Origin of the sequence: Pseudomonas sp. SAR267 (assembly GCF_052077595.1) — a bacterium.
Taxonomy (GTDB): domain Bacteria; phylum Pseudomonadota; class Gammaproteobacteria; order Pseudomonadales; family Pseudomonadaceae; genus Aquipseudomonas; species Aquipseudomonas vlassakiae.
In genome coordinates this window covers 2,375,001-2,489,551 of sequence record NZ_JBQIHU010000001.1, presented here as the reverse complement: position 1 = coordinate 2,489,551, position 114,551 = coordinate 2,375,001, and the positions used below count along the sequence as shown (strand labels likewise).

Annotated in this window: 96 protein-coding genes and 1 tRNA gene (1 of these 97 only partly in view); 44 read left to right on the top strand and 53 right to left on the bottom strand. The window is 63.0% G+C overall.

Annotated features, from left to right (window positions below):
* Positions 1-2,308: the 5' portion of a pyruvate dehydrogenase (acetyl-transferring), homodimeric type gene (gene aceE, locus ACTORR_RS11970; RefSeq protein WP_054886018.1), read on the bottom strand. The gene continues 338 nt to the left of window position 1, outside the view; 2,308 of the gene's 2,646 nt are visible here — the first part of the coding sequence; its start codon is at positions 2,306-2,308; the stop codon falls past the left edge of the window.
* Between the two features lie 383 nt (positions 2,309-2,691).
* Between aceE and glnE the strand changes: the two genes are divergently transcribed.
* The 8 genes from glnE to ACTORR_RS11930 all read left to right on the top strand — a co-directional run bounded on the left by glnE (position 2,692) and on the right by ACTORR_RS11930 (position 12,801).
* The gene (gene glnE / locus ACTORR_RS11965; RefSeq protein WP_313364645.1) at positions 2,692-5,625 is read left to right on the top strand and encodes a bifunctional [glutamate--ammonia ligase]-adenylyl-L-tyrosine phosphorylase/[glutamate--ammonia-ligase] adenylyltransferase; all 2,934 of its coding nucleotides are present in this window, start codon (positions 2,692-2,694) and stop codon (positions 5,623-5,625) included.
* Positions 5,626-5,840: 215 nt separating this feature from the next.
* On the top strand, positions 5,841-6,890 hold the full coding sequence (waaF, locus tag ACTORR_RS11960) for a lipopolysaccharide heptosyltransferase II (RefSeq protein ID WP_054886016.1): 1,050 nt from the start codon (positions 5,841-5,843) through the stop codon (positions 6,888-6,890).
* Positions 6,891-7,949, top strand: coding sequence for a lipopolysaccharide heptosyltransferase I (waaC, locus tag ACTORR_RS11955; protein ID WP_099813759.1), 1,059 nt, complete (start codon positions 6,891-6,893; stop codon positions 7,947-7,949).
* On the top strand, positions 7,949-9,073 hold the full coding sequence (locus ACTORR_RS11950; RefSeq protein ID WP_054886014.1) for a glycosyltransferase family 4 protein: 1,125 nt from the start codon (positions 7,949-7,951) through the stop codon (positions 9,071-9,073). Before waaC ends, ACTORR_RS11950 begins: the two co-directional genes overlap by 1 nt.
* Positions 9,070-9,876 (top strand): lipopolysaccharide core heptose(I) kinase RfaP, encoded by an 807-nt coding sequence (gene rfaP / locus ACTORR_RS11945; RefSeq protein ID WP_099813758.1) that lies wholly within the window; start codon positions 9,070-9,072, stop codon positions 9,874-9,876. The genes ACTORR_RS11950 and rfaP overlap by 4 nt, the downstream gene beginning before the upstream one ends.
* Positions 9,876-10,610, top strand: a complete 735-nt coding sequence (locus ACTORR_RS11940) for a lipopolysaccharide kinase InaA family protein (RefSeq protein WP_054886012.1) — start codon at positions 9,876-9,878, stop codon at positions 10,608-10,610. Before rfaP ends, ACTORR_RS11940 begins: the two co-directional genes overlap by 1 nt.
* Positions 10,607-11,359, top strand: coding sequence for a lipopolysaccharide kinase InaA family protein (locus ACTORR_RS11935; protein ID WP_054886011.1), 753 nt, complete (start codon positions 10,607-10,609; stop codon positions 11,357-11,359). The genes ACTORR_RS11940 and ACTORR_RS11935 overlap by 4 nt, the downstream gene beginning before the upstream one ends.
* Positions 11,359-12,801: a lipopolysaccharide kinase InaA family protein gene (locus ACTORR_RS11930; protein ID WP_286935662.1), complete on the top strand. Its 1,443-nt coding sequence runs from the start codon at positions 11,359-11,361 to the stop codon at positions 12,799-12,801. Before ACTORR_RS11935 ends, ACTORR_RS11930 begins: the two co-directional genes overlap by 1 nt.
* Here ACTORR_RS11930 and ACTORR_RS11925 read toward each other — a convergent pair.
* From ACTORR_RS11925 to ACTORR_RS11890, 8 genes are all read right to left on the bottom strand, one after another.
* Complete coding sequence (locus ACTORR_RS11925) at positions 12,762-15,560, bottom strand: dermonecrotic toxin domain-containing protein (RefSeq protein ID WP_313364646.1); 2,799 nt, start codon at positions 15,558-15,560, stop codon at positions 12,762-12,764. The two genes, ACTORR_RS11930 and ACTORR_RS11925, sit on opposite strands and share 40 nt — an antisense overlap.
* Before the next feature lie 65 nt (positions 15,561-15,625).
* Complete coding sequence (locus ACTORR_RS11920) at positions 15,626-15,802, bottom strand: hypothetical protein (protein WP_177332403.1); 177 nt, start codon at positions 15,800-15,802, stop codon at positions 15,626-15,628.
* Positions 15,799-16,911 carry a PepSY-associated TM helix domain-containing protein gene (locus ACTORR_RS11915; protein ID WP_054886008.1) on the bottom strand — a complete coding sequence of 371 codons (1,113 nt, stop codon included), beginning with the start codon at positions 16,909-16,911 and terminating at the stop codon, positions 15,799-15,801. The genes ACTORR_RS11920 and ACTORR_RS11915 overlap by 4 nt, the downstream gene beginning before the upstream one ends.
* A 142-nt stretch (positions 16,912-17,053) precedes the next feature.
* On the bottom strand, positions 17,054-19,483 hold the full coding sequence (locus ACTORR_RS11910) for a TonB-dependent siderophore receptor (protein WP_054886007.1): 2,430 nt from the start codon (positions 19,481-19,483) through the stop codon (positions 17,054-17,056).
* 214 nt (positions 19,484-19,697) lie between these two features.
* A complete protein-coding gene (locus tag ACTORR_RS11905; RefSeq protein ID WP_262109046.1) occupies positions 19,698-20,654 on the bottom strand; it encodes a FecR domain-containing protein in 957 nt (318 codons plus the stop codon).
* On the bottom strand, positions 20,651-21,169 hold the full coding sequence (locus tag ACTORR_RS11900; RefSeq protein ID WP_286935088.1) for an RNA polymerase sigma factor: 519 nt from the start codon (positions 21,167-21,169) through the stop codon (positions 20,651-20,653). The genes ACTORR_RS11905 and ACTORR_RS11900 overlap by 4 nt, the downstream gene beginning before the upstream one ends.
* Before the next feature lie 235 nt (positions 21,170-21,404).
* Complete coding sequence (locus tag ACTORR_RS11895) at positions 21,405-22,115, bottom strand: 3'-5' exonuclease (protein WP_176506799.1); 711 nt, start codon at positions 22,113-22,115, stop codon at positions 21,405-21,407.
* Positions 22,112-24,049, bottom strand: a complete 1,938-nt coding sequence (locus ACTORR_RS11890) for a putative nucleotidyltransferase substrate binding domain-containing protein (RefSeq protein ID WP_099813751.1) — start codon at positions 24,047-24,049, stop codon at positions 22,112-22,114. The genes ACTORR_RS11895 and ACTORR_RS11890 overlap by 4 nt, the downstream gene beginning before the upstream one ends.
* A 214-nt stretch (positions 24,050-24,263) precedes the next feature.
* On the opposite strand from ACTORR_RS11890, the gene ACTORR_RS11885 reads away from it, so the two are divergent.
* Positions 24,264-24,707, top strand: a complete 444-nt coding sequence (locus ACTORR_RS11885) for a response regulator (protein ID WP_054886046.1) — start codon at positions 24,264-24,266, stop codon at positions 24,705-24,707.
* 148 nt (positions 24,708-24,855) lie between these two features.
* On the opposite strand, the gene ACTORR_RS11880 is transcribed toward ACTORR_RS11885, so the two are convergent.
* A complete protein-coding gene (locus tag ACTORR_RS11880; protein ID WP_286935450.1) occupies positions 24,856-27,033 on the bottom strand; it encodes a malate synthase G in 2,178 nt (725 codons plus the stop codon).
* A 451-nt stretch (positions 27,034-27,484) separates the two neighbouring features.
* On the opposite strand from ACTORR_RS11880, the gene ACTORR_RS11875 reads away from it, so the two are divergent.
* Positions 27,485-28,003, top strand: a complete 519-nt coding sequence (locus tag ACTORR_RS11875) for a glycine cleavage system protein R (RefSeq protein WP_054885257.1) — start codon at positions 27,485-27,487, stop codon at positions 28,001-28,003.
* A 216-nt stretch (positions 28,004-28,219) separates the two neighbouring features.
* Here the strand turns inward: ACTORR_RS11875 and rarD are convergent, their stop codons facing one another.
* From rarD to ACTORR_RS11855, 4 genes are all read right to left on the bottom strand, one after another.
* Positions 28,220-29,107: an EamA family transporter RarD gene (rarD, locus tag ACTORR_RS11870; RefSeq protein ID WP_099813748.1), complete on the bottom strand. Its 888-nt coding sequence runs from the start codon at positions 29,105-29,107 to the stop codon at positions 28,220-28,222.
* Positions 29,108-29,162: 55 nt separating this feature from the next.
* Positions 29,163-30,137: a serine/threonine protein kinase gene (locus tag ACTORR_RS11865; protein WP_286935449.1), complete on the bottom strand. Its 975-nt coding sequence runs from the start codon at positions 30,135-30,137 to the stop codon at positions 29,163-29,165.
* Between the two features lie 174 nt (positions 30,138-30,311).
* A complete protein-coding gene (locus tag ACTORR_RS11860) occupies positions 30,312-31,076 on the bottom strand; it encodes a TOBE domain-containing protein (protein ID WP_286935447.1) in 765 nt (254 codons plus the stop codon).
* Between the two features lie 26 nt (positions 31,077-31,102).
* Positions 31,103-31,840 carry a ComF family protein gene (locus ACTORR_RS11855; RefSeq protein WP_099813746.1) on the bottom strand — a complete coding sequence of 246 codons (738 nt, stop codon included), beginning with the start codon at positions 31,838-31,840 and terminating at the stop codon, positions 31,103-31,105.
* 89 nt (positions 31,841-31,929) lie between these two features.
* On the opposite strand from ACTORR_RS11855, the gene bioB reads away from it, so the two are divergent.
* The 10 genes from bioB to ACTORR_RS11805 all read left to right on the top strand — a co-directional run bounded on the left by bioB (position 31,930) and on the right by ACTORR_RS11805 (position 44,999).
* Complete coding sequence (gene bioB / locus ACTORR_RS11850; protein ID WP_054885252.1) at positions 31,930-32,988, top strand: biotin synthase BioB; 1,059 nt, start codon at positions 31,930-31,932, stop codon at positions 32,986-32,988.
* A gap of 1 nt (position 32,989) precedes the next feature.
* Positions 32,990-34,162: an 8-amino-7-oxononanoate synthase gene (gene bioF / locus ACTORR_RS11845; RefSeq protein ID WP_286935451.1), complete on the top strand. Its 1,173-nt coding sequence runs from the start codon at positions 32,990-32,992 to the stop codon at positions 34,160-34,162.
* On the top strand, positions 34,155-34,886 hold the full coding sequence (locus ACTORR_RS11840) for an alpha/beta fold hydrolase (protein ID WP_054885250.1): 732 nt from the start codon (positions 34,155-34,157) through the stop codon (positions 34,884-34,886). The genes bioF and ACTORR_RS11840 overlap by 8 nt, the downstream gene beginning before the upstream one ends.
* Positions 34,879-35,697 carry a malonyl-ACP O-methyltransferase BioC gene (bioC, locus tag ACTORR_RS11835; protein WP_054885249.1) on the top strand — a complete coding sequence of 273 codons (819 nt, stop codon included), beginning with the start codon at positions 34,879-34,881 and terminating at the stop codon, positions 35,695-35,697. The genes ACTORR_RS11840 and bioC overlap by 8 nt, the downstream gene beginning before the upstream one ends.
* Positions 35,698-35,707: 10 nt before the next feature.
* The gene (gene bioD / locus ACTORR_RS11830; RefSeq protein ID WP_099813742.1) at positions 35,708-36,388 is read left to right on the top strand and encodes a dethiobiotin synthase; all 681 of its coding nucleotides are present in this window, start codon (positions 35,708-35,710) and stop codon (positions 36,386-36,388) included.
* 124 nt (positions 36,389-36,512) lie between these two features.
* Positions 36,513-36,809 carry a hypothetical protein gene (locus tag ACTORR_RS11825; RefSeq protein WP_054885247.1) on the top strand — a complete coding sequence of 99 codons (297 nt, stop codon included), beginning with the start codon at positions 36,513-36,515 and terminating at the stop codon, positions 36,807-36,809.
* 302 nt (positions 36,810-37,111) lie between these two features.
* Positions 37,112-38,917 carry a phenylacyl-CoA dehydrogenase gene (locus tag ACTORR_RS11820; RefSeq protein ID WP_286935445.1) on the top strand — a complete coding sequence of 602 codons (1,806 nt, stop codon included), beginning with the start codon at positions 37,112-37,114 and terminating at the stop codon, positions 38,915-38,917.
* A 527-nt stretch (positions 38,918-39,444) separates the two neighbouring features.
* A complete protein-coding gene (locus ACTORR_RS11815; RefSeq protein ID WP_286935444.1) occupies positions 39,445-41,583 on the top strand; it encodes a cytochrome-c peroxidase in 2,139 nt (712 codons plus the stop codon).
* Between the two features lie 208 nt (positions 41,584-41,791).
* Positions 41,792-43,075, top strand: coding sequence for a GGDEF domain-containing protein (locus tag ACTORR_RS11810; RefSeq protein WP_054885244.1), 1,284 nt, complete (start codon positions 41,792-41,794; stop codon positions 43,073-43,075).
* Between the two features lie 145 nt (positions 43,076-43,220).
* Positions 43,221-44,999 (top strand): acyl-CoA dehydrogenase C-terminal domain-containing protein, encoded by a 1,779-nt coding sequence (locus ACTORR_RS11805; protein ID WP_286935464.1) that lies wholly within the window; start codon positions 43,221-43,223, stop codon positions 44,997-44,999.
* A 246-nt stretch (positions 45,000-45,245) separates the two neighbouring features.
* Here ACTORR_RS11805 and ACTORR_RS11800 read toward each other — a convergent pair whose 3' ends face one another.
* Positions 45,246-46,169 (bottom strand): LysR family transcriptional regulator, encoded by a 924-nt coding sequence (locus ACTORR_RS11800; RefSeq protein WP_054885242.1) that lies wholly within the window; start codon positions 46,167-46,169, stop codon positions 45,246-45,248.
* A gap of 211 nt (positions 46,170-46,380) precedes the next feature.
* Between ACTORR_RS11800 and ACTORR_RS11795 the strand changes: the two genes are divergently transcribed.
* Together ACTORR_RS11795 and ACTORR_RS11790 are read left to right on the top strand one after the other, a co-directional pair.
* Positions 46,381-47,658, top strand: coding sequence for an aspartate aminotransferase family protein (locus tag ACTORR_RS11795; protein WP_286935465.1), 1,278 nt, complete (start codon positions 46,381-46,383; stop codon positions 47,656-47,658).
* Between the two features lie 140 nt (positions 47,659-47,798).
* Positions 47,799-47,957, top strand: coding sequence for a YqaE/Pmp3 family membrane protein (locus ACTORR_RS11790; RefSeq protein WP_009681539.1), 159 nt, complete (start codon positions 47,799-47,801; stop codon positions 47,955-47,957).
* A 32-nt stretch (positions 47,958-47,989) separates the two neighbouring features.
* Here ACTORR_RS11790 and ACTORR_RS11785 read toward each other — a convergent pair whose 3' ends face one another.
* The 15 genes from ACTORR_RS11785 to rpsU all read right to left on the bottom strand — a co-directional run bounded on the left by ACTORR_RS11785 (position 47,990) and on the right by rpsU (position 67,223).
* A complete protein-coding gene (locus ACTORR_RS11785) occupies positions 47,990-49,813 on the bottom strand; it encodes a S9 family peptidase (protein WP_286935467.1) in 1,824 nt (607 codons plus the stop codon).
* The gene (gene pqqE, locus ACTORR_RS11780) at positions 49,779-50,927 is read right to left on the bottom strand and encodes a pyrroloquinoline quinone biosynthesis protein PqqE (protein WP_099813735.1); all 1,149 of its coding nucleotides are present in this window, start codon (positions 50,925-50,927) and stop codon (positions 49,779-49,781) included. Before pqqE ends, ACTORR_RS11785 begins: the two co-directional genes overlap by 35 nt.
* The gene (pqqD, locus tag ACTORR_RS11775) at positions 50,899-51,174 is read right to left on the bottom strand and encodes a pyrroloquinoline quinone biosynthesis peptide chaperone PqqD (RefSeq protein ID WP_054885238.1); all 276 of its coding nucleotides are present in this window, start codon (positions 51,172-51,174) and stop codon (positions 50,899-50,901) included. The genes pqqE and pqqD overlap by 29 nt, the downstream gene beginning before the upstream one ends.
* Complete coding sequence (gene pqqC / locus ACTORR_RS11770) at positions 51,171-51,908, bottom strand: pyrroloquinoline-quinone synthase PqqC (protein WP_176506105.1); 738 nt, start codon at positions 51,906-51,908, stop codon at positions 51,171-51,173. Before pqqC ends, pqqD begins: the two co-directional genes overlap by 4 nt.
* Positions 51,909-51,935: 27 nt before the next feature.
* Complete coding sequence (pqqB, locus tag ACTORR_RS11765; RefSeq protein ID WP_099813733.1) at positions 51,936-52,847, bottom strand: pyrroloquinoline quinone biosynthesis protein PqqB; 912 nt, start codon at positions 52,845-52,847, stop codon at positions 51,936-51,938.
* A gap of 80 nt (positions 52,848-52,927) precedes the next feature.
* On the bottom strand, positions 52,928-52,999 hold the full coding sequence (gene pqqA / locus ACTORR_RS11760; protein ID WP_003243383.1) for a pyrroloquinoline quinone precursor peptide PqqA: 72 nt from the start codon (positions 52,997-52,999) through the stop codon (positions 52,928-52,930).
* 169 nt (positions 53,000-53,168) lie between these two features.
* Entirely contained in the window at positions 53,169-55,448 is a 2,280-nt protein-coding gene (gene pqqF / locus ACTORR_RS11755) for a pyrroloquinoline quinone biosynthesis protein PqqF (protein ID WP_286935469.1), read from the bottom strand.
* A gap of 158 nt (positions 55,449-55,606) precedes the next feature.
* A complete protein-coding gene (locus tag ACTORR_RS11750) occupies positions 55,607-56,401 on the bottom strand; it encodes a carbon-nitrogen hydrolase family protein (protein WP_262109063.1) in 795 nt (264 codons plus the stop codon).
* 15 nt (positions 56,402-56,416) lie between these two features.
* Positions 56,417-58,099, bottom strand: coding sequence for a flavin monoamine oxidase family protein (locus tag ACTORR_RS11745; RefSeq protein ID WP_286935470.1), 1,683 nt, complete (start codon positions 58,097-58,099; stop codon positions 56,417-56,419).
* Positions 58,100-58,286: 187 nt separating this feature from the next.
* Complete coding sequence (locus ACTORR_RS11740; protein ID WP_099813729.1) at positions 58,287-58,748, bottom strand: Lrp/AsnC family transcriptional regulator; 462 nt, start codon at positions 58,746-58,748, stop codon at positions 58,287-58,289.
* A 118-nt stretch (positions 58,749-58,866) separates the two neighbouring features.
* Positions 58,867-58,943, bottom strand: a tRNA-Ile gene (locus ACTORR_RS11735).
* A 16-nt stretch (positions 58,944-58,959) separates the two neighbouring features.
* The gene (locus ACTORR_RS11730) at positions 58,960-62,703 is read right to left on the bottom strand and encodes a bifunctional diguanylate cyclase/phosphodiesterase (RefSeq protein ID WP_054885231.1); all 3,744 of its coding nucleotides are present in this window, start codon (positions 62,701-62,703) and stop codon (positions 58,960-58,962) included.
* 118 nt (positions 62,704-62,821) lie between these two features.
* Complete coding sequence (gene rpoD, locus ACTORR_RS11725) at positions 62,822-64,672, bottom strand: RNA polymerase sigma factor RpoD (RefSeq protein WP_099813728.1); 1,851 nt, start codon at positions 64,670-64,672, stop codon at positions 62,822-62,824.
* A gap of 67 nt (positions 64,673-64,739) precedes the next feature.
* Complete coding sequence (gene dnaG, locus ACTORR_RS11720) at positions 64,740-66,722, bottom strand: DNA primase (RefSeq protein ID WP_286935475.1); 1,983 nt, start codon at positions 66,720-66,722, stop codon at positions 64,740-64,742.
* Between the two features lie 285 nt (positions 66,723-67,007).
* Positions 67,008-67,223 carry a 30S ribosomal protein S21 gene (rpsU, locus tag ACTORR_RS11715; RefSeq protein ID WP_003255575.1) on the bottom strand — a complete coding sequence of 72 codons (216 nt, stop codon included), beginning with the start codon at positions 67,221-67,223 and terminating at the stop codon, positions 67,008-67,010.
* 204 nt (positions 67,224-67,427) lie between these two features.
* On the opposite strand from rpsU, the gene tsaD reads away from it, so the two are divergent.
* A complete protein-coding gene (tsaD, locus tag ACTORR_RS11710; RefSeq protein ID WP_054885228.1) occupies positions 67,428-68,453 on the top strand; it encodes a tRNA (adenosine(37)-N6)-threonylcarbamoyltransferase complex transferase subunit TsaD in 1,026 nt (341 codons plus the stop codon).
* 15 nt (positions 68,454-68,468) lie between these two features.
* Here tsaD and plsY read toward each other — a convergent pair whose 3' ends face one another.
* Positions 68,469-69,038, bottom strand: coding sequence for a glycerol-3-phosphate 1-O-acyltransferase PlsY (gene plsY, locus ACTORR_RS11705; protein WP_054885227.1), 570 nt, complete (start codon positions 69,036-69,038; stop codon positions 68,469-68,471).
* A 74-nt stretch (positions 69,039-69,112) separates the two neighbouring features.
* On the opposite strand from plsY, the gene folB reads away from it, so the two are divergent.
* Both folB and folK read left to right on the top strand, forming a co-directional pair.
* On the top strand, positions 69,113-69,469 hold the full coding sequence (gene folB / locus ACTORR_RS11700) for a dihydroneopterin aldolase (RefSeq protein WP_009682799.1): 357 nt from the start codon (positions 69,113-69,115) through the stop codon (positions 69,467-69,469).
* Positions 69,460-69,969, top strand: coding sequence for a 2-amino-4-hydroxy-6-hydroxymethyldihydropteridine diphosphokinase (gene folK, locus ACTORR_RS11695; protein WP_286935477.1), 510 nt, complete (start codon positions 69,460-69,462; stop codon positions 69,967-69,969). The genes folB and folK overlap by 10 nt, the downstream gene beginning before the upstream one ends.
* A gap of 181 nt (positions 69,970-70,150) precedes the next feature.
* Here the strand turns inward: folK and ACTORR_RS11690 are convergent, their stop codons facing one another.
* From ACTORR_RS11690 to ACTORR_RS11640, 11 genes are all read right to left on the bottom strand, one after another.
* Positions 70,151-71,245: a multifunctional CCA addition/repair protein gene (locus ACTORR_RS11690; protein ID WP_286935478.1), complete on the bottom strand. Its 1,095-nt coding sequence runs from the start codon at positions 71,243-71,245 to the stop codon at positions 70,151-70,153.
* A gap of 54 nt (positions 71,246-71,299) precedes the next feature.
* Positions 71,300-72,868 (bottom strand): SpoVR family protein, encoded by a 1,569-nt coding sequence (locus tag ACTORR_RS11685; protein WP_054885224.1) that lies wholly within the window; start codon positions 72,866-72,868, stop codon positions 71,300-71,302.
* Complete coding sequence (locus ACTORR_RS11680; protein ID WP_099813724.1) at positions 72,865-74,136, bottom strand: YeaH/YhbH family protein; 1,272 nt, start codon at positions 74,134-74,136, stop codon at positions 72,865-72,867. Before ACTORR_RS11680 ends, ACTORR_RS11685 begins: the two co-directional genes overlap by 4 nt.
* A 141-nt stretch (positions 74,137-74,277) precedes the next feature.
* On the bottom strand, positions 74,278-76,200 hold the full coding sequence (locus tag ACTORR_RS11675; protein WP_054885222.1) for a PrkA family serine protein kinase: 1,923 nt from the start codon (positions 76,198-76,200) through the stop codon (positions 74,278-74,280).
* Between the two features lie 283 nt (positions 76,201-76,483).
* Entirely contained in the window at positions 76,484-76,813 is a 330-nt protein-coding gene (gene glpE, locus ACTORR_RS11670; RefSeq protein ID WP_054885221.1) for a thiosulfate sulfurtransferase GlpE, read from the bottom strand.
* Positions 76,814-76,826: 13 nt separating this feature from the next.
* A complete protein-coding gene (locus ACTORR_RS11665; protein WP_054885220.1) occupies positions 76,827-77,693 on the bottom strand; it encodes a symmetrical bis(5'-nucleosyl)-tetraphosphatase in 867 nt (288 codons plus the stop codon).
* A complete protein-coding gene (apaG, locus tag ACTORR_RS11660) occupies positions 77,693-78,073 on the bottom strand; it encodes a Co2+/Mg2+ efflux protein ApaG (protein WP_054885219.1) in 381 nt (126 codons plus the stop codon). Before apaG ends, ACTORR_RS11665 begins: the two co-directional genes overlap by 1 nt.
* Before the next feature lie 295 nt (positions 78,074-78,368).
* On the bottom strand, positions 78,369-79,169 hold the full coding sequence (gene rsmA, locus ACTORR_RS11655) for a 16S rRNA (adenine(1518)-N(6)/adenine(1519)-N(6))-dimethyltransferase RsmA (RefSeq protein ID WP_054885218.1): 801 nt from the start codon (positions 79,167-79,169) through the stop codon (positions 78,369-78,371).
* Positions 79,166-80,155, bottom strand: a complete 990-nt coding sequence (pdxA, locus tag ACTORR_RS11650) for a 4-hydroxythreonine-4-phosphate dehydrogenase PdxA (RefSeq protein WP_286935480.1) — start codon at positions 80,153-80,155, stop codon at positions 79,166-79,168. The genes rsmA and pdxA overlap by 4 nt, the downstream gene beginning before the upstream one ends.
* Positions 80,152-81,471: a peptidylprolyl isomerase gene (locus tag ACTORR_RS11645; protein ID WP_054885216.1), complete on the bottom strand. Its 1,320-nt coding sequence runs from the start codon at positions 81,469-81,471 to the stop codon at positions 80,152-80,154. The genes pdxA and ACTORR_RS11645 overlap by 4 nt, the downstream gene beginning before the upstream one ends.
* The gene (locus ACTORR_RS11640; RefSeq protein ID WP_262109067.1) at positions 81,452-84,256 is read right to left on the bottom strand and encodes an LPS-assembly protein LptD; all 2,805 of its coding nucleotides are present in this window, start codon (positions 84,254-84,256) and stop codon (positions 81,452-81,454) included. The genes ACTORR_RS11645 and ACTORR_RS11640 overlap by 20 nt, the downstream gene beginning before the upstream one ends.
* A 130-nt stretch (positions 84,257-84,386) precedes the next feature.
* Here ACTORR_RS11640 and ACTORR_RS11635 point away from each other — a divergent pair, with 130 nt between their 5' ends.
* The 3 genes from ACTORR_RS11635 to ACTORR_RS11625 are packed head-to-tail and all read left to right on the top strand — an operon-like array spanning position 84,387 to position 86,840.
* Complete coding sequence (locus ACTORR_RS11635) at positions 84,387-85,406, top strand: aminoglycoside phosphotransferase family protein (RefSeq protein ID WP_099813722.1); 1,020 nt, start codon at positions 84,387-84,389, stop codon at positions 85,404-85,406.
* Positions 85,403-86,074, top strand: a complete 672-nt coding sequence (murU, locus tag ACTORR_RS11630; protein WP_262109069.1) for an N-acetylmuramate alpha-1-phosphate uridylyltransferase MurU — start codon at positions 85,403-85,405, stop codon at positions 86,072-86,074. The genes ACTORR_RS11635 and murU overlap by 4 nt, the downstream gene beginning before the upstream one ends.
* Before the next feature lies 1 nt (position 86,075).
* Entirely contained in the window at positions 86,076-86,840 is a 765-nt protein-coding gene (locus tag ACTORR_RS11625) for a TerB family tellurite resistance protein (protein ID WP_054885212.1), read from the top strand.
* Between the two features lie 31 nt (positions 86,841-86,871).
* Here the strand turns inward: ACTORR_RS11625 and ACTORR_RS11620 are convergent, their stop codons facing one another.
* Positions 86,872-87,870 carry an alpha/beta hydrolase family protein gene (locus ACTORR_RS11620; RefSeq protein ID WP_054885211.1) on the bottom strand — a complete coding sequence of 333 codons (999 nt, stop codon included), beginning with the start codon at positions 87,868-87,870 and terminating at the stop codon, positions 86,872-86,874.
* A 95-nt stretch (positions 87,871-87,965) separates the two neighbouring features.
* Between ACTORR_RS11620 and ACTORR_RS11615 the strand changes: the two genes are divergently transcribed.
* The 9 genes from ACTORR_RS11615 to trpE all read left to right on the top strand — a co-directional run bounded on the left by ACTORR_RS11615 (position 87,966) and on the right by trpE (position 98,853).
* Entirely contained in the window at positions 87,966-90,353 is a 2,388-nt protein-coding gene (locus ACTORR_RS11615) for a PAS domain-containing sensor histidine kinase (RefSeq protein ID WP_054885210.1), read from the top strand.
* Positions 90,354-90,363: 10 nt separating this feature from the next.
* Complete coding sequence (locus ACTORR_RS11610) at positions 90,364-90,993, top strand: response regulator (RefSeq protein WP_054885209.1); 630 nt, start codon at positions 90,364-90,366, stop codon at positions 90,991-90,993.
* Between the two features lie 295 nt (positions 90,994-91,288).
* A complete protein-coding gene (locus ACTORR_RS11605; protein WP_054885208.1) occupies positions 91,289-92,413 on the top strand; it encodes an ABC transporter ATP-binding protein in 1,125 nt (374 codons plus the stop codon).
* Positions 92,414-92,453: 40 nt separating this feature from the next.
* Positions 92,454-93,488, top strand: a complete 1,035-nt coding sequence (locus tag ACTORR_RS11600; RefSeq protein ID WP_054885207.1) for an ABC transporter substrate-binding protein — start codon at positions 92,454-92,456, stop codon at positions 93,486-93,488.
* Positions 93,489-93,548: 60 nt separating this feature from the next.
* On the top strand, positions 93,549-94,796 hold the full coding sequence (locus ACTORR_RS11595) for an ABC transporter permease (RefSeq protein ID WP_286935484.1): 1,248 nt from the start codon (positions 93,549-93,551) through the stop codon (positions 94,794-94,796).
* Between the two features lie 11 nt (positions 94,797-94,807).
* Positions 94,808-95,635: an ABC transporter permease gene (locus tag ACTORR_RS11590; protein WP_054885205.1), complete on the top strand. Its 828-nt coding sequence runs from the start codon at positions 94,808-94,810 to the stop codon at positions 95,633-95,635.
* Positions 95,636-95,811: 176 nt separating this feature from the next.
* Entirely contained in the window at positions 95,812-96,486 is a 675-nt protein-coding gene (gene rpe, locus ACTORR_RS11585) for a ribulose-phosphate 3-epimerase (RefSeq protein ID WP_027917448.1), read from the top strand.
* Positions 96,483-97,301 carry a phosphoglycolate phosphatase gene (locus ACTORR_RS11580; protein ID WP_099813719.1) on the top strand — a complete coding sequence of 273 codons (819 nt, stop codon included), beginning with the start codon at positions 96,483-96,485 and terminating at the stop codon, positions 97,299-97,301. The genes rpe and ACTORR_RS11580 overlap by 4 nt, the downstream gene beginning before the upstream one ends.
* Before the next feature lie 70 nt (positions 97,302-97,371).
* A complete protein-coding gene (gene trpE, locus ACTORR_RS11575) occupies positions 97,372-98,853 on the top strand; it encodes an anthranilate synthase component I (RefSeq protein WP_054885203.1) in 1,482 nt (493 codons plus the stop codon).
* A 131-nt stretch (positions 98,854-98,984) separates the two neighbouring features.
* On the opposite strand, the gene estP is transcribed toward trpE, so the two are convergent.
* Complete coding sequence (gene estP, locus ACTORR_RS11570; RefSeq protein WP_286935766.1) at positions 98,985-100,865, bottom strand: esterase EstP; 1,881 nt, start codon at positions 100,863-100,865, stop codon at positions 98,985-98,987.
* A gap of 374 nt (positions 100,866-101,239) precedes the next feature.
* Here estP and ACTORR_RS11565 point away from each other — a divergent pair, with 374 nt between their 5' ends.
* From ACTORR_RS11565 to ACTORR_RS11550, 4 genes are all read left to right on the top strand, one after another.
* Complete coding sequence (locus ACTORR_RS11565; protein WP_054885201.1) at positions 101,240-101,833, top strand: aminodeoxychorismate/anthranilate synthase component II; 594 nt, start codon at positions 101,240-101,242, stop codon at positions 101,831-101,833.
* Between the two features lie 9 nt (positions 101,834-101,842).
* The gene (gene trpD, locus ACTORR_RS11560) at positions 101,843-102,892 is read left to right on the top strand and encodes an anthranilate phosphoribosyltransferase (RefSeq protein WP_054885200.1); all 1,050 of its coding nucleotides are present in this window, start codon (positions 101,843-101,845) and stop codon (positions 102,890-102,892) included.
* A complete protein-coding gene (gene trpC, locus ACTORR_RS11555) occupies positions 102,889-103,722 on the top strand; it encodes an indole-3-glycerol phosphate synthase TrpC (RefSeq protein WP_054885199.1) in 834 nt (277 codons plus the stop codon). The genes trpD and trpC overlap by 4 nt, the downstream gene beginning before the upstream one ends.
* A gap of 65 nt (positions 103,723-103,787) precedes the next feature.
* Entirely contained in the window at positions 103,788-104,492 is a 705-nt protein-coding gene (locus tag ACTORR_RS11550) for a lipoate--protein ligase family protein (protein ID WP_054885198.1), read from the top strand.
* On the opposite strand, the gene crp is transcribed toward ACTORR_RS11550, so the two are convergent.
* Entirely contained in the window at positions 104,489-105,133 is a 645-nt protein-coding gene (gene crp, locus ACTORR_RS11545; RefSeq protein ID WP_054885258.1) for a cAMP-activated global transcriptional regulator CRP, read from the bottom strand. The genes ACTORR_RS11550 and crp overlap by 4 nt on opposite strands.
* A 189-nt stretch (positions 105,134-105,322) precedes the next feature.
* Here crp and ACTORR_RS11540 point away from each other — a divergent pair, with 189 nt between their 5' ends.
* Positions 105,323-105,745, top strand: a complete 423-nt coding sequence (locus ACTORR_RS11540) for an OsmC family protein (RefSeq protein ID WP_004376171.1) — start codon at positions 105,323-105,325, stop codon at positions 105,743-105,745.
* A gap of 42 nt (positions 105,746-105,787) precedes the next feature.
* Here ACTORR_RS11540 and ACTORR_RS11535 read toward each other — a convergent pair whose 3' ends face one another.
* The 6 genes from ACTORR_RS11535 to hemJ form a co-directional block, all read right to left on the bottom strand.
* Complete coding sequence (locus ACTORR_RS11535) at positions 105,788-106,828, bottom strand: DUF2157 domain-containing protein (RefSeq protein WP_286935767.1); 1,041 nt, start codon at positions 106,826-106,828, stop codon at positions 105,788-105,790.
* Between the two features lie 13 nt (positions 106,829-106,841).
* Positions 106,842-107,489: a 2-polyprenyl-3-methyl-6-methoxy-1,4-benzoquinone monooxygenase gene (coq7, locus tag ACTORR_RS11530; RefSeq protein ID WP_054885195.1), complete on the bottom strand. Its 648-nt coding sequence runs from the start codon at positions 107,487-107,489 to the stop codon at positions 106,842-106,844.
* Positions 107,490-107,555: 66 nt separating this feature from the next.
* Positions 107,556-107,894 (bottom strand): histidine triad nucleotide-binding protein, encoded by a 339-nt coding sequence (locus ACTORR_RS11525; RefSeq protein WP_286935769.1) that lies wholly within the window; start codon positions 107,892-107,894, stop codon positions 107,556-107,558.
* 63 nt (positions 107,895-107,957) lie between these two features.
* On the bottom strand, positions 107,958-108,740 hold the full coding sequence (locus tag ACTORR_RS11520) for an SDR family NAD(P)-dependent oxidoreductase (RefSeq protein ID WP_099813715.1): 783 nt from the start codon (positions 108,738-108,740) through the stop codon (positions 107,958-107,960).
* A 67-nt stretch (positions 108,741-108,807) separates the two neighbouring features.
* Positions 108,808-109,764, bottom strand: coding sequence for an NAD(P)H-dependent flavin oxidoreductase (locus ACTORR_RS11515; RefSeq protein ID WP_099813714.1), 957 nt, complete (start codon positions 109,762-109,764; stop codon positions 108,808-108,810).
* 23 nt (positions 109,765-109,787) lie between these two features.
* Positions 109,788-110,213 (bottom strand): protoporphyrinogen oxidase HemJ, encoded by a 426-nt coding sequence (gene hemJ, locus ACTORR_RS11510; RefSeq protein WP_286935771.1) that lies wholly within the window; start codon positions 110,211-110,213, stop codon positions 109,788-109,790.
* Positions 110,214-110,355: 142 nt separating this feature from the next.
* On the opposite strand from hemJ, the gene argC reads away from it, so the two are divergent.
* Together argC and erpA are read left to right on the top strand one after the other, a co-directional pair.
* A complete protein-coding gene (argC, locus tag ACTORR_RS11505) occupies positions 110,356-111,390 on the top strand; it encodes an N-acetyl-gamma-glutamyl-phosphate reductase (RefSeq protein ID WP_099813712.1) in 1,035 nt (344 codons plus the stop codon).
* 146 nt (positions 111,391-111,536) lie between these two features.
* The gene (gene erpA, locus ACTORR_RS11500) at positions 111,537-111,887 is read left to right on the top strand and encodes an iron-sulfur cluster insertion protein ErpA (protein ID WP_015268740.1); all 351 of its coding nucleotides are present in this window, start codon (positions 111,537-111,539) and stop codon (positions 111,885-111,887) included.
* 58 nt (positions 111,888-111,945) lie between these two features.
* Here the strand turns inward: erpA and ACTORR_RS11495 are convergent, their stop codons facing one another.
* Positions 111,946-113,037 (bottom strand): anhydro-N-acetylmuramic acid kinase, encoded by a 1,092-nt coding sequence (locus ACTORR_RS11495; protein WP_054885189.1) that lies wholly within the window; start codon positions 113,035-113,037, stop codon positions 111,946-111,948.
* Positions 113,038-113,040: 3 nt separating this feature from the next.
* Positions 113,041-114,459 (bottom strand): peptidoglycan DD-metalloendopeptidase family protein, encoded by a 1,419-nt coding sequence (locus ACTORR_RS11490; protein ID WP_054885188.1) that lies wholly within the window; start codon positions 114,457-114,459, stop codon positions 113,041-113,043.
* Positions 114,460-114,551: the final 92 nt, after the last annotated feature.

The window sequence follows — 114,551 nt, the reverse complement described above, 5'->3', positions numbered from 1 at the left end:
GGCGGTTGGCGCGTTCCACGGCCAGGCCGTCGCGACGCAGTTCGTTGAAGCTGGTGACGCTCCACACGTCGGCACCGACGTTGAACTCTTCACGCAGGATCTTCGCGGCTTCGCGGACTTCGCGCAGGATGGTGCCGGAGCCCATCAGCTGTACGTGGTGCGCGGCTTCGCGGGTGTCTTCTTCGAGCAGGTACATACCCTTGATGATGCCTTCCTCGACACCGGCCGGCATGGCTGGCTGCTGGTAGGACTCGTTCATCACGGTGATGTAGTAGAAGATGTCCTGCTGCTCTTCGGTCATCTTCTTCATGCCGTCCTGGATGATCACCGCCAGCTCGTAGCCGTAGGTCGGATCGTAGGTGCGGCAGTTCGGGATGGTGCCCGCCATCATGTGGCTGTGACCGTCTTCGTGCTGCAGGCCTTCACCGTTGAGGGTGGTACGGCCGGCGGTACCGCCGATCAGGAAGCCACGGGTGCGGCTGTCGCCGGCAGCCCAGGCCAGGTCGCCGATGCGCTGGAAGCCGAACATCGAGTAGAAGATGTAGAACGGCAGCATCGGCTGGTTGTGGCAGCTGTACGAGGTACCGGCAGCGATGAACGACGACATGGCGCCGGCTTCGTTGATGCCTTCCTCGAGGATCTGGCCCTTCTTGTCTTCGCGGTAGAACATCACCTGGTCTTTGTCGACTGGCTCGTAGAGCTGGCCGACCGACGAGTAGATGCCCAGCTGGCGGAACATGCCTTCCATACCGAAGGTACGGGCTTCGTCCGGGATGATCGGGACGATGCGCTGGCCGATGTCCTTGTCCTTGACCAGTTGCGCCAGGATGCGCACGAAGGCCATGGTGGTGGAAATTTCGCGGTCGCCCGAACCGTCCAGGATCGCTTTCAGCGTTTCCAGCGGCGGGGTCGGTACGCTGAAGCTCTTCGCACGGCGCTGTGGCACGAAACCGCCGAGGGCAGCACGGCGCTCGGCCAGGTACTTGGCTTCGGCAGAACCTTCTTCAGGCTTGAAGAACGGCAGGTTCTCGAGGTCCGCATCCTTGACCGGGATGTCGAAGCGGTCACGGAAGTGACGCAGGCTGTCGACGTCGACCTTCTTGGTGTTGTGCGCGGTGTTCTTGGCTTCGCCGGCACCGGTACCGTAACCCTTGATGGTCTTGGCCAGGATGACGGTTGGCTGGTCCTTGTGGTTGACCGCCTGGTGGTAGGCCGCGTAGACCTTGTACGGGTCGTGGCCGCCACGGTTGAGCTTCCAGATCTCGTCGTCGGACAGGTCTTCGACCATGGCCTTGAGCTCTGGGGTGTTGAAGAAGTTCTCACGAACGTACGCGCCGTCTTTGGCTTTGTAGTTCTGGTACTCGCCGTCGATGACTTCGTCCATGCGGCGCTGCAGGGCACCGTTGGTGTCCTTGGCGAACAGTGGGTCCCAGAAGCGGCCCCAGACCACCTTGTTGACGTTCCAGCCACCGCCACGGAACACGCCTTCGAGTTCCTGGATGATCTTGCCGTTGCCGCGAACCGGGCCGTCGAGGCGCTGCAGGTTGCAGTTGATGACGAAGATCAGGTTGTCCAGCTTCTCGCGGCCGGCCAGGGCGATTGCGCCCAGGGATTCCGGCTCGTCGCACTCGCCGTCGCCCATGAAGCACCAGACCTTCTGCTTGCCGGCCGGGATGAAACCACGGGCTTCCAGGTACTTCATGAAGCGTGCCTGGTAGATAGCCTGGATCGGGCCCAGACCCATGGATACGGTCGGGAACTGCCAGAAGTCAGGCATCAGCCATGGGTGCGGGTACGAAGACAGGCCGTTGCCGTCCACTTCCTGACGGAAGTTGTTCATCTGCTCTTCGTTGATGCGGCCTTCCATGAAGGCACGGGCGTAGACGCCTGGCGAGGCGTGGCCCTGGAAGAAGATCAGGTCGCCGCCATGCTCTTCAGTCGGCGCCTGGAAGAAGTAGTTGAAGCCGATGTCGTACAGGGTGGCACTGGAAGCGAAGCTGGAGATGTGGCCGCCCAGGTCCGAATCCTTCAGGTTGGTGCGCATCACCATGGCCAGCGCGTTCCAACGCACCATCGAGCGAATGCGGCGTTCCATGAACAGGTCGCCAGGCATGCGTGCTTCGTGGGTGACAGGGATGGTGTTGCGGTATGGCGTGGTGATCGCGTACGGCAGCTGGGAGCCACTGCGGGTGGCCAGCTCGCCCATGCGGGTCATCAGGTAATGAGCGCGGTCTTCGCCTTCTTTGTCGAGGACCGACTCCAGGGCATCCAGCCATTCCTGGGTTTCGATTGGATCGAGGTCTTGCATGGCTTGCTCCAGGGCGGAAAGGCCACCAGAATCGGGGGCCTGAGTTTGCGACTGGCCTTATGGGCAGACGTCGTGAATTCTTGGATTACCGGGGTGTCTCCCGGCGCCGTGTAGTTTTACTACATTTGCTTCGGCATTTCATGCTTTTGCACGTCACGGGTAGTAGTAAAACTACACAAATGCGACGTTTGGTCGCACCTCGGCTTGTGAGGAAAAACGTTCATGTTGGTTGGCGGTGTGTCGCGAACAGGTGGATCTTGATGTTTCTTGCCAATGTTTCGTTTTTTTCAGCTATTTCCAACTTTTGTATGACAGTCCAACCGAGGTCCGGCTCCCTCTTGGCCGCTTTTTCCCCTCCATTTCACGCCGATCAAGGATAGACCATGCGCCTACCTTTGCCGCTCGAACTGCCTGCTTCCCTGCAACCGCTGGTCGTTCGCAACCAGCAGTTCCTGCGCGATGCCGTGGCAGGCCACGCTGACCTCGACCTGAACACCTGGACGCCGTTGCACCGGCAACAGTTCGATCAGGTCGCCGCCGCCAGTGATTTTGTCCTTGGCGTTGCCCAGCGCGAGCCGGCCATGCTGTTCGCTTTGATCGCCAGCGGTGAACTGGACCGCCGTTACGGACCGGGCGAGCTTCGCGGGCAGATCGCCGCTGCAGCCCAGGCCGCGCAGAGCGAGGACGAGCTGGCGCGCAACCTGCGTCGCCAGCGCAATCGCCATCAGCTGCGCATCATCTGGCGTGACATTACCCGCCAGGCCGAGCTGGGCGAGACCTGCCGCGACCTGTCCGACCTCGCCGATGCAGCCATCGACGAAGCCTACCAGTGGCTGTACCCGCGCCACTGCCAGCAGTTCGGCACGCCGATCGGCAACCGTAGCGGCCAGCCGCAGCACATGGTGGTGCTGGGCATGGGCAAGTTGGGCGCGGTGGAGCTGAACCTGTCATCGGACATCGACCTGATCTTCGCCTTCCCCGAAGGCGGCGAAACCGAAGGGGTCAAGCGCTCGCTGGAAAACCAGGAATTCTTCACCCGCCTGGGCCAGCGCCTGATCAAGGCGCTCGACCCGGTGACCGTCGACGGCTTTGTATTCCGTGTCGACATGCGCCTGCGCCCCTACGGCTCGGCCGGCGCCCTGGTGCTCAGCTTCAATGCGTTGGAGCAGTACTACCAGGACCAGGGCCGCGACTGGGAACGCTACGCGATGATCAAGGCGCGGGTGGTGGCCGGTGACCAGGCCGCTGGCTCGCAACTGCAGGAAATGCTGAAACCGTTCGTGTATCGGCGTTATCTGGACTTTTCTGCGATCGAAGCACTGCGCACCATGAAGCAGCTGATCCAGCAGGAAGTTCGGCGCAAGGGCATGGCCGACAACATCAAGCTGGGCGCTGGTGGCATCCGCGAAGTCGAGTTCATCGCCCAGGCCTTCCAGCTGATTCACGGTGGCCGTGACCTGAGCCTGCAACTGCGGCCATTGCTCAAGGTCCTGGCAATCCTGGAGGGCCAGGGTTACCTGCCGCCCGCCGTGGTGGCAGAACTGCGCGAAGGCTATGAATTCCTGCGCTACACCGAACACGCCATCCAGGCCATCGCCGACCGCCAGACACAGATGCTGCCCGATAGCGAACTCGACCGTGCGCGTGTCGCCTATATGCTTGGTTTTGCCGACTGGCAGAGCTTCCACGATCAGTTGATGTACTGGCGCGGCCGGGTCGACTGGCACTTCCGTCAGGTCATTGCCGACCCGGATGAGGACGAAGGTGAAGGCGAGCTGGTGGTCGGTGGCGAGTGGTCACCGCTGTGGGAGCAGGCCCAGGATGAAGAAGCCGCAGGTCGCCAGCTGGAAGAGGCCGGTTTCAAGCAACCGACCGAAGCCTTGCGCCGCCTGGCAGCGCTGCGCGCCAGCCCGCAGCTGCGTTCGATGCAGCGCATCGGCCGCGAGCGCCTGGATGCCTTCATCCCGCGCCTGCTGGCCCAGGCCGTGGAACACGACAACCCGGACCTGGTACTGGAGCGGGTGTTGCCGCTGGTCGAGGCCGTGGCACGGCGCTCGGCCTACCTGGTGCTGCTCACCGAAAACCCGGGTGCCTTGCGGCGCTTGCTGACCCTGTGTGCGGCCAGCCCGTGGATCGCCGAGCAGATTGCTCGCTACCCGTTGCTGCTCGATGAACTGCTCAACGAAGGCCGCCTGTTCAGCCCACCACTGGCGCCGGAGCTGGCTGCCGAGCTGCGCGAGCGGCTGACGCGCATCCCCGAGGACGACCTGGAACAGCAGATGGAAGCGCTGCGCCACTTCAAGCTGGCCCATAGCCTGCGTGTGGCAGCGTCGGAAATCAGCGGCAACCTGCCGTTGATGAAAGTCAGCGACTACCTGACCTGGCTGGCCGAAGCCATACTCGACCAGGTGCTGGCCCTGGCCTGGCGCCAGACCGTGGCCCGCCATGGTCAGCCCCGGCGCAGCGACGGTAGCCTGTGTGACCCAGGCTTCATCATCATCGGCTACGGCAAGGTCGGTGGCCTGGAGCTGGGCCATGGCTCGGACCTGGACCTGGTGTTCATTCACGATGGCGACCCGCAGGCGGAAACCGACGGCGCCAAACCGATCGACAGTGCGCAGTTCTTCACCCGCCTGGGTCAGCGCATCATCCACTTGCTGACTACCCAGACCAACTCCGGCCAGCTGTACGACGTCGACATGCGCCTGCGCCCGTCTGGCGCGGCGGGGTTGCTGGTCAGTTCGCTGGGGGCGTTCGAGCGCTACCAGCAGAGCGAGGCCTGGACCTGGGAGCACCAGGCCCTGGTGCGCGCCCGTGTGCTGGTGGGCTGCAAGCAGGTGGCGACGGCATTCGAGGGCGTGCGCGCCAAGGTCCTGGGCCAGCCCCGTGACCTGGGCAAGTTGCGCAGCGAAGTGAGCGAGATGCGTGCCAAGATGCGCGACAACCTCGGCACCAAGGCCACCCTTGCCGGTACCGCGGCCAATGCCTTCGATACCGGTGTGGCGTTCGATATCAAGCAGGATGCCGGCGGTATCGTCGATATCGAATTTATGGTGCAATACGCCGCTTTAGCCTGGTCTCACGAGCACCCGGCCATACTCCGATGGACCGATAACATCCGCATTCTAGAAGAACTGGAGCAGGCAAGGTTGATGCCGGCCAGTGACGCGGTGCTGTTGCGTGAGGTGTACAAGGCGTTCCGCTCGGCGTCGCACCGCCAGGCCCTGCAGAAGCAGGCCGGGGTGATCGATGCGGCGCAATTTGCCGATGAGCGTCGCGAAGTGCGGCGGATCTGGGGCGAATTGGGACTGACTTGAGATCGTCGGGGCCGCTTTGCGGCCCTTTCGCGACACAAGGCCGCTCCTACAGGCGATCGCATTCCCTTGTAGGAGCGGCCTTGTGTCGCGAAAGGGGCGCGAAGCGGCCCCAGCGGTTCCCCGGTGGTACACTGTCCGCCACATAGCCTGAATATAAAGAGGGGAGGCCAGGCTGTATGCAGCCTGTAGCCTCCCCGAGCGTTTCTGGACTAAGCATGAGAATACTGATCATTGGCCCCAGCTGGGTCGGCGACATGGTGATGGCGCAGACCCTGTTCCAGTGCCTGAAACAGCAGCACCCCGACTGCGTGATCGACGTGCTGGCGCCCGAGTGGAGCCGGCCGATCCTTGAACGCATGCCCGAAGTGCGTCAGGCCTTGAGCTTCCCGCTCGGCCACGGCGCGCTGGAACTGGCTACGCGTCGGCGCATCGGCAAGTCCCTGGCCGGCCAGTACGACCAGGCCATCCTGCTGCCCAACTCGTTGAAGTCGGCACTGGTGCCGTTCTTTGCCGGCATTCCCAAGCGCACCGGGTGGCGCGGTGAAATGCGTTTCGGCCTGCTCAACGACGTGCGCAAGCTGGACAAGGCCCGCTACCCGTTGATGATCGAACGTTTCATGGCCCTGGCCTACGCACCCGGTGCCGAGCTGCCGCAGCCGTATCCGCGGCCAAGCCTGCAGATCGAAGCGCAGAGCCGCGAAGCCGCCCTGGCCAAGTTCGGCCTGGCGTTGGACCGCCCGGTGCTGGCGCTGTGCCCGGGCGCCGAGTTCGGTGAGGCCAAGCGCTGGCCGAGCGAGCACTACGCCGCCGTGGCCGATGCGATGACCCGCCAGGGCTGGCAGGTGTGGCTGTTCGGCTCGAAGAACGACCACCCGGTCGGCGAGCAGATCCGCGACCGCCTGATACCGGGCCTGCGTGAAGAGTCGTACAACCTGGCGGGCGAAACCTCGCTGGCCGAGGCCATCGACCTGATGTCCTGCGCCGATGCCGTGGTGTCCAACGACTCTGGCCTGATGCACGTGGCGGCGGCGTTGAACCGCCCGCTGGTCGCGGTGTACGGTTCCACTTCGCCTGGCTTCACGCCGCCGCTGGCCGAACAGGTGGAAGTGGTGCGCACCGGCATCGAGTGCAGCCCGTGCTTTGACCGCACCTGCCGCTTCGGCCACTACAACTGCCTGCGCCTGCTGGAGCCGGGCAGAGTGATCGCCGCCCTGCACAGCCTGGGTGGTCCGAACCTGATCGATACCGTGGCCGAGGTCGACTAAGTGCGGGTACTGATCATCAAGACTTCGTCGCTGGGTGATGTGATCCACACCCTGCCGGCGCTGACCGACGCCGCCCATGCCATCCCGGGCATCCGTTTCGACTGGGTGGTGGAAGAAGGCTTTGCCGAGATCCCCAGCTGGCACCCGGCAGTCGACCAGGTCATCCCGGTGGCGATCCGCCGCTGGCGCAAGAATCTCTGGCAGACCCTCAAGAGCGGCGAATGGAAGGCGTTCAAGCAGCGCGTTCGCGAGCGCCAGTACGACCTGGTGATCGATGCCCAGGGCCTGGTCAAGTCGGCTTGGCTGACCCGCTACGTCAAGGCCCCGGTCGCCGGGCTGGACCGCTATTCGGCCCGTGAAGGCTGGGCCAGCCGGTTCTATGACCGGCCGCTGTCGGTCGCCGTTGGCCAGCATGCCGTGGAGCGAGTACGACAATTGTTCGCCATGGCCCTGGCCTATGACCTGCCGGAAGGCATCGGCCAGTACGGTCTCGACCTCGACCGCCTGCAATTGCCGCCGGCTGCGCCTTACGTGGTGTTTCTGCATGGCACCACCTGGGCGACCAAGCACTGGCCTGAAGCCTACTGGCGTGAACTGGCCGAGCGCATGGGCCGGCGCAAGCTGCAGGTACGCCTGCCTTGGGGCAACCCCGCCGAAAAGGCCCGTGCCGAGCGCATTGCCCAGGGCTTGAACAACTGCCAGGTGCTCCCCAGATTGAACCTTGCCGGCGTCGCCCGTGTGCTGGCGGCGGCCAAGGCCTGTGTGGCGGTGGATACCGGCCTCGGCCACCTGGCTGCAGCGCTGGACGTACCGACCATTTCGCTGTTCGGCCCGACCAACCCAGGCCTGACCGGCGCCTACGGACGGACTCAGATTCACCAGGCCAGTGACTGGCCTTGCGCCCCCTGCCTGCAAAAGAAATGCACCTACAAACCGAGCGCCGACGACCTGCGCCGGTTCGATCTGAAACGCGAGTGGCCGCTGTGCTTCACTCGCCTGAATCCCGAGCATGTAGCGAGCCGCCTGAGCGCGCTGCTGCTGGCTGAGGATGTTCGTTGATGCAACTGGCTTTCGTGCTTTACAAATATTTCCCCTTCGGCGGGCTGCAGCGCGATTTCATGCGCATTGCCCTGGAATGCCAGAAGCGGGGCCACCAGATCCGCGTGTACACGCTGATCTGGGAGGGTGACATTCCGCCGGGCTTCGAGGTGTTGGTGGCGCCGGTCAAGGCGATCTTCAACCATCGCCGCAACGAGAAGCTCAGCGCCTGGATGGCCGCGGACCTGGCCAAGCGCCCGGTCGACCGCCTGATCGGTTTCAACAAGATGCCGGGGCTGGACGTTTACTACGCCGCCGACGGCTGCTTCGAGGACAAGGCGCAGACCCTGCGCGGCGGCCTGTACCGCCGCTGGGGCCGCTACCGGCATTTTGCCGAGTACGAACGTGCCGTGTTCGCCAAGGACGCGCGCACCGAAGTGCTGATGATTTCCGAAGTGCAGCAGCCGCTGTTCATCAAGCACTACGGCACCCCGGTGGAACGCTTCCACCTGCTGCCGCCAGGCATCTCCCAGGACCGCCGCGCGCCGGCCAACGCCGCCGAGATCCGCGCCGAGTTCCGCAAGGAATTCAACCTCGGCGATGACGACCTGCTGCTGGTGCAGATCGGCTCCGGCTTCAAGACCAAGGGCGTCGATCGGAGCCTCAAAGCCCTGGCCGCGCTGCCCTCGGCGCTGCGCAAACGCACCAGGCTGATGGTCATCGGCCAGGACGACCCCAAGGTGTTCCAGTTGCAGAGCGCCGCCTTGGGCTTGGGGGAGCAGGTGCAGTTCCTCAAGGGCCGCAGCGACATCCCGCGCTTCCTGCTGGGTGCCGACCTGCTGATCCACCCGGCCTACAACGAGAACACCGGCACGGTGCTGCTCGAAGCGCTGGTGGCCGGCTTGCCGGTGCTGGTGTCCAAGGTCTGCGGTTACGCTCACTACATCGCCGAGGCCGACAGCGGCCTGGTGCTGGACGAGCCGTTCGAGCAGGAGCAGCTCAATGCTTGCCTGCAGCGCATGCTTGAAGACGGGCAGGCCCGCGCCGGCTGGTCGCGCAACGGCCTGGCCTTTGCCGACAGTGCCGACCTGTACAGCATGCCGCAGCATGCTGCCGATGTGATTCTGGGGCAGGAGAACGCATGAAGCTGATTTTGGCCGAACCCTTCAAGCATCTGTGGGCCGGGCGGGACGCCTTCGAGGCCGTGGAAGCGCTGCAAGGCGAGGTCTATCGCGAGCTGGAAGGCCGTCGCACGCTGCGTACCGAGGTCGATGGCGAGGGCTTCTTCGTCAAGATCCACCGTGGCATCGGCTGGGGCGAGATCTTCAAGAACCTGCTCACTGCCAAGTTGCCGGTACTCGGTGCCGGCCAGGAATGGCAGGCCATCCAGCGCCTGCATGAAGTGGGCGTGCCGACCATGACCGCGGTGGCCTATGGCGAGCGTGGCAGCAACCCGGCCAGCCAGCATTCGTTCATCGTCACCGAAGAGCTGGCGCCTACCATCAGCCTGGAAGATTTCAGCATCGACTGGGTCAGGCAGCCGCCCGAGCCACGCCTGAAGCGTGCGCTGATCGCTGAAGTGGCAAAGATGACTGGCGGCATGCACCGCGCCGGGGTCAACCACCGAGACTGTTACATCTGCCACTTCCTGCTGCACACCGACCGGCCGGTGACGCCGGAAGACTTCAAACTGTCGGTCATCGACCTGCATCGCGCCCAGACCCGGGCGAAAATCAGCCGCCGCTGGCGCGACAAGGACCTGGCCGCGCTGTACTTCTCGGCGCTGGACATCGGCCTTACCCGGCGTGACAAGCTGCGTTTCCTGCGCGGTTACTTCAAGCGCCCGTTGCGGCAGATTCTGGCCGAGGAGGCCGCGCTGCTCGCCTGGCTCGAGCGCAAGGCGCAGAAACTCTACGATCGCAAGCAACGCTATGGGGATGCACTCTGATGGCGAGTTGGACACTGGCGCCAGGCTACGAACATCTGGCGTCGGACTTCGGCAGCCTCGATGCGGTCTTTGCCCTCAAGGGCGAACACCTCACGCGTGACCCGCTCAGCGAGGTTATCCGCGTCGAGCGTGACGGGGTCAACTACTACGTCAAGCGTTACACCGGCGCTGGCAAGCACATGCGCCGCTATCTGGGCCGGCCACGCATCAAGGCCGAATGGCAGAACCTCAAGCAGTTCGCCAAGTGGGAAATTCCCACTGCCGAGGTGGTGGCCTGGGGCCTGGAACGCAAGGGCCTGGCTTTTGGCCGGGGGGCGATGATCACCCGCGAGCTGCCGCGTACCGAAGACCTTTCGGCGCTGGCCGAGCGCAACGACCCACGCCTGGCCGACCGGGTCTGGGTCGACAAGCTGAGCCGTCAGCTGGCGCGCCACACCCGGGTGATGCATGAACACCGTTTTGCCCACAACGACCTGAAGTGGCGCAACCTGCTGGTCGACGACCTTGGTACGCTGTTCTTCATCGACTGCCCGACCGGCGACTTCTGGCGCGGCTTCATGTGGCGCCACCGCATGATCAAAGACCTGGCGTGCCTGGACAAGGTGGCTAAATATCATCTGTCGGCGACCCAGCGCCTGCGTTTCTATCTGCAGTACCGTGGGCGTCAGCGCCTGAATGTGCGCGACAAGCGGCGCATTCGCCAGGTGCTGAGCTTCTTCGAGGGAAGGGAATGACCGATTACCTGGCCAGCGCGGACCTCGCGTTGCTCAAACGCCATGGCTTGAACGATTTCGAAGCGCTGTGGGCGCTGCAGCTCGACGCCGTGGACGAACCCAACACCGGCCGCGGCGGCTGGAGCAGCGTCTATCGCCTGGAGCTGGAGGGCAAAGGCTATTACCTCAAGCGCCAGAGCGATTACCTGACCCGCACCTTGCACCGGCCGTTTGGCGAACCGACCTTCGCTCGCGAGTTCCGTAACATCAGCCGTTACCACAAACTGCACATCCCGGCCTTGCAGGCCGTGTTCTACGGCGAGCGCAAGCAGAACGGCAAGCACCGGGCAATCCTGATGACCCGTGCGCTGGACGAGTGGAGCGACCTCGAAGGTTTGCTGGCTCAGTGGCCACAGCTTGCCGATGACGCCCGGGCAGGGATCCTCAAGGCCTGCGGCCAGCTGGCGCGCACCCTGCACGGTGCAGGCCTGGTGCACGGCTGCTTCTATCCCAAGCACATCTTCCTGCGCCAACGGCGCGAAGGCTGGGAAGCGCAACTGATCGACCTGGAAAAGACCCGGCCGCTGCTGTTCGGCATGCGTGACCGCCTGCGCGACCTGGAGCCGCTGCTGCGACGTGCCGGGGCCTGGAGCGAGGCGGACGTGCGCCAGTTGTTGGCGGCCTACCTTCAGCAGCCTGGCGACAGCGCCCTGGTCGGCACCTGGCTGCAACGCCTGACGCAACGCCGTCGTGAAAAAGAGGCCCGCTGATGCGTTTGTCCGAACTCAAAGACGCCGGGCGCAGCCCGGCGCTGCCGTTGAGCATCACCCTGGCCGATGCCGCTGGCCCGGCTGACCTGCAATTGCTCAGCCTGCTGCGGGTGCTGCCCGGCCAGCGCTATGTCGGCGCTGGCATCTGGCGTGGCACCCCGGTGCTGGCCAAGCTGCTGGTCGGTGGCAATGCCGCGCGGCATTTCCAGCGCGAACTGGATGGCGTGAAGCTGTTGGCCAAAGAGGGCCTGACCACGCCGCAACTGCTGGCCGACGGCCTCAAGGAAGGCGAGGGTGGCTGGCTGCTGTTCGAATTCCTCGATGGCGCTGAAAGCCTGGCCGATGCCTGGGCGGCGGTGGAAAGCCTGCCGGTGCTGGCTGACGAGCAGCACCTGGTACTGGGCGAAGCCCTGACTGCCGTGGCGCACATGCATGCCCAGGGCCTGTGGCAAGAAGACCTGCACCTGGACAACCTGCTGCGCCACGGCGGCAAGCTCTACCTGATCGACGGCGCCGGCATCAAGGCCGAGACACCCGGCCAGCAGTTGTCGCGCCCGCGTGTGCTGGAAAATCTCGGGATGTTCTTCGCCCAGTTGCCCAAGCGCCTGGAGCCGTTCATCGAAGAGCTGCTGGTGCACTACCTGCTGGCCAACGCCGAGCACGCGCTGCCGCTGGAAGCGCTGTTGAAGCAGGTGGACAAGGTGCGCAGCTGGCGGCAGAAGGATTACCTGGAGAAGGCTGGCCGCGAGTGCAGCCTGTTCAGTGTCGAGCGCAGCCTGTCAGGCCTGCGCGTGATCCGCCGCAACGAGGTGGAGGCCATGCTGCCGGTGCTCGAGCAGGCGGATGCACTGATCGACCAGGGCCACCTGTACAAGACCGGTGGTGCGGCCAGTGTGGCGCGTATCGAAGTGAACGGCCGCAAGCTAGTGCTCAAGCGCTACAACATCAAGAACACCGCCCATTGGTTCAAGCGCTTCTGGCGCCCGAGCCGGGCCTGGCATTCGTGGATAGAAGGGCATCGCCTGGAATTCCTCGACATCGCCACGCCGCGCCCGCTGGCGGTGCTGGAACAGCGGGTGATGGGCCTGCGCAGCCGCGCCTACCTGGTCACCGAATACATCGATGGCCCGGACCTCACCGCCTGCTTCGCGCCCTATGTGGACAACGGCGATGCCCCTGAAGAGCAGGTCGATGCGCTGGTACACGTGATGCAGCAGCTGATCCGCGAGCGCATAAGCCATGGCGATTTCAAAGGTCACAACCTGTTCTGGGACAAGGGCCAGTGGTCGCTGATCGACCTCGACGCCATGTGCCAGCACGCCACCCAGCTCAGTTTTGCCCCGGCCTACGCCCGTGACCGGGCGCGGCTGTTGCGCAACTGGCCGAGTGGCAGCGCGCTGCATCAACGACTGGACCGCCTGCTGCCGAGGCTGACCGAGTAAGACTCGGGCAGGGCCAGCCAGTCGCTGCTGCGTCCTGCCTGACGCACGCGAATGCGCCATTGCCCGTCGCGCCAGCGCAGGATCGCCCAGGGTACTACTCCCGCTGTCTCGGCCTGGGCGATCGGTAGGTGGTAGCGGTCGGCGAGCAGGTGCCGGCGCAGGGGAAGCTGCCCTCCTTGGGTCTGCAGATACAGTTGCTCGTCGGCCTGGTGCAGGCCATCGATGGCTTCGAACGCTTCACCTTCAAGGGTTTCCGGCAGCCGGCACTCGGTGAGTAGCTGGGCCAGGTCGGGCACACCGTCGTACCACAGCACCGGCGAGTCAATGACCCAGTTGCCACTGGCCAGGCGTTTGACCGGCTGCTGCAGGTAGGCGTCTGGCTGTACCGGGTCGATTACCCGCCAGCGCTGGCCGTCGAAGGCCACCTTGTAGTAACGCTGCTGGGCATCTTGGATGTAGTACTGGCTGAGCCCTTCGAACTCGGAGGCCTTTTCATAGACCCCTTCGGCGTAGATGCCGTCGATCCGGAAGCGCAGGTTATCCACCGTGGGCGTCACGCTGTAGCGCGAGGGCAATGGCAGCGGCGGTTGTGACGGCACGCCGCGCAGCACGCGCCGCATCAGGCCGGTGGCGGCCAGGCTGGTACCCGCATCGTTGGCATGGCTAAGGGCGTTGTAGGTGTGCTGCAGCACGCCATCAATGTCCTCTTGGCGATAGGCCTGCGCGCCACCCCAGATCTCGATCACCATTCGCCCCAGCGAGAGGGGGATGAACGCGCGGGCGGGCAGTGCCAGGCTGACCAGGTCGAGCAGGCGCCAGGCCAGATCGATTCCTTGTTGCACATCGGCCTCTGCGGTGGTGCGGCTATTGGCGTCTGCGACGGCAATCAACCCGCGTGCCATGGACAGGTAATAGGCATGGAACAGGTCATCGTCAACGGCTGGCATGTGTAGCGCTGTACCGAGGCCACCCCTGATGAACAGGCGCCGGGCCTCTTCCCTGGGTAACTGTGGCAGGCGATCCAGCGTGTAATCCATAAGGCTGGTTTTCTGGCGCAGCAGGCGCAGCAGCGCGCGTGCGCTGGCCAGGCTGCGCCAGGCGCGTCGGTCAGGGGCATCGGGGGTATACAGGACGAACGAGCGTACGCCGGCCGTTTGGCTGTCGAGCAGCAGTACGCCCTGCACGGTATGGTTGTTGATCGTCAGTTGGTGCACGGTGACACGCACCCCGTCGACAGGTGGGCGCAGGGCATTGTGCGGGTAATCCAGCACCTTTCGCACCCAGCGGTAGTCGCGCTCCGAGTGATCGCTGGCAAGGTGCCTGGCGTAACGTGCCTTGGCCAGCTCGGCCTCCATGCGAGCACGGTTGACCTTGGCATGGGCGTTCAGCCGCCAGGCCCCCAGGGGAGCGTCGATCAGCTGTTTTTGCAGAAATTCGGTATAGCTGCCACCGACGCTGAGGCTTCTCACCAGGGCCTTCAGGTAGCTCGCAGTCAGTGCCGCTGGCAGCGGCTTGCCATGGCGGTGGGCGGCCCGTGCTGTCAGCCAGTAGTCATAGTCGAACCAGCTCACGTTACGCAGCGCCAGCTCATCCAGTGGGTAGCTTTCCTTGATGGTTTCGATCAGTTCGCCACCGACTTTCTGTACGCCGCGCCAGGTGATGAAGCTGGAGGGGTGGAAGGGGTTGATATGTGGCCCGACCTGCCGGGTATGGACCACATGCACCAGGATGTCGCTGGCCGGGTAGGTCAGGCCGAGGTCGCTGCGCAAGCGTTCCTCGACTCTGTCCTTGGCCCAGTTGCGCAGGGTGTGCTTCTGGCGGAACTGGGCAAAGGTGAGTATGCCGGCAGTGGCGACGCTGTCGGCGGCTGCCACCAGCAGCTGCATGGTTTGCATGATATGGGTGAGCCCTTGCTCGCTGGCCGAGCGCAGCCAGTTGGGCAGGTTTTTTTCCAGTAGCAGTGAATAGCGGGTGTCGAGTAATGCTTGCTTGCCAGCCTCGTCTGTCAGGGCCATGGCCTTGCGCAACGCCTCGGCCGTGATCGGCAGGGTGGGCGTGTTCGTCCAGCTTTGCTGAAGGCGTTGACGCTGTGCCTCCAGCAGGCTGTCGACCTGCGCCTGGACCGGGTCGTCGGCGTACCATTCATAACGCAGGCGGTCGGCCAGGCAGGCGTTGCGCTCGCGCTGCGGATCGACCAGCAGGCGCAGAAGGGGCCTGCTCTGGATGGGATCATCAAGGCGCTCGCAGAGCTCCTGGTGCAACGCGGTGAGTGACGGGTAGGCCTCGATCCCTTGAGCGGTGCCGCACAGCAGTGCCGGCCCGGTGGCCTGTTGGCCGTCTAGCTGCTCGCCTTCCGGGCGGCCGGCCAGCACCACGAACATGCCGGGCAGTGCTGACCGCCAGTGCGGGCGGTTGCGGCTGAGCACCGGGCGATAGACCTGGGCACGGCGTGCGAGTGGCTGGTGGTGGCGTTGCCAGGCCGCAGGCAGGTCCAGGCAACCGCGCAGCAGGTCGGCCTGCTCGGCAGCCAGTGTCTGGTCGCCCAGGCGCAGGTCAAGTTCGGCATGCATCAAAGCCCGGCGCAGGTCGGTGAGACGCATGCGCCGTGAGCGGCCCTGACTATCGGCATCGGCCCAGAATTGCGCCAGTTCGGCATGCAGTTGCTGGCGGGTCTGGGTGAGCGGGTCGGGGTTCGGCAAGGCGCTTAGCAGCGCCACGACTTGTTGGTCGAGAAACTCGATACGTTCCAGTGGCAGCATGGTGTACTCCATAAAAGTAGCGCACACAAGCTGGCCATTGGCGCAGTGCAATGGGCGGTAACCGGTTATCGACCGCACAGTGCCCGCAGGCTGAGCACGGCCGGGATGCCCAGGCCCAGCCAGGCCAGGGCATCCCACGCGCCGTCACCGAGCAAGGCGGCGAACAGGCCGGCGGCGCCGAGCACGGCAATGCTGGCCGGCCAGGCGAAGACGCGCCGGGTGGCTTGCGACCTGTGGCTCATGCGCGCGTCTCCCGGGTCTTGCGCTGCTTGCCCCACCACAGGTACAGGCCGCTGCCGAGCACGATGAGGGTTAGCACATCGAGCACTGCCCAGAGGATCTGCATCGGTCGACCGCCGTAGTCGCCAAAGTGCAGCGGCTGCGACAACCCCATGGCGTCCATGTACCAGGGCCGCTCACCGACCGCCGTCACCTCGAGGGTGCGGGCGTCGATCAGCACCGGCGTGAAGAGGTGTGAGCTCAGGTGCGTGGCGCCATTCATGAACACTGCGTAATGGTGTTCGCTGGAGAAGCGCGTGCCGGGGAAGGCAATGAAGTCGGGGCGCATACCGGGTGCGGCCTGTTCGGCAATGTTCAGCAGGCGGGTGGCAGGTGCGCGATCAGTGAGTGTCGGGGCATCACGATAGGGTGCGACCATCGCGGCCAGGCTGTCGTTGCGCCAGGCAGCAATGACCAGGTCGGACAGGGCGCTGATCACGCCGGTCACGCCGACGGTGAGCGCCCAGGCCAGGGTGACCACGCCAATCAGGTTGTGCAGGTCGAGCCAGCGCAGGCGGCGGGACTTGTCGTGGCGCACGGTGGCGAAATCGAGACGGCGCATGAACGGCGCGTAGAGCACGGTGCCGGAGACGATCGCGACGACGAAAAGCACACCCATGAACGCCAGCAGCAGCTTGCCGGGGAGCCCGGCGAACATGTCCACGTGCAGGCGCAGCATGAGCATCATGAAGCCACCGTTGGCGGCGGGCATGGCCACGGCTTCGCCGGTGCGGGCGTCGAGCATGAAGGTGTGCGACGAGTTGGGTTCGGTGCCGGCAGTTGCGGCGGTGATCGCGAGTACGCCGTCGGGTTCGTCCTCGTCGAAGCCGAAGTACTGCACGACCTCGCCGGGGCGGTGCTGTTCGGCTTTGACGACCAGCTGTTGCAGGTCCAGATGCGGGGTGCCTGCCGGCATCTCGCGCAGTTGCGCAGCATCGCCGAGCAGTTGTTCGAGTTCGTGGTGGAAGATCAGCGGCAGGCCGGTGAGCGACAGCAACATCAGGAACAGGGTGCAGACCAGGCTGCTCCAGGTATGGATCACCGACCAGCGGCGGATGGTTGGGCTTTTCATCACGGTACCGATTTCTGTCTGTTGGACCGTGGGGCTGCTGCGCAGCCCTTTCGCGACACAAGGCCGCTCCCACAAGGAATAGATGATTTCCTGTGGGAGCGGCCTTGTGTCGCGAAAGGGGCGCAAAGCGCCCCCAGCTCACTCAGAACTTGTAGGAAGCACTGGCCACGACGCTGCGCTCGTCGCCGTAGTAGCAGTAGAAGCTGTCGCAGGTAGAGATGTAGTCCTTGTTGAACAGGTTGGTGGCGTTGACCGCCACCGACGCGCCCTTGAGGCTGGTGCTCAGGCGACCGAGGTCGTAGTGCACGGAGGCGTCGAACACGGTGTAGGCGTTGGCCTTGCCCAGGTAGGTGTTGGCCTGGTCGCCGTAGGTGTTGCCGGTGTAGCGCGCACCGCCGCCGATACCGAAGCCATCGAGCACGCCGCTGTGCCAGGTGTAGTCGGCCCACAGCGAGGCTTGCTGGTTGGGCATCAGCTGCAGGCGGTTGCCCTGGTACTGGCCATCCTGCACTTGCGACTTGGCCAGGGTGTAGGCGGCGGTCAGCTTGAGGTTTTCGGTGACATCGGAAACCGCTTCCAGCTCCAGGCCGTGGACTTTGACTTCGCCGGTCTGGCTAGTGATGGTTACCCCGCCGACGTTGTCGGTTACCGAGACGTTTTTCTGCGTCAGGTCATACACGGCTGCCGAGAGCAGGGTGCTGGAACCCGGTGGCTGGTACTTGACGCCCAGCTCCCATTGCTTGCCTTCGGTCGGTTTGAACGACTCGGAAGCGGACACTGCAGCGTTGCTGGACGGCTGGAACGACTCGGCATACGACAGGTACGGCACGAAGCCCGAGTCGAACACGTAGCTGATCGCCGCGTTGCCGCTGAATTTCTTGTCGCGCTGGGTGTTGGTGGCATCGCCTTTGTTGAGGAACTTGGTGCTGGTGTGCACCCAGTCTTCGCGACCGCCCAACGTCAGGCGCCAGTTGCCAAGGGCCATCTGGTCCTGGATGTAGACGCCGGTCTGATAGGTTTTCTGGTCGTAGTCGTAGAACGCCGTGGAGCGGTCCGGGCGAGTGATTGGCACTCCATAGACCGGGTTGTTTACGTTGCTGTCCGGCACGGAGCCGAAGATCGATAAGTAGTTGGTATTGACGCGCTGGTGGTCCAGGCCCAGCAGCAGGGTGTGGGTCACGTCGCCGGTGGCGAAGTCGGCCTGGAAGTTGTTGTCCACTGCAAACTGGCTGATGTCTTCATCGGTGTTGGTGGACATGCGGCTGACAGTACCATCGTCCTGCACCGGTGGTGTGGTCGGGTTATAGCTGCCGGGCGTGATGGTCTGGAACGCCAGGTCGGTCTTGGTGTAGCGCAGGTTCTGACGGAACTGCCAGACATCGTTGATGCGATGCTCGAAGGCGTAGCCCAGCGCGTAATAGGTACGGTCGTAGAACTCGTAGTCCGGGTCACCGAGGTTCTTGTGGTGGGAGACCTTGCCGAACGGCATATCGATTTTGGTGCCCTGGATCGGCCGGAACTGGCTGGTGGCGCCGGTATCGTCGCGGGTGAACTGGGTCAGCAGTGTCAGCGAAGTGTCTTCGTCGATGTTCCAGGTCAAGCTCGGGGCAATGTTGTAGCGCTTGTCGTCGATATGGTCGATCTGCGTGCCGCCATCGCGAACAACACCACTTACGCCGTAAAGGAATCGGCCCTCGTCATCAACCTTGCCGGTGCTGGCAAAGTTGATCTGGCGGTGGTTGTCGCTGCCGTACTGAAGTTCGATCTCGTGAGCGCTTTCAGCCTGGGGGCGGCGGCTGACCATGTCCAGCAGGCCGCCGGGCGGGGTCTGGCCATACAGCGAGGAAGCCGGGCCACGCAACAGCGCCAGGCGGTCGAGATTCCAGGTTTCGGCTTTCGGGTTGGCGTACACGCCGCGTGGCAGCGGCAGGCCGTCAAGGAACTGGGTTGGTTCGAAGCCGCGCACCCGCATCCAGTCGTAACGGGTGTCGCTGCCGAAGCTGGCGGAGACGATGCCCGGCATGTATTTCACGGCATCGTCGAGGCTGTGCACGCCACGGTCATTCATCTGCTGACGGGTGGCCACGGAGATCGACCGCGGCACTTCGACCAGCGCGGTGTCGGTCTTGGTTCCCGCTGCAGTGCGCTTGGCCAGGTAACCGTCGACCGGGCCCCAGGCGCTCTCGGACGCGCTGGCGGCATTCACGGTGGTCTCCGGCAGGGCCAGGGCGCCATCCGGCACGGCGACCAGGCTGTAGCTGCCCACGCTGCTTTGCTGCAATTGCAGGCCGGTGCCCTGCAGTGCGGCTTGCAGGGCGCCGAGGCCATTGTATTGGCCGTTGACCGGGGCCGAGGTCCGGCCGCTGACCAGCGCCGGGTCTATGGCCAGGGCGATGCCCGACTGGCTGGCGATCTGGTTCAGCGTAGTGGCCAGCGGCGCAGCGGGCAGGTTGTAGGCGCGTGGTGCCGACTGCTCGGCGGCGAACAGGGCGGTGCTGGACAAGGGCGCGGCAACGGCGATGGCCAGGGCCATCAGGCTGGGGCGCAGGATACGATCAACGGCACGGGACATGCAGCGGTTCCTCGACGGATAAGTGCTTACTGCTTCCTTGCCGAGCGAGATTGCGCAAGTGACAGGGGGAATCGGAAAAAAAGTGAGAATTATTTGAATCTGGCTTTCGCCTGCACTAACCCTTTCGCGGGCTCGCCCCACAGCGGGATCACAGTTTTCGAAGCTGTGATATCCCTGTGGGAGCGGGCGAGCCCGCGAAGGGATGGAAATTCATCTACTTGGGAACGACGGTCACCCACCACGGCGTATGCCGCTCGATCTTCACCGGCAGCGCCGGCACCAGCGAAGCCAGGGCCAGGTCGGTGTTGGTCAGCGGGAAGCTGCCGGTCACGCGCAGGTCGGCCACTTCATCGGCCACGCCCAGGTGACCGCTGCGGTAGCGGCCCAGCTGTTTCAGCAGGTCGGCCAGGCGCATGTTGTCGACCACCAGCATGCCGCGGGTCCAGGCATCGGCCCCGGCTGGCACCGGGCCTATCTGGCCGAGGCCGTTGGTGTTCATCAGTACTTGCTGGCCTTCGTGCAGGACCAGTTCGTCGCCGCTGTTGTGCGGCATGGCGGCTACTGACGACTGCAAGACTTCAAGGCGCGTGCCGTGGTCTTCGCGGCGCACCTGGAAGCGCGTGCCCAGCGGGCGCAGGCGGCCATCGTCGGTACGTACCAGTAACGGCCGAGGATCGTCGTGGCCGGTTTCCACCGAAATTTCGCCTTGGTGCAGCACGAGCACGCGCTGGTCGCCGTCGTAGTCGATATCCACGGCGGTGTGGCTATTGAGGCTCAGCAACGTGCCGTCGGTCAGGCGCAGGGTCCGCAGTTCACCGGTGGCGGTGCGCTGATCAGCGAGCCAGTAACTGGGTGCCAGCGACGGTGTGCCGACGCCGGCCAGCAGGGCACCTAGCAGGAACAGACCGGCCAGCCCCCCGCCGGCCTTGCCTATCCGGCGGCGCAGGCTGGCGCGCGATTGCAGCAGGGCCTGGCGAGCCGGGCCGGCAGCGGCGCTGACGCGCTGGTCGAGAGCGCCGAGCTGGCGCCAGGCACGGGCATGTTCTTCGCTGGCGGCATGCCAGCGGATGAACTCGTTGCGCTGGTCAGGCGTGCCGCTGCCATCGTCCAGGCTCATTTTCCAGGCGATGGCGGCCTCCAGCACGCGCGACGAAACCGGTGTGTTGTTCACCTGGGTTCCCCATACAGGGCCACGTAGCACTGGCGCATGCCCTGGGCGATGTACTGGCGCACGCGCGACACCGAAACGCCCAGGCGTTCGGCGATTTCGGCGTGGCCCATGCCATCCAGGCGGTTGTGCAGGAAGGCTGCACGGGCCTTGCTCGACAACTTGCCGAGCAGGCGGTCGATGGCCTTGAGGTCTTCGAGGATCAGCTGCTGGGTTTCCGGGGACGGCTGTTGTGCTTCGGGCATCGACGCAAGCTCCGCGAGGTAGGCCTGCTCCAGCGCCGCACGGCGGAAGTGGTCGAACATCAGGCCCTTGGCCACGGCGGCAAGGAAAGCGCGCGGTTCACGCGGGGTGTCCAGCTGGTCGCGGCCGAGCAGGCGCACGAAAGTGTCCTGGCTCAGGTCTTCGGCGCGCTGGCGGCAGGCCATGTTGCGCTCCAGCCAGGCAAGCAGCCAGCCGCGATGGTCGCGGTACAGCGAGCCGACCAGTTCTGCGTGTGGGCTGTGGGCAGCAGACATGCAGCGTCCCCCGGAACGAATGCATTAACTAACGATAATTATTCGCGATTGTTACAGAGGCGGGGGGTGGGGTGCAATGGACGCTTATCGGATTGCCATCATTCCAGTCATGTTGCCTGTGCCGCCCTTTCGACGGGTAAACCCGCTCCCACAGGGGATCGCATAGGTCTGAAACTGATGCGATCCCTGTGGGAGCGGGTTTACCCCCGAAAGGGCCGGCAAAGCCACTGCATGATCAAAGACCGTGATGATGCGCTTTGCGCCGGCGCCAGCTGGCCAGCCGCTGCTCCAACTGCAACGGGCTGTCGAGCTGCTGGCGGCGGGCCTGGCTGAACAGGATCAGCGCCAGCTCCGCCGTGACCTGCGCATCGGCGCTGGCATGGTGACGCTCATCCACCTGCAGGCCGAAGCGCGCCACCCAGTCGTCCAGCCCGGCTTCGCGCAATACGGTGTCGGGGTTGAGCATCGGCGCCAGTTCCGCAACGTCGAGGAAAGGCAATTGCAAGCGATAACCGAGGCTTTCTTTCAAGGCCCTGGCAAGCATGCGCTGGTCGAACGGCGCATGGAACGCCAGCACCGGGCTGTCGCCCACGAACTCGAGCAGGTCGAGCAATGCCTCGGCCGGGTCGCAACCAGCCGCCAGGGCGCTCGGCCCGAGGCCGTGGATCAGCACGCTGGCGTTGGTTTTCTGCTCAGGGCGGTGCAGGGTGCGTTCGAATTGCTGGGCGAAATCGATGGCCCCGTCTTCGATGGCCACCGCGCCGATCGACAGCACAAGGTCGCGATGGGGGTTCAGGCCGCTGGTTTCCAGGTCAAGCACGACCCAGCGCTGCTCGCGCAACGAGCACACCCCCAACGGCCGTGCCTTGGGCAGCCGGGCCAAGCGCTGGCGCAAGGCGTCGTCCAACAGTGGGGCCGCGGGGCGCAGCCAGGCGAACAGGCTCACAACTGATACCGCAGCGCCAGGCTGCTCTGCAGGCGCTGGGCCTGGCGCAGGGATTCGCGCAGGATGCGCCGGTCCAGATGGTTGAGGCTGTCTGGATCGAGGCGGTTGGAGTAGGGCAGGTTGTCGCGGGTCTGGCGCTGGTGCTGCTGCATGCGGGTTTGCTGGATGAAGTGGTAGGCCTCTTCATAAGCTGCGCCGTCGAGCGCTTCGATGACCCCTTTGTCGACCAGCTGACGCAGGCGCTCGAGGGTGTTGCAAGCACCAATGCCATTGGCCAGGGCCAGCAGACGGGCACCGTCGACGAAGGGGGTCAGGCCCTGGACCTTGAGGTCGAGGGTGGCGGCCTTGTCGTTGCCCTGGCGGGTCAGCACGAATTCGCGCAGGCGGCCCACTGGTGGACGCTGGCGCAGCGCGTTTTCGGCAAGCATGCGCTGGAAGATGCGGTTGTCCGCCACCTGCTCGAGCAGCTGCCGACGCAGCTGTTCACAGCCCTGTTCATCGCCCCAGACCACGCGCAGGTCGAAGTAGATGCTCGAACCCAGCAGGTTCTCTGGGCTGGCTTCGCGCACAAAACCGGCAAAGCGCCGCGCCCACTGGGCACGTGACAGGCACAACTCGGGGTTGCCGGCCATGACGTTGCCCTTGCACAGGGTGAAACCGCACTGGGCCAGGCACTGGTTGATGTACTGCGCCAAGGGCAGCAAGCGTGCTCGAATGGTTTCGGCTTGGGCGTCGTCGGCGGCCTCGAAGAGGATGCCATTGTCCTGGTCGGTATGCAGGGTCTGCTCGCGGCGCCCTTCGCTGCCGAAGCACAGCCAGCTGAACGGCACGCCGGGGTCGCCGCGTTCGGCTATGGCCAGCTCGATCACCCGGCATACCGTGTGGTCGTTGAGCAGCGTGATGATCTGGGTGATCTGGGTCGAGGAGGCGCCATGAGCGAGCATGCGCTCTACCAGTTGGCCGATCTCACCGCGCATTTGTACCAGTGAATCAAGGCGTGGCGCGTGGCGGATGGTACGCGCCAGGTGTACCAGGTCGACCCGTTGCAACGAAAACAGGTCACGCTCGGAAACCACGCCACACAGCCGCTGGTTATCCACAAGGCAGACATGGGCGATGTGCCGTTCGGTCATCGCCATGGCGGCATCGAAGGCGCTGGCCTGGGGGCTGAGGTAAAAGGGCCTCGCTGTCATGTGCTGTTCGATCGGTGCCGCGAGCTCGGCATCGGCGGCGGCCACCACCTGGCGCAAGTCGCGAAGGGTGAAGATGCCGATCGGGTAGCGCTGCGGGTCGACCACGACGATGCTGCCCACCTGCTGTTCGTGCATCAGCCGCACCGCCTCGCGCAGCGGTGTATCCGGCGCGCAGACCACCGGGTGTCGCATGGCCAGTTCGCCCAGCGGGGTATTCAACGAGTACTGGGTGCCGAGGGTTTCCACCGCACGTTGGCGTACTTGCTGGTTGACTTGGTCGAGCAGGCTGCTGACACCGCGCAGTGCAAAGTCTCGAAACACGTCCGACATCGAGAACACGCGGATGAACGCGGCCTTGTTCAACTGCAGGCAGAAGGTGTCTTCACCCGCCAGGTGTTCGGTGCGCGTGGCACGCTCGCCAAGCAGCGCCGCCAGCGGGAAGCATTCGCCGCCAGTGATCTCGAAGGTGGTTTCCACCCCGGGCTTGACCAGGTGCTGGCGCTCGCCGACCACACGGCCTTGCTTGACGATGTAAAAGTGCTCGACGGGGCCATCCGTGGGTTTGATGATGCTTTCGCCGCTGGCATAGAAGCGCAACTGGCATTGTTCCACCAGAAAGGCCAGGTGGCTCTGCTCCATCTGGTTGAACGGCGGGAAACGCTGCAGGAACTGCAGGGTGCCCTGGATGTTCTGCAGTACTGCCGTTCTACCCGCCTGACTGTAGACGTCCTTTTTGCTCATGACACTGACCGTATCGCTACGCCGAACTATATATATCTATATATAGGTGCCGGCCTTGTTGTTCTCGGCCCCCATGGTCGGCTGGCAGCGGGGTGGTGCCCATTGGACGTAAGTCTAGTGAAGCATGACTGTCAAAGCGCCGACGAAAGGTGAGCCGATTTACTTAGCTTTCGTGGTCATAACCCTTGAGCGGGATTTTTTTGACGAGATGAACATGGCTGAGCATGACGACATCCTGAGTGACGCCGAACGCGAGGCCCTGGCCGTGCTCAGTGCGCCCATTGCGCACAGCCCGGTGGTGTTGATCGTCGATGACGACCCGGTCAACAGCGATGCGCTGAAGTGGTACCTGAAAAGCTGGGGTATCGAATGCATGACCGCTGACGGCGTTGAGGAAGCGATGTTCAAGCTGCATTACGAGCCGCGCATTGCGCTGTTGATCACCGATCTGCGGATGCAGCCCTGCAATGGCCTGGACCTGATACGGCAGATCCGCGAATCGGAACGGGCAGCATTGTCGATCATCGTGGTGTCGGGCGACACCGATGTGGAGGAGGCGGTGGACGTGATGCACCTGGGGGTGGTGGATTTTCTGCTGAAGCCGGTGGATCTGGAGAAACTGCTGGGGTTGGTGAAGAAAGAACTGAAGATCGAGTAGTGCAGGGCTGGGGCTGCTTTGCAGCCCTTTCCGACCGGTCCGGCGCCCCGGCAAGGCCGCTCCTACAGGGAAACGCGATTCCTTGTACGAGCGGCCTTGCCGGGGCGCCGGACCGGTCGGAAAGGGCCGCAAAGCGGCCCCATGCGGTTTAAAGCCCGTTACGCGCCTTGAATTCGCGACGGCGGCGGTGCAGCACTGGCTCGGTGTAGCCGTTCGGCTGTTTGGCACCTTCGATGACCAGCTCGATCGCCGCCTGGAACGCGATGTTGTCGTCGAAATTCGGCGCCATCGGGCGGTACAGGGCGTCGCCAGCGTTTTGCTTGTCGACCACTGCAGCCATGCGCTTGAGGCTTTCCAGCACCTGCTCCTGGCTGACCACGCCATGGCGCAGCCAGTTGGCCAGCAGCTGGGCCGAGATGCGCAGGGTGGCGCGGTCTTCCATCAGGCCGACATCGTTGATGTCCGGTACCTTCGAGCAACCTACGCCCTGATCGATCCAGCGCACGACATAGCCGAGGATGCCCTGGGCGTTGTTGTCCAGCTCGTTGCGGATCTCTTCAGCCGACCAGTTGGTGTCGGCCGCCAGCGGGATGGTCAGGATGTCGTCGACCGAAGCCGGGGTGCGCGAAGCCAGCTCGCGCTGACGCGCCTGCACGTCGACCTTGTGGTAATGCAGAGCGTGCAGGGTGGCGGCGGTTGGCGACGGTACCCAGGCGGTGTTGGCGCCGGCCAGTGGGTGAGCGATCTTCTGCTCGAGCATGGCGGCCATCAGGTCGGGCATCGCCCACATGCCCTTGCCGATCTGCGCACGGCCTTGCAGGCCAGTGGCCAGGCCGACGTCGACGTTGTTGTTCTCGTAGGCGCCGATCCACTTCTCGTTCTTCATGGCGCCCTTGCGCACCACTGCGCCGGCTTCCATCGAGGTGTGGATTTCATCACCGGTACGGTCGAGGAAGCCGGTGTTGATGAACACCACGCGCTCGGCGGCCGCCTTGATGCAGGACTTCAGGTTGACCGTGGTACGGCGTTCCTCGTCCATGATGCCGACCTTCACGGTATTGCGCTTCATGCCCAGCAGGTCTTCGACGCGGCTGAAGATCTCGGCGGCGAAGGCGACTTCCTCCGGGCCGTGCATCTTCGGCTTGACGATGTACACGCTGCCGGTGCGGGTGTTTTTGCGGCTGGTGTTGCCTTTGAGGTTGTGCAGTGCGATCAGGTTGGTGAACAGGCCGTCCTGGATGCCTTCTGGGATTTCGTTGCCCTGAGCATCAAGGATCGCCGGGTTGGTCATCAGGTGACCGACGTTGCGCACGAACAGCAGCGAACGGCCGTGCAGGGTTACGCTGCCGCCATTGGGCGCGGCGTATTCGCGGTCCGGGTTCATGGTACGGGTGAAGGTCTTGCCGCCTTTGCTCACGCTTTCGGCCAGGTCGCCCTTCATCAGGCCCAGCCAGTTGCGGTAGACGATGACTTTGTCATCGGCATCGACGGCGGCGACCGAGTCTTCGCAGTCCATGATGGTGGTCAGTGCCGATTCCATCAGGATGTCTTTGACGCCGGCGGCATCGGTGCTGCCGACTGGCGTGCTGGCGTCGACCTGGATTTCGAAGTGCAGGCCGTTGTGCTTGAGCAGCACAGCGGTCGGTGCCTTGGCATCGCCATGGAAGCCGATCAGCTGGGCGTCGTCACGCAGGCCGCTGTTGCTGCCGCCTTTCAGGGCAACGACAAGCTTGCCGCCTTCGATGCGGTAGCCGGTGGAGTCGACGTGCGAACCGGCAGCCAGTGGCGCGGCTTCGTCGAGGAAGGCGCGGGCAAAGGCGATTACCTTGTCGCCACGCAGCTTGTTGTAACCCTGGCCCTTCTCGGCGCCGCCTTCATCGCTGATGGCGTCGGTGCCGTACAGGGCATCGTACAGCGAACCCCAACGGGCGTTGGCTGCGTTCAGGGCGAAGCGGGCGTTCATCACCGGAACCACCAACTGCGGGCCGGCCATGTGAGCGATCTCTTCGTCCACGTTCTGGGTGGTGGCCTGGAAATCGTCGGCTTGTGGCAGCAGGTAGCCGATTTCCTGGAGGAATGCTTTGTAGGCTACGGCGTCGTGCGCCTGGCCTTGGCGTGCCTGGTGCCAGGCGTCGATCTTGGCTTGCAGCTCGTCGCGCTTGGCGAGCAGGGCTTTGTTCTTTGGAGCGAGGTCATTGATGATCTTCTCTGCACCGGCCCAGAACTGCTCGGCGACGATGCCGGTCCCCGGAATGGCTTCGTTGTTGACGAAGTCGTACAGGACCTTGGCGACCTGAAGGCCACCGACTTGAACATATCCAGTCATTGCTTGCCTCACTCTGCTCAGCTATTTCGCTCTTCTGTATTAAGCCTGTAGCGCTTCTCTAAACACGTTCCAGTGCTTGCCCTCGTCGGATGGCACGAGCGCGGCTGGGTGCGGCCTGCCAGACGGGCTGGCAGGCAGTGTGCGTATTTTCACAGGCGCCTTGGCAGACATCCAAACGACGTTTTGTAGTCCGCGCCACGGGATACTACATGATGCAGTAGACGAGGCAAAATCAGACTAAAAGCGCCGTTATGCGACCAGTTGGTCGCGTATGGTCACGCTGGGAGAACGTATGTTCGCAAAAAACGGGTGGATTGTTCCAGATAAATCTTGAAACAGTACACGATTTGTTATCCGGATTGCCCTGCGGCAGGTTGCCGCGCCTTGCCTATACTGAGTCGATCCCCCGTATTTACGCCGCCTCGGGCGGCCCGACACCGAGGAAGGGCCTGTGGATCATCTTGTACTCACCGTGATTGCCCCGGACAAGGCCGGCCAGGTCGAGCGCATTGCCCAGTGCATCGCCGATCATAATGGCAACTGGCTGGAGAGCCGCATGTCGCGGATGGCCGGACAGTTTGCCGGGATCCTGCGGGTGGCGGTGCCAGCGGAAAACTACGACGAACTGGTCAAGTCGCTGCAGGCGCTGGGGCAATACGATATACGCGTGCTCATCGCCGAGAGCGGCATCGAACCCTCCTGCACCTGGAAACCGATTGCCATGGAGCTGGTGGGCAATGACCGCCCGGGTATCGTGCGCGATATCACCCGCCTGCTGGCGGACCAGGGGGTGAACCTGGAGCGCTTCACCACCGAAGTGCGGCCGGCGCCGATGAGCAGTGAGCCGCTGTTCCATGCCGATGCGCTACTGGCGCTGCCATTGACCTTGTCGCTGGATGACCTGCAACAGAAGCTGGAGAGCCTGGCGGATGACTTGATGGTGGAGTTGAAGTTGCGGCCGGAGGACTGATCGGGTTATCCCGATTTGACGGGGACTGCCCTGTGGATAAGCTGGGGGCGCCCCTCGCCAGCCCAGGAACGGCAAGCCTTCCCGAGGTTTGAGCAAAAAACGTACAGAAATCAGCAGCTTGTGCACAAAGCACGGGGACGAGGGTGTGGATAACCTTTGGAGATGTTTCTGCAGGCCACGAATCACGTGGCCTGCACGGTTTTGATCATTTTTTGATCAGGCGCGCTTGCGCAGGGTCAGCCAGGCATCGACGCTGTAGATTGCCAAGCCCGCCCAGATGAAGATGAACGCGATCAAGCTGCTCGAGGACAGCTGCTCATCGAACAGCAGCACTGCCTGCAGCAGCACCAGGGTCGGCGCGAGGTACTGCAGGAAGCCCAGGGTGGTATAAGGCAGGTGCCGCGCTGCTGCGTTGAAGCACACCAGCGGCACCAGCGTCACCGGCCCCGCTGCCATCAGCCACAGGGCCTCGCTGCTGGTGTAGAAGTCAGCTTGTGCGCTCATTGCCGTCGGATGCAGCAGCAACCAGCCCAGCGCCAGCGGCACCAGCATCCAGGTTTCCACCACCAGGCCGGGCAACGCCGCTACCGGTGCCTGTTTGCGAATCAGGCCGTAGAAGCCAAAGCTCAGCGCCAGCGCCAGCGACACCCACGGCAGGCTGCCCACTTGCCATACCTGCTGGGCAACGCCCACCGCCGCCATGGCCACTGCCAGCCATTGCAGGCGGCGCAAGCGCTCGCCGAGCAGCAGCATGCCCAGCAGCACGTTGATCAGGGGGTTGATGTAGTAGCCCAGGCTGGCCTCGAGCATGCGGCCGTTGTTCACCGACCAGACATAGGTCAGCCAGTTGGCGGCGATCAGCGTACCGCTCAGTGCCAGAATTGCCAGCCGGCGCGGGTTTTCACGCAGTTCACGCCACCAGCCGGGGTGCTTCCACACCAGCAGCAAGAGTGAGCCGAACAGGGCCGACCAGAGCACCCGGTGGACGATGATCTCGACCGCCGGAACGCTCTGGATAGCTTTGAAGTACAGCGGGAACAAGCCCCAGATGATGTAGGCACCAAGGCCCAGGAGATACCCGCGGCGCGGGTTTGCAGCTTGCATGGAGAGTCCTTGCTCAGTAAAGCGACGCCTATTGTAGACAGAGGCGCGCTTGCTTCTAGAACAATTTCAGCGGTTGTTCATCCAGCGCTGCCATTTGCTCGCGCAAGGCGAGGATCTGATCACCCCAGTAACGCGGCTGGCCGAACCACGGGAAGCTCGGCGGGAACGCCGGGTCGTCCCAGCGCCGCGCCAGCCAGGCGCTGTAATGGAGTTGGCGCAGGGCACGCAGCGGTTCGATCAGGGCCAGTTCACGCGGGTCGAAATCGTGGAACTCGTTGTAGCCATCCACCAGTTCGGCCAGTTGCCCCATGCGTTCCTCGCGGCTGCCAGCGAGCATCATCCACAGGTCCTGCACCGCAGGGCCCATGCGGCAGTCATCGAGGTCGACGACGTGATACACCTCGTCGCGGTGCATCAGGTTGCCGGGGTGCAGGTCGCCATGCAGGCGGATGACCTGATGCGGGGTGCGGGCATAGACATCCTCGACACGCTTGAGCAGATCCCGGGCCACGGACTCGAAAGCCGGCAGCAAGTCCCTGGGGACGAAACCACCGTCGAGCAGGGTGTTCAGCGAGGCATGGCCGAAGTTGTCCACAGCCAGCGCTTCGCGGTGTGCGAACGGGCGCGCAGCCCCTACCGCGTGCAGGCGGCCAAGCAGTTGGCCGAGGCGGTAGAGCTGGTCGAGGTTGCCGGGTTCCGGTGCATGGCCGCCTCGGCGCGGGAATAGGGTGAAGCGAAAGCCCTTGTGCTCGAACAGGGTCTGGCCGTGGTGTTGCAACGGCGCGACCACGGGCACTTCGCAATCGGCCAGTTCGGCGGTGAACTGGTGCTCTTCGAGGATCGCCGCATCGCTCCAGCGCCCCGGTCGGTAGAACTTGGCGATCAACGGCTGCGAATCTTCGATGCCCACCTGATAGACGCGGTTCTCGTAGCTGTTCAGCGCCAGGACCCTGGCATCGCTGAGAAAGCCCAGGCTTTCCACGGCGTCCAGGACCAGGTCGGGGGTGAGGGTATCGAAGGGGTGAGACATGCGGGCTCCGGGGGTGGGCGGCGTGCTGGCATGGTAACTCATTCCATGGCTTTCCCTCAGATTGCCTGTTCTGGCCCTTTCGCGGGTGAACCTGCTCCCACAGGATATGTACAACACCTGAACAGGGTGCAGTACCTGTGGGAGCGGGTTCACCCGCGAGGAGGCCGGCACAGGTTAAACCGGTACCCCGAGCAATACATAGGAAGGATGGAACTGCACCTTCACTTTGCTCCCTGCTTTGATCGACTGCCCAACCAACCAACCTGCCTCGGCAAATGCACACAACGTCTGCCCATTGCCCAGCGCCAACCGCACCTCGCTGTCCCCTTGCGCATCCGCCAGCACCGCTTCGACGGTGGCGTTCAGCACATTGCTACCCGCATCCGCCTCATCCCCTGCTGCCAGCAACTGCACCCACCCGGCCTTGAGCAGCGCCACCACCGTGGTCCCCAATGTCAGCTCCAGCCGCGCCGTGCTGTCAGGGGTAATCAGCGCATCGATCTCCAGCCCGCCGCCCAATGCCAGGCTCACCCGATCATGCCGGCCCTCCCTGCGCAGCCCGCTGACCTGCCCCTGCAGCTGGTTGCGTGCGCTGGTGCGCAGCATCAGGCGCCCGAGCAGGTCCAGGTCGCTGGACTCTTCGGCGGCGTCGAGAATCTGTGCCTGCAGTGCCTGCACCTTCTGATACAGGCGCAGGACCCGCTCGCCTTCCATGGACAGCCTTGCGCCGCCGCCGCCTCGGCCACCCGTGCTGCGCTCGACCAAGGGCTTGCTGGCCAGGTTGTTGAGTTCATCGATCGCATCCCAGGCAGCCTTGTAGCTGATGCCGGCAGCCTTGGCCGCGCGGGTGATCGAGCCTTGTTCGGCGATGTGCTGGAGCAGGTTGATGCGCTGCGGACGGCGCGCAATATGCTGGGTGAGCAGGGCGGGCAGGGACATGGGGCGGCCTATCGGGTGATGACCCGTCAAGCTTGCCCCGGTTTTGCCGTGCGTGCCAGGCAATACACATCGATCCTGCGCGCACCTGCCTGGTGCAACAGCTGCGCAATGGCCTGCGCGGTGGCCCCGGTGGTCATCACATCATCGATCACGGCAACGTGGCGGCCCTTGAGTGCTGCCTCGCTGGACAGCGCGAACGCCTGGCGCAAATTACGCCGGCGAGCACGGGCGTCCAGGCTCTGCTGTGCCGGTGTTTCACGCGTGCGCAGCAACAAACGTTCATCACATTCGATCACCAGTGCCTTGGACAGCCAGCGCCCGAGCATGCCGGCCTGGTTGAAGCCGCGCTCGCGCAGCCGGCGCCGGGCCAGCGGTACTGGCAACAACAGGTCTGGCCTGGGCAGGCCTTCCTGATAGCGATGGTGCATGTGCAAGCCCAGCAGTTCGGCCATCAGGCGCCCCAGCGGCCATTGGCTGTTGTGCTTGAAGCGGCTGATCAGCGTGTCCAGCGGGAACCCGTAGTGCCAGGGCGCCATGGCCTGGTGAAAAGCTGGCGGGCGGCGACTGCACTGGGCGCAGATCAGGCCGGCCATCGGCAATGGCAGGGCACAGCGCAGGCAATACTCGTCGAGCCAGGGCAATTCCTGCTCGCAGGCGGCGCACAGGGGGTAATGCTGTTCGGCAGGTTCGCCGCATAGCAGACAGATATGGTTAATATTTGTACAGTTGTAAACCAGTGCTTTTAACCAAGGTTGACAGTTCATAGGCCATCCATGAGTATGCGAGCTATCCGTGATGCGCTGGCGGGCACTTGTACCTCGGCGCCAGTTACAGCCTAAACAAGGAAACGCCGATGAGCGCCAGCACAACTGCAACAACACGTCACGATTGGTCCCTGCCTGAGGTCAAGGCGCTGTTCCAGCAGCCATTCAATGACCTGCTGTTCCAGGCGCAAACCGTGCACCGCGCGCATTTCGACCCCAACCGCGTACAGGTTTCGACGCTGCTGTCGATCAAGACCGGCGCCTGTCCGGAGGATTGCAAATATTGTCCGCAGTCCGGCCACTACAACACCGGGCTGGAAAAACAAAAGCTGATGGAAGTGCAGAAGGTGCTCGAGGAAGCGGCTCGCGCCAAAGCCATCGGCTCCACCCGCTTCTGCATGGGCGCGGCCTGGAAGCACCCGTCGGCCAAAGACATGCCCTACGTGCTGGAGATGGTCAAAGGCGTGAAGGCCATGGGCCTGGAAACCTGCATGACCCTCGGCAAGCTCGACCAGGATCAGACCCTGGCCCTGGCCCAGGCCGGCCTGGACTACTACAACCACAACCTCGACACCTCGCCTGAGTTCTACGGCAGCATCATCACTACCCGTACCTACAGCGAGCGCCTGCAGACCCTGGCCTACGTGCGCGATGCCGGGATGAAGATCTGCTCTGGCGGCATCCTCGGTATGGGCGAGTCGCTGGACGACCGCGCCGGCCTGCTGATCCAGCTGGCCAACCTGCCCGAGCACCCGGAATCGGTGCCGATCAATATGCTGGTAAAGGTCGCCGGTACCCCGCTGGCCGATGAAGAGGACGTAGACCCGTTCGACTTCATCCGCATGCTGGCAGTGGCTCGGATTCTCATGCCGAAGTCGCACGTGCGCCTGTCCGCCGGCCGCGAGCAGATGAACGAGCAGATGCAGGCCCTGGCCTTCATGGCGGGCGCCAACTCGATCTTCTACGGCGAGAAATTGCTGACCACCGCCAACCCGCAGGCCGACAAGGACATGCAGCTGTTCGCTCGCCTGGGTATCCAGCCTGAAGCCCGCGAAGAGCATGCCGACGAAGTGCACCAGGCGGCCATCGAGCAGGCCTTGGTCGAGCAACGCAGCAGTGAGCTGTTCTACGACGCCGCGTCTGCCTGAGATGGCTTTCGACCTGGCGGCGCGCCTGGCCGAACGGCGTGCCGCAGACCTGTATCGGCAGCGGCCATTGCTGGAAAGCCCGCAGGGGCCGCAAGTGGTGGTCGACGGCCAACGCCTGCTGGCCTTCTGCAGCAATGACTACCTGGGGCTGGCCAACCACCCTGAAGTGATCGCCGCCTGGCAAGCTGGCGCCGGGCGCTGGGGTGTCGGCGGTGGCGCCTCGCACCTGGTGATCGGCCATAGTTCGCCGCACCATGCTGTCGAAGAGGCGCTGGCCGAACTGACCGGTCGCCCACGGGCGCTGCTGTTCTCTACGGGCTACATGGCCAACCTGGGCGCCATCACCGCGCTGGTGGGGCAGGGCGACAGCGTATTGCAGGACCGCCTGAACCACGCGTCGCTGCTCGACGGTGGATTGCTCAGTGGCGCCCGGTTCAGCCGCTACCTGCACAACGACGCTGCCAGCCTGGCCAATCGCCTGGCCAAGGCAACTGGAAACACGTTGGTGGTCACCGACGGTGTTTTCAGCATGGATGGCGACCTCGCCGATCTGCCGGCCCTGGCCACTGTGGCCCGCGCCCACGGCGCCTGGCTGATGGTCGACGACGCCCATGGCCTGGGTACGTTGGGTGAGCAGGGCGGCGGAATCGTCGAGCACTTCGGTCTAGGCATCGATGACGTACCTGTGCTGATCGGCACGCTGGGCAAGGCCTGCGGCACGGCTGGCGCTTTCGTCGCAGGCAGTGAAGAGCTGATCGAAGCCTTGGTGCAGTTCGCCCGGCCCTACATCTACACCACCAGTCAGCCGCCAGCGCTGGCCTGCGCCACGCTCAAGAGCCTGGAACTGCTGCGCCGTGAAACCTGGCGCCGCGAGCACCTGGCTGCGCTGATCCGCCAGTTCCGCCAGGGCGCTTCGCAAATTGGCCTGCAATTGGTGGACAGCCCGACGCCGATCCAGCCGATCCTGATCGGTGACAGTGCCCAGGCTCTCAAGCTGTCGCGCATGCTGCGTGACTGCGGCCTGCTGGTGACCGCCATTCGCCCGCCAACGGTGCCTGCTGGCAGCGCCCGCCTGCGTGTCACCCTGAGCGCGGCGCACAGCGAGGCGCAGGTGCAGCTATTGTTGAATGCATTGGCCGAGTGTTATCCACAGCTGGAGGCCGCCGATGCGTAACCGTTTGATCCTTTTACCCGGTTGGGGGCTGGGCACTGCTGCCCTCGAGCCGCTCGCCGCCAGCCTGCGGGCCCAGGACGCACGCCTGCAGGTCGAATTGATGCCCCTGCCGGAACTGCCTGATGCCGACGTGCAAGCCTGGGTGGACTACCTTGATCGCAAGGTGCCCAGCGACACCTGGCTGGGTGGCTGGTCGCTCGGCGGCATGCTCGCCAGCGAGCTGGCGCGCAAGCGTGGCGACCATTGCTGCGGCCTGCTGACGTTGGGCAGCAACCCCAGTTTCGTGGCCCGCGCCGATTGGCCCCATGGCATGGCCGAGGATACCTTCGGCACCTTTCTCGATGGTTGCCGCAGCCACACGTCGGTGACCCTCAAGCGTTTCCGCACCCTGTGCAGCGACGGAGCCTTGCAACCTCGCACGCTGCTGCGCCAATTGGGTGTCGGTGTGCCGGATACCGATCCGCTGTACCTGGCCACCGGCCTTGAAGTGCTGGCCAAACTCGATACCCGTGAGGCCCTGCAGGCCTATGGCGGCCCGCAATTGCACCTGTTCGCCGGCAGCGATGCGCTGGTGCCCGCCGAGGTGGCCAAAGCGCTGAGCGAGCTGCTGCCCGATGTGGAAGTCGGCCTGGTCGAAGACAGTTCCCACGCCTTCCTGCTGGAGTATCCACAGGAGCTGGCGGCGGGCATCAAGAGTTTCCTGCATGAGAGTGGCGATGACTGACCTTTCCCGTCCAACCCTGCCCGGCGCGCTGCCGGACAAGCGCCAGGTGGCCGCCTCGTTCTCTCGGGCGGCAGCCAGCTACGACAGTGTTGCGGCCTTGCAGCGTGCGGTGGGCATGAGCTTGCTGGAGCAGTTGCCGGATGACGTGGCACCGACGCGCTGGCTGGACCTTGGCAGTGGCACGGGGCATTTCAGCCGGGTACTGGGCGAGCGTTTTGCCCAGGCCAACGGCGTAGCTGTGGATATTGCCGAAGGCATGTTGTGCCACGCGCGTGGCGAACAGGGCGGGGCGCATTACCATGTGGCCGGCGATGCCGAGCGCCTGCCGCTGCGTGACGCCTGTGTCGACCTGGTGTTCACCAGCCTCGCGGTACAGTGGTGCGGTCAGTTCGCCAGTGTGCTGGATGAGGCTCGGCGAGTATTGCGCCCGGGCGGGGTGCTGGCGTTCAGCAGCCTGTGCGTCGGCACGCTCGATGAATTGCGCGCCAGCTGGCAGGCCGTGGATGGCATGGTGCATGTCAATCGCTTCAGACGGTTTGAAGACTACCAGCGCCTGTGCGCAGCCAGTGGCCTCTCCGAGGTCAGCTTGCGGCGCCAGGCCCATGTGCTGCACTACCCCGATGTGCGCAGCCTGACCCATGAACTCAAGGCGCTCGGTGCGCACAACCTCAACCCCGGGCGGCCTTCTGGCCTGACCGGCCGAGCACGTATGCAAGGCCTGTTGCAGGCTTACGAAGCGTTTCGCCAGCCTCAGGGGCTGCCCGCCACCTATCAGGTGGTCTATGGTGTGTTGCGCAAGCCACAGGCATGAGAGGAGCAGCATGAGCCAGGCCTATTTCATTGCCGGGACCGACACCGATGTCGGCAAGACCACCATCGCCGCCGGGCTGCTGCATGCGGCCCGCTTGCAGGGGTTGAGCACCTTGGGCGCGAAGCCGGTGGCTTCGGGTTGCTCGATGACGGCCAAAGGCCTGCGCAACAGTGACGCCCAGGCGTTGATCGACGAGAGCTCGATCAAGCTTGCCTACGAGGAGGTCAACCCGTTTGCCTTCGAACCGGCCATTGCGCCGCATGTGGCGGCCCGGGAGGCGAGTGTCGCGCTGGAAGTCACGGTGCTGGCAAAGGCCATGCGCCATGTTCTGGAGCAGGGCGCAGACTTCACGCTGATCGAAGGCGCTGGCGGCTGGCGCGTGCCATTGTCCAACCATGCCAACCTCTCTGACCTGGCGATTGCCTTGAAACTGCCGGTGATTCTGGTGGTTGGGGTGCGCCTGGGCTGCATCAACCACGCACTGCTCAGTGCCGAGGCAATTGCCCGCGACGGGCTGCAACTGGCAGGCTGGGTGGCGAATGTCATCGAACCACGGACCTCGCGGCTGGAAGAAAACCTCGCCAGCCTGGCGGAGCGACTACCTGCCCCGTGCCTGGGGCGGGTGCCGAAGCTCAAGCAGGCTACTGCGGATGCGGTGGCAGAGCATTTGCAGCTCGACTTGCTGGAGTGAATGAAGCCGGATATGCCTTTGGCCTATCAAGTGGCACTCAGCCATTAGGGATTTAAACGGGCCTTTTCGCGCCTGGCCTGCTTTAATTGCCCTTGTTCATATCCAGCGTCATTGGAGTTCTGACATGGAAATCACCGGCAGCACCGCGTATTACGCGGGCCTCAATGCCATCTACAACGGCCAGAACCGTGTCGATCAGGCCGCCGGCGAGATCGCCAATGCCTCGGTTGAGCGTGCCGCCACCAGCCAGTCCAGCGACTTTCAGGCCGAGCGCCTGCGTGGGGTCGACCGCAGCCAGCAAATGGACCTGGCAACCAGCACCGTGCAATTGGCCCTGGGCAAGACCGAGGTCGAACTAGGCGCCAAGGTGGCCAAGGCTTCCGACGAAATGCTCGGGCGGTTCATCGATACCTACGCCTGATCGGCCACTTTTCTCCGAGTTTTACACAGCCCCTGTGGGGGCGGGCGTGCCCGCGAATGCGTCAGATCATGCAGCTCCGTTGCCTGCTCTGGCCCTTTCGCGGGCGCCCCGCTCCCACAGGGGCATTGTTTTTGGAGGGAGTGGCATAAACGCCATCTTTCGTGGCGTAAATGGCACCATAGTCCCTTCTTGACATCGGGCTGCCCTAAACGTAAGTTTCAAACAACTGTTTGACCGAAAGCCGCCAAGAGCTGGTCGGTATCAGCGGTCCCCTACCGAACTCATCACAGAGGTTCATCGCAATGCCTGATTACAAAGCCCCCTTGCGTGATATTCGTTTCGTCCGCGACGAGCTGCTCGGCTACGAGGCGCACTATCAGAGCCTGCCGGGTTGCCAGGACGCAACGCCTGACATGGTCAACGCGATCCTGGAAGAAGGCGCGAAGTTCTGTGAACAGGTGCTGTCGCCACTGAACCGTATCGGTGATCAGGAAGGCTGTACCTGGAGCGAGTCGGGCGTGAAGACGCCGAGCGGTTTCAAGGAAGCCTACCAGCAGTTCGTCGAAGGTGGCTGGCCGAGCCTGGCGCATGACGTCGAACACGGTGGCCAGGGCCTGCCGGAGTCGCTGGGCCTGGCCCTGAGCGAAATGGTCGGGGGTTCGAACTGGTCCTGGGGCATGTATCCAGGCCTGTCCCACGGCGCGATGAACACTATCTCCGCCCACGGCACCGCTGAGCAGCAGCACACCTACCTGACCAAGCTGGTGTCCGGCGAATGGACCGGCACCATGTGCCTGACCGAGCCACACTGCGGTACCGACCTGGGCATGCTGCGCACCAAGGCTGAGCCACAGGCTGATGGCAGCTACAAGGTCTCCGGCACCAAGATCTTCATTTCGGCCGGTGAACACGACATGGCCGACAACATCGTCCACATCGTGCTGGCTCGTCTGCCAGATGCTCCGGCGGGTACCAAAGGCATTTCGCTGTTCATCGTGCCGAAGTTCCTGCCCAACGCCGAAGGCGGCGTGGGTGAGCGCAACGGCGTGAGCTGTGGCTCTATCGAACACAAGATGGGTATCCACGGCAACGCTACCTGCGTGATGAACTTCGACGGCGCCACTGGCTACCTGATCGGCCCGGCCAACAAAGGCCTGAATTGCATGTTCACCTTCATGAACACCGCACGCCTGGGTACCGCACTGCAAGGTCTGGCGCATGCCGAAGTGGCGTTCCAGGGTGGCCTGAAATACGCCCGTGAGCGCCTGCAGATGCGCTCCCTGACCGGCCCGAAAGCACCGGACAAGGCCGCTGACCCGATCATCGTCCACCCCGACGTGCGTCGCATGCTGCTGACCATGAAGGCCTTCGCTGAAGGCAACCGTGCGATGGTGTACTTCACTGCCAAGCAGGTGGACATCGTCAAGTACAGCCAGGATGAGGAAGAGCGCAAGAAGGCCGATGCCCTGCTGGCCTTCCTGACCCCGATCGCCAAGGCGTTCATGACCGAAGTCGGCTTCGAGGCCGCCAACCATGGCGTGCAGATCTACGGCGGCCACGGCTTCATCGCCGAGTGGGGCATGGAGCAGAACGTGCGCGACAGCCGCATCTCCATGCTGTACGAGGGCACCACCGGTATCCAGGCCCTTGACCTGCTGGGCCGCAAGGTGCTGATGACCCAGGGCGAAGCGCTCAAGGGCTTCACCAAGATCGTGCACAAGTTCTGCCAGGCGCAGGAAGGTAATGACGCGGTCAAGGAGTTCGTCGGGCCATTGGCTGCGTTGAACAAGGAGTGGGGCGAGCTGACCATGAAAGTGGGCATGGCTGCGATGAAGGACCGCGAGGAAGTCGGCGCTGCGTCGGTGGATTACCTGATGTACTCCGGTTATGCGTGCCTGGCCTACTTCTGGGCTGACATTGCTCGCCTGGCGGCGGAAAAACTGGCAGCCGGCACCAGCGAAGAAGCCTTCTACACTGCCAAGCTGCAGACTGCGCGCTTCTACTTCCAGCGCATCCTGCCGCGTACCCGTACTCACGTCGCCACCATGCTGTCGGGCGCCAACAACCTGATGGACATGAAAGAAGAAGACTTCTCTCTGGGTTACTAAACTCGGGTGAGTTACCGAAGAGAACGCCGCTCCTGATGAGCGGCGTTTTTTTTGCTTTATTTTATCTTCACGTGTTCGAGCTGGTCTTTAATTTCGCAAATTACAATAGCTGGCGCAGCGCAACTTTCCGACATGCGCAGGCTAATTGTTTGGTGACTTTTGGTTGGGTCGAATTCAGCCAATTTATTAATTTCATCTCTTGTTCACTACAGCTAGCAAATACATTGCCAGATGCTATCTGGTCGCCTTTATAACGTCATACCCCTTGTGTGCTGGGGCTTTCGTCGTTTCTGTGAACGGTTCGTGAATACGATTTGGGGGATTCCACCCACTAATGGGGTTGTTTTACACCGGAGCTGAGGAAATTTGAATTTCAGTATTTCCTGGTATTGCCGACAAAATAAACTGGTCTAAAAAACCATTGAATGTTTCGTGTCGAAATACTTTGTTACAGCTATGGTGGCATTAAGCGCACTTCGTTGCGCGAACCAACAGCCTGAAAAACCTGAGCCGTCGGGAAGTCCATCATGGTCGCCTATCTGAGTAACGTGCGAGTCCCCCGCCTGGCCTGTGCGATAGCGATGACATTCGCCGCCAGCCTTCCTTTTACCAGCGTTCGGGCTGCGGACCCGGCCGGGACCGTTCCGGTCGTCCCGGATGTGCCCAGCCTGCAGTCACTGCGGGGCATGACGCCGCCGGATCCCTCCGGTACCGAAGGTGGCCGCAAAGTCGACCTGATGTCCGATTACGTGATCAATCGCGGGGCGGTAGTGCTTTTGGGCAAGGCGCTGTTCTGGGACATGGCGATCGGCAGTGACGGCGCCACCGCCTGCGCTTCATGCCACTACCACGCTGGTGTCGATCATCGGGTCACCAACCAGATCAACCCCGGCCAGGCCAATACCAATGCCAACGTCGCGTCGATCTTCAACAAGCCGTTCACGGCAGGTGACATTCCGGGTGACGTGCCGAGTTACACCACCCGCTCCGGTGGCAAGGGCGGCCCGAACTACACGTTGAAAAAGGGTGACTTCCCGAGCCACGTACTGGCCAATCCTCTGGACCGTAACTCGGCGATTGTCTATTCGAGCGATGACGTCATCGGCTCGCAAGGTGTGTTCGACGCCAACTTTGTCAAACCCCGCCAGTCGCGCTTCGACAAGTGCACCCAGCAGCCGGATGGCATTTTCCAGGTGGGTGGCATCAACGTGCGGCGCGCCACCGGGCGCAATGCACCGTCGGTGATCAACGCGGCATTCAACGTGCGCAACTTCTGGGATGGCCGGGCCAACAACGTATTCAACGGCTTCTCGCCGTTCGGTAACCGCGACCCTGATGCTGGGATCTTCGTGACCAAGGATGCCAGTGGCGCCGCGGTCAAGGTACGCCTGGCTCTGAAGGATGCCTCGGCCGCTTCGCAAGCCGTCGGGCCTCCCGGCAGCGCGGTGGAAATGTCTTGTGGTGGGCGTACTTTCGCCGACATTGGCCGGCGCATGCTCGACACCATGATGCTCAAGGGGCAAAAGATTTCGCCCACCGACTCCGTACTCGGCCCCGTCTCCAGTGCCCGTCGGCCAACCTATCGCGAACTGATCAAGAACGCCTTTCAGCCTCGCCTGTGGAACGCCACGCAGCCGGTCTTGCTGGGCAGCGAGCCCTATACCCAGATGGAGGCGAACTTCCCGCTGTTCTTCGGGCTGGCGATCCAGATGTACGAATCCACACTGATCTCTGACCAGGCGCCACTGGATGCCTATCTGCAGGGCGACCACACCGCCATGAATGCCCAGCAGGTGCAAGGCATGAACCTGTTCCTGGGCAAGGGAAAGTGCGTCAGCTGCCATGGTGGTGCGGAGTTGACCAACGCGGGCAGCAGGCTGCTGTTCCAGCCGCATGAGCGCGTCGAGCGCATGGTCATGGCTGACGGCCTGACCACGCTCTATGACAATGGGTTCTACAACACCGGTGTGCGCCCCACCTCCGAGGACCTGGCTCTGGGGGGCTCGGACGCCTGGGGTAATCCTCTGTCCTTCACCCGTGAGTACAACAGCCAACTGCAAGGCGGGAATGTTCCCGACCCACTGGAGGTCGATGTGTGCACCTTCGAAGTGCCACTGAGCGCAGCAGTCCCCTGCGACCCGACGCTCAAGCCCAGTGTCGGTTTCCGCGACGCGGTCGATGGCGCCTTCAAGACCCCGACCCTGCGCAACATCGCCTTGACCGGGCCCTACTTCCACAACGGCAGCCGGGCAACGCTGCAGCAGGTGATGGAATTCTACAACCGCGGCGGTGACCGGCGCGGCGAAGACGCCAGCAACACCAGCGGCTTCGAGCACCCGGCAGTCAACCAGCACAACGGCTCCAATCTCGATCCGGACATGACCCCGCTGAACCTGACGGCGGATGAGATGGATGCACTGGTCAAGTTCATGGAAGTCGGCTTGACCGATCCGCGCGTGGCTTGGGAGCGGGCGCCGTTCGATCATCCGTCCCTTGTCCTGCCGCAGGGTGAGAAGGGCGATGAGAACTCGGTCGGGCAAAAACCGGCCAGCGCCCAGATCACCTCTCGGCAAGCACAAGACGCCGAGTTCCAGCTCAATGCCGTCGGTGCCGCAGGTCGCTCCACTGCGCAGGGGCCGCTGCTGCCATTCAACAACGACCTGTAACGTGGTCGCCCTGTAGGAGCGGCCTTGCCGGTCCGGCGCCCCGGCAAGGCCGCTCCTACAGGGATCGCGGTCGCTTTCAGTTACAAGAAAAGCTCAAGCCCTCCACCCCCGCTGCCGTTAACCCACCGGTGTATTCATCTATTCACGTGTGCTGCCGATGAACTAGAGGCACAATGCTATTATTGATCTGCCGGGTCGGAGATTGCCCTTGTTTCGTCTAAACGCTGTTCGCGCGAGCCATTTCCTGCCTTCGCTGTTTTTGCTGCTGGCCGGGCTCGCGGCGGCTTATGTAAGAGACCTCAGCGTCTTCTTCACATCCCTGTTCAATGTTCTTCCCACCTTGGTCCTGCTGCTGGGTGGCGCCTACTGCGCCGTGTATCGCCGCCAGCGTGAACTGTTCCTGATGGTGACGGTGTACATCGCATATTTCCTGCTCGACACGCAGACCGATTTCTACCGTGACAATGGCCGCGTGCGCGAGGACGCAGCCGTGATTTTCCACCTTGTGTGCCTGTTGCTGCCTGCCCTGTACGGCCTGTTCGGCGCCTGGCAGGAACGCACTCACCTGGCCCAGGACCTGCTGGCCCGCTTCGCCGTGCTGTTCGCCGTCGGCAGCGTGGCCGTGGCATTGGAGCAGAGCTTCCCGCAGGCGCTGCTGGCCTGGTTGGCGGAGATCCGCTGGCCCTCGCTGCACGGCCAGTGGATGAGCCTGATCCAGATGGTCTACCCGGTGTTCCTGGTGGTGTTCATCCTGCTGGTTGTGCAATACCTGCGCGAGCCCCGGCCGTTGCATGCTGCACAGCTGATCGGCCTGGTCGGTATCTTCTGGATGCTGCCCAAGACCTTCATCCTGCCGTTCACCCTGAACATCATGTGCAGCCAGGTGATGCTCATGATTGCCGCTGCGGTATCGCACGAGGCCTACCAGATGGCCTTCCGTGACGAGCTTACCGGGTTGCCGGGGCGCCGTGCGCTGAACGAACGCATGCAACGCCTGGGTCGCAACTACGTGATCGCGATGACCGACGTCGACCACTTCAAGAAATTCAACGACACCCACGGCCACGATGTCGGTGACCAAGTGCTGCGGCTGGTCGCCAGCCGGTTGTCCAAGGTGACCGGTGGGGGCCGCGCCTATCGCTACGGGGGTGAAGAGTTTGCCCTGGTGTTCGCCGGCAAGACGGCAGAAGAGTGCGTGCCGCACGTCGAAGCAGTGCGCGAGATGATCGCCAACTACACCATGCACCTGCGTGATCAGAACAGCCGCCCGCAGGACGATTCCACCGGGCGTCAGCGCCGCAGTGGCAGCGCGGGCGGCACGGTTTCGGTAACCATCAGCATCGGTGTCGCCGAACGGTTGGTCGATCATCGCAACCCGGAGGAAGTGCTCAAGTCCGCCGACCAGGCGCTCTACAGTGCCAAGGGTGCGGGCCGTAACTGCGTCATGGTCTATGGTCAACAATCCCAGCGTGGTGCCGTGCGAATGGCGTGACCGAAATGGACTATACGGTCGCGTGATGACCCTATGTCTCGCAAAAGTTGTTCGGTTACACTGGATTCAACCCCGGGTTGTTTGTTTCAAGAACCCCGTGCCGCGGTCCGTGTGGCCGCCCCGACCCGACCAGCGAGAGGTTGTCATGGCTGACTATAAAGCGCCCCTGCGCGACATGCGCTTCGTACTGAATGAAGTCTTCAATGTGGCCGAGTTGTGGGCGCAGCTGCCCGAACTGGCCGAGGCGGTCGATGCGGACACCGCCATGGCTGTGCTTGAAGAAGCCGGCAAGGTCACCAGCAAGAGCATCGCCCCCCTCAGCCGTGCCGCCGACGAAGAAGGCTGTCACTGGGACAACGGTGCCGTGCGTACCCCTGCCGGTTTCATCGAGGCCTACAACACCTACGCCGAAGGCGGTTGGGTGGGCGTGGGCGGTGACCCGCAGTTCGGCGGCATGGGCATGCCCAAGGCGATCTCGGCCCAGGTCGAGGAAATGGTCAACGCCTCGAGCCTGGCATTCGGCCTGTACCCGATGCTGACCGCCGGCGCCTGCCTGTCGATCAATGCCCACGCCAGTGAGGCCCTGAAGGAAAAGTACCTGCCCAACATGTACGCCGGTGTCTGGGCAGGCTCCATGTGCCTGACCGAACCGCATGCCGGTACCGACCTGGGCATCATCCGCACCAAGGCCGAGCCCCAGGCCGACGGTAGCTACAAGGTCAGCGGCACCAAGATCTTCATCACCGGCGGCGAGCATGACCTGACCGAGAACATCATCCACCTGGTGCTGGCCAAGCTGCCGGATGCACCGGCGGGGCCCAAAGGCATCTCGCTGTTCCTGGTGCCGAAGTTCCTGGTCAACGAAGACGGCAGCCTCGGCGCGCGCAACCCGGCCACCTGCGGCTCGATCGAGCACAAGATGGGCATCCAGGCCTCGGCGACCTGCGTGATGAACTTCGACGAGGCGGTCGGCTACATCGTCGGCGAGCCGAACAAGGGCTTGGCGGCGATGTTCACCATGATGAACTACGAGCGCCTGGGCGTGGGTATCCAAGGCCTGGCGTCGGCCGAGCGTTCCTACCAGAACGCCGTGGAATACGCCCGTGATCGCCTGCAGAGCCGTGCCCCGACCGGGCCGCAAGCCAAGGACAAGGCCGCCGACCCGATCATCGTCCACCCCGATGTGCGGCGCATGCTGCTGACCATGAAGGCGTTGATCGAGGGCGGTCGTGCCTTCTCCACCTACGTGGCGATGCAGCTCGACAGCGCCAAGTACAGCCAGGACCCGGCAACGCGCAAACGCAGCGAAGAGCTGGTGGCCCTGCTGACCCCGGTGGCCAAGGCCTTCCTCACCGACCTTGGCCTCGAGTGCACGGTGCATGGCCAGCAGGTATTCGGTGGCCATGGCTACATTCGCGAGTGGGGCCAGGAGCAACTGGTGCGCGATGTGCGTATCACCCAGATTTACGAAGGCACCAACGGTATCCAGGCACTGGACCTCATGGGGCGCAAGGTGGTGGCCAGCGGTGGGGCCTACTACACGCTGTTCTCTGACGAGATTCGCCAGTTCATTGCCAGCGCGGATGGCCAGCTGGACGAGTTTACCCAGCCGCTGGGCGCCTGCCTGGATCAGCTCGATGGGCTGACCGAATGGGTACTGGAGCAGGCCAAGGGCAACCCGAATGAAATCGGTGCCGCGTCGGTCGAGTACCTGCATGCCTTTGGTTATGTGGCCTATGCCTACATGTGGGCGCTGATGGCCCGGGCGGCCAAGGCGGCTGAGGGCGACGAGGCGTTCTATGCGGCCAAGCTGGGCACGGCGCGGTTCTACTTCGCACGACTGCTGCCGCGGGTGGGCTCGCTGGTGGCTTCGGTGAAGGCTGGCAGCGAGTCGTTGTACCTGCTGGATGCCGAGCAGTTCTGATTGACTGATATGTTTGCGAAAGACTACTTCTTGTAAGCCTTTTCCTACATAACGTGGTGACTTTTCGCCACTGGTGCCAGATTGGATCCACGGTTAATCTTTGTACATGGACGTTGCGCAGGAAGCGCAAAGGACAGAACAGGGACAACGAAGGATTTCCTGCCAGGATGGCGGGGCGATACGGATGTCACAGGGAAACAGTCTAGAGAACCCCGCTTCGGCGGGGTTTTCTTCGTCCGCATGTTTTCAGCCAAGCACATCCAGCGGCGGGGCGCCCAGCTGTCGGGCATCGGTCTCCTCTTCCAGCAGCGTGCGCAGCAGCTCCACCGAGGCCTGCTGGCGCTGGGCATCACGAAACACCAAGCCGACCTTGAGCGGCACGCGTGGCTCGCTGAGTGGTTTCCATAGCAAGCCCTGATCATCTTCGGCAGCATCCTTGGCCCGCCCTGGCAAAATGGTCGCCAGCGAGGTGTGCGCCAGGCTGTCGAGAATCCCGGCCATGTTGTTCATTTCGGCTTGCACCTGCGGTCGGCGGCCCTGTGCGGCCAGTTGTTCCTTCCAGATCTGGCGGATCTGGAATTCCTCACCGAGCATCAGCATGGGCAGCTCGGCGGCCTGCTTGATCGAGACTTTCTTGAAGTCCTTCAAAGGGTGGGTGTCCGGGATGACCACTTGCAACTCATCTTCGTACAGCAGCGAACCGTGCAACCCAGGCTGGCGCGGTGGCAGGTAGCTGATGCCAATGTCGAGGTTGCCATTGAGCAGCCGCCGTTCGATCTCCAGCCCCGACAGCTCATAGATTTGCACCACCAGATGCGGCTGTGCCTTGCGCACACGCTCCAGCAGCTGTGGCACCAGGCTTGGCCGCACGGTCTGCAGCACACCGATGGCCAAGGTGCGCAAGGACTGGCCCTTGAAGTTGCGCATGGCCTCATGGGCCCGCTGCAGGCCATCCAGTAGCGGCAGGGCATGGTTGTACAGGGTGTGTGCGGCCAGGGTCGGCAGCAGGCGTTTGTTGCTGCGTTCGAACAGGCTGAGATCGAGGCTGTGCTCAAGCTGGCGAATCTGCTGTGACAGTGCCGGTTGCGACAGCGACAGGCGTTCGGCGGCGCGGCCGACATGGCCCTCTTCATACACCGCGACGAAATAACGCAGTTGGCGAAAATCCATAAGTATCACTTATCGAAAAAGCTGGGAAAACGAAATGGCCGCAAGCACCGCTGAAGCCTAGTCTATCGCTGTATTCCAATGGCTTACAGCGATCGCTGAGCGCATTGTTACCGCATTTGAAAAACACTTTTGATAGGCAAGGCAAAATTATCCAGCGTCGGCAATACGACCGGATCCCTGGCCGCCTCTTTCCTGATTGGGTGGAGCCCCGATGAACCTGTTCAACCTGCGCCGTTCGGCTCCCGCAGTTGCCGAGCCCAAGCGTGCGCCGGCGATTGTGGCGGATGCGCCGCAGTTGTCGCGTGAGCATCTGATGCCGAGCACCGAGCGTGCTGCGCAAGTGTTCGTGCGTGGCCAGGGCTCCTGGTTGTGGGACAGCGAAGGGCATGCCTACCTGGATTTCACCCAGGGCGGGGCAGTCAACAGCCTTGGGCACAGCCCGACGGCGCTGGTCAAAGCCTTGGGCAACCAGGCCCAGGCGCTGATCAACCCAGGTGCTGGTTACCACAGCCGTGGCCTGTTGGCGCTGGTCAACCGCCTGTGCCAGAGCACTGGCAGCGACCAGGCCTACCTGCTCAACAGCGGCGCCGAGGCCTGTGAGGGGGCGATCAAGCTGGCGCGCAAGTGGGGCCAGCTGAACCGTAATGGCGCCTATCACATCATCACTGCCAGTCAGGCCTGCCATGGCCGTAGCCTGGGTGCGCTGTCAGCTTCCGACCCACTGCCGTGCAACCGCTGCGAACCGGGCCTGCCGGGGTTCAGCAAGGTGCCGTTCAACGATCTGGCGGCGCTGCATGCCGAGGTCGATTCGCGCACCGTGGCAATCATGCTCGAGCCGATCCAGGGCGAGGCGGGGGTGATTCCGGCTACGCGCGAGTACCTGCAAGGCGTGGAAAAGCTCTGCCGGGAACTGGGCATTCTGCTGATTCTCGACGAAGTGCAGACGGGTATCGGCCGCTGCGGGGCGTTGCTGGCAGAACAGACCTACGGTGTGCGTGCCGACATCATCACGCTGGGCAAGGGCTTGGGTGGTGGCGTGCCGCTGGCGGCCTTGCTGGCCCGCGGGACCGCCTGCTGCGCCGAGCCGGGCGAACTGGAGGGTAGCCATCACGGCAATTCACTGATGAGCGCCGCCGGCCTGGCCGTGCTGGAAACCGTGCTGGAACCTGGCTTCTTCGAGCAGGTGCAAGACAGCGGCCGCCATTTGCGCGACGGCCTTAGCCGCCTGGCTGGCCGCTATGGCCAGGGCCAGGTGCGCGGCCAAGGGCTGTTGTGGGCGTTGCAGTTGCAGGAAAACCTCGCCAAGGAACTGGTCGAGGCTGCCTTGCACGAAGGCTTGCTGCTGAATGCACCGCAGGCGGATGTGGTGCGTTTCTCGCCAGCGTTGACCGTCAGCAAGGGCAATATCGATGAAATGCTCCTGCGCCTGGCCCGAGCCTTTGCCCGCTTGCATGCGCAACTGCAGGCCCGCCGCGAAATGCCGGCCTGATCAAGAACTCAACGAACCGTCTGGCGTTTCTGCGCATCGCCCCGTGCCTGTTTCATTTGGCCCGGGGCGTTTTTTTTTGCCTGTGGAACCTCCAGCAAGCGCAACGGGTCTTCCTTGTAACCCCTTCAGGAGAGACCCGCATGGACTTCATTCGCATCATCATCGCCATCATCCTGCCGCCGCTGGGTGTATTTCTGCAGGTGGGGTTTGGCGGGGCGTTCTGGCTGAACATTCTTTTGACCCTGCTGGGTTACATTCCCGGGATCGTGCATGCGGTCTACATTATCGCCAAGCGCTGAGGATGCCGGGGCCGCAGAGCGGCCCCAGGCTGTCAGCCCTCCAACACCCTGCAATAGAACTTCCACTCTTCTTCCAGCGCATGCGCCAGGTTCTCGGCCTTGCGCAACCCGTGCCGTTCCCCTGCATAGAAATGCCCTTCAGCCTCGATGCCATTGGCTTGCAACGCGGTCAGCATCGAGCGCGTCTGCTCCGGCACCACCACAGCATCCAGTTCGCCCTGGAAGAAGATCACCGGCACCTTGATTTGCGAGGCATGCAGCAGCGGCGTGCGCTGGCGATAACGTTCGGCGTCTTGCTGCGGGTCACCGATCAGCCAGTTCAGGTAATCACCTTCGAACTTGTGCGTGGCCTGGCCCAGGGCAATCGGATCACTGACTCCGTAAAGGCTGGCTCCAGCGCGGAACACGTCGTGGAATGCCAGGGCGCACAGCGTGGTGTAGCCACCAGCACTGCCGCCGCGAATGAAGGCCTTGCCGGGGTCGATCAGCCCTTGCCGAGCCAGGTACTCGACGGCGGCACAGGCATCTTGCACATCGCTTTCGCCCCACCGCAGGTGCAGGGCCTGGCGGTATTCCCGGCCATAGCCCGTGCTGCCCCGGTAATTCAGGTCGGCAACGGCGAAACCGCGTTGCGTCCAGTACTGGATGCGTGGGTCGAGTACCGGGTAGCAGGCCGAAGTCGGACCGCCGTGGATAAATACCAGCAAAGGTGCAGGGCCCTTGGTGGCCGTTGCCGGATAGAAGAAGCCATGGGCAAACGCGTCGCCGCTCTTGTAATGGATCGATTGCGGCAGGCTGATGTGCGCTGCAGGTAGCACTTCAGCGCCACCGGCCAGCACGCTGACCTCATGGTTGACGCGGGCGATGGCAATAATTGCTGGCGGGCTGATCGGTGAGGCTGCGACGGCATAGAGGTATTTGGCATCCATTGCCAGGTTGCGGAACCGGGTATAGGCACTGGCGAAGCGCTCCATGCGGCCATTTTCATCGTGCAGGCCCAGTTGCCCGATACCCCCTTCGAACCAGGTGGCCAGGTAGTGTTGCGGGCTTAGTGGCAGCCAGGTGCTGGCGCCCAGTTGCCAGGGCGCGGCTGCGTGGTCGGCGGGCTCGGCCGGCAGCGCCTGCCAGAAGCCGTCGACCTCGCCCCAAGGCTGCCAGAAGCCATTGCGATCAGACAGACAGTACAAGCGGCCTTCGGTGTCGAAACGCGGCTGTTGCAGTGATTCATCCTCGGCGGCGATACAGCGTGCGGCTCCCCAGAAGCCGTTGGCGTCACGCTCGCGGCACAACAGTCGGGTAACGGTCCAGGGTTGTGCCGGACGGTCCCATTCGACCCAGGCCAGGCGTTGGCCATCAGCGCTGACCGTGGGCGAAGCATAGAAGTCAGCCCCTTCGGCGAGCACCTCGCGGGAGCTCTCGGCCAATGCCACCAGGCGATGCTCGACGCTTTCGCCATGGCGCTCTTCGACTGCCAGTACCTTGCCGTCGTGCCACTGCACATCGCCATAACGGCAGTCGGCTTCGGCGGTCAGGGCGCGCGGGGCACCGCCTTCAAGGCGCTGGGTATAGACCTGCTGATCCTTTTCGTTGACGAACAGCAGCCCGTCACCGCCCAGGCAGAAGCTGCCGCCGCCGTATTCATAGACCCGGCTGCGCGCGCTGAAGCCATCGGGCGTGAGGCAACGTGCCTGGTGGTCACGCCACTGCCAGATGCGGCAAACGCCATCGGCGGGGCGGAACTCGTTCCAGAACAGGCCTGCGTCGCCGAGCTTGAGTTCGGCAAAGTCGGTGCCGGCGGCGACGGCCTGGGCGGCGCTGAAGTCAGCCGCGGACGATGACACGGGAGTTGCGCTCATTGCGGAAGGTCAGCTCTTCGATGGCAAGTTGGGCACTTTCCGCCTCTTCACGGGCCTTGAGGATAATGCCGTGGTCAGCAGACTTGGCGCATACCGGGTCGGCCTTGCTGGCATCACCGGTCAGCATGAAGGCCTGGCATCGGCAGCCGCCGAAGTCTTTTTCCTTCTCATCGCACGAGCGGCAAGGCTCGGGCATCCAGTCGTAACCGCGGAAGCGGTTGAAGCCGAACGAGTCGTACCAGATGTGGTGCAGGTCATGGTCGCGCACGTTGGGGAACTGCACCGGCAATTGCCGGGCGCCGTGGCAGGGCAAGGCAGTGCCGTCCGGCGTGATGGTCAGGAACAGGCTGCCCCAACCGTTCATGCAGGCCTTGGGGCGTTCTTCGTAGTAATCCGGGGTGACGAAGATCAGCTTGCACGGGCTGCCCTCGGCCTTGAGCTTCTGCCGGTACTCATTGGTGATGCGTTCGGCACGTTCGAGCTGTGCGCGGGTCGGTAGCAGGCCCAGGCGGTTGAGGTGCGCCCAGCCGTAGAACTGGCAGGTGGCAAGCTCGACGAAGTCGGCCTCAAGGGCGATGCACAACTCGATGATGCGGTCGATCTTGTCGATGTTGTGCCGGTGGGTGACGAAGTTGAGCACCATCGGATAACCGTGGGCCTTTACCGCGCGGGCCATTTCCAGCTTCTGCGCGAAGGCCTTCTTCGAACCGGCCAGCAGGTTGTTGACCTGTTCGTCACTGGCCTGGAAGCTGATCTGGATATGGTCCAGCCCGGCTTCCTTGAAGGCGGCGATGCGCGCTTCGGTCAGGCCGATGCCGGAGGTGATCAGGTTGGTGTAGTAGCCCAGCCGACGGGCCTCGCCGATCAGCTCGGCGAGGTCCTGGCGCACCAGCGGCTCACCACCGGAAAAGCCGATCTGCGCGGCACCCATCTCGCGGGCTTCGGCCATCACCTTGAACCACTGCGCAGTGCTCAGCTCCTGGCCTTGGGCTGCGAAGTCCAGTGGGTTGGAGCAGTACGGACATTGCAGCGGGCAGCGGTAGGTCAGCTCGGCCAGCAGCCATAGCGGCAGGCCGACCGGTACCTCAGGCGAGGACGATCCAGTGTTCGGCACGGGCCACCTCCATGAATTGCTCGATATCGTCTGCGACTTCGGGCACACCAGGGAATTGTTGTTCGAGGTCTCTGATGATCGCCGCCACGTCACGCTTGCCGTCGATCAGCCCGCCGATCAGGCCGGCGCTGTCGTTGAGCTTGATCATGCCTTCGGGGTACAGCAGCACATGGCCTTTTTGCGCCGGCTCGTACTGGAAGCGGTAGCCGGGGCGCCAGCTCGGCACTTGCTTGCGGTCGAAACTCATAGGGCAATCCCCTTGTGCCAGACCCGTTGCGGGGTGACGGTGTGGTAAGGCGGGCGGTTCAGCTCGTAGGCCATGCTCATGGCATCCAGCATGCTCCAGAGGATATCCAGCTTGAACTGCAGGATTTCCAGCATACGCTCCTGGCCCGCACGGGTGGTGTAGTGCTGCAAAGTGATTGCCAGGCCGTGCTCGACATCACGCCGGGCCTGGCCCAGGCGAGTGCGGAAGTACTCGTAGCCAGCCGGGTCGATCCACGGGTAGTGCTGTGGCCAGCTGTCCAGGCGGGACTGGTGGATCTGCGGGGCGAACAGTTCGGTCAGCGAACTGCTGGCCGCTTCTTGCCAGCTGGCCCTGCGAGCGAAGTTGACGTAGGCGTCGACCGCGAAACGCACGCCGGGCAGCACCAGTTCCTGGGAACGTAGCTGGTCAGGGTCGAGGCCGACCGCCTGGCCCAGTCGCAGCCAGGCTTCGATACCGCCGTCCTCGCCTGGCGCGCCATCATGATCGAGCAGGCGCTGGATCCACTCACGGCGTACCTCGCGGTCCGGGCAGTTGGCCAGGATCGCGGCGTCCTTCATCGGGATGTTGACCTGGTAGTAGAAGCGGTTGGCTACCCAGCCCTGAATCTGCTCGCGGGTGGCGCGGCCTTGGTACATCGCCACGTGATAGGGATGGTGGATGTGGTAGTAGGCGCCCTTGGCGCGCAGGGCCTGCTCGAATTCGGCAGGTGACATTGGCAGTGCGTCGCTCACGGGGCCTCCTTACAGCTCGATGCTCATGCCATCGAATGCGACTTCAACGCCGCGGCGCTGGACTTCGGCGCGTTCGGGGGAGTCTTCATCGAGGATCGGGTTGGTGTTGTTGATGTGGATGAGCACCTTGCGCTGGCGCGCGAAGCCGTCGAGCACTTCGAGCATGCCACCCGGGCCATTCTGCGCCAGGTGGCCCATCTCGCGGCCGGTACGGGTGCCGACACCACGGCGCTGCATTTCATCATCCTCCCACAGCGTGCCGTCGACCAGCAGGCAGTCGGCGCCATGCATCATCTGCAGCAGCTTGGCATCGACCTGGCCGAGGCCGGGAGCGTAGAACAGCTTGCCGCCAGTGCGCGTGTCTTCGACCAACAGGCCGAGGTTGTCGCCCGGGTGGGGATCGAAGCGGTGCGGCGAATAGGGCGGTGCGGCGCTGCGCAGGGGGAAGGGTGTGAACGTGAGGTCAGGGCAGGCGTCGATGACGAAACTGCCTTCGAGCTCGATGCGGTTCCACTGCAGCCCACCGTTCCAGTGGCTGAGCATGTTGAACAGCGGGAAGCCGCTGGTCAGGTCCTGGTGGACCATGTCGGTGCACCAGACCTGATGCGGGCAGCCTTCGCGCAGGCTGAGCAGGCCGGTGGTATGGTCGATCTGGCTGTCGAGCAGGACGATGGCGTTGATCCCGGTATCGCGCAGGGCACGCGCCGGCTGCATCGGTGCGAAGGCCTGGAGCTGGGCGCGGATGTCGGGCGAGGCATTGCACAGGATCCAGTGCTCACCGTCGTCGGACAGGGCGATGGACGACTGGGTGCGAGCCGTGGCGCGCAGGCTGCCGTCGCGATAGCCCTTGCAATTGACGCAGTTGCAGTTCCACTGCGGGAAACCACCACCGGCGGCGGAACCGAGAATCTGGATGTACATGGCCACTCCTTCTGCGAAAAGCCGTATCCGGAAAACAACGACGCCCCGGCGGGCCGAGGCGTCGATCCGCAAAGCAGGGCTTAGCGGTTGGCGAAGTACATGGTCACTTCGAAGCCGATACGCAGGTCAGTGTATGCAGGTTTGGTCCACATGGGCGTTCTCCTTCCGGATGGGGTTGGGTTACTTCAGCTATTCGTTGGGTGCCGCCTGGAGCAGGAGGTTCCGTTGGCTGAGATAGCGTTATCTTACAAGAAAAATTTGTACCGAAAGGTTAATTCTTTGATAAGCGCCCTTGCAGCAAACGTAACAATCCCCGCGAGATCAGTGCCAGGACGCCTCTGGCGCAGCACTGTTGGCCAGGCAAAGCCACGGCCAATCGGTACCGAGCAGGTCGCGTAGCAGGCCGTCCAGATCTGCCTGTTGCGTGTTCAGAATAGACCGCCGCAGCGCAAGCAGGCCGCCAGGTTCTTTGGCCAGGTGTGTCTGCCATGCCCATTCAGTGACGTCGGCGTTGGCCATGGCGTTTTCGTCGAACTGCTCGGCCAGAGCTTGTCGGGCGACCGCATCGAGGGTGACGCCGCGGCCCAGCAGCTCGCGCAGGTGATCGAGGATCTCGGCCTGGCTGGCATGCGGCGATTGCACCCCGAACAGCAGGCCACCGATGCCCTCGATCTGACGAAAGGTACTGAAAACCGCGTAGCCCAGCTGCAATTCGACGCGCAGGCGTTGATATACCGGGCCTTGTAGCAGCTGCGCCAGCAGGCGACCGCTGCCTTGCCGTGCGGCTGGCAGTGGGCAGAACAGCAGCAGGGCATGTTCACTACCTGGCACCTCGGCATGGTGCCAGCGGCGACCAGCCCAGCCGGCAGCCGGCGTGGGCGCCCCGCCTTGCCCGGGGCAACCCTGCAGCACGGCGCCGAGGGCCTGCACAGCACTGGGCTCGAAGCCGACGGCCAGGCCGTGCCAATGGCTGTGTTGCCAGACGCCATCGAGCAGCGCCTGGTCGAGAGTGGCAGACGGCATTGTGGCCGGGCGAGTGCCAAGCACGGCGTCAGGTAGCTGACTGATCAACGCCCTGATCGGGATCAGCGCGGGCGCCTCAGGTGGCGACGTCTGCCAGTTGGAGGGCACTTTCATCAGGGCCAGGGCCTGGCCTGCGGCGCGTACCACGGCTACCGGATGGCCAGCGCAGCACAACTGCCAATTGTCGCCCGACGCGCTGAATTGCAGTTGCACGCAAGCTTGCTCGCAACGACTTTGCAGGGGGCGCAGGGCACGTTGCAGTACGCTGTACAGACGCTGGCGCAATGCCGATGGCACCTGCCAACGCAAATACAGTGCTGCGTATTGCCTGGAGGGTGGCAGCAAGTCGCTGATGCACAATGCAGCTGGCAACTCAGCAGCTGGGGCAGAGGGCAGTTCATCCGAAAACAAGGGCTCGGGCGCAGGCAGCTGCCATTGCCCGTATGTGCATCGCGGCAGCTGCTCAAGCAGCGCTTCGAGCGCCCTCAGAGCTTGGGCATCCAGTGCTGCAAACGGCTGCCCGGCGCTGTCGCGTCGGGCCAGCTCCAGTGCGCTGGCGCTGCGTTGACGACGTTGTTGCAAACAGCCAAACGTGCGGTTGAGTGGGCCGGGGTCTGTCTTGCCGATGAACTCGAACCAGCCGTGCAGCAGCTTCAGAGCCTCATCGCTGTTGGCATCCGGGGCAAGCTCCAGGTCGAGGTGCCAGAGCAGTTGCCCGGCAAACGCATGCAGCTTCTCGGCCTTGAACCCTTTGAGCCAGCCACGTTGCTCCAGTGCATCCAGCCAACTGCCGGGGCGGTTGTCGCCGAGGTGGGCGATCAGCAGTTCCAGTGCCTGTTCTGCCCCTGCTGGCAGGCCGTCGTGTGCGAACAGCAGTGGCTGGTTGGCGGCCAAGGCGGGTGGCAAGGCTTGTAGCACAGCGGGGCTCGGCTTGAAGACGCCGGCGTAGTGGCTGCCAAGCTGTTGCAGCTCATCCAGCGGTTGCGGGCCGCACAGGCTCAGGGTGATCTGGCCGCCCTGGTAAAAGCGCTGGTGGAAGCCTGCGAGGGCTTGCTGGAAAGCCCCATCGCCCAGTACGAGGGAATAGCGGTTGCCGGCATGAAAGCCGCTCAAGGGGTGATCGCCACCCACAGATTGCAACAAAGCGAATTGCTGTTGCGCCTGCGGGTTGCGTGACCAGGCGATGAATTCGGCGTGGATGACTTCCCGCTCGCGACGCTGCCGTTCGATGCCCAGATCCGGCTCGGCAAGCATCTGGCACAGGCGCTCCAGGCCACCGGCCAATGCCGCGGGTGGTACTTCAAAGAAGAAATCGGTGCTGCGCTCGCGGGTGCTGGCGTTGACCTGGCCGCCCAAGGCCTGGACATAGCGCATCAGGCCGTCTTCCAGCGGGAAGCGTGCTGTGCCCAGGAAAAACAGGTGTTCAAGGAAATGGGCCAGGCCTGGCCATGCGGTTGGCGCGTCATGGCTGCCCGCATGGACCCTCAACGCGGCCGCAGAGCGCTTCAGGCGCGGCGCATGGCGCAAAGCCAACTGCAGACCGTTGGCGAGGGTGAGGTGGCGGGTGGTGTCAGGCATGGGAACTCCAGGGCAGGTGTCCATGCTAACCCATTTGCAAGAAAGGTCTGGCCCATTCGCGGGCACGCCCGCTCCCACAGGAATGGCATGTGACCGCACGATCACTCGGTCTCTGTGGGAGCGGGCGTGCCCGCGAATGGGCCGCTAAGCGGCCTCTGTCAGCCTTGACGCAAATGCAGTTCCTGGCGCAGATCGGTCAGGTAAGGAAACGCCTCACGCCCCTGCATCACTCGCTCATGCTCAAGCTCTGCCAGCAACTGGCATTCATCTCGCTCCGCCATGGCCAGCAGACTGCCATCGGGCCCGATGATGCTGCTCTGCCCGCAGTACTGGATCTCGCCCTCGGCCCCGCAGTAATTGGCATATACCAGGTAGCACTGGTTTTCCTGCGCCCGCGAGCGCACGGTCACCTGGCAGACGAAATCGTACGGCGTCATGTTCGCCGTCGGCACCACGATCAGCTCGGCACCTGCCAGCGCCAGGCGCCGGGCGTTTTCCGGGAACTCGATGTCGTAGCAGATCAGCATGCCGACTTTCCAGCCGTTCAGCTCGACCACCGGAAAATGGTCGGCGCCAGGGCTGAACATCGCCCGGTCCAGTTCACCGAACAGGTGGGTCTTGCGGTAATTGCACAGGCTGCGGCCATGGGCATCGATCAGCTGCACGCTGTTGTAGATCGCTCCGTCATCGGCGCGCTCCGGGTAGCCGTAAACAATGGCGATGCGGTGTGACTGGGCAATCTCCACCACCTCCATGGCCGCAGGACCATCGTCGGCTTCGGCCAGCCGTTCGACCTGCGCCAGGCCGATGTTGTAGCCGCTCAGGAACATCTCCGGGCACACCAGCAATTGCGCGCCACGCTCGGCCGCCAGCTGCGCCTGGTGGCGCAGCCGTTGCAGGTTGCCGGGCACGTCCAGCGGGTTGGGTGCGCCCTGGAACAGAGCGATGCGCATGCTGCCTCCTTGGTTTCAGTCGGCCAGGGCGATGGGCCCGATCTCATCGAACACATCACCCGGGCCTGGGTTGTCCGGGTGGGTGTGGCCACCGAAGTGGTTCATGATACCCCACACCGCATTCAGCGATGTCTGCACCGCACCTTCGACCCAGGCCGGGGTCCACGACACGTCGTCGCCGGCGATGAACATGCCGCGTTGCTCGGTGGGCATATCCTGCTGCATGAAGTGTGCGTACATGCGTTGGTTGTAGCGGTAATGGCCTGGCAGCGCGCCCTTGAATGCGCCGAGGAAGTGCGGGTCGGCTTCCCAGGAAACGGTGATCGGGTCGCCGATGATGTGCCCGGCGATATCGGTCTTGGGGTAGATCTTCTTCAGTGCGTCCAGGGCCAGCTGCACGCGCTTTTCCACCGGATGCGGGAGCATCTTCAGGGCGTCGCTCATCCAGGCGTAGGACAGGCAGATCACCCCCGGCTTGTCGTCACCGTTGTCGAACAGGTAGGTGCCGCGGGTGAGGCGATCAGTCAGGGTCATGCTCATCAGGTCGCGGCCGGTCTGCGGATCCTTGTCCTTCCAGAACGGCCGGTCGACCATGACGAAGGTCTTTGATGATTGCATGTAGCGGGTGCGGTCCAGGGCCATCCACATCTTTTGCGAGAACAGCGATTCTTCGCAGTCGATCTGGGTGGTCAGCAGCCAGCTCTGGCAGGTCGCGAGCACTGCACCGTAGTGGCGGGTGTCACCCCAGTTGTCGGTGACCGCCAGGCGCCCATCGGCAGCACGGGCGATGCGCTTGACGCCGCTGCGCGGTGCGCCGCCATGCAACGAACTGAGGCTGGTGCCCTCTGGCCAATGGACGCAACGCTCCGGCACATGGCGCCAGATACCCTGAGGCACCTGTTCCACGCCACCGACGATCAAGTGCTGATGATCGTCGCAGTTGGTCATGACCACGCGGAAGATTTCCAGCATCGAGTTGGGGAAGTCCGAGTCCCACCCGCCGGTGCCGAAACCGACCTGACCGAACACTTCACGATGCTGGAAGCTCAACTGGGCGAACGAGCGCGAGCTGGCGACGAAGTCGTAGAAGGTGCGGTCGTCCCACAGGGGGACCAGCTTGTTCCACAACGCTTTCAGCCGAGGTACATCACGGTCACGGATCGCCTGCTGGATATCGGCGAACTGCGCACCGCTTTCCAGCGCGTCTGCCCAGGCGTCGGCCACTTCGTGGAACAGTTTTGGCAGGTCACTGGGCTTTTCTGCATAGTAGGTCTGGCCTTCGAGGTCGATCACCGTGCTGCCCGAGGCGGAGGTCAGCGGGTTGGGGAAGGGCTTGGTTTCCAGCCCCAGCTTGTCGACGTAGTGGTAGAAGGCGGTCGAGGACACCGGGAAACGCATGCCGCCGAGCTCGGCGATGATGCCGTCGGTACCGTTGAAGGCCTGCGAACGCAGTCGGCCACCGAGCTTCGAGGCCTCATACACCACGGGCTTGAGGCCCAGCTTCATCAATTCGTAGGCCGCAACCAGCCCGGCGATACCTGCACCCACGATGGCGACTTCTTCGCCATGACGTTCGGCCGGGATACTGCCCAGGCCAGCGGGGTGTTCCAGCCAGTCGTCGAAGGCGAAGGGGAAATCCGGGCCGAAGATGGTAATAGGTTGCTTGCCGTCGGCGGGGTGGCGGTTTTTCTTGTTCATGAAGTGACCTTGCCAGAGCGGCTGCGCAGGGGGCGAAGCCTGATTATAGGAGATGGCTGACGGTCATTTTATGAAGCGGCGATATCGTAATTAAGATGCAGAGTGTTAGCGAAATGTATTATTCATCGTCATTGTGACGGCACTAGCATCATTTTTTACGATCAGCGCAGCCAAGTGCTGCGATGTTTCAAACGGGCTGCCCTCGATCGACCTTGCTGCTGAGGATGATCGACGTGGTGGTCTTCTCCACCCCCTCGACGCTGCCAATCTGGTCCAGCAGTTGGTCGAGTTGCTCCGGTGAATCGCTGCGTAGCCAGGCCACGTAGTCGAACTCGCCACTCACCGCACACAGCTGCTGCACCTGCCCCATGGCACTCAGGCGCCTTACCACTTCCTTGCCGGAGCGTGGCTGCACCTTGATCCCGACATAAGCCTGCAGCCCACCGCCGATCAGGCGCTGGCCGAGACGCACTCCATAGCCGGTGATGACCTTGTGCTTTTCCAGCCGTTCCAAGCGCGAGTTGACCGTGGTACGGGCGATGCCAAGCTGGCGGGCGAGGGTAGCGACGCTCTCACGGGCGTTGATCTGCAGCAGAGCGATCAGCTGATGGTCGATTTCGTCGAGGGCGATGGGGCGAGAGTCCGACATGGTAAGTCTCTACGAAGGGGCCCCTAGCCTAGCCAGCCGCAGCCGAGCGGGGCAAGGCCTTGAACGGTCAACATTCGGGCACAAAAAAGCCGCGCATTGGCGCGGCTTCCGTCATATCTGGTGGGCCCACACGGACTCGAACCGTGGACCAAAGGATTATGAGTCCTCTGCTCTAACCGACTGAGCTATAGGCCCTCAGTAAGTGCCCGGATTATAACGAGGGTTTTGAAAGCGTGCCATCCGAAAGATCAGATAGTGCTATGCGAAGAAACGTCGCTGCGAACTCGTCCGGTGGCAACGGCAGGCTGACGATGTAACCCTGGATCTGCTCGCAGCCCTCTGCTGCCAAGAAGCGCTGCTGTGCCTGGTTCTCCACGCCTTCGGCAATGATCGTCAGTTGCATGCTGCGCCCGAGCGCGATGATGGCGCGGGCGATGGCGGCGTCATGGGGGTCGTCCGGCAGGCCGCGAATGAACGACTTGTCGATCTTGAGGATATCCAGCGGCAGGCGCTTGAGGTAACTCAGCGATGAGTACCCGGTACCGAAATCGTCGATCGCCAGCTGCACGCCCAGCTGTTTGAGCTGATGCAAAATGGCCAAGGCCTCTTCGGCCTGGCTCATGATGAAGTTCTCGGTAATCTCCAGCTGCAGGTCGCCCGCTTTCAGCTGATACACCTTCAACAGGTGCTCGATGCGCTTGGCGAGGTTGGGGTGGCGCAGCTGCGCGCCAGCCAGGTTGATCGACAATGGCCCGAAGGCTTGATAAGCCTTTTTCCAGCGATGCATCTGCTGGCAAGCCTGCTCCAGCACCCAGTCGCCCAGCTGCAGGATGGTGCCGTTCTCTTCGGCCAGGTGAATGAAATGCTCGGGCGGCACTTCGCCGAATGTCGGGTGGCTCCAGCGAACCAATGCTTCGGCCCCGACCAGGGTCTGGGTCTTGAGGCTCAGCTTGGGCTGGAAGCTCAGGCTCATCTCGTTGCGCTCGATGGCGCGGCGCAGTTCGTGCTCCATGGCGATGCGTTCGCTGGCCTGTACGGTCAGGTCACGGGTGTAGGCTTCGACGCGGTTGCGGCCTTTGGCCTTGGAGCGGTACATGGCGGCGTCGGCGTTGCGGATCAGCGTGGCGACGTCGGTGCCATCCTGCGGGTAAAGGCTGATGCCGATGCTGGCGCTGGTAAAGAACTCATGCTCGCCGGCCTGGAACGGGGCGACGAAGCAGGCCAGCAACTTGTTGGCGATGGCATGGGCATCGCTGGGCTTGTGCAGGCCGGGCAGCAGGATGATGAATTCGTCGCCGCCCAGGCGGGCCACGGTGTCGACGTCGCGCACCTGCTCCTTGAGGCGCTGGGCGATGCCTTTGAGCAACAGGTCGCCAACCGGGTGGCCGAGGCTGTCGTTGATGTGCTTGAAGCGGTCCAGATCGAGGAACAGCACAGCACCCTGCCGGTTGGACACCTGTGCGCAGGTCAGCACGGCCTGCAGCCGGCTTTCGAAGAGGGCGCGGTTGGGCAGGCCGGTCAGTGGGTCGTGGTGGGCCTGGTAGTCGAGTTTGGCCTGGGCGTGCTTGAGGCTGGAGATGTCGGCGAACACGGCGACGAAGTGGGTGATGTTGCGATCATTGTTGCGAACGGCGCTGATGGTCAGCCAGCCGGGATACAGTTCGCCGTTCTTGCGCTTGTTGTAGATCTCGCCCTGCCAGTGACCTTCTGCGGTGAGCTGGTGCCACATGGCGGCATAGAAGGCGCTGTCATGCTGGCCAGAGGCGAGCAGGCGCGGGGTCTGGCCGAGCGCCTCGATCTCGCTGTAGCCGGTGATCTCACTGAAGGCACGGTTGACTGCACTGATGCGCTGGTCGGTGTCGGTAATCAATACACCTTCAGCGGTATTTTCAAACACGGTGGCAGCCAGTTGCAGTTTTTCCTGCATCAGGTGGCGTTCGGTAATGTCGCGGGCGATGGTCAGCATGCAGTCGACACCACCGATCGGCAGTGGCCGGGCCGAGAGTTCGCAGAGGCGAATCTGCCCGTCGCTGCGGCGCAGGTGGCAGCTGAAGTCACGCACGAAACCATTGCGTCCCAGTTGGTCGATCAGGCGTTTGCGTTCGTTGAGGTCGACCCAGATCCCCAGGTCGAAGGAAGTCTGGTCGATCGGCTGGTTGAATTCGTAACCGGTCAGGCGGCAGAAGCCTTCGTTGACTTCCAGCAGCAGGCCGTCGCTTTGGCGCGACAGCAACAGGCCGTCAGGCGAGGCGTGGAAAGCCTTGGCGAACTTTTCCTCGGAGGTCTGCAACTGTTGTTGGGTTTCCTTGAGCTGGCTGATGTCGCGAACCGCCACGACCAGCGCCGGGGTGCCGTCGAGCTCGAAGGTTTCGGCCGAAGTCAGGCCGGTGAACAACTGGCCGTTGCTGCGGCGGAAAGTCATTTCAAGGTTGCGGATGCCACCCTGGTGCAGGCGTTCGAGAAGCCTCGGGCCCATGCCTTCGACCCCCCACAGGTTGAGCTCGGTAGCGGTACGGCCGATGACCTCACCCGGTTTCAGGCCGATCTGTTCTTCGAAGGCTTCGTTGACCTCGAGCAGCACGCCATCACTATGCCGTGCGATCAGCAGAATGTCCGGGCACTGCTCGAACACCGAGGCGAACTTTTGCTCAGACAGACGCAGGGCGTCTTCGGTGCGTTTGGTCTCGCTGATGTCGATCATCAGGCCCCGCATCACCGGCCGGTGGCCGTGTTCGATCATGCTGACGATGTTGCGCACCCAAAGCGCCTGGCCGTCGGCGCGTAGCACGCGGTAATCGAGGCTGTGATCACGCCCTGCGGCGGTTTCGCTTTCGCAGAAAGCCTGGGCCCAGAGCGCATCGTCGGGGTGCAGGATGCTGCGCCAGAAGCCGGGCTTGAGCCAGTCGTGCAACGGGTAGCCCAACAGGTCCTCGGCGTGCGGCGAGACATAACTGTAGGTGAAGTCGTTGGCGTCGGCTTCCCAGGCGATTGCCGACAGGCTCTCGATCAGGCCGCGGTAATGGTATTCGCTGCTGCGCAGTTCCTGTTCCAGGGCGATACGTCTGGAAATTTCCGAACTGAGCCGGCGATTGATACGGATGACCGCGGCGAGAATGGCGATCAGCAGCAGGACGGCCGGCAGCCCATAGAGCAGCGTGTCGTGCCAGAAGCTCCGCTGGTCGACCACGGCGCCGACCCAGCGCTGCTGGATATGGCTGATCTCTTCGCTGGACATGTCGGCCATCACTTTGTCGAGGATGCCGACCAGTACCTGCTGGTCACGGGGCGCGGCCATTGCCAACTGATAGCGATAGGGTGTGTCGCCGCTTACATACAACCCTTCGAGCTTGAGCTGGCGCAGGCTCCAGATACTGGAGGCGAGGTCACCGACCACGGCGTCCACCGCGTCGGTGGCCAGTGCCTGCAGGGTCGAGTTGACATTCGGCATCGCCACCAGGTTCAGGTCCGGGTGGTGGGTGCGGAGCAGTTCATGGGGCGCATAGTTTTCCACCACAGCGACCTTCAGCCCGTACAAGTCCTTGAGCGTGCGCGGTTGCGGGCCGCCTTCATGGGCCAGGATGACGATGGGGAAATCGAGGTAGGGACGGGTGAACGCGAGGTAGCCCTGGCGTTCGGGTGTCGACATGATGCCGGGCAGCAAGTCGATGCGGCCTTCGCGCGCCTGCTGCAGCACTTCGGTCCACCTGCTCGGCTCGACCGGTTTCAGTATTACGCCCAGGCGATCCTGGAGCAGGGCGATGTAATCGGCGGCCAATCCCTGGTACCGGCCCTCCTGGTCACGAAACTCGAAAGGTGGCCAGGAAGCGTCGACGCCCAGTCTCAACTGCGGGTGGGCAGCGAGCCAGGTTTTTTCCTCGTCTGTCAGGGTCAGGGCGCCGGCCGTTGTGTTCCACAGCATCAGGAACAGCAACAGAATGGCCGGCTTCGGCAGCATAGCGGCCTCGCATTCAGTTGGTCTGAAGTCGAGTGTAGACGGGCATTCAGCCAGCAGAGTGGCCGATCACAACTATTTGTCGGATAAGAAAAACCCCGGCCTGGGCCGGGGTTCGTCATCACTCGTCGAGGAAGGAGCGTAGATGCTCGCTGCGAGTCGGGTGGCGCAATTTGCGCAACGCCTTCGCTTCGATCTGACGGATCCGCTCACGGGTCACGTCGAACTGCTTGCCTACCTCTTCAAGGGTGTGGTCGGTGTTCATGTCGATACCGAAGCGCATGCGCAGCACCTTGGCTTCGCGTGCGGTCAGGCCCGAGAGCACGTCACGGGTCGCTTCCTTGAGGCTTTCGACCGTGGCCACGTCGATCGGGGACTGCATGGTCGAGTCCTCGATGAAGTCGCCCAGGTGCGAATCTTCGTCATCACCGATCGGGGTTTCCATGGAGATCGGTTCTTTGGCGATCTTCAATACCTTGCGGATCTTGTCCTCAGGCATTTCCATGCGCTCACCGAGCTCTTCCGGGGTCGGCTCACGGCCCATTTCCTGCAGCATCTGGCGGGAAATACGGTTGAGCTTGTTGATCGTCTCGATCATGTGCACCGGAATACGGATGGTGCGCGCCTGGTCGGCGATCGAGCGGGTGATCGCCTGACGGATCCACCAGGTGGCGTAGGTCGAGAACTTGTAACCGCGACGGTACTCGAACTTGTCCACCGCCTTCATCAGGCCAATGTTGCCTTCCTGGATCAGGTCGAGGAACTGCAGGCCCCGGTTGGTGTACTTCTTGGCGATGGAAATCACCAGACGCAGGTTCGCCTCGACCATTTCTTTCTTGGCGCGGCGGGCTTTCGCCTCGCCGATAGACATGCGGCGGTTGATTTCCTTGATCTCGGCGACGGTCAGGCCGGTCTCGGTCTCAAGGTCGATCAGCTTCTGCTGGCAAGCGACGATGGCGGCGTCCTTTTCACCCAGGGCAGCTGCCCACTTGGTGTTGCGCTTGGCCAGGTCACCGGACCAGGTCTGGTCGGTTTCATTGCTCGGGAACAGGCGCAGGAAGTCAGCACGCGGCATACGGGCATCACGCACGCACAGCTGCATGATCGCGCGCTCTTGCTGACGCAGGCGATTCAGGGCATCGCGCACACGCTCGACCAGGACGTCGAACTGCTTCGGCACCAGCTTGATCGGCATGAACAGGTCAGCCAGGGCCTGGAGGGCCTCGATGCTTTCCTTGCCGTCACGGCCGTGCTTTTTCAGGACCTTGGCGGTGGCCTGGAGCTGATCGGCAACGGCACCGAAGCGCTGGGCTGCGACAACCGGATCGGGACCGCTTTCGGTCTCTTCCTCGTCGTCACCCCCTTCGCTTTCCTCGTCTTCGTCGTCCGACTCTTCCTTGGCCGCTGGTACCTTGGCACCAGGTACTGGCACTTCGTCGGTCGGTGCGGCGATGTTGTCGTCAGGGTCGATGTAACCGCTGAGGACGTCGGACAGGCGGCCGCCCTCGGCGGTGACGCGGTCGTATTCGCCGAGGATGTAGTCGACAGTGCCCGGGAAGTGAGCGATGGCGCCCATGACTTCACGGATGCCTTCCTCGATACGCTTGGCGATTTCGATTTCGCCTTCGCGAGTCAGCAGCTCGACGGTACCCATTTCACGCATGTACATGCGCACCGGGTCGGTCGTGCGGCCGATATCGGTTTCAACTGCCGCCAACGCAGCAGCGGCTTCTTCGGCCGCGGCTTCGTCGGTGTCGGCTTCCGCCAACAGAAGGGCATCCGCATCCGGAGCACTCTCGAATACGTTGATCCCCATGTCGTTGATCATGCGGATGATGTCTTCCACCTGTTCCGGATCTGAAATATCCTCAGGCAGGTGGTCGTTGACCTCCGCGTAAGTCAGGTAGCCCTGCTCACGACCGCGGGTGATCAACTCTTTGATACGAGACTGCTGTTGCGCTTTTCCGGACATAACACCCTATCCACTGAAGGTCTTGGCGGGCAAAAAACAAGCCGAGGATTATACCCGAGCATGGGCCTCACGCGCCAGATGAGGTCGGCGTTTGTGCGGGAACATTCCGGCTCAGCAGGGCGAGGAGCTGTGATTTTTCCTCGCTGGTCAATTCGCTTTGACGTGATTTCCTGAGCAGTTGTTCCAGGCTGCGCTCGCGTTGGCGGGCGGACAAGCTAGTTATAGTGTCGAAAAACTGTTGTTCAAGGTTGTCGGCCACGATCAACCATTCCTTTTCGGCCAGGGCCCGCAGCAGGCGGCCTTGTTCAGTGCCGTGCCAACGTGCGATCAACTGCATTGAGCTTAGCCCAGGATTCTTCTGCGCAGCTTCGATCAGGGCCACCAGTAGCTGGCTGTACAGGTGTTCTTCGTCGGCGAAGTGGCTGGCATCCTCGACCTTGCCGGCCAGCAATGGATGGTGCAGCAAGGTGCGCAGGGCGGCCAGGGTCGGTGGTTCGACCGGTGCCGGCACCCGCGGCGGTGCTTGGTCGCGCTGCTGCCATGGCTTGCCGCCCTTGCGGTTCTTGTCCCAGGGCTTGTCGCCCCACTGCTTCTTGCCCCCGCCTTTGTTTGGCTTCCACTCCTGTTGCTGATGAACGGGGGCGTAGTCGGGCTGTGGCATGTCGCCGTAGTCGGGGGTGTAGCTGGCCATGGCATCGTAGTCATAGCCAGGGTCGTAATCTGGCACGCCGCTGGTCGCCGGGGCCTGTTGCGCCAGTTGCTCGACCTGCTGAGGGTCGAGGCCGGTGATTTCCTTCAGGCGGTTGCGCATGAGCTGACGCAAGTTCGCACCGGGGATCTTTTCGATCAGCGGTGCAGCCAGGGTGGCCATGTGTGCCTTGCCTTCCAGCGAGCGCGGGTCGGCTTCGTTGCTCAATTGCTCGAAGAAATAGTCGGCCAGTGGCTGTGCGTGCTGGTTGATCCGGGCCATGAAGGCATCGGTGCCTTCGGCGCGTACCAAGCTGTCCGGGTCTTCACCTTCTGGCAGGAACAGAAAGCGCGCACGGCGGCCATCCTGCAGTGCCGAGAGGGTCGATTCCAGCGCCCGCCAGGCAGCCTTGCGCCCGGCCTGGTCGCCGTCGAAGCAGAACAGTACGCTGGGCACCACGCGGAACAGGCGCTTGAGGTGCTCTTCGCTGGTCGCGGTGCCGAGGGTGGCGACGGCATTGCGCAGGCCTTGCTGGGCCAGGGCGATCACGTCCATGTAGCCTTCGACGACGATTATTTCGTCGAGGTTGCGGTTGTGCTTGCGTGCCTCGTACAGCCCGTAGAGTTCCTGGCCCTTGTGAAACACCGGGGTTTCCGGTGAGTTGAGGTACTTGGGCTTGTCGTCGCCCAGTACCCGGCCGCCAAAAGCGATGATGCGCCCACGGCTATCGCGGATCGGGAACATCACCCGGTCGCGGAAGCGGTCGTAGCGTTTGCCGCTTTCCGCATTCTCGATCAACAAGCCGGCGTCGATCATCACCTTTTGCTGCAGACTGTCGGCGCCCAGGTGCTTGAGCAGGTTGTCCCAGCCCGGCGGCGCGAAGCCCAGGCCGAAGTCTCGGGCGATCTCGCCAGACAAGCCACGGCCCTTGAGGTAGTCCACCGCCGCCTTGCGGGTCGGATGGCTGCGCAGGGCCTGGCGGTAGAACTCCGAGGCGGCATCGAGCAATGGGTACAGCGGCGAATCGGTTGGCTGGCGCGGCTTGTTGTCGCGACGGCCTTGTTCCCTGGGCACTTCCATGCCGGCTGCGCGGGCCAGCTCCTCGACGGCCTGGGGAAAGTCCAGGTTGTCGTGGTCCATGACGAAACCAAGGGCGTTGCCGCCGGCACCGCAGCCGAAGCAGTAGTAGAACTGTTTGTCTGGGCTGACCGTGAAGGAAGGGGTCTTTTCCTTGTGGAACGGGCAGCAGGCGGAGTAGTTCTTGCCGGTTTTTTTCAGCTGAACGCGCGAACTCACCACGTCGACAATGTCGAGGCGGTTGATCAGGTCGTCGATGAAGCTTTGGGGAATCAGCCCGGCCATGGCAGTCTCGTCATCTGGCAACTGGCAAGTCTAAACGCTAACGGGGCGAGTGATGCTAGGGGAAGTGCGAGGGAGTGTGTGCTCGTCGCCAGCCTCCGGCTTGCCGGGGGCTCGTCAGTCAGGACGTGCACGACTGGCCGAAACCAGATCTGACGCTTTGGAACCATTTGCCCGCTGCAAGTTGCTGCAGGCACCTTGGGCTAGCTGCTCAAGGCCAAACAAACCGCTGCCATCGGCCCGGCAGCGAGCCGGGCAGGGCAGAAGCTCTTGCGTAGAACGTCTGTATTAGTACAGGCGAACGGCGCGGCGCTGTTCGCGCTGAACTTTCTTGGCGTGACGCTTAACAGCTGCAGCTGCTTTGCGCTTACGCTCGGCGGTCGGCTTCTCGTAAAACTCGCGGCTACGAACTTCAGCCAGTACACCGGCTTTTTCGCAGGAGCGCTTGAAACGACGCAGAGCTACGTCGAAGGGTTCGTTCTCTTTAACTTTGACGGCTGGCATCCAGGGCTACCTTAATTCATTACCGGGGTAGACGTGCTCCTGGCAAAACAAAGGTGTGCTGGAGAACGTCGGTTTTCAAGGGTTGCGGATGTTAACCCTTAGTACGCCGGAATGCAAAGCCTCTGATCGAAAACCGCTGGTCGGCACCCGGCACGGGGACTATCATGCGCGGCTTCGAATTCAGCCCCCACAAGGGACGAGCCCATGCTAGTACTGGGATTGGAAACATCCTGCGACGAAACCGGCGTCGCATTATACGACAGCGAGCGCGGTTTGTTAGCCGACGCGCTGTTCAGTCAGATCGACCTGCACCGCGTGTTCGGTGGCGTGGTGCCCGAGCTTGCCTCGCGTGACCACGTCAAGCGCATGCTGCCGCTCATCCGCCAGGTGCTGGAGGAAGCTGGCTGCGTCGCCACCGAGATCGACGCCATTGCCTACACCGCCGGCCCTGGCTTGGTCGGTGCGCTGTTGGTCGGCGCCTCGTGCGCCCAGGCCCTGGCTTTCGCCTGGGATATCCCGGCGATCGGTGTGCATCATATGGAAGGCCACCTGTTGGCGCCGATGCTGGAGGAAAACCCTCCCGAGTTTCCGTTCGTCGCTTTGCTGGTTTCCGGCGGCCATACCCAGCTGGTGCGGGTGGATGGCATCGGCCAGTACGAGCTGCTGGGCGAGAGCCTCGACGATGCTGCCGGCGAAGCGTTCGACAAGACCGCCAAGCTGATCGGCCTCAACTACCCGGGTGGGCCGGAAATCGCGCGCCTGGCCGAGCGGGGTGTGCCTGGGCGCTTCGTGTTCCCGCGGCCGATGACCGATCGACCGGGTCTTGAGTTCAGCTTCAGTGGCCTCAAGACCTTCGCCCTGAACACCTGGCAGCAATGCAAGAATGCTGGCGACGACAACGAGCAAACCCGTTGCGACCTGTCCCTGGCTTTCCAGCAGGCGGTGGTGGAGACTCTGACCATCAAGTGCAAGCGGGCCCTCAAGCAGACTGGCCTCAAGCGCCTGGTCATCGCGGGTGGCGTGAGCGCCAACAAGGCCTTGCGCGCCTCCCTGGAAGACATGCTGGCCGGCCTCAAGGGCAACGTGTACTACGCGCGACCACAGTTCTGCACTGATAACGGTGCGATGATCGCCTATGCCGGTTGCCAGCGTCTGTTGGCCGGGCAGAAGCAGGACTTGGCCATCAGCGTGCAGGCACGCTGGCCCATGGAGCAGCTGCCGCCGCTGTGATGGCGTGCGGGCGCGTCAGAAATGCCTTTCGCGCCCGGCAAACAAGTCGCGCAGATTGTTGCGGTGGCGCCAGACGATCATCACTGTCAGCACGGCGATCGGCAGCAGCGCCTCCGGCTCTCGCCAAGCCAGAAGTGGCAAGGTCAGCGGGGTTGCCACAAGCGCCGCCAGCGAGCTGGTGCGAGTGAGATAGAAGGTCAACAGCCAAGCGCCGATGGCCAGCAGTGCGGCTGGGAAATACAGGCCCATGAGCATGCCTGCGGCAGTGGCGACGCCTTTGCCGCCGCGGAAGCGGAAATACAGCGGGAACAGGTGGCCGAGCACTGCGCACACGCCGACCCAGGCTTGCTCTTGCAGGCCAAGGCCGGCAGCGCGGGCGAGCAAAACCGGCAACAGCCCCTTGCACAGGTCGCCGAGCAGGGTCAGGATCGCCAGTTTACGGCCCGCCAGGCGTAGCATGTTGGTGGCGCCGGCATTGCCCGAACCGCTGGAACGAGGGTCCGGGCTGCCCGAAAGGCGGCTTAGGACGATGGCGAAGGACAGCGAGCCGAGCAGGTAGGCGAGCAACGCCAGTAACCAAAACATGCTAACTATTCCGGGCGAGGACGCCCTGATTCTAACGGCGCCAGTCGCCCTTGTCGTGCTGTGGAGAGAAGTGCTTGGACAGAGTGTTCATCGAAGGCCTGGAAGTCGATACCGTCATCGGCGCCTATGACTGGGAGCGGGATATTCGCCAGTGCCTGCGCCTGGACCTGAGTTTTGCCTGGGATAACCGCCCGGCAGCCGCCGGTGATGACCTGAACCTGGCACTCGACTATGCCAGTGTGTCGGCGCGGATCCAGGCATTTGCCGAGCAGGCGCGCTTCGAATTGGTGGAAACCTTCGCCGAGCGCCTGGTGGCCGCGCTGATGGAAGAGTTCCACATTCCCTGGGTGCGGTTGAAGCTGACCAAGCCAGGGGCCGTTCCCGCCGCCCGCGGCGGTGTTGGCGTGGAGATCGAGCGCGGATGTCTCTGAACACCGTTTACCTGGGCCTTGGCAGCAACATCGATCGCCACCAGCACCTGTGTGCGGGGCTCGATGCGCTGGCGGCCATTCTCAGCGACATGCAGTGTTCCCCGGCGTTCGAGAGCCAGGCTGTGGGGATCAAGAGCGGGCCGTTCATCAACTTCGTGGTCACCGGCAAGACCGATCTGCCGCTGATGGAGCTGGATCGCCGGCTCAAGTTCATCGAGGCGGACAATGGTCGCTATGCTCCGGATCGCAAGGGCCTGCCGCTGGATATCGATGTACTCCTGTATGACGACCTGCATGGCACGTTCGATGGGCTGGTGCTGCCTCGGGCGGAGATCCTGAAGAATGCCTTCGTGCTGTGGCCTTTGTCGTTGCTGGCGCCGGAGCTTGTACATCCAGCTGCGGGCAAAAGCATGGCGCAGCTGTGGCAGGAGGCGCGGATCGACCAGGTGTTGGCACCTGTCGCTTTCGAATGGCGGGGCGTGCAGCTGACCCAGGCGTGAGCCTGTAACGGCCCTTTCGCGGCTAAAGCCGCTCCCGCAGTGACCCCATAAGCCTTGGTCTGATGCGATCCCACAGGGACCCCATAGGCCTTGGTCTGATGCGATCCCACAGGGACCCCATAAGCTTTGGTCTGATGCGATCCCTGTGGGAGCGGCTTTAGCCGCGAAAGGGCCGGTGTGGTCAGCCCGGCTTGTAAGCCTCGAGCGCTTTTAGCCGCTCACCGTTGAGGGCCTCGCCCAGGCCTTGCCCGGTCAGCCCGGCTTCCACCAGTGGCTTCACATCCACTGCCCGGGCTGCGGCTGCCGCCCCGCGCAGATAATTACCCTGTGGATAGCCTTCACAGGTGGCCATTTCACACGCGGCAATGAAATCCTCTAAACGCTGCGGTCGTCGATAAACGTCGAATTTCTGCAGCATTTCCAGCAATTTTGCAGGCGTTAATTGCAACGCGTTGTCAGCCCGCCCGGCAAACTCACCCACCAGCACGGCCAGTTCCTGGCATTCACGCGGCGCCTTGAAACGCTGATTGAGTGCTTTGATCGCCACTGGCTCCAGCCCTCGCAGCAAGCACGCCCAGCGCACAGCCAGCGGCTGCTGGCGCTCTGCCGCCCGGCGCAGGGCGCCCAGTACGTGCGCAGGTTGTTCCAGCTCAGGCATCAACTCGTTCAAAGCGCCACAGGCCTGCAATACCTGGATGAACACTTGCGGCTGACTTTCCATCAGCGCCCGTTCGATCTCTTTCCAGCTACGTTCGGCTGTCAGCGCCTGCAATTCGCCAGATTCGGCGATCTGGCGCATCAGCGCCAGTGTTTCATCGGCGACCTTGAAGCCCAAGGGGGCGTAACGTGCGGCAAAGCGGGCAACACGTAACACTCGTAGGGGATCTTCGGCGAATGCGGGGGAAACGTGGCGCAGAATGCGTTGTGCAAGGTCGGCCTGGCCATGGTAAGGGTCGAAGACCACGCCCTGTTCATCCTCGGCCATGGCATTGATGGTCAGGTCGCGGCGGATCAGGTCTTCCTCCAGCGTAACGTCCGGGCTGGCGTGAAAGGTGAACCCGCCGTAACCGCGTCCGCTCTTGCGCTCTGTGCGTGCGAGGGCATATTCCTCGCCGGTCTCTGGATGCAGGAACACCGGGAAATCAGCGCCGACCGGGCGGAAGCCCAGGGCATGCATTTCCTCGACCGTGGCGCCAACCACCAGCCAGTCGATATCACTGACCGGGAGCCCGAGCAGGCGGTCGCGTACTGCGCCGCCGACTTTGTAGATGTGCATGTGCAGCCTCCATTACTGCCCACAGGATAACCTGTTGGCAGTAATGGCGGTGCATCAGAGGTGGTGGATGACGGCGAGGTCCATGCGCCCGTAGTCGCCGCTCTCGGCATGTTCCCCGCGCGGTGGCATGTGATGGGTCTTGATCACCTGGTCGCCCTGTACTGTCTCCAGGTGGATATCGAAGCCCCACAAGCGGTGCAGATGCTTGAGCACTTCCTCAGTGGAATCGCCCAGCGGTTTGCGGTTGTGCTGCTGGTGGCGCAAGGTCAGCGAGCGATCGCCGCGGCGGTCGATGCTCCAGATCTGCACGTTGGGCTCGCGGTTGCCCAGGTTGTACTGGGCAGCCAGTTGCTCACGAATTATCCGGTAACCCGCCTCGTCATGGATGGCCGGTACCAGCAGGTCGTCGCGCTGGTCATCATCGAGGATGCTGAACAGTTTCAGGTCCCGCATCACCTTGGGTGACAGGTACTGCAGGATGAAGCTCTCGTCCTTGAAGCTGCTCATGGCGAACTTGATGGTAGAAAGCCAGTCACTGCCGGCAATGTCGGGGAACCAGTGGCGATCTTCCTCCGTCGGGTTTTCGCACATGCGGCGGATGTCGGTGTACATGGCAAAGCCCAGTGCATACGGGTTGATGCCGCTGTAGTACGGGCTGTCGAAACCGGGCTGGAACACCACGCTGGTGTGGGACTGCAGGAACTCGATCATGAAGCCTTCAGTGATCAGACCTTCGTCGTACAGGTCATTCATCAGCGTGTAGTGCCAGAAGGTGGCCCAACCTTCATTCATCACCTGGGTCTGGCGCTGTGGGTAGAAGTACTGGGCGATCTTGCGCACGATGCGCACCACCTCGCGCTGCCAGGGTTCGAGCAGCGGAGCGTTCTTCTCGATGAAGTAGAGGATGTTTTCCTGCGGCTCGGAGGGGAAGCGGGCATCGTCGCGGTCACCGCCTTTGTCCGCACTCTTTGGAATCGTGCGCCATAGGTCGTTGATCTGCCGTTGCAGGTGCTCTTCCCGGTCTTTCTGACGCCGACGTTCTTCCTCAGCGGAGATCGGATAGGGGCGCTTGTAGCGGTCCACGCCGTAGTTCATCAGCGCATGGCAGGAGTCGATCAGGTCCTCCACGGCGTCGATGCCGTGGCGTTCCTCGCACTGGGCGATGTACTGCTTGGCGAACACAAGGTAATCGATGATCGATGTGGCGTCGGTCCAGGTGCGGAACAGGTAATTGCCTTTGAAGAAGCTGTTGTGGCCATAGCAGGCGTGGGCAATCACCAGTGCCTGCATGCACATGGTGTTCTCTTCCATCAGGTAGGCGATGCACGGATCGGAATTGATCACGATCTCGTACGCCAGACCCATCTGGCCCCGGCTGTAGGACTTCTCGGTACTGAGGAACTGCTTGCCGTAGGACCAATGGTGGTAACCCAGCGGCATGCCGACGGACGCGTAGGCATCCATCATCTGCTCGGCAGTGATCACCTCGATCTGGTTGGGGTAGGTGTCCAGGGCGTAACGCTCGGCCAGCCGACTGATTTCCCGATCGTAGGTCTGGATCAGTTCGAACGTCCACTCGGACCCGGTGGAAATGGGTTGGCGTCTCTGTGCTCTGGCGGTCATGTGGCTAACCTGCGCTGGAAGAGTTCACGGAAGACCGGGTAGATATCGCCGGCCGATACCAACTGCTGCTGGGCGAATGTGTCGGGGAAGGCTTCGCCGATTCGCTCGTACTCGTACCACAACGCCTGGTGCTCACGGGGGGTGATCTCAACGTAAGTGTAGTACTGCACATGCGGCATGATCTGCTTGGACAGGATCTCGCGGCAGATCGGCGAGTCGTCGTTCCAGTTGTCGCCGTCGGACGCCTGGGCGGCATAGATGTTCCAGTCGGCGGCCGGGTAACGTTCAGCCATGATTTCCTGCATCATCTTCAGCGCACTGGAGACGATGGTGCCGCCAGTTTCCCGGGAATAGAAGAATTCTTCCTCGTCGACTTCGCGGGCGCTGGTGTGGTGGCGGATGAACACCACCTCGATCCGGTCGTAGTTTCGCTTGAGGAACAGGTACAGCAGGATGAAGAAGCGTTTGGCGATATCCTTGGTGGCCTGAGTCATCGAGCCGGACACGTCCATCAGGCAGAACATCACCGCCTTGGAACTGGGATTGGGTTGCTTGACCAGCAGGTTGTACTTGAGGTCGAACGTGTCGAGGAAGGGCAGGCGGTTGATGCGTGCCTTGAGCCGTTCGATTTCCTGTTCGACTTCCTGGATATCGGTGAAGTTGTCGGGTTCTTCGATTTTCAGCCGGTCCAGTTCCTTCTGTGCTTCGCGCAGCAGCGCACGGCTGCTGCCGGTCAGGGCGATGCGCCGGGCGTGCGCCGAGCGCAGGGTACGGACGATGTTGATGCGTGACGGGTTGCCCTCGTTGGCGATGCCAGCACGCACGGTCTTGAAGGTGTCGGCGCCGGTCAGGTGGCGTTTGACCAGGTTGGGCAGTTCGAGGTCTTCGAACATGAATTCGAGAAACTCTTCCTGGGTGATCTGGAAGACGAAGTCATCCATCCCCTCGCCGGAGTTGCCGGCCTTGCCGCGGCCACCGCCGCCCCCGCCGCCTTGTGGCCGAGGGATATGCTCGCCAGCGGTGAACTCCTTGTTGCCTGGGTGCACGATGGTCTGCTTGCCGCCCCGGCCATGGTGCAGCACAGGTTCATCGATGTCCCGTCCCGGAATGCTGATCTGTTCGCCATGTTCCATGTCCATGATGGAACGGCGGCTCACGGCCTCTTCGACGGCCTTCTTGATGTGTTCACGGTAACGCCGCAGGAAGCGCTGGCGGTTGACCGTGCTCTTGTTCTTGCCGTTCAGGCGTCGGTCGATAACGTAGCTCATGGTCCCTCCGGTAGCTGGGAGCAGCTGCAAGCCACAAGCTTCAGACTGCTGGAATCAGCAGCCACCGCTGCTTCACGCTACGGCGCCGGGCTTGCGCTCGGCGCTGGGCAGCTTGAAGCGAGCGGCTTGTAGCTTGCCGCTTTATTGCGATTTCCTGACCCGCAGGTACCATTCCGAGAGCAGGCGAACCTGTTTGTCGGTGTAGCCACGTTCCACCATGCGCGTGACGAAGTCGTTGTGCTTCTGTTGGTCCTCCTTGCTGGCCTTGGCGTTGAAGCTGATGACCGGCAGCAGGTCCTCGGTGTTGGAGAACATTTTCTTCTCGATCACCACCCGCAGCTTCTCATAGCTGAGCCAGCTCGGGTTCTTGCCATTGTTGTTGGCGCGGGCACGCAGCACGAAGTTGACGATCTCGTTGCGGAAGTCCTTCGGATTGCTGATGCCTGCCGGTTTCTCGATCTTTTCCAGTTCTTCGTTGAGGGCGATGCGGTTGAGGATCTCGCCGGTTTCCGGATCGCGGTATTCCTGGTCCTGGATCCAGAAGTCGGCGTACAGCACGTAGCGGTCGAAGATATTCTGACCGTATTCGCTGTAGGACTCGAGGTAGGCCGTCTGGATTTCCTTGCCGATGAACTCGATGTAGCGCGGTGCCAGGTACTCCTTCAGGTAGCGCAGGTAACGCTCGCGTACTTCGGCCGGGAACTGTTCCTGCTCGATTTGCTGTTCCAGCACGTACAGCAGGTGCACCGGGTTGGCTGCCACTTCATGTGGATCGAAGTTGAACACCTTGGAGAGAATCTTGAAGGCGAAGCGGGTCGACAGGCCGTTCATGCCTTCGTCGACGCCCGCCGCATCGCGGTACTCCTGGATCGACTTGGCTTTCGGGTCGGTGTCCTTGAGGTTTTCGCCGTCGTAGACGCGCATCTTCGAATAAATGTTGGAGTTTTCCGGCTCCTTCAGGCGTGAGAGCACGGTGAACTGGGCGAGCATCTTCAGCGTGTCTGGCGCGCAATGGGCCTTGGCCAGCGAGCTGTTGATCAGCAGCTTGTCGTAGATCTTGATCTCATCGCTGACCCGCAGGCAGTACGGCACCTTGACGATGTAGATCCGGTCGATGAACGCCTCGTTGTTCTTGTTGTTACGGAAGGTGTGCCACTCCGATTCGTTGGAGTGGGCCAGCAGGATACCGGTGTAGGGAATGGCCCCAAGGCCTTCGGTACTGTTGTAGTTGCCTTCCTGGGTGGCGGTGAGCAAGGGGTGCAGGACCTTGATCGGCGCCTTGAACATTTCGACGAATTCCATCAGGCCCTGGTTGGCCCGGCACAGAGCGCCCGAATAGCTGTAGGCATCGGCGTCGTTCTGCGGGAATTCCTCGAGCTTGCGGATATCGACCTTGCCGACCAGGGCGGAGATGTCCTGGTTGTTCTCGTCGCCCGGCTCGGTCTTGGCGATGGCGATCTGGTTAAGGATCGAGGGGTACAGCTTCACTACCCTGAACTTGCTGATGTCACCGCCGAACTCCTGCAGGCGCTTGGTGGCCCAAGGCGACATGATGGTGTTCAGGTAGCGCCGCGAGATGCCGTACTCCTCCTCGAGAATGGCCCCGTCTTCGGTGGCATTGAACAAGCCCAAGGGGGACTCGAACACTGGCGAGCCCTTGATTGCGTAGAAGGGCACCTTTTCCATCAACTGCTTGAGTTTCTCGGCCAGCGACGATTTACCGCCGCCTACCGGGCCCAGCAGATAGAGGATCTGCTTCTTCTCTTCCAGGCCTTGGGCGGCATGGCGGAAGTACGAAACGATCTGGTCGATGCACTCTTCCATGCCATGGAAATCGGCAAAGGCCGGATACCGGCGAATGACCTTGTTGGAAAAGATTCGCGACAGCCTGGAGTTGGTTGAGGTGTCGATCAGTTCTGGCTCACCGATGGCCAGCAACAGCCGTTCAGCCGCCGATGCGTAGGCACTGCGATCCTCTTTGCACAGCTCGAGGTACTCCTGCAGCGAGAGTTCTTCCTGGCGCGTAGACTCGAAGCGTTGTTGGAAGTGGCTAAAAATGCTCATGACGTCACCTCGCTCGATACGTGGAGACGACGCCGGATCAGTCAGCTGATGCTGGCATGCAACCGGGTTCGCCGATTGCTGTATACCCCCCAGAACACCCTGAAACGCTACCGATGACCCGCACGCCGGTGTACCGGCTCTCCCCTTTTTTTGGATGGCCTGCGCTTAAGAATAGTTGGTTATCCGCAAGGTCAAGGGCGCGCAGTGCAGAAGTTACGAACGACCGTTCGTCAGGTGGGCTGCGAGCCCGCGTGGGGCGCGGGCTGCAGTAAATATGAAAAAATTATTCGGCAGCGCCTTGAGCGGTCTCTGCCGGGTAGGTGGCGCGCCATAGTTCGAAGCCGCCATCGACGCTGTACACCTCGGAGAAACCTTGGCCGACCAGGTAGGCCGCTGCGCTCTGGCTGGAGTTACCGTGGTAGCAGACCACCAGGGTCGGGGCATCCAGGTCGGCATTGCGGATGAACTCGGCGACCGAGTGGTTATCCAGATGCTTGGCACCGGTGATGTGGCCGGCGGCAAAGGCTTGCGGGTCGCGAATGTCGACGACTACCGCACCTTGTGCGCGCAGTGCCAGGGCCTGCTCGGGAGGGATGCGCTTGAATTCGCTCATGGTACGGCTCTCTTCAGGATTGATCGTTCAGTGTAGTGGGTTGTGCAGGCAGACGGACATTGCCGTCGTCGGTGCAGTCGCAGCGGTGGTATTCACCGCTGTCAACGTTGTACAGGGTCATGGCGCCCCCCCACACGCAGCCGGTGTCCAGAGCGATGATGCCAGGCTCGTCGACCTGGCCCTGGAGTGCAGCCCAGTGGCCGAAAATGATCGTCACGTGGCGGGAGCGGCGGTCTTTGTGGGCATACCAGGGTTTGTAGCCCTTGGGTGCGGTGCCCAGGCCTTCCTTGCTCTTGAGGTCGAGCTTGCCTGCGGGGGTGCAGAAGCGCATGCGCGTAAGGTAATTGGTGATGACCCGCAGGCGCTCGATACCGGTGAGGTGTTTGCTCCACTTGTTCGGCTCATTGCCGTACATGCCATCCAGATACAGCTTCAGTCGGCCGTCGTCGCGCAGCACTTCTTCGACTTCCGCAGCGAGCTTCAGGGCCTGGCCAAGGGTCCACTGTGGCGGGATACCGGCATGAACCAGGGCGACGCCGCGGGGCTCGTCGTAATGCAGCAGCTTCTGCTGGCGCAGCCAGTCGAACAACTGATCGGCGTCCGGCGCCTCGATGACCTCGCGCAGGGTGTCGCTCTTCTTCAAACGCTCGACATTTTGCCAGGCAGCCAGCAGGTGCAGATCATGGTTGCCCAGCACGCACACCAGTGACTGGCGGATCGAGTAGAGGTAGCGCAGGGTTTCCAGCGACTCGGGGCCGCGGTTGACCAGGTCGCCGACCAGCCAGAGGCGGTCGACCGCGGGGTTGAAGTTGACCCGCGCGAGCAGGCACTTGAGCGGACCAAGGCAGCCTTGCAGGTCTCCGACGGCGTAGGTAGCCATCAGTGCAGCGCTCCAGGAACCGCGAGGCGGAAGGGTGCGATGTCGGCTTCGAAGCGCTTGCCGTCTTCGGCGAACATCTCGTAGCTGCCCTGCATGGTGCCGACGCGTGTGCTGATCACCGCGCCACTGCTGTAGGTGTGGCTCTGGCCAGGTTCGATGGTCGGCTGCTGGCCGACCACGCCGGCACCGCGCACTTCCTCGACTTCGCCATCACCGTTGGTGATCAGCCAGTGGCGTGACAGCAGCTTGGCTTTGACCAGGCCGTTGTTCTGCACGGTGATGGTGTAGGCGAAGGCGAAGCGACTGCTTTCGGGGTCGGATTGGTCTTTCAGGTAACGGGTCACGACGCTGACGTCGATCTGATAGCGAGGGTCGGACATGCAAGGGCCTTGGGCGAACTGACGCAATAATGCAGTCTAGGCCATTGGCAGGGTGGAGGGCCAGCGGTGTAGGGGCTTGGAGGGTGTGCTGTCAGTGCCGGCCCCTTCGCGGGTAAACCCGCTCCCACAGGGACCGCACAGGCTCCTGGGGTTGCGCAATTCCTGTGGGAGCGGGTTCACCCGCGAAAGGGTCGGTGCAGGCTGAACCTGCTCCCACAGGGACTGCACAGGCTCCTGGGGTTGCGCAAATCCTGTGGGAGCGGGTTCACCTGCGAAAGGGCCGGTGCAGGCTGAATCAGGCTTGCTGGTCGGCCAGCTGATCGGCCAGGCGCACGAACGCCGCCAGGTCGAGCTGTTCAGGGCGCAGGCTGCCATCCACGCCAGCGGCCTCGATTGCGGCGCTGTCGAGCAGGCCTTTCATGGTGTTGCGCAGGGTCTTGCGACGCTGGTTGAACGCCTCACGCACCACCTGCTCCAGCAACCGTGCATCCTTGGCCGGGTGCGGCAGCACTTCGTGCGGCACCAGGCGCACGATTGCCGAGTCGACCTTCGGCGGCGGGTTGAACGCGCCTGGGCCGACGTTGAACAGGTGTTCCACGCGGCAGTGGTACTGGACCATGATCGACAGGCGACCCCAGTCACCCCCGCCTGGGCCGGCAGCCATGCGCTCGACCACTTCCTTCTGCAGCATGAAGTGCATGTCACGGATCAGTCCGGCATGGCTGAGCAGGTGGAAGATCAACGGGGTAGAGATGTTGTACGGCAGGTTGCCGACCACCTTCAGGCTGCGTGGTGGCACACCCAGCTGGTTGAAGTCGAACTTCAACGCATCGCCCTGGTGCAGGCGGAAATTATCGCGGCCAGCGAACTTGTGCTGCAGGATCGGGACCAGGTCCTTGTCCAGCTCGACAACGTCCAGCTGAGCGCCACTGCCCAGCAAGCCTTCGGTCAGGGCGCCCTGGCCCGGGCCGATTTCCAGCAGGTGTTCGCCGGCCTTGGCGTTGATGGCGCGCAGGATGCGGTCGATGATGCCTGCATCGTGCAGGAAGTTCTGGCCGAAGCGCTTGCGTGCCCGGTGTTGGTATTGCTCGTTCATGGTCGGTTCTCGGCCATCTGGTAGGCGGTTTCCAGGGCTACGCGCAGGCTGCCGGTGTCGACCTTGCCGCTACCGGCGAGGTCCAGGGCAGTGCCGTGGTCGACCGATGTGCGGATGATCGGCAGGCCCAAGGTCACGTTGACGGCTGCGCCAAAGCCTTTGTACTTGAGTACGGGCAGGCCCTGGTCGTGGTACATCGCCAGCACTGCATCGCAGTGCTCCAGATATTTGGGGGTAAACAGGGTATCGGCCGGCAGTGGGCCGCGCAGGTCCATGCCTTCAGTGCGCAGGCAGGCCAGCGTCGGCTCGATGATGTCGATTTCTTCGCGGCCAAGATGGCCGCCTTCTCCGGCATGCGGGTTGAGGCCGCAGACCAGGATGCGCGGGTTGGCGATGCCGAACTTGTCGCGCATGTCGGCGTGCAGGATGCGGGTAACCCGCTCCACACGTTCGGCAGTGATGGCGTCGGCAATGTCCCGCAGCGGCAGGTGCGTGGTCACCAGGGCAACGCGCAGGCCACGGGTGGCCAGCAGCATCACCACCTGGGCGGTGCGGGTCAGGTCGGCAAGAAATTCGGTATGGCCGGAGAAGGCGATACCGCTTTCGTTGATCACGCCCTTGTGCACTGGCGCGGTGATCATCCCGGCGAATTGCCCATCAAGGCAACCTTGGCCGGCACGGGTCAGCGTTTCCAGCACGAACGCCGCGTTGGCCTTGTTCAGCTGGCCCGCCACCACGGGCGCAGCCAAGGGTGTATCCCATACGTACAGGCTACCGGCAGGCGCAGGCTGGTCAGGCCATTGGCCTGGCGCTACCGCTAGCAGGTTGACCGCCAGCCCCAGCTGCGTGGCCCGCTCGGCGAGCAGGTCACGGCTGGTGATGGCAATCAGGGGATGGGGCTGGGCGTCGGCGGCGAGCAGCAGGCACAGGTCAGGGCCTATGCCGGCTGGTTCGCCGGGAGTGACGGCGAAGCGCAGGGGCTTCACTTCGCGGCCTGGTCAGCGCCAGGCAGCTTGATTTCAACGTAGGCTTCGTCGCGGATCTGGCGCAGCCAGGTCTGCAGCTCTTCGTCGTACTTGCGGTTGCGCAGCACGTTCATGGCCTGTTGCTCACGCGCCTGTTCGGTGCTGTCGGTAGCGCGACGGCCCAGCACTTCCAGGACGTGCCAGCCGTACTGGGTCTTGAATGGCTTGGTCACCACGCCTTGCTGGGCATCGGCCATCTGCTCGCGGAACTCAGGCACCAGGCTGTTCGGGTCGACCCAGTTGAGATCGCCGCCGTTGAGTGCCGAACCTGGGTCTTCCGAGAAGCTCTTCGCCAGTTCGCCGAAATCTTCGCCGTTCTGGATACGCTCGTACAGGCGCTCGGCCAACTGCTTGGTGGCTGCTTCGCTGCGGATTTCGCTCGGCTTGATCAGGATATGACGGACATGCACTTCGTCACGCAGCACGTTCTCGCCGCCACCGCGCTTCTCTTCGAGCTTGAGAAGGATGAAGCCGTTGGGGATACGGATTGGCTGGGTGATGTCGCCGACTGCCATGCTGCTTAGCATCTTGGCGAAGTCCGGTGGCAGCTGGGCCGCTTTACGCCAGCCCATTTCGCCACCTTCCAGGGCGTTTTCGCTGGCCGAGTTGGCAATCGCCACCTGGCCGAAGTCGGCGCCCTGGCGCAGTTGCTGGTACAGCTCGCCGACCTTGCGTGCAGCTTTCTGGATGTCGTCCGAGTTGGCGGCTTCCGGGGTCGGGATGAGGATGTTGGCCAGGCGGTACTCTTCCGACATCTGCATCTTGCCCATGTCCGAGGCGAGGAAGTTCTTCACTTCCTGCTCGGACACCTGGATGCGCTCGGCAACGCGACGCTGACGCACGCGGCTGATGATCATCTCGCGCTTGACCTGCTCACGGGCGTCGTCGAACGACAAGCCGTCATGGGCGAGGGCGGCGCGGAACTGCTCCAGGGACATGCCATTGCGCTGGGCAATGGTACCGATGGCCTGGTTCAGTTCTTCGTCGGTGATGCGGATCCCCGAACGCTCGCCAATCTGCAGCTGCAGGTTCTCGACGATCAGGCGTTCCAGTACCTGCTGCTCCAGTGCGCCGGTCGGTGGTACGCCACCGCCGCGCTTGGCGATGGTCTGCTGCACCTCGTGGACGCGCTGGTCCAGCTGGCTTTGCATGACCACGTCGTTGTCGACGATGGCTACCACGCGGTCCAGAGGTTGTACCGCGGCATGCACCGCGCCACTCAGCAATGCAGCGCCCAGCAATACCGGGCGCAGTCGATCAATAAGCTTGGTCTTCACGTGTACGGTAACCTTGAATGCCTTGGTCGAGGAACGATTCCACCTTGTTGCCCACTACGCCGCCGAGGCCTTTCAGGACGATTTGCAGGAAGATGCCGTGGTCACCCTTTTCGTTTGTCGGGGTAGCCTGGCTAAAGTCGTCGGAGTCGATCCAGTAACGGTTGATCAGGCGCAGCTTCCAGCAGCAGTTGTCGTACTCGAAGCCACCCATGGCTTCCAGGGTACGGTTGCGGTTGTAGTCATGCTGCCAGCGGGCGATCACGCTCCATTGCGGCACGAGCGGCCAGATCACCGAGAAGTCGTGCTGCTGGATCTTGTAGTAATCCTTGATGAAGTTCGGGTCGCCCGGCGTGCCATAGTCGCCGCCGCCCACTTTCCAGGTACCGGTGGTGGAATCGTAAGCGATGGTGTCATTGCGGTAGCGATAACCGAAGTTGACCACCTTGTTCGGGTTGTCTTCAGGCTGGTAGTGGAACATCGCGCTGCCCGAGCGGGTGCTGCGGCTGTCCGGGTCCCAGTTGAAGTCCGAATTGAAGCGCCAGTCGCGGTTGAAGTAGTAGTTGTACAGCAACGCGTATGGCGACACATCCGACTGCGAGTCCTTGCGGGTACGGTAGTCGATGCCGGGCAGCTGGACCTTGCGGTCCTTGAAGTAGTAGGCCTGGCCGATGCTGAAGTTCTGGCGCTCGAAGCCGTTGTCCTCGATCCAGCGGGTGGTCACACCCAGCGACAGCTTGTTCTCGTCACCGATACGGTCGGTGCCGGAGAAGCGGTTGTCGCGGAACAGCGAGTCGTAGCTGAACAGGGTTTCACCCGTGTCGAACAGCGGGATGTCCTTCTGGTCCTTGTACGGGACGTAGAGGTAGTACATGCGCGGTTCGAGGGTCTGCCGGTAGTTGGTACCGAACAGCGAGGTGTTGCGGTCGAAATACAGGCCGCTGTCGACCGAGGCGATCGGAATATCACGGTTCAGCGTGCTGTTGTAGCTGCCGTATGCCGGGTTGGCCGATTGCGCAATGGCTTGGGCCTGGCCTTGGCTGTCCAGATCGAGGTCATAGTGCGTGTAGGCATATTTCAGCTTGGGCGTGATGTAACCATAGCTGGCTTGCATCGGCAGGCTGATCGACGGCGCAACATTCAGGCGCGTGCCGTTGGCCCGTGCAATGCCAGTGATGTTCTGGTCCAGGCGGCGGCCATCGGGACCGGCGGTGGTGTCGAGGTTGCCGTCCTTGTCGAACACCGTGTCGTTCTTGAGGTTACGGTCGAAGCGTACTGCTTCGGTTTCGTAACCCATGTCCAGACCGCCCGGATGGAACGGCAGTGCACCGTTGAGGGTGATCTGCGGCAGCTTGTCGTACGGCGTAATCTGCGACAGGGTCGCCATCTCGTACGCTTGCGCATTCAGGCGGGCGGTGTAGGTGTCGCCACGCCAGGTCAGGGCACCTTGCTGGTTGACCACGTCCCGGCTCTTGACGCCAATCTGGTCGGTTTCCAGGTCCTGGAAGTAGAACGGATCGCTGATGTCGGTGTAATCAACTTCAGTCATCAGGCGCTCGTCCAAGCCACCCTTGTGCTGCCAGTTGATCATCCAGCGTTCTTTCTTGTAGTCCGTCTGCAGCTTGCGATCGTCGTCCTCGTCGTTGAGGTAGCCGCCGCCGAACTGGCCTTCGCTGGACTTGGTCAGGTAGCGGAACTCGCCTTCCATCAGCAGGCCGCGCTTGGTCATGTAGCGCGGGTACAACGTGGCGTCATAGTTGGGCGCCAGGTTGAAGTAGTAAGGCGTGACCAGCATGAAGCCGGTGTCGCTGGTGCTGCTGAACGACGGCGGCAGGAAGCCGGACTGGCGACGGTCGTCGATCGGGAAGTAGATGTACGGTGTGTAGAACACCGGGAAATCTTTGACCCGCAGGGTGACGTTGGTCGCGGTACCGAAACCGGTCGCCGGGTTCAGGGTGATGTTGTTGCCCTTCAGCTGCCAGGCGTTGCTGCCCGGTTCGCACGTGGTGTACGTACCGTCCTTGAGGCGGATGATGGCGTTTTCGCCACGCTTGGCGTACAGGGCGTTGCCGCGGATGTGCGACTTGTGCATCACGTATTCGGCGTTGTCGACCTGGGCTTCGCCGGTGTCGAGCTGGATCTCTGCCTGGTCACCGACGACCAGCGAGCCGTTGTCGCGGATCTTGACGTTGCCCTTGAGCTCGCCACGGTTCTCGGCCTGGTACAGGTTGGCTTCGTCGGCTTCGGCCTGCATGCTGCCCTGGCGCATGACCACGTCACCCGCGAGGGTAGCGATCTGCTGCTCCTGCTGGTACTTGGAGACCTTGGCGTTGATGTAGGTCGGCGACTCGTCCTTCGGCGTGGAGTCGGCCATGCCCGGGCGGGTCGGCTCGATGTACGCACCGCCACAATACGGGCCGGTTTCGGCCAGCTGGGCGGCAGTGAGCTTCTCGCGTGGAACCCAGTCGAGGTGGCTGTAGTCTTCGCTGCGCGACTTCAGGCCACGGCCCTTGGCCTCGGTGACCAGCATCGGCTTGTCAGCGCTCTCGGCCTCGGCCGACTCGGCTTCGGTGCCGGACGTGAGCGCAGCACCTTCGTGCACCGGGCGCGGAGGCAGGTTGTTGGCTGGGGTCTTGGGCTTGCAGTCCCAACCACCGGAGGCGGACACTTGGCAGTCGAACTGCTCGGCAGCCACCACATAGGAGGTGGCAAGAGGTTGCATGGCCAGCAGACCGCCGGTTACCAGCAACGGAAACTTTCTACGAAACGCGGGGGATTTCAATGCCATCTTATTAGTCCGGGCTTCCTGCGTGCCATCTGCCCGCGTGTGGGGCCGCACGCCTCTCGATGGTCTGAAAAAGATGCTGGATAATAAAGCATGACCCGCTTGACGGCTAGGGCCGTCGGAGACCCTTGTAATGCCTGAACACGATGTACGCCTGCAACAACTGACTGTCTGGCTCCATGAGCAGCTCGATCGACTTTTCCGCGACAACGCCTGGGGCGAGGTGCCCGAGGGCAGCCTGACCGCCGCCAGCAGCGACGCCAGCTTCCGCCGTTACTTCCGCTGGCAGGGGGCGGGCCACAGTTTCGTGATCATGGACGCGCCGCCTCCGCAGGAAAACTGCCGACCATTCGTCGCCATTGACCATCTGCTGGCCAGTGCAGGCGTGCATGTGCCGCAGATCCATGCGCAGGACCTGGAGCGCGGCTTCCTGTTGCTGGGTGACATGGGCCATCAGACATACCTGGACATCATTCAGGCCGACAATGCCGATGGCCTGTTTGCCGATGCGATTGACGCCCTGCTGGCCTTCCAGCGTCTGCCAATGGGCGCGCCATTGCCCAGCTACGATGACGCCTTGCTGCGCCGTGAAGTCGAACTGTTCCCGGAGTGGTACGTAGGCCGTGAGCTTGGCCTGGCCTTCACGCAAGCGCAGAAAGCCAGCTGGCAGCGTATCAGCCAACTGCTGATCGACAGCGCCCTGGCCCAGCCCAAGGTGCTGGTGCACCGTGACTACATGCCGCGCAACCTGATGCAAAGCACCCCGAACCCAGGCGTGCTGGACTTCCAGGACGCAGTCTATGGCCCGGTCACCTACGACATCACCTGTCTGTTCAAGGACGCTTTCCTCAGCTGGCCGCAGGCGCAGGTCGAAGTCTGGTTGCGCAGCTACTGGGACCAGGCGCGAGCCGCCGGTATTCCGGTGCAGCCGGTATTCGGCGATTTCCAGCGTGCCAGTGACCTGATGGGCGTGCAGCGCCACCTCAAGGTGATCGGTATCTTCGCGCGAATCTGCCATCGTGACGGAAAACCGCGTTATCTGGCCGACGTCCCGCGATTCTTCGCCTATATAGATGAAGTGGTCAGCCGTCGCCCGGAGCTTGCCGAACTGGGCCAGCTGATTGCCGAGTTGCAAGCCGGAGCGCATGCATGAAGGCGATGATTCTTGCAGCAGGCAAAGGCGAGCGCATGCGCCCGCTGACCCTGCATACCCCCAAACCGCTGGTGCCAGTCGCGGGTCAGCCACTGATCGAATATCACCTGCGCGCGCTGGCGGCGGCCGGGTTTACCGAGGTGGTGATCAACCACGCCTGGCTTGGCCAGCAGATCGAAGATCATCTGGGCGATGGCGGCCGGTTCGGCCTGCGCATCCGTTACTCGGCCGAAGGGGAGCCGCTGGAAACCGGCGGCGGAATCTTCAAAGCCCTGCCGTTGCTGGGGAGCGAGCCCTTTGCCCTGATCAACGGCGATGTCTGGACCGACTACGACTTCACGCAACTGCGCACGCCGCTGCGTGGGCTGGCGCACCTGGTGCTGGTCGACAACCCAGGGCATCACGGGCGTGGCGACTTCCGTCTGCGCGAGGATCGGGTGATCGATGGTGACGACGCCCCCGGTACGCTGACGTTCAGCGGACTCTCGGTGCTGCACCCGGCGCTGTTCGAAGGCTGCCAGGCGGGGGCCTTCAAGTTGGCGCCGTTGTTGCGTCAGGCGATGGCGTCGGGCCAGGTGAGTGGCGAGCATTACCGTGGCCTTTGGGTGGATGTCGGTACCCTTGAGCGCTTGGCCGAGGCCGAGCGCTTGATCGGCGAGCGCGCCTGACATGTGGTGGCCAGGCACGGTAATCGGGTTGGGCGCAGGCTTCGCGGTCGCCAGTATCCCCGGGGCGCTGCTCGGTGCCTTGCTGGGCCAGGCGATGGACCGACGCCTGCGCTTGCAGGGTTGGGACGACATGTGCGAACGCCTGGGTGCTCGCCCGGTCCTGCAAGACGATGAGTTGCTGTTCGTCTTGCTCGGGCGGCTGGCCAAGAGTGATGGTCGTGTGGCCGAGCAGCACATTCAGCAGGCGCGGCAGGAAATGGTCCGCCTGGACATGCCCGAGGCGGCGCGGTTGCGGGCCATCGCCGCGTTCAACCGGGGCAAGGCGGGCAAAGACCGGCTGTCGGGCCACCTGCGCCGGATCCGGCTGCAGCCGCATGCTGCCGAGGGTACCCTCCGTGCCTGCTGGCGCATGGCCTGGGCCGACGGTAAGGCCGGGCGCCATGAGCGCGAGCTGTTACTGGAGTGGGGGCAAAAGCTGGGCCTGAGCCGTCGCCAGGTACAGGCAATGTCGCTGGAGTACGAGCCGCGCAAGGTGCCGGCGTCAGCGGCGGCTATGAACTATGCGGCAGCACTGCGCTTGCTGGGCATCGAGGCCGACACTGAAGGGGACCAGGTCAAGCAGGCTTACCGGCGCCTGGTCAGCAAGCATCATCCGGACAAGCTGGCGGGCAGCGGAGCAAGCGAGGCGCAAGTGCGCGAAGCGACCGAGCGGACCCGCGAACTGCACCAGGCCTATGCCATCGTGCGCAAGCGGCAGGGGTTCTAGCAGGGGCGCACAGCGCCCCTGGCCATTCACACTACTGTTGCGGGCTCATCCAGCCTCGAACCCGGCGGAACAGCTGCTCCTGCTCGCCGTCCTTGTTCGCCGGCATGGCAATCAGCGAGAGCTGCTTGTACTGGCTGTCCTTCTGCCGCTTGCTGGCCTGCAAGCGCAGCGCGGCGGCATTGCGGTCGCCGGTACGGGTGGCGTAGTAGAGGTCGGCCGTCGGCACCTTGAGGGTTGGCGTCAGGCTTTCCAGATCGTGCTCGACCCGCGCCGGCGTCTGCGCCGCCACCATCACCAGTTTCTGCACCTGCGGCGGTTGCTTCTCGCTCAGGTAGCGCGCTGCCCAATAGGCGCCGCTGCCGTGACCGATCAGCACGATGCTGCGCGAATTGTGCTGTTGCGCATAGGCTACGGCAGCATCCAGGCGGGCGAAGATGCGTTCAGCGTCGGCCACGTCGTTCTGTTCGCTGGCTTGCTCGGCGTCGGTGCTTTCTGCGGTCTCGGCGTCGGCGGCCGTGGCCTGGGCGACGTTGGCGTTGGCGTCGGCAGGGGTGTCCTTGGCCGGTGCGCTTTCGCCTGTCTTCTGCTCAGGCGCTGGCGCCGGCTTGGCCTCTACCCGCGCCTGCGGGGCGTCAGCGAGCAGGTCGGGCAGGCTCACGCTCAGGCTGTGCCAGCCGATATCCGGGAACTTGCGCCGCAGCGGCCCGACTGCATTGGGCCAGTCGGCATTCTCGCCAGCGCCAGGCACGATGATCACGGCACCTTGCGGATCAGCCAGGTTGGCCGGTTTCCACAGGGCCAGGAAGCTGTCCGCTCCGGCCTGCAGGGTCTGTTGTTCGGCTTTTGGTACCAGGCGCTCCAGGGCTTGCGCGCCCTCCTGGCTGCGCTCCAGCAGCGGTGGGCGTGGCGCCGCGGCGGAGGGCGCCTCGGTTGCAGCCTCTGGCGTGGCCGCATCGGCGGCCAGGGCGGCGAGTGGTAGGAGCGAGGCCAGGCAGCACATTGCCAGCGTCGTGCGATAAAGTGTGGACATGAATCAACCCAAGGCCAGAATGATACCGGCAGCCTAATAGTATTTGCCCGCGGCGGCCATGCTGCATGGCCGCCCTTGCCAAGACGAGCGTGTAGATGAAGCGATTGCGTCGCCTGTTGGTTATCGGCTGGTTGTGCCTGCCCTTGATCGCGTTGGCACGGCCGCAGGTGTCGCCAGCGGTGACCTTGGAGCCTGCACAGCAGCAATGGCTCGAAAGCCATCGCAGCTTGCGTGTCGGTCTGGTGCTGCAGGCGCCCTACGCCCAGTTCGACCGGCGTCTGCAACAGCTTTACGGCGCCAACGTCGAGCTGGTGAACTGGTTGGGACAAGCGTTGGGCCTGGACCTGACCTGGCGCAACTTCACTGACCAGGCCAGCCTTGAACATGCCTTGCAGGCGGGAGAAATCGATTTTGCCCCAGGGCTGACGCAAACCCCGGCCAGCTTGCGCCTGTGGCTGTTCAGCGACCCTTACATGCGGGTCCCCCAACTGGTGGTGGGAGCGCGGACAGGGGCAATGTCGGTAGAGCTGGAAAAGCTCGATGCGCAAACCCGCGTCGCAGTGCGCATGCCCAGCGTTCTAGCCGACTATCTGCGCGGTAATTACAGCGGCCTGAACGTGCAAGGCGTGCCCAGCGAACGCGAGGCGTTGCAATGGGTGGTCGGCGGCCAGGCCAGTTACGCGGTGCTGGATGAGGCTCAGCTAAGTCGGTTGTCACGCGAAAATGAGTTCGCCGAGCTGGTAGTGGTGGGTGATATAGGTTTGCCCCAGTTATTGCGGGTGGGCTCCCGGCGCGACTGGCCAATGCTCGCCGATGTGCTCGAACGCGGGCTGCAGGCCATGCCTGCCAAGGCGCTGGAGCAACTTCACCAGCGTTGGTTGCAGCCTAAGTACCCGCGCTTGAGCGAGTCGCCGGGCTTCTGGCAGAACCTGGCGTTGCTGTTCGGCATGTTGCTGCTGTGTACCGTGGCCACCCTGGTGTGGCAGCGTCGGCAGCAACGTCAGCTGGAGCGCAGTCTGCTGGCCACGCGCGAAAGCCTGACCGAGCGGCAGGGCCGCGAAGAGGCACTGCGCCTTAGCCAGTTCGCTATCGACCAGAGTACGGTGGGCATTCTCTGGGTCAATTGGGACAGCCATGTGCGCTACGCCAACCATGCAGTGGAGGCCATGCTCGGCTATGCCGAGGCTGAGTTGCTGGAGCGCCCGCTGAGCGACTTCGAGCCGAACCTGAGCATGGACCGCTGGCTGGAACTGTGGAAGGGGGCCCGCGCCGGCGACGGCGGTGCCCGGCAATTCGAAACCCAATGCCGGCGCGCTGATGGCAGCTTGCTCCCGGTGGAGCTGTCGCTCAGTTTCCTGCGTTTTCGCGATGCCGAATACCTGGTGGTGTACCTCGCCGATGTCACCGAGCGCCATCGCGCCCTGGCGGCGTTGCGCGAAAGCGAGGCGCGGCTCAAGGGTATCGCAGGCAACGTGCCGGGCCTGGTGTTCCGCCTTGAACCGGCGCCGGCCGAAGGCGAGCCGGAATTTCCCTACATCAGCGAAGGCAGCGAGGCACTGGTGGGTTACACGCCTGCGCAGATCCAGCACCCGTTGATGGGCTTGCGCAATCTCGTTCATCCGGACGACCGGGCCGACTATCACCAGGTGCAGGACCTGGCCATTGCCAGCGATCAGGACTGGTCGTGGCAGGGGCGCATCCTCACCCGTCAGGGTGAGCAACGCTGGGCCGACATCAAGGCCAGTGCCCGACGCCTGCCCAATGGCCGGGTGGCCTGGGACGGTATCGTCTGGGACATTACCCAGGGCAAGCGCGCCGAGCTGGCGCTGGCCCAGTCGCAGGAACAGCTGCGCGAACTGTCGGCGCACCTGGAGAGCGTGCGCGAAGAAGAAAAGGCCCGCATCGCCCGTGAAGTTCACGACGAGCTGGGGCAGATGCTGACCGTGCTCAAGCTGGAAGTGTCGATGTGCGAGCTGGCCTTTGCCGACCTGGATCCTGGGCTGCACGAGCGCCTGGGCAGCATGAAGCGCCTGATCGCCCAGCTGTTCCAGTTGGTGCGCGACGTAGCCACCGCGCTGCGTCCACCGATCCTCGACGCTGGCATTGCCTCGGCCATCGAATGGCAGGCGCGGCGCTTCGAAGCGCGCACACAGATACCCTGTCTGGTGCAGGTGCCGGATAATCTGCCAGCATTGAGCGATGCCAAGGCCATCGGCCTGTTCCGCATCCTGCAGGAGGCGTTGACCAACGTGATGCGCCACGCGCAGGCGCACAGTGTGGAGATCGAGCTGGTGCGGGAGGACGGGCAGCTGCGCATGACCGTCAGCGACGATGGCACCGGGTTCCGTCGGGACCAGCCCAGACCTGCCTCGTTCGGCCTGGTCGGCGTACGTGAGCGGGTGCTGATGCTCGGCGGCAGCATGGCGCTGGACAGTGAACCAGGCGAAGGCACCAGCCTGAGCGTGACCATTCCCTTGGAGTAGGAGAGCGAGCGTGATTCGAGTGCTGGTGGCCGAAGACCACACCATTGTCCGCGAAGGCATCAAACAGTTGATTGGCCTGGCCAAAGACATGCAGGTGGCGGGGGAGGCCGGGAACGGCGAGCAGTTGCTCGAAACCCTGCGCCACACACCCTGCGAGGTGGTGTTGCTGGATATTTCCATGCCGGGGGTGAATGGCCTGGAGGCGATCCCGCGAATCCGCGCGTTGCACGATGCTCCGGCGATCCTGATGCTGTCGATGCACGATGAGGCGCAAATGGCGGCCCGTGCCTTGAAAGCTGGCGCTGCTGGCTATGCGACCAAGGACAGTGACCCGGCCCTGTTGCTCACGGCGATTCGCCGGGTTGCAGGCGGCGGGCGCTATATCGATCCGGCACTGGCCGACCGCATGGTCTTCGAGGTGGGCCTGACTGAGACCCGGCCACTGCACACGCTGTTGTCAGAGCGCGAATTCTCGGTGTTCGAGCGCTTGGCCCAGGGCGCCAACGTCAACGACATCGCCCAGCAACTGGCGCTGTCGAGCAAGACCATCAGCACCCACAAGGCCAGGCTGATGCAGAAGCTCAAGGTCAATTCACTGGCGGAGCTGGTCAAGTACGCCATGGAGCACAAGCTGGTCTGACTGTTCTGATTGCGACAGCTGCCATTGCCTGTACGGCGCCGAATCCTGTGGGAGCGGGTTTACCCGCGAAAGGGTCAGGCCTGCCATTTGCACGGTGCCTGGGCTGGCCTCTTCGCGGGTGAACCCGCTCCCACCGGGATTAATGTCTGTGCTGAAAGCGCCGTTCTTGTAGGGCAATCCCTACAACAAATCTTCCAGCCGGATGAGGACATTCTCTCAGCACCGCCGATTTCCGGGCGCTGGCGGCTCTTCTACTCTTTTGCCTACGCAGTCATTCCAACAAGAAGGTGCAGGCATGAGCGAGGCGAATTCGAACGCTGCCACCAGCGAGACGCTGGTCAGCTTCCGTGGTGTGCAGAAGAGCTACGACGGCGAATCGCTGATCGTCAAAAACCTCAACCTGGACATTCGCAAGGGTGAATTTCTCACCCTGCTCGGCCCCTCCGGCTCGGGCAAGACCACCAGCCTGATGATGCTGGCCGGTTTCGAAACCCCGACCGCCGGTGAAATCCAGCTGGCCGGGCGCTCGATCAACAACGTGCCGCCGCACAAGCGCGACATCGGCATGGTGTTCCAGAACTACGCACTGTTCCCGCACATGACCGTGGCCGAGAACCTGGCCTTTCCGCTGACCGTGCGCGGCCTGAGCAAGACCGACATCAGCGAACGGGTCAAGCGGGTGCTGAACATGGTCCAGCTCGATGCTTTCGCCAAGCGCTACCCCGGCCAGCTTTCCGGCGGTCAGCAGCAGCGTGTGGCATTGGCTCGGGCACTGGTGTTCGAACCACAGCTGGTATTGATGGACGAACCGCTGGGTGCCCTCGACAAGCAGCTGCGTGAACACATGCAGATGGAGATCAAGCACATTCACCAGCGCCTGGGCGTGACCGTGGTCTACGTGACCCACGATCAGGGTGAGGCACTGACCATGTCCGATCGCGTGGCGGTGTTCCACCAGGGCGAAATCCAGCAGATCGCCGACCCGCGCACCCTTTATGAAGAACCCTGCAACACCTTCGTCGCCAACTTCATCGGCGAGAACAACCGCATCAACGGCACCCTGCTGGCCAGCGATGGCAAGCGTTGCCAAGTGCAGCTGGCCCGTGGCGAGCGGGTCGAGGCGCTGGCGGTGAATGTCGGCCAGGCCGGCGAGCCGGTGACCCTTTCGGTACGCCCCGAGCGCGTGCGCCTCAACGGCCACAGCGAAAGCTGCGTCAACCGCTTCTCTGGCCGCGTGGCCGAGTTCATCTACCTGGGCGACCACGTACGGGTGCGCCTGGAGGTCTGTGGCAAGGCCGACTTCTTCGTCAAACAGCCGATCGCCGAGCTCGACCCGGCGTTGGCCGTGGGCGATGTGGTACCCCTGGGCTGGGAGGTGGAGCACGCCCGCGCGCTCGATCCGATTGCCGAAGCCCACTGATCGATTGCTTCACCAACCCTGTACTGTGGAGAGAATAATAATGCGCAAGCAGTTGAAACTGACCGCCCTGGCTCTCGGCCTGTGCGCCGCCGGCCAGAGCATGGCGGCGGACCTGACCGTGGTTTCCTTCGGCGGTGCCAACAAGGCTGCCCAGGTCAAGGCGTTCTACGAGCCATGGGAGAAGGCCGGCAAGGGCAAGATCGTCGCGGGTGAGTACAACGGTGAAATGGCCAAGGTCAAAGCCATGGTCGACACCAACAGCGTGTCGTGGAACCTGGTGGAGGTGGAGTCGCCAGAGTTGGCCCGTGGTTGCGACGAGGGCATGTTCGAAGAACTCGACCCGGCGCTGTTCGGCAATGAATCCGACTATGTGAAGGGCGCCATCCAGCCTTGCGGCGTGGGCTTCTTCGTCTGGTCCACGGTGCTGGCCTACAACGCCGACAAGCTCAAGACCGCACCGACCAGCTGGGCCGATTTCTGGGACACCAAGAAATTCCCGGGCAAGCGTGGCCTGCGCAAAGGCGCCAAGTACACCCTCGAGTTCGCCCTTATGGCCGACGGTGTTGCGCCGAAGGACGTGTATCAGGTGCTGGGCACCAAGGAGGGCGTGGATCGCGCCTTCAAGAAGCTCGACGAGCTCAAGCCAAGCATCCAGTGGTGGGAAGCCGGCGCCCAGCCGCCACAGTACCTGGCCTCGGGTGACGTGGTCATGAGCTCGGCCTATAACGGCCGCATCGCTGCGGTGCAGAAAGAGAGCAACCTCAAGGTGGTGTGGAACGGCGGCATCTACGACTTCGATGCCTGGGCGATCCCGAAAGGCGCCAAGGATGTGGAGGAGGCGAAGAAGTTCATCGCCTACACCGTGCAGCCCGAGCAGCAGAAGACCTACTCCGAGAACATTGCCTACGGCCCGGCCAACTCCAAGGCCGTCCCGCTGCTGGCCGATGCGGTGAAGAAAGACATGCCGACCACGCCTGAGAACATCGCCAACCAGGTGCAGATCGACGTGGCCTTCTGGGCCGACAACAGCGAGCAGCTGGAGCAACGCTTCAACGCCTGGGCGGCGAAGAAGTAAGAAACCGGGAAGCGGGGCCGCGCTGCGGCCCCAATTTCAGCCTGTATCGCGGAGTTCGCCATGGCCATTGCAGTGCCCCTCAACGAAGGCGCAGGTCCAAGTCTCAAGCAGCGCCTCAAGCATGCCGAGCGGGTCAACCGCTGGAAGGCGCAGGCGTTGATAGCGCCGCTGGCGCTGTTTCTCCTGCTGGTGTTCCTGGTGCCGATCGCGGCGCTGCTGTACAAGAGCGTCGGCAACCCGGAAGTGGTCGGCGGCCTGCCGCGCACGGTCGAGCTGATCAGCCAGTGGGACGGCAAGAGCCTGCCCGGCGAAGACGTCTACAAGGCGCTGAGCCAAGATTTGGCCGAGTCGCGCAAGAACCAGACCCTGGGCGACCTCTCCAAGCGCCTGAACATGGAGCTGGCCGGCTACCGCAGCCTGCTGGCCAAAACCGCACGGGCGCTGCCGTTCAAGGCCGAGCCTGCCTCATACAAGGATGCCTTGCAGGCAGTCGACGAGCGTTGGGGCGACCCGGCCTACTGGCAGGCGATTCGCCGCAATACCAGCTCGCTGACCTCGTTCTACCTACTGGCGTCGCTCGACCACCGCATCGATGACCTTGGCGAGCTGGCCAAAGCCACCCCCGACCAGGCCATCTACCTGGATATCTTTGCCCGCACCCTGTGGATGGGTGTGGTGATCACCGCCATCTGCCTGGTACTGGCCTATCCACTGGCCTACCTGCTGGCCAACCTGCCGACCCGGCAGAGCAACCTGCTGATGATCCTGGTGCTGCTGCCGTTCTGGACCTCGATCCTGGTACGGGTCGCAGCGTGGATCGTGCTGCTGCAGTCCGGCGGTTTGATCAACAGTGCGCTGATGGCGATAGGCATCATCGACCAGCCACTGGAACTGGTGTTCAACCGCACTGGCGTGTACATCTCGATGGTGCACATCCTGCTGCCATTCATGATCCTGCCGCTGTACAGCGTGATGAAAGGTATTTCGCCGAGCTACATGCGTGCGGCGATTTCGCTGGGCTGCCACCCGTTTGCCAGCTTCTGGCGGGTGTACTTCCCGCAGACCTACGCCGGGGTAGGCGCCGGTTGCCTGCTGGTATTCATCCTGGCCATTGGCTACTACATCACCCCGGCGCTGCTCGGCAGCCCGAACGACCAGATGGTCAGCTACTTCGTCGCCTTCTATACCAACACCAGCATCAACTGGGGCATGGCCACTGCCCTGGGTGGCTTGTTGCTGCTGGCGACCGTGCTGCTGTACCTGATCTATAGCTGGCTGGTCGGCGCCAGCCGCCTGCGCCTGAGCTGAGGAGCCTTGAGATGCTGAGCCCCTACATGTCGCCCGTCGAACGGGTCTGGTTCTACACCCTGCGCATCCTCTGCGGTCTGATCCTGCTGTTCCTGGTGTTGCCGGTGCTGGTGATCGTGCCGCTGTCGTTCAATAGCGGCAGTTTCCTGGTCTATCCACTGCAAGGCTTTTCGCTGCAGTGGTACCACGACTTCTTTGCCTCCGCCGAGTGGATGCGGGCATTGAAGAACAGCATCATCGTCGCGCCAGCGGCCACGGTACTGGCCATGGTGTTTGGCACCCTGGCGTCGATCGGCCTGACCCGTGGCGATTTCCCGGGCAAATCGCTGGTGATGGCGCTGGTGATTTCGCCGATGGTGGTACCGGTGGTGATCATCGGCGTGGCCAGCTACCTGTTCTTCGCCCCGCTGGGCATGGGCAACAGTTTCACCTCGCTGATCCTCGTGCACGCAGTGCTGGGCGTGCCGTTCGTCATCATCACCGTGTCGGCGACCTTGCAGGGCTTCAACTACAACCTGGTGCGTGCGGCTGCCAGCCTCGGCGCCTCGCCGTTGTTGACCTTCCGTCGGGTGACCTTGCCGCTGATCGCCCCCGGGGTGATCTCGGGGGCACTGTTCGCCTTTGCCACGTCGTTCGACGAAGTGGTGGTGACGCTGTTCCTCGCCGGACCGGAGCAGGCGACCCTGCCGCGGCAGATGTTCAGCGGCATTCGCGAGAACCTCAGCCCGACCATTGCAGCGGCAGCGACGCTGTTGATTGCCTTCTCGGTGGTCTTGTTGCTGACCCTGGAGTGGTTGCGCGGGCGTAGCGAGAAGCTCAGGACTCAACAACCTGCCTGATGATGCATTGTCTGTACCGGCCTCTTCGCGGCTAAAGCCGCTCCCGCAGGAGGTATGCGAACCCTGTGGGAGCGGCTTTAGCCGCGAAGAGGCCCGTACAGGTTGATGCTAATCAGCCCTGATAGACTTCCCTGAGTTACAATGCGCGCCACCGTGATTCTGCCAACAGGTGCGCCATGCAGCCCTACGCTATTGCCCCCTCCATTCTCTCTGCCGATTTCGCCCGTCTGGGCGAGGACGTCGACAAGGTTCTGGCTGCGGGTGCCGACATCGTCCACTTCGATGTCATGGACAACCACTACGTACCCAACCTGACCATCGGCCCGATGGTCTGCACCGCGCTGCGCAAATACGGCGTGACCGCGCCGATCGACGTGCACCTGATGGTCAGCCCGGTCGACCGCATCATCGGCGACTTCATCGAGGCCGGCGCCACCTACATCACCTTCCACCCGGAAGCGTCGCAGCACATCGACCGCTCGCTGCAACTGATCAAGGACGGCGGCTGCAAGGCCGGCCTGGTGTTCAACCCGGCCACCAGCCTGGATGCCCTGAAGTACGTGATGGACAAAGTCGACATGGTCCTGCTGATGAGCGTCAACCCAGGCTTCGGCGGGCAGAAGTTCATCCCTGGCACCCTCGACAAGCTGCGCGAAGCGCGTGCGCTGATCGATGCCAGCGGCCGCGACATCCGCCTGGAGATCGACGGCGGCGTCAACGTCAACAACATTCGCGAAATCGCCGCCGCTGGCGCTGATACCTTCGTAGCCGGCTCGGCGATCTTCAACGCCCCTGACTACCAGGAAGTCATCGCCAAGATGCGTGCCGAACTGGCCCAGGCCCGCCCATGAGTGGCTTCGAGCAGCTGTTCCCGGGGACGCTGCCCAGGCTGGTGATGTTCGATCTGGACGGTACGCTGATCGACTCGGTCCCCGACCTGGCCGCCGCCGTGGATCGCATGCTGCTCGAACTGGGGCGCCCGCCAGCGGGTCTTGAGGCGGTGCGCCACTGGGTTGGCAACGGCGCCCAGATACTGGTGCGCCGCGCGCTGGCCGGTGGCATCGAGCATGAAGAGGTGGACGATGCGCTGGCCGAAAAGGGGCTGGCGCTGTTCATGGACGCATACGCCGAACACCATGAGCTCACTGTGCTCTACCCCGGCGTGAAAGACACCCTGCGCTGGCTGCAGAAGCGGGGCGTGGAAATGGCGCTGATCACCAACAAGCCGGAGCGCTTTGTCGCACCGTTGCTGGACCAGATGAAGATCGGCCGCTACTTCCGCTGGATCATCGGTGGCGATACCTTGCCGCAGAAAAAGCCCGACCCGGCGGCGCTGCTGTTCGTCATGCAGATGGCCGGTGTCAGCCCGCAGCAGTCGCTGTTCGTCGGCGATTCGCGCAGCGATGTGCTGGCGGCCAAAGCAGCCGGGGTGCAATGTGTGGGTCTCACCTATGGCTACAACCATGGCCGGCCAATCACCGAGGAATCGCCCAGCCTGGTGGTCGACGACCTGCGCGCTCTGCTGCCTGGTTGCGCAGACCCGGCCACTGGGATAACGTTGGCGGACCTTCAAGCCTCCCAAGACAGAGAGTCCACCGTGGCGGTCACTGGCAAATTCTGGATGAAAGTCATCAAGGCCCTGGCCCGTTGGCGCTGGCGCGCCTGACTCATGCCTGCCGGCGCCTGCCGGCCCGTCCGCTTGCCCGACCCTATTGCTGCTTGCCACGAGGCTACCCATGACCCGCGAAGAATTCCTGCGCCTGGCCGCTACCGGCTACAACCGCATCCCTTTGGCCTGTGAAACCTTGGCCGACTTCGACACGCCGCTGTCGATCTACCTGAAACTGGCCGACCAGGCCAACTCCTACCTGCTCGAGTCCGTGCAGGGCGGTGAGAAGTGGGGCCGTTACTCGATGATCGGCCTGCCGTCGCGCACCGTCATGCGCGTGCATGGTTACCGCGTGAGCATTCTGCAGGATGGCGTGGAGGTGGAAAGCCACGACGTCGAAGACCCGCTGGCCTTTGTCGAAAGCTTCAAGGACCGCTACAAGGTCGCCGACATCCCTGGCCTGCCGCGTTTCAACGGTGGCCTGGTCGGCTACTTCGGCTATGACTGCGTGCGCTATGTCGAGAAGCGCCTGGGTGCCAGCCCGAACCCGGACCCGCTGGGCGTGCCAGACATCCTGCTGATGGTTTCCGACGCGGTGGTGGTGTTCGACAACCTGGCGGGCAAGATGCACGCCATCGTGCTGGTTGACCCGGCGCAAGAGCAGGCCTTCGAGCAAGGCCAGGCACGCCTGCAAGACCTGCTGGAAACACTGCGCCAGCCCATCACCCCGCGTCGCGGCCTGGACTTGAGCGGCCCGATGGCTGCCGAACCGGCGTTCCGCTCCAGCTACACCCGGGACGACTATGAGAACGCGGTGGGCCGTATCAAGGAATACATCCTGGCCGGTGACTGCATGCAGGTCGTGCCGTCGCAGCGCATGTCGATCGACTTCAAGGCTGCACCCATCGACCTGTACCGCGCGCTGCGCTGCTTCAACCCGACGCCGTACATGTACTTCTTCAACTTCGGCGACTTCCATGTGGTCGGCAGTTCGCCGGAAGTGCTGGTGCGAGTAGAGGACAACCTGGTCACCGTACGCCCGATCGCCGGTACCCGCCCGCGTGGGGCTACCGAAGAAGCGGACCGGGCGTTGGAAGACGACCTGCTGTCGGACGAGAAAGAGATCGCCGAGCACCTGATGCTCATCGACCTCGGCCGCAATGACGTGGGTCGGGTCTCGTCCACCGGTAGCGTGCGCCTGACCGAGAAGATGGTGATCGAGCGCTACTCCAACGTGATGCACATCGTGTCCAACGTCACCGGCCAACTGCGTGAAGGCCTGACCGCGATGGATGCGCTGCGGGCAATCCTGCCGGCGGGCACCTTGTCGGGTGCACCGAAGATCCGTGCGATGGAGATCATCGACGAGCTTGAGCCGGTCAAGCGTGGCGTCTACGGTGGTGCGGTCGGCTACTTCGCCTGGAACGGCAACATGGATACCGCGATTGCCATCCGTACAGCGGTGATCAAGGATGGCGAACTGCATGTGCAGGCAGGTGGCGGCATCGTTGCCGACTCGGTGCCGGCGCTGGAATGGGAAGAGACCATCAACAAGCGCCGGGCGATGTTCCGTGCCGTGGCGCTGGCTGAGCAGACTACCGCCAAGTAAATCGATTGGGGCCGCTTTGCGGCCCTTAGCGGGCTTGCCCGCTCCCACAGATATTGCGCAAGTCTTGAAGCATGTGCGATCCCTGTGGGAGCGGGCAAGCCCGCGAAGTGCTGCAAAGCAGCCCCAAGGATTTAGAAGTCGATGCTGACGCCCAGACTCACACCCTGCTGAGTCAACTCATCACTTTTGCGCCAGTTGTAGTTCCCGCGCAGGTTCACCCCCGCCACCAGTTCATGGCTCACTCCCAGGCTCGCCCGGGTCAAATCACTGTGCGGCGTATACCCGGTCAGCGTGAAGTCATTGGCCGGCAACGTCGTCAGGTGCAAGGTCACATCCTGTTGGTCATCCTCGAACTCATGCTCATGCGCCACCTCGGCAACCAGCCGGGTGCCCGGCAGTACCTGCACGCTGCCTAGCAGCCCAACGCCCAGGCGCCGCGAAGTCCGCTCCTGATCATCAAAGCCCAGCGCAGTCGATCGCCCGCTTTTTTCGTCATAGCCATCGACTTTTACCCGCGCATGATCGGCACTGATAAAAGGTGCCAGTTGCCAGCTGCTGCTTTCGGCCGCCAGGTTGTAGCCCACCCGGGCAGTCACGGCCCAAGCCTCGCCATCGGTGTCACCCTTTTCACTGCGGTCGTTGACGCCAAGTGCGAAGGTGCGCTTGAGGTCGTGGTAGTCCAGACGACCCGCGCTCAACGCGGCATCGACCCACCAGCGGTCCTGCCGGAACTGGGCGAAGGCGCTGGCCAGGTAGCTGTCGAGCTTGTAGTCCGAGTCCTGTTCACCGGCCTCCAGCTTCTGCCGGTATACACCACCGGCAAGGCCCAGGCGCCAGGCGTCGTTGAGACGGTAACTGCCGCCCAAGGTCAGGTTGTAGCTGTGTCCGTCAGCGCTGGCAGCACTGCGCTGGTCATCGAAGTCCAGGTCCTGGCCACCGGTGCTGACGAAAGCTTGCCATTGGCCGACGGCCTGCCAGGGTGACTGCCACTGATTGCGCAGTTCGTCCTGGTGCGCACGCAAGCTGGCGTGAGCCATTTCCGGCAACAGGGTCAACTCCCAGGGAGCAGAAATGATCGAATAGGCGTAGTCGGCAATCAGTTGCTGGCCGGCAATGGTTGGGTGTACTGAGTCATTGAACAGCAATTTGGTCGGATCTGGCGTTGTGCCATTTATGCCATATATCGGGTTTCCCAAGCATCCTTCGCCGCTGTAGCAGGTGCCAACCAGGTTCTGGCCGATAGCCAGGCCGAACTGACTGGGGCTCGCCAGGGCCTCGCTCAGCAGCACGGGAATGTTCAGCGGGATGATTTCGGCATCGATCTGCCTCAGTTGGCTGAGCAGCGACTGGTTGAATGCACCGGAAAGCAGCGACAGCGGGTTTTGCTGGGGCGTGCCGCTGAAGTTTGGGGTTTGTCCGAGGTCAGGCAGCAGCCAGACCATGATGTAGCGAGCCCCGCCCTGCTGCAGCGCCTGGGCACTGGCGGCCAGACGGCCGCCGGCGGCGATGGCATCGGCCGGGCTGTTCACCAGCCCCTGCAGGAAATCGTTGCCGCCGCCGGTCAGGTAGTACAGCGCATTGGGGTCGGCACGCAGGCCGTTGGCCAGGTAGCCCGGTTTTTCCCGTAGAACCAGTCCGGCACCAGGGCGACCTGGCGGGATGATGGTTTCGGACGTGCTGGTGATCGAATTCAGGATCTGCTGGGTGGTGTAGCCGCCGACCGCCCAGTTGTTGCCATCGGCAATCCCCAGCAACGGATTGACGGGGGAGGTGGAGGAGCCGAGCGCTGTCGGGTTCACGCCCAGCCGACCGCCCAGGATCATCGGCGACACCGGGGCGTAGTCGCCATTGGCATTGCGGTTGGTGAAGCGTGCGTCACCAAACTGCCCGGCGTCGCTGAGGCTGTCGCCAAAAACTATCAATGTGGAGTAGGGCGAAGGCGCGGCGAAGGCCTGGCTGCAGGCCAAGGCCAGCGAGGCGAGGGTGAACCGTACCAGGGGGGCTTTTCGCATCGTTGAACATCCTATTCATTGTTTTTATGAGGAGTAGCTGCTCGACCTTAGCAAATCGCTTTGCATCCCTCCCAAGTCCATTCGTTTCCCCGTGTTTACAGGCATATTGCGCCAGCCGCCCCGGTAGGCTACTGTGCCTGCAAGTATGAGCGAGACCTATCCTGTGTTGATCGTCAGCAAACTCTTGATGCGCGTAATCAAGGCCCATGCCCGTTGGCGTTGGCGCGCCTGACTTTATCTCCTGCCGGCCAGTCCGGCCCGTCCCCGTTTACCTTCCTGTCCGTTTAGCGACTGCCCTTCGTGGCCAAACCGTGCCTGCGGTGGTGTAGGAAGGTTCGTTTTTTGAAGTCAGTAGATTCAAGAGGTTTAGCCCGATGTTACTGATGATCGACAATTACGACTCATTCACTTACAACGTTGTTCAGTACCTTGGCGAGCTGGGTGCCGAGGTCAAGGTCATTCGCAATGATGAAATGACCATCGCCGAGATCGAAGCCCTCAACCCCGAGCGCATCGTTGTTTCCCCAGGCCCGTGCACGCCGAGCGAAGCAGGCGTGTCCATCGAAGCCATCCTGCATTTTGCCGGCAAGCTGCCGATCCTCGGCGTATGTCTGGGCCACCAGTCCATCGGCCAGGCCTTCGGCGGTGATGTGGTGCGTGCCCGTCAGGTCATGCATGGCAAGACCAGCCCGGTGCACCACCGCGACCTCGGCGTGTTCGCCGAGCTCAACAACCCGCTCACGGTAACCCGCTACCACTCCCTGGTGGTCAAGCGCGAAACCCTGCCGGATTGCCTGGAGGTCACCGCCTGGACTGCCCATGAAGACGGTTCGGTCGACGAGATCATGGGCCTGCGCCACAAGACCTTGAACATTGAAGGGGTACAGTTCCACCCCGAGTCCATCCTCACCGAGCAGGGCCACGAGCTGTTCGCCAACTTCCTCAAGCAGACCGGCGGCCGCCGCTAAGGATTGATCATGGATATCAAGAGCGCGTTGGGCCGCATCGTCGGTCACCTGGACCTCAGCACCGATGAAATGCGTGACGTCATGCGCCAGATCATGACCGGCCAATGCAGCGAGGCGCAGATCGGCGCCTTCCTGATGGGCATGCGCATGAAGAGCGAGAGCATTGACGAGATCGTCGGTGCGGTCTCGGTGATGCGCGAGCTGGCTGACAAAGTCGAACTGAAAAGCCTCGATGGCGTGGTGGATATCGTCGGTACCGGCGGTGATGGCGCCAACATCTTCAACGTTTCCACCGCGTCCGCGTTTGTCCTCGCCGCTGCCGGCTGCAGCGTGGCCAAGCATGGCAACCGTGCCGTGTCGGGCAAGAGCGGCAGCGCCGACCTGCTGGAAGCCGCCGGTATCTACCTGAACCTGACTCCGACCCAGGTCGCTCGCTGCATTGACAGCTTGGGCATCGGTTTCATGTTCGCCCAGAGCCATCACAGTGCCATGAAACATGCCGCTGGCCCGCGTCGCGATCTGGGGCTGCGTACCCTGTTCAACATGCTCGGCCCGCTTACGAATCCGGCCGGTGTGAAGCACCAGGTGGTCGGTGTGTTCACCCAGGCGCTATGCCGCCCGTTGGCCGAGGTCCTGCAGCGGCTGGGCAGCAAGCATGTGCTGGTGGTGCACTCGAAGGATGGCCTGGACGAGTTCAGCCTGGCTGCGCCAACCTTCGTCGCCGAGCTGAAGAATGACGAGATCACAGAGTATTGGGTCGAACCCGAAGACCTAGGCATGAAGAGCCAGAGCCTGCATGGCTTGGCTGTCGAGACGCCGCAGGCCTCGCTGGAGCTGATCCGCGATGCCCTGGGCCGGCGCAAGACCGAAAACGGCCAGAAGGCCGCCGAAATGATCGTGCTCAATGCTGGCGCGGCACTGTATGCCGCTGACCATGCCATGAGCCTGAAGGCTGGCGTGGAACTGGCCCACGACGTACTGCACACCGGGCTGGCCTGGGAGAAACTGCAGGAACTGGGCGCCTTTACTGCAGTATTCAAGGTGGAGAACGAAGCATGAGTGTGCCGACGGTGCTGGAAAAGATCATCGCCCGCAAGTTCCAGGAAGTGGCCGAGCGCAGCGCGCGCGTCAGCCTTGCCGAACTGGAGCGCCTGGCCAAGGCAGCTGATGCCCCGCGTGGCTTTGCCAATGCGCTGATCGAGCAGGCCAAGCGAAAGCAGCCGGCGGTAATCGCCGAAATCAAGAAGGCTTCGCCAAGCAAAGGCGTGATCCGCGAGAACTTCGTGCCGGCGGACATCGCCGTCAGCTACGAGAAAGGCGGGGCGACCTGCCTGTCGGTGCTGACCGATGTGGATTACTTCCAGGGCGCAGACGAGTACCTGCAGCAGGCCCGCGCGGCTGTTTCGCTGCCGGTGATCCGCAAGGACTTCATGGTCGACCCGTACCAGATCTTCGAGGCCCGTGCCCTGGGTGCCGACTGCGTGCTGTTGATCGTGTCGGCGCTGGATGATGTGAAGATGGCGGAGCTGGCTTCGGTGGCCAAGGATGTCGGCCTCGACGTGCTGGTCGAGGTGCATGATGGCGATGAGCTGGAGCGTGCGCTGAAGACCCTCGATACGCCGCTGGTGGGGGTGAACAACCGTAACCTGCACACCTTCGAAGTCAGCCTGGAAACCACCCTCGACCTGCTGCCACGCATTCCACGAGAGCGTCTGGCGATTACCGAGAGCGGAATTCTCAACCGTGCCGATGTCGAGCTGATGGAGATCAACGAGGTCTACTCGTTCCTGGTCGGTGAGGCGTTCATGCGCGCACCGCATCCGGGGCTGGAGCTGCAGCGGTTGTTCTTCCCGGATCAGGTGAAGAAGACTGTTCAGCCTCTGGACTGATCGAAACAAAGCCGGCTTGATGCCGGCTTTTTCATGCCCGCAAAAACAATATGAAAGGTGGATCAATGACCGATCAACCCCTGGCCCTCACCGTCGAGCAGGGCCTGCATGCCGAGCAGGAGCTACTCGCTGCCGTCTGCCGTGGCGAGCGCGATTGCGGCGTGCTGTTCTGGCGCCCCACCGATCACGCCCTGGTCATGCCACGCCGCATGAGCCGCCTGGACAACTTCGAAGCCGCCTGCTCGGAGCTGGCAATTGCCGGCTGGCCGGTCCTGCTGCGTGAAACCGGTGGTGAGCCGGTGCCGCAGTCGCACGCGACGGTGAACGTTGCACTGGTCTACGTGGCCCCGCGTAGCGAAGGCGATCATGGCCGAATCGAAAGCGCCTACGAACGCCTGTGCCTGCCATTGTGCGATGTGCTGCGCGAGTGGGGCGGCGTCGCTTCGGTGGGTGAAATCGATGGTGCCTTCTGTGATGGTCGTTACAACGTCAACCTCAATGGCCGCAAACTGGTCGGTACGGCCCAGCGCTGGCGCCAGGGCCTGGGTGGCAAACGCCCGGTGGTGCTGGTGCATGGCGCGCTGCTGCTGGACAACGAGCGCGAGTCGATGGTCGCGGCGGTCAACCGCTTCAATGAGTGCTGCGACCTGGAGCAACGCTGCCGCGCCGACAGCCATATCGCCCTGCACGAAGTGGCGCCTGAGGCGCCCTGGTTCGAGCGCCTGTCCCTGGCCTACCGCGACGTGCTGGCGGCGCTGCCCAAGGATTAACGAGTGCCGTAGACCACCATGGTCTTGCCCTTGACCTGTACCAGGCTGCGTTCTTCGAGGTCTTTGAGGACGCGGCCGACCATTTCCCGTGAGCAACCGACGATTCGACCGATTTCCTGACGGGTGATCTTGATCTGCATGCCGTCCGGGTGGGTCATGGCATCCGGTTGCTTGCACAGGTCGAGCAGGCAACGGGCCACGCGGCCGGTAACGTCGAAGAAGGCCAGGTCGCCGACCTTGCGCGTGGTGTTGCGCAGGCGCTGGGCCATCTGGCTACCCAGGGCGTAGAGAATCTCCGGGTCCTGGCGGGCCAGTTCGCGGAACTTGTCGTAGCTGATCTCTGCCACTTCGCACTCGGTCTTGGCACGTACCCAGGCGCTGCGCTGTTGCTCGCCGCCTGCCGGTTCGAATAGCCCCAGCTCGCCAAAGAAGTCGCCATTGTTGAGGTAGGCGATGATCATCTCGTGACCTTCGTCGTCTTCGATCAGGATGGTGACCGAGCCCTTGATGATGAACGACAGCGTTTCGGCACGGTCGCCTGCGCAGATGATATTGCTTTTGGCGGTGTAGCGGCGGCGCTGGCAATGAACCAGCAGTTTGTCGATGTTCTTGATCTTGGCGGGTAGGGCTGAGGCAACCATCACGAAATCCTGTTCGAGGCGAGGCATAGGCTCTTCTAGACCTTGTCTGACGCGACGCGCCAGTCAATTGGCGCCAGCTTATCAGACAGCGCTTGAAGTTTTGCCACTAAAGCGACTCGCATTGAGCTTTTCCGACAGGCATACAAGGCTTAAGCTGACACCCTTTTGCGAATCCAGGAGTACGGACAGATGAAGGCACGCATCCAGTGGGCCGGTGAAGCGATGTTCCTCGGTGAGTCGGGGAGCGGCCACGTGGTGGTGATGGACGGCCCGCCCGAGGCGGGCGGCCGCAACCTGGGCGTGCGCCCGATGGAAATGCTCCTGCTCGGCCTTGGAGGCTGCAGCAGCTTCGACGTGGTGAGCATCCTGAAGAAGTCGCGCCAGGCGGTGGAAAGCTGCGAAGCGTTCCTGGAAGCCGAGCGTGCCAGTGAAGACCCGAAGGTGTTCACCAAGATCCACATGAACTTCGTGGTCAAAGGGCGAGGGCTGAAAGAGGCTCAGGTCAAGCGTGCGGTGGAGCTGTCGGCTGAGAAGTACTGCTCGGCGTCGATCATGCTCGAACGTGCCGGTGTTGAAATCACCCATGGCTATGAAATCGTAGAGCTGGGCTGAGTCCGACGATCGGGGCCGAGCAGCGGCCCCGGCGAGCCGCAGTCAGTCACGCAGGACCGGGAAGGCTTCCAGCAACCATGCCGGCAAACTGCTTCTGACCGCCCGGCTCAACTGCTCCCGCCGCTTTTGATACCCCAACCCCAAGCCGATCACCCCCAGCCCGATGAGGCTCAGCACCAGCGGGAACAGCAGCGATTCGGCTAACACGTCGTAAGACAGATAACCCAGATAAGCTGCTACCCCCAGCGCACCGAACACCATGAACACCGGCCGGCGCAACAACACCGCAGCACCCATCAAGGCCAGGTTGATCAGGCAGTACAGAGCCTTGCCCAGTTCACTGTCGCTTTCCATCATCGTCAGCCCGCCCCAGAATGCCGCCAGGCCAGCCAGATAGCCCCAGTGGGCATAGTCCTCGCGGGTACGCCCATCGACGATCAGGAATACCAAAAGCAAGCCGAGCCCGAACCACAGTGACACCGTGCGCCGCTGTTCCCAGGAGAAGGGCGAGCCGTACACCCATTCGCTCAGGTCCATCGACATGAACCACAGGGCCACGGCGATCGGCATCACCACGAAGGGGTAGGGAACCAGGCGCAGCATGAGCAGCCCGGCAACCACGGTGGCGGCCTCCATCAGCAGCCAGCCACCCTGCACGTAGGTGTAGTACTGGTGATAGTCCGCCTGTGCATCATCCAGTGGCCACCAACCCGTCAGGCGCTCGATGGCGAACACGACCAACGGCACGATACTGACCGCGACGGCGGCCAGTACCCCGGCGGCAACCGGTTGCTTGCGCCCCTGCAGGTTGAGGGCGAACGAGGTGAGGAGAACGACATAAAGTGTGGCGATGGCCAGCAAGGCTCCGTCACCCATTGTCATCCAGGCTTCGGTGAGCAGCCAGCCCATTGCTCCCATGATCAGCAGCGCGCCGAAGTAAAAGGCGACATGGGCAAGCTGGAAATTGCCCTGGGCTGGCGTTTGCTGGCGCAGGAAAGCCAGCAAGGCCTGGTCTTGGCCAGGCTGCAGAATGCCGGCTTGCACGGCGCGCGCCAGGTCCTTGGCGTCGATACGGTCCCTCATGCGTGTGTCCTTGTCAGATGCGGTAGGTACTTTTGGTCATGACCTTGGCCAGCAGGCTCATGCCGAAACGCACCGGCATCGGGAAGCGGTAGCCGCCAGCTTCAAGGGCAGACTCGGCGTGCTGCTCTTCATCCACGCGCATCTGTTGGAGAATGGCGCGGGATTTCTCGTCTTCCTGCGGCAGCTGTTCCAGGTGTTCGTCCAGGTGTTTGCAGACCTGATGCTCGGTAGCGGCGACGAAACCCAGGCTGACTTTGTCGCTGACCAGGCCGGCAAGAGCGCCAATGCCGAATGACATGCCGTAGAACAGTGGGTTGAGCACGCTCGGGTGGCTGCCCAGCTGACGGATACGTTGTTCGCACCAGGCCAGGTGGTCGACTTCCTCTTCGGCAGCATGTTCCATGGCCTTGCGCACTTGCGGCAGCTTGGCGGTCAGGGCCTGGCCCTGATACAACGCCTGGGCGCAGACTTCGCCGGTATGGTTGATGCGCATCAGCCCGGCGATGTGGCGGGTCTGGTTGTCATCCAGTTCCGCATCAGGCTGGATGATCGCCGGCGATGGGCGGGAGGGTTGGCCGCTGAAGGGCAGCAAGGTGCGCATGGCGGTATCGGCCTGCAGCAACAAGCGGTCGAGCGGCGAGTAGTGACGTTCGGTAGCCATCGGGCACCTCCGCTGAAGTGATGCCCGACAGTTTACCTCAATCGCTCAGGAGGAGCTTGCCTTGGGTCAGCCCGGTGGCCAGTGCATCTGGCGCTGGCCAAGCACGTGCATGTGGATGTGATAGACGGTCTGGCCGCCTTGCTCGTTACAGTTCATGACCACGCGGAAGCCATCCTCGCAGCCCAGTTCCTTGGCCAGGCGCTGGGCGGTAAACAGGATGTGGCCGGCCAGGCCCTTGTCCTCTTCGGTCAGGTCATTGAGGGTGCGGATGTGCTTTTTCGGGATGACCAGAAAATGCACCGGCGCCTGCGGCGCGATGTCATGGAACGCCAGAACCTGGTCGTCCTCGTAAATGATCTTCGCCGGGATCTCCCGCTTGATGATCTTGATGAATAGATCTTCCACAGCACTTGCTCCATGGTGAGTGTCGGGCCGAGTGTACTCAGCCGGGCGTCACTCGCCCAGTGGCTATTCCATGCCAACCGGGCAGTAACGGCGATGGATGAAGCCGGCCAGCTTGCGTGTCAACCAGCGCGGCAGCAGGCGCGGAGCGAAGGCCAGCCAGCGATCACGGCGTACCGGCATGATCACTGCGCGATTTTTCGCCAATGCGCGCACCGTGCACAACGCCACTTCTTCAGGGCTCAGGCAACGGCTGTTGCCTTCAAGCCGGGGGATGCGCCGGCGCGACGAGCGGACCGGGCCGGGGCAAAGCACCGATACCTTGATGCCAGCAGGCTTGAGCTCTTCGCGCAGCGCTTCGCTGAAGTGCATCACATAGGCTTTGCTGGCGGCATAGGTGGCCATGCCCGGCCCCGGTGCCACAGCGGCCAGCCCAGCGACGTTGAGGATCTGCCCGCCACCTTGCACCGCCATCAGGTTGCCAATGGCGTGGCACAGTCGGCTCAGGGCAAGGATGTTGACCTCCAGCAAGTCCTGTTCGTCGGCCCATTCGTGGGCCAGGAACGGGCCATAGGTCCGCTGGCCGGCGCAGTTGGCCAGCAGGTCGATGCGTCGCTCGCCTTCTTCCAGTTCCAGCACGAAACCGGACAGCCGCAGGGGTTGGCTGAGGTCACAGGCGCGTAGCAGCACTTCGACGCCGAAGCGCTGGGCCAGTTCGAGCGCTATCGGCTCCAGCGTTTCTCGATGGCGTGCCACCAGGATCAGGTTGCGCCCGCGCCGTGCCAGTGCTTCCGCCAGGGCCAGGCCCAGGCCGCTGGAAGCTCCGGTAATCATGGCGTAACGGGTCATGCAAGGCTCCTGGGGGCTGAAGAGGGCGCCTAGTGTACAGCCTGGCCGCGCGAGTTGTTGCCTTTTGCTAGAGGGCCTTGTCGCGCAACGCCTGGAAGCGCGCCAAGGCGGCGCGGTACTCGTTGTGCAGGCGCTCGATCAGTGTGGCGGCTGCAGGCAAGTCATGGATTTCGCCGACGCCCTGGCCGGCCGACCAGACGGTCTTCCAGGCCTTGGCTTCATCGTCGATCGGCTTGAGCTTGCCTTGCTCGTGCCCGGATTTCAGTGCCGCCATGTCATACCCGGCCTGTTCAAGGCTGGGGCGCAGGAAGCTGGCCGGGATGCCGGAGACGGCAGGCGTGTGGATGATGTCTGCGGCTTGGGCCTCAAGGAGCATCTGCTTATAGGCTGCCTGGGCATGGCTTTCGTGGGTGGCAATGAAACGCGTGCCCATGTAGGCCAGGTCGGCACCGAGCAACTGTGCAGCGAGAATCTCGTGACCGTGGTTGATGCAGCCGGCCAGCAGCAGGGTCTTGTCGAAGAACTGGCGGATTTCGGCCGCCAGCGCGAACGGGCTCCAGGTACCTGCATGGCCACCGGCGCCGGCTGCAACGGCGATCAGACCGTCGACGCCAGCTTCGGCGGCTTTCTCGGCGTGACGGCGGGTGGTGACGTCGTGGAACACCAGGCCGCCGTAGCCGTGCACTGCATCCACCACTTCCTTCACGGCGCCGAGGCTTGTGATGACAATGGGTACGCGGTGCTCGACGCACAGTGCGAGGTCAGCCTGTAACCTCGGGTTGGTCGGGTGGACGATCAGGTTCACCGCATAGGGTGCTGGCGCCTGCAACTGATCCAATCCCGCCTCGATTTCTTCCAGCCAGGCCTTGAAACCGGTGCTGTCACGTTGGTTCAACGCCGGGAAACTGCCGACCACGCCACTGCCACAGCAGGCCAGTACCAGCTCGGGGTTGGAAATCAGGAACATCGGCGCTGCCACCACAGGCAAGCGCAGGCGTTGTTCAAGCGAAGCGGGCAGGGGCATGGATCAGGCTCCATCGTGTCATGTCAGAACGGTTTGACCACCACCAGAATCACGATGCCCAGCAGGAACAGTACGGGCACCTCGTTGAACCAGCGGTAGTAGACGTGGCTGCGGGTATTGTTGCCGGCGGCGAAGCGTTTGCGCTGGGCACCACAGATGTGATGGTAGCCGGTCAGCAGAATCACCAGGGTGAGCTTGGCATGCAGCCAGCCCTGGCTCAGCCATCCGGGTGTCAGGTAGAGCATCCAGGCGCCAAACACGTAAGTGGCGATCATTGCCGGGTTCATGATGCCGCGGTACAGCTTGCGCTCCATGGTAACGAAGCGTTCCTGGCTGACGCTGTCCTGACTCTGGGCGTGGTAAACGAACAGCCTGGGCAGGTAGAACAGGCCGGCGAACCAGCAGACCACGCTGACGATATGCAGCGCTTTGATCCATAGGTAAAGCATGGAGGGAGTTCCTTCAGGTAATCACGGTCGTCAGATAGTAGAGCCCAAGCGCTCGAAGGGGCACCCCAAGAGTTGTTACAGCCGCTTTGCCCCCCTATCATCGTGCGCTTTCCAGACGGCTCGTTGATAAGGGGCAAGCGTTATGATCAAGGTCGGTATCGTCGGCGGCACGGGTTACACCGGCGTCGAACTGTTGCGTCTGCTGGCACAGCATCCTCAGGCCGAAGTGGCGGTCATCACTTCGCGCTCCGAAGCGGGCGTGGCGGTCGCCGACATGTATCCGAACCTGCGCGGCCACTATGACGGCCTGGCTTTCAGCGTGCCGGACAGCAAAACCTTGGCCGCCTGCGACGTGGTGTTCTTCGCCACGCCGCACGGGGTCGCCCATGCCCTGGCTGGCGAACTGTTGGCTGCCGGGACCAAGGTGATCGACCTGTCCGCCGACTTCCGCCTGCAGGATGCAGCCGAGTGGGGCAAATGGTATGGCCAGCCACATGGCGCTCCAGAGCTGCTCAAGGACGCCGTCTACGGCTTGCCTGAGGTCAACCGTGAAAAAATCCGCCAGGCACGCCTGATTGCCGTGCCGGGTTGCTACCCGACCGCTACCCAGCTGGGCTTCCTGCCTCTGCTCGAAGCTGGCCTGGCCGACCCCTCGCGCCTCATTGCCGACTGCAAGTCGGGCGTCAGCGGCGCTGGCCGTGGTGCAGCGGTGGGGTCGCTGTTCTGTGAGGCAGGCGAAAGCATGAAGGCCTACGCGGTCAAGGGCCACCGTCACCTGCCTGAAATCAGCCAGGGCCTGCGCCTGGCCGCTGGCAGGGACATCGGGCTGACCTTCGTGCCGCACCTGACTCCGATGATCCGTGGCATCCACGCCACCCTTTATGCGACCGTCGCCGACAAGTCGATCGACCTGCAGGCGCTGTTCGAAAAGCGTTACGCCGACGAGCCGTTCGTCGACGTGATGCCGGCCGGCAGCCACCCGGAAACCCGCAGCGTGCGCGGAGCCAACGTCTGCCGTATCGCCGTTCATCGCCCGCAGGGGGGGGATCTGGTGGTGGTGCTGTCGGTAATCGACAACCTGGTCAAAGGGGCTTCGGGCCAGGCGGTGCAGAACCTCAACATCCTGTTCGGCCTGGACGAGCGCATGGGCCTTTCCCATGCCGGCCTGCTGCCGTAAGCGCTCGCTGATGGAACAGGCCCGCCCAGTGCGGGCCTTTTTGTTTGTCGCGACTAAAGCCGCACAATTCTTGACCAATTTTCTCGGAGAAGCGGATAATGCGCGTCATCGAGTTTTATGGCGGCTACCGCGCCGGGAGAATAAACATGAGCGTCGAAACCTTCACCCCTACGGCTTTGGAATTCACCCACGGCGCCGCGCAAAAGGTGAAGAACCTGGTTTCCGAAGAAGGCAATGACCGCCTCAAGCTGCGCGTGTTCGTCACCGGTGGCGGCTGCTCGGGCTTCCAGTACGGCTTCACCTTCGATGAGGACGTGGCTGAAGACGACACCATTGTCGAGCGTGAAGGCGTTTCGCTGGTGGTCGACCCAATGAGCTTCCAGTATCTCGCCGGTGCCGAAGTGGACTATCAGGAAGGCCTGGAAGGTTCGCGCTTCGTGATCAAGAACCCGAATGCTGCGACCACCTGCGGTTGCGGTTCTTCGTTCTCGATCTGAGCCAAGGCTGTACGAAAACGCCGCGCTATTGCGCGGCGTTTTGCTTTGTGGCTAGGGGTCAGGCGGGGTAGATCGCGCCGAGTACGCGTAACCCTTTGGCCGCTGTCACACTAGGGCGATTGGCGGCAATGCCCTCGAGGCAACAGTGGGCGAGCCAGGCAAAGGCCATGGCCTCGACCCAGTCCGGATCCACGCCATGGGCACCGGTGCTGGTTACCCGGGCCTTGGGCAGCAGTTCGGCAAGCCGATTCATCAGGGCGCCATTGCGAGCGCCGCCGCCGCAGACCAGCAGTGCTTCGGTGCCATGCTGGGCGTTTTGCAACGATTCGACGATGCCGCGCGCAGTCAGCTCCAGCAGGGTGGCCTGGACATCTTCTTCACGGTAGCTCGGTAGACTCGCCAGGTGGGCATCCAGCCATGGCAGGTTGAACACTTCTCGGCCGGTGCTCTTCGGACCGGTGCCGGCGAAGAACGGGTCACTCAGCAGGCGGCTGAGCAGATCGCCCTGCACGATGCCGCTGGCCGCCCAGGCGCCATCCGCGTCATAAGCCTGACCACGCTTGCGCTCGATCCAGGCGTCCAGCAGCACGTTGCCGGGCCCGCAGTCGAAGCCATGCACGGGCCTGGCCTCTTCGATCAGGCTCAGGTTGCTGAAACCACCCACATTGAGGACCGCCAGGCGTTGGCCGAGGTGGCCAAACAGGGTTTCATGGAAGGCCGGCACCAACGGGGCGCCCTGGCCTCCTGCAGCAACATCGCGGCGGCGAAAGTCGGCGACCACGCTGATACCGGTAAGCTCGGCGAGCAGCGCCGGGTTGCCGATCTGCACGGTGAAGCCGCGAGCCGGCTCATGGCGGATGGTCTGGCCATGGCTGCCGATGGCGCGGATGGCCTCGGCCGGCAGCCCTTGCTTGTCGAGCAACTGCCGTATGCCTTCACCTGCCAGGCTGGCCCAGTGGTTCTCTGCCAGCGCGGCGCGGGCAATCTCGTCAGGGCCGCTGCTGCAGAGGCTGAGCAGTTGCTGGCGCAGGTCGGTCGGCATGGGCAGGTAATGAGTGGCGAGCAACTGAAGCTGCTCGCCCTGATCGACCAGGGCGATATCCAGGCCATCAAGGCTGGTACCGGACATCACCCCCAGATAAAGCGCCATGGGTCAGCGCTTGTTGGCCGCGAGCATGGTGGCCTTTTCCTGGTCCATGCGGGCGATCAACGGTTGGCTCTGTTGCATGAAGCGCTGGCGTTCGTTCTTGGCGATCGGATCAGCCATCGGCACCTTCTGGCTCAGCGGGTCGACGTGCACGCCGTTTACCTGAAACTCGTAGTGCAGGTGCGGGCCGGTCGACAGGCCGGTAGTACCGATGTAACCGATGATCTGGCCCTGCTTCACGTTACTGCCGGTCTTGATGCCCTTGGCGAAGCCCTGCATGTGACCGTAAAGAGTTTTGTAGCTGTTGCCGTGGGCAATGATCACGGTGTTGCCGTAACCGCCGCGGCGGCCAGCCAGTTCGATGCGGCCATCACCGGCTGCCTTGATCGGCGTGCCACGTGGGGCCGCATAGTCCACACCCTTGTGCGCGCGAATCTTGTTCAGGATCGGGTGCTTGCGGCCGGCGGAAAAGCGCGAGCTGATGCGGGCGAAGTCGACCGGGGTGCGGATGAAAGCCTTGCGCAGGCTGTTGCCGTCAGCGGTGTAGTAGCTGGTGTTGCCCTGCTTGTTGGTGTAGCGCACGGCGGTGTAGGTCTTGCCGCGGTTGGTGAAGCGTGCGGACAGGATGTTGCCGGTGCCGACCACCTTGCCGTCCATGACCTTTTGCTCGTAGACCACGTCGAACTCGTCGCCCGGGCGGATATCCTGGGCGAAGTCGATGTCGTAGCCCAAGACCTTGGCCATGTCCATGGTCATGCTGTGGGAAAGTCCGGCGCGCTGGGCGGATGCCGACAGCGAGCTTTTGATCACGCCATGGGCGTAAGCGGTGCGGACCACCGGCTTGCTGATCTCGCGATCGAAGGTGTAGCCCTTTGCGGTCTTGGTCAAGCGGATGGTTTCGAGGTTGCTGACCTTGCTGTGCAGGCTGGCCAGTTGGCCGTCCTTGTCGAGTTCGAACTGCAGCACCTGGCCATGCTTCAGCTGACTGAACTGCTTGGCTTGCTTGTTGCTGGCCAGCAGGTCGTGCACGGCATTGGCCGGTAGACCTACCTTGGCGAACAGGGTGGACAGGGTGTCGCCACGGGATACGGTCACTTCGCGGTGACCTGGCTCCTTGGCCTCAGGCGTTTTCTCGGTGGCCGGCGCTTCTTGTGCTGCCTGCCCGGTGCTGGTTTCGGCGCCGTCGATCTGTGCGAAGGGGGAGCCCTGATCGCCTTGAGCCTGGACCAGCGGCGTGCTGCTGGCTTCGTCCTTCAACTGCTCGGCCGGGCTTTCCAGCTCCAGGCTGAGGGTGGTCTTTTTGGCTTCGACCTCGCTGGAGGGAAATACCAGCAGTGCCAGGCTGAGCAGGGCGGCGATGCCGCTGGCGGCCAACAGATGGCTTTTCGGATAAAGCGGGGGCGCTTTAGGCGTTTCGTTGGTCATAGATAAGGTGACTTTGAAGAAAAATGAATATGGAAAAGATGAATGACATGATGAAGATGAAATAACTGTATAAAATATAACCAAATCCGCTT

Coding starts and splice junctions, on each gene's coding strand:
- glnE (WP_313364645.1), top strand. CDS start 2,692: ATGCGCCTACCTTTGCCGCTCGAACTGCCTGCTTCCCTGCAACCGCTG.
- waaF (WP_054886016.1), top strand. CDS start 5,841: ATGAGAATACTGATCATTGGCCCCAGCTGGGTCGGCGACATGGTGATG.
- ACTORR_RS11950 (WP_054886014.1), top strand. CDS start 7,949: ATGCAACTGGCTTTCGTGCTTTACAAATATTTCCCCTTCGGCGGGCTG.
- rfaP (WP_099813758.1), top strand. CDS start 9,070: ATGAAGCTGATTTTGGCCGAACCCTTCAAGCATCTGTGGGCCGGGCGG.
- ACTORR_RS11940 (WP_054886012.1), top strand. CDS start 9,876: ATGGCGAGTTGGACACTGGCGCCAGGCTACGAACATCTGGCGTCGGAC.
- ACTORR_RS11935 (WP_054886011.1), top strand. CDS start 10,607: ATGACCGATTACCTGGCCAGCGCGGACCTCGCGTTGCTCAAACGCCAT.
- ACTORR_RS11930 (WP_286935662.1), top strand. CDS start 11,359: ATGCGTTTGTCCGAACTCAAAGACGCCGGGCGCAGCCCGGCGCTGCCG.
- ACTORR_RS11925 (WP_313364646.1), bottom strand. CDS start 15,560: ATGCTGCCACTGGAACGTATCGAGTTTCTCGACCAACAAGTCGTGGCG.
- ACTORR_RS11920 (WP_177332403.1), bottom strand. CDS start 15,802: ATGAGCCACAGGTCGCAAGCCACCCGGCGCGTCTTCGCCTGGCCGGCC.
- ACTORR_RS11915 (WP_054886008.1), bottom strand. CDS start 16,911: ATGAAAAGCCCAACCATCCGCCGCTGGTCGGTGATCCATACCTGGAGC.
- ACTORR_RS11910 (WP_054886007.1), bottom strand. CDS start 19,483: ATGTCCCGTGCCGTTGATCGTATCCTGCGCCCCAGCCTGATGGCCCTG.
- ACTORR_RS11900 (WP_286935088.1), bottom strand. CDS start 21,169: ATGTCTGCTGCCCACAGCCCACACGCAGAACTGGTCGGCTCGCTGTAC.
- ACTORR_RS11890 (WP_099813751.1), bottom strand. CDS start 24,049: ATGAGCAAAAAGGACGTCTACAGTCAGGCGGGTAGAACGGCAGTACTG.
- ACTORR_RS11885 (WP_054886046.1), top strand. CDS start 24,264: ATGGCTGAGCATGACGACATCCTGAGTGACGCCGAACGCGAGGCCCTG.
- ACTORR_RS11880 (WP_286935450.1), bottom strand. CDS start 27,033: ATGACTGGATATGTTCAAGTCGGTGGCCTTCAGGTCGCCAAGGTCCTG.
- rarD (WP_099813748.1), bottom strand. CDS start 29,107: ATGCAAGCTGCAAACCCGCGCCGCGGGTATCTCCTGGGCCTTGGTGCC.
- ACTORR_RS11865 (WP_286935449.1), bottom strand. CDS start 30,137: ATGTCTCACCCCTTCGATACCCTCACCCCCGACCTGGTCCTGGACGCC.
- ACTORR_RS11860 (WP_286935447.1), bottom strand. CDS start 31,076: ATGTCCCTGCCCGCCCTGCTCACCCAGCATATTGCGCGCCGTCCGCAG.
- ACTORR_RS11855 (WP_099813746.1), bottom strand. CDS start 31,840: ATGAACTGTCAACCTTGGTTAAAAGCACTGGTTTACAACTGTACAAAT.
- bioB (WP_054885252.1), top strand. CDS start 31,930: ATGAGCGCCAGCACAACTGCAACAACACGTCACGATTGGTCCCTGCCT.
- bioF (WP_286935451.1), top strand. CDS start 32,990: ATGGCTTTCGACCTGGCGGCGCGCCTGGCCGAACGGCGTGCCGCAGAC.
- ACTORR_RS11840 (WP_054885250.1), top strand. CDS start 34,155: ATGCGTAACCGTTTGATCCTTTTACCCGGTTGGGGGCTGGGCACTGCT.
- bioC (WP_054885249.1), top strand. CDS start 34,879: ATGACTGACCTTTCCCGTCCAACCCTGCCCGGCGCGCTGCCGGACAAG.
- bioD (WP_099813742.1), top strand. CDS start 35,708: ATGAGCCAGGCCTATTTCATTGCCGGGACCGACACCGATGTCGGCAAG.
- ACTORR_RS11825 (WP_054885247.1), top strand. CDS start 36,513: ATGGAAATCACCGGCAGCACCGCGTATTACGCGGGCCTCAATGCCATC.
- ACTORR_RS11820 (WP_286935445.1), top strand. CDS start 37,112: ATGCCTGATTACAAAGCCCCCTTGCGTGATATTCGTTTCGTCCGCGAC.
- ACTORR_RS11815 (WP_286935444.1), top strand. CDS start 39,445: ATGGTCGCCTATCTGAGTAACGTGCGAGTCCCCCGCCTGGCCTGTGCG.
- ACTORR_RS11805 (WP_286935464.1), top strand. CDS start 43,221: ATGGCTGACTATAAAGCGCCCCTGCGCGACATGCGCTTCGTACTGAAT.
- ACTORR_RS11800 (WP_054885242.1), bottom strand. CDS start 46,169: ATGGATTTTCGCCAACTGCGTTATTTCGTCGCGGTGTATGAAGAGGGC.
- ACTORR_RS11795 (WP_286935465.1), top strand. CDS start 46,381: ATGAACCTGTTCAACCTGCGCCGTTCGGCTCCCGCAGTTGCCGAGCCC.
- ACTORR_RS11790 (WP_009681539.1), top strand. CDS start 47,799: ATGGACTTCATTCGCATCATCATCGCCATCATCCTGCCGCCGCTGGGT.
- ACTORR_RS11785 (WP_286935467.1), bottom strand. CDS start 49,813: ATGAGCGCAACTCCCGTGTCATCGTCCGCGGCTGACTTCAGCGCCGCC.
- pqqD (WP_054885238.1), bottom strand. CDS start 51,174: ATGAGTTTCGACCGCAAGCAAGTGCCGAGCTGGCGCCCCGGCTACCGC.
- pqqC (WP_176506105.1), bottom strand. CDS start 51,908: ATGTCACCTGCCGAATTCGAGCAGGCCCTGCGCGCCAAGGGCGCCTAC.
- pqqB (WP_099813733.1), bottom strand. CDS start 52,847: ATGTACATCCAGATTCTCGGTTCCGCCGCCGGTGGTGGTTTCCCGCAG.
- pqqF (WP_286935469.1), bottom strand. CDS start 55,448: ATGCCTGACACCACCCGCCACCTCACCCTCGCCAACGGTCTGCAGTTG.
- ACTORR_RS11750 (WP_262109063.1), bottom strand. CDS start 56,401: ATGCGCATCGCTCTGTTCCAGGGCGCACCCAACCCGCTGGACGTGCCC.
- ACTORR_RS11745 (WP_286935470.1), bottom strand. CDS start 58,099: ATGAACAAGAAAAACCGCCACCCCGCCGACGGCAAGCAACCTATTACC.
- ACTORR_RS11740 (WP_099813729.1), bottom strand. CDS start 58,748: ATGTCGGACTCTCGCCCCATCGCCCTCGACGAAATCGACCATCAGCTG.
- ACTORR_RS11730 (WP_054885231.1), bottom strand. CDS start 62,703: ATGCTGCCGAAGCCGGCCATTCTGTTGCTGTTCCTGATGCTGTGGAAC.
- rpoD (WP_099813728.1), bottom strand. CDS start 64,672: ATGTCCGGAAAAGCGCAACAGCAGTCTCGTATCAAAGAGTTGATCACC.
- dnaG (WP_286935475.1), bottom strand. CDS start 66,722: ATGGCCGGGCTGATTCCCCAAAGCTTCATCGACGACCTGATCAACCGC.
- rpsU (WP_003255575.1), bottom strand. CDS start 67,223: ATGCCAGCCGTCAAAGTTAAAGAGAACGAACCCTTCGACGTAGCTCTG.
- tsaD (WP_054885228.1), top strand. CDS start 67,428: ATGCTAGTACTGGGATTGGAAACATCCTGCGACGAAACCGGCGTCGCA.
- plsY (WP_054885227.1), bottom strand. CDS start 69,038: ATGTTTTGGTTACTGGCGTTGCTCGCCTACCTGCTCGGCTCGCTGTCC.
- folK (WP_286935477.1), top strand. CDS start 69,460: ATGTCTCTGAACACCGTTTACCTGGGCCTTGGCAGCAACATCGATCGC.
- ACTORR_RS11690 (WP_286935478.1), bottom strand. CDS start 71,245: ATGCACATCTACAAAGTCGGCGGCGCAGTACGCGACCGCCTGCTCGGG.
- ACTORR_RS11685 (WP_054885224.1), bottom strand. CDS start 72,868: ATGACCGCCAGAGCACAGAGACGCCAACCCATTTCCACCGGGTCCGAG.
- ACTORR_RS11680 (WP_099813724.1), bottom strand. CDS start 74,136: ATGAGCTACGTTATCGACCGACGCCTGAACGGCAAGAACAAGAGCACG.
- ACTORR_RS11675 (WP_054885222.1), bottom strand. CDS start 76,200: ATGAGCATTTTTAGCCACTTCCAACAACGCTTCGAGTCTACGCGCCAG.
- glpE (WP_054885221.1), bottom strand. CDS start 76,813: ATGAGCGAATTCAAGCGCATCCCTCCCGAGCAGGCCCTGGCACTGCGC.
- ACTORR_RS11665 (WP_054885220.1), bottom strand. CDS start 77,693: ATGGCTACCTACGCCGTCGGAGACCTGCAAGGCTGCCTTGGTCCGCTC.
- apaG (WP_054885219.1), bottom strand. CDS start 78,073: ATGTCCGACCCTCGCTATCAGATCGACGTCAGCGTCGTGACCCGTTAC.
- rsmA (WP_054885218.1), bottom strand. CDS start 79,169: ATGAACGAGCAATACCAACACCGGGCACGCAAGCGCTTCGGCCAGAAC.
- ACTORR_RS11640 (WP_262109067.1), bottom strand. CDS start 84,256: ATGGCATTGAAATCCCCCGCGTTTCGTAGAAAGTTTCCGTTGCTGGTA.
- ACTORR_RS11635 (WP_099813722.1), top strand. CDS start 84,387: ATGCCTGAACACGATGTACGCCTGCAACAACTGACTGTCTGGCTCCAT.
- murU (WP_262109069.1), top strand. CDS start 85,403: ATGAAGGCGATGATTCTTGCAGCAGGCAAAGGCGAGCGCATGCGCCCG.
- ACTORR_RS11625 (WP_054885212.1), top strand. CDS start 86,076: ATGTGGTGGCCAGGCACGGTAATCGGGTTGGGCGCAGGCTTCGCGGTC.
- ACTORR_RS11620 (WP_054885211.1), bottom strand. CDS start 87,870: ATGTCCACACTTTATCGCACGACGCTGGCAATGTGCTGCCTGGCCTCG.
- ACTORR_RS11615 (WP_054885210.1), top strand. CDS start 87,966: ATGAAGCGATTGCGTCGCCTGTTGGTTATCGGCTGGTTGTGCCTGCCC.
- ACTORR_RS11605 (WP_054885208.1), top strand. CDS start 91,289: ATGAGCGAGGCGAATTCGAACGCTGCCACCAGCGAGACGCTGGTCAGC.
- ACTORR_RS11600 (WP_054885207.1), top strand. CDS start 92,454: ATGCGCAAGCAGTTGAAACTGACCGCCCTGGCTCTCGGCCTGTGCGCC.
- ACTORR_RS11595 (WP_286935484.1), top strand. CDS start 93,549: ATGGCCATTGCAGTGCCCCTCAACGAAGGCGCAGGTCCAAGTCTCAAG.
- ACTORR_RS11590 (WP_054885205.1), top strand. CDS start 94,808: ATGCTGAGCCCCTACATGTCGCCCGTCGAACGGGTCTGGTTCTACACC.
- rpe (WP_027917448.1), top strand. CDS start 95,812: ATGCAGCCCTACGCTATTGCCCCCTCCATTCTCTCTGCCGATTTCGCC.
- ACTORR_RS11580 (WP_099813719.1), top strand. CDS start 96,483: ATGAGTGGCTTCGAGCAGCTGTTCCCGGGGACGCTGCCCAGGCTGGTG.
- trpE (WP_054885203.1), top strand. CDS start 97,372: ATGACCCGCGAAGAATTCCTGCGCCTGGCCGCTACCGGCTACAACCGC.
- estP (WP_286935766.1), bottom strand. CDS start 100,865: ATGCGAAAAGCCCCCCTGGTACGGTTCACCCTCGCCTCGCTGGCCTTG.
- ACTORR_RS11565 (WP_054885201.1), top strand. CDS start 101,240: ATGTTACTGATGATCGACAATTACGACTCATTCACTTACAACGTTGTT.
- trpD (WP_054885200.1), top strand. CDS start 101,843: ATGGATATCAAGAGCGCGTTGGGCCGCATCGTCGGTCACCTGGACCTC.
- trpC (WP_054885199.1), top strand. CDS start 102,889: ATGAGTGTGCCGACGGTGCTGGAAAAGATCATCGCCCGCAAGTTCCAG.
- ACTORR_RS11550 (WP_054885198.1), top strand. CDS start 103,788: ATGACCGATCAACCCCTGGCCCTCACCGTCGAGCAGGGCCTGCATGCC.
- crp (WP_054885258.1), bottom strand. CDS start 105,133: ATGGTTGCCTCAGCCCTACCCGCCAAGATCAAGAACATCGACAAACTG.
- ACTORR_RS11540 (WP_004376171.1), top strand. CDS start 105,323: ATGAAGGCACGCATCCAGTGGGCCGGTGAAGCGATGTTCCTCGGTGAG.
- ACTORR_RS11535 (WP_286935767.1), bottom strand. CDS start 106,828: ATGAGGGACCGTATCGACGCCAAGGACCTGGCGCGCGCCGTGCAAGCC.
- coq7 (WP_054885195.1), bottom strand. CDS start 107,489: ATGGCTACCGAACGTCACTACTCGCCGCTCGACCGCTTGTTGCTGCAG.
- ACTORR_RS11520 (WP_099813715.1), bottom strand. CDS start 108,740: ATGACCCGTTACGCCATGATTACCGGAGCTTCCAGCGGCCTGGGCCTG.
- ACTORR_RS11515 (WP_099813714.1), bottom strand. CDS start 109,764: ATGCCCCTGCCCGCTTCGCTTGAACAACGCCTGCGCTTGCCTGTGGTG.
- hemJ (WP_286935771.1), bottom strand. CDS start 110,213: ATGCTTTACCTATGGATCAAAGCGCTGCATATCGTCAGCGTGGTCTGC.
- argC (WP_099813712.1), top strand. CDS start 110,356: ATGATCAAGGTCGGTATCGTCGGCGGCACGGGTTACACCGGCGTCGAA.
- erpA (WP_015268740.1), top strand. CDS start 111,537: ATGAGCGTCGAAACCTTCACCCCTACGGCTTTGGAATTCACCCACGGC.
- ACTORR_RS11495 (WP_054885189.1), bottom strand. CDS start 113,037: ATGGCGCTTTATCTGGGGGTGATGTCCGGTACCAGCCTTGATGGCCTG.
- ACTORR_RS11490 (WP_054885188.1), bottom strand. CDS start 114,459: ATGACCAACGAAACGCCTAAAGCGCCCCCGCTTTATCCGAAAAGCCAT.